The sequence below is a fragment of the Nostocoides vanveenii genome (genome assembly GCF_039531165.1).
In the GTDB taxonomy this organism is placed as follows: domain Bacteria; phylum Actinomycetota; class Actinomycetes; order Actinomycetales; family Dermatophilaceae; genus Nostocoides_A; species Nostocoides_A vanveenii.
Genome location: NZ_BAAAPN010000107.1, coordinates 1 through 113,759, shown reverse-complemented (window position 1 = coordinate 113,759; position 113,759 = coordinate 1). Strand labels below are relative to the sequence as shown.

Genomic DNA, 113,759 nt, shown 5'->3' with positions numbered 1-113,759 from the left:
GTGTCCGAGCGGCCTAAGGAGCGCGCCTCGAAAGCGCGTGTGGGGGTGACTCCACCCAGGGTTCGAATCCCTGCGCCACCGCCAGAAGTGTCCTACTCGAACCCGAGGGGTGGTTGCCCCTCATGGCCACGAGTACGTCACTGAGGTTAGGAGCAGCGCCTCGGGCCTGCGTAGCGGTATCGCTGCGTCGGCCCGGGGCGCTGTTTTCATGCGTGGGAGCATTCTCGGCGCTCTCGCCGTGCAGTCGTGCAGCATTCAGGATCTCGCGTACCGGCTCCTTGAGTTCCTCGCCTCGCACGCCCTGCTCGTTGACGTAGAGCTTGTGGAAGAAGGCGTCGTTCAGGAGGCCGCGGGCATGGTCAGTGGCGCCTCGGTAGAGCTCCTCGACGTCGTGGATCAGGTGCAGGTGCTCTTTTAGCCTCTCGGCTCCGACCGCCAGCGCAGCGCCGCTGGTGTTGCGGTCGGTTTCGATGCGGGCGCGGTCTTCTCGCAGTTGGTTCAGACGGGCGCGGATCTTTTCCTGTGGCAGGCCTTGCTCGGCAAGGTCGATGAGTCGCTCTTCTCGGGTGTCGAGTTCGGACAGCCGAGCGATGAGCGTGCCGTGGAGTTCGCGCAGCGTGGATTGTTCTTCGCGCAGGGCTTCGGAGATGGCGTTCGTGACGGTGCCGATGAAGTCCTCAGGCAAGCGGAGGGTGCCGTAGTGGCGGACGACGTAGTCCTCGACGAGTGCGACGGGTAGGTGTGGCAGGTCGCACTCGCCCTTCTGTCGTCCGATGCAGACGTAGTATTGGTACTGGGTGCCTCCGCCGCCGCGGTTGACGCTGTAGATCAGCTTGTTGCGTCGTCCGGCTTGGTGGCAGCGGTCGCAGTAGAGTTGCTTCTTTAGGTAGTGGAAGTGGGTGCGGTCGCGCCGGGTCGGGGCTGAGCGCTCCTGGTAGACGTCTTGGACGAGGGCGAATAGCTCGGGCGTGACGAGCGGCTCATGCCGCCCCTTGAAGGTCTCGCCCTTGTAGCGGATGAGCCCGATGTAATACGGGTCGCACAGTATGCGGTGCCAGGTGGAGTCGGTGACGACCTTGGCGTCTGGATGCCGTCTGGTCACCCGAGTGCGGAGCCCTCTGTCTGCCATGGTCTCGGCCAGTCGCTGCACTGAGTAGTTGCCGCTGGCGTAGAGCTCGAAGCCTTGCCGGACAAGGTCAGCGCGTTCGGGGTCGAAGGCGATGGAGCTGACTCTGCGGCCCTCGAACTCCTCCTTGACGTTGAGGTAGCCGAGTTTGGCTTGCCCGATGGTGCCGCCGAGCTTGGCCTTGTGGGCCAGCTTGCGGGCGATGTCCTCACCTTCGGAGGCAGATCGGTATTGGTTGATTGCCGCCAGAATGCCGCGGGTCATCTGCCCGGCTGGTGAGTCGTCAATGTTCTCGGTGGCTGACACGAGCGCCACGCCAGCGGCATCCATCTGGATCATGACGAGGGCATCGTCGATGCGATTCCGGTTGAGCCGGGACAGTTGGTAGACCATGACGACGTCGACGTCCCGGTCGCGGCTGATCCGCTGCATCATCTCTTGGTAGGCAGGTCGTCCTTGGACGTTGGTGCCGGAGCGTCCCAGCTCGACGTACTCATCAACGATGGTCAGTCCGTCACGTGCGGCCTTGGTCTGGCAGATGGCCCGCTGAGCCGGCACCGACAGGCCCTCGGGGTCGTAGTCGGTTTCGACCTGAGACTTGCTGGAGACGCGAAGGTAGAGCACCGTGCGGGTGCCCGGTGCGCTGTCTACGCGGCCCACTGCCTTCGACTCTGCATTGCTGTCGCTGCTCATGACGCTCCTCCTTCCTGTTCGTTCTCACCCTCGGCCTCTTCGACCGTCACTGGTAATGGCGCCAGACGTGGCCCATCCCACGTGGCGCTGCCGGTAGTCATGAGGCCGTCCAGGAGGTTCGTGATGCTCCTCAGTGCCTCAGGTGGCAGTTCCATCAGGCGGGTGACGAGTTCGGGCTCCAGCAGTGGAATCTGTTCCGGCGGATACCCGGCCGCTTGGTAGAGCTGGTAGAGCGGAACTTCCAGCGGCCCGGCCAGCGCGGCAATATGTCCCACGTTGATATTCCCCTTGACCTGGTCAGTCTCAAGCTTGTGGAGCTGACCAAGGGCGATTCCAGCTGACTTGGCAAGCGTCGCCATCGTCAGACCTCTCGCTGTTCGCGCGTTGCGCAGAAATGACCCAAATGATTCTGGCTGCTGACTGCTAGCGTTATTCTGGACTTCTTGCTTCTTGGTTTTCAAGTTTCTCACCGTTCCCATTATACGGACATTTCCACGATTGTGAAGAGGAATATGAGTGGGTGGGATGAATTTCTCTATCTGTTTGTCTAGCGGGTCTATTTCTCTTGAGTTGCGGTGGGAACCGGCGCGTAACAGTGCGCCGGTTCCCACCGTGGGTGGAAGGGTTGTCGGTGTCGTCCGCGACTTGCGGATCGGTCACCGCTTGGCGCTACGGCCCGGGCGGGCGGTAGCGGCCGATGGGCTCGACGTGGTGGTCGAGCCGATGAGGGCGGCGAGGGCCTGGCGTTGCTGAGCAGCTTCCTTCTCGATCTCAGCAGTCAGTTCCTGGGCCTTGGCCGTGATCGCAGGATCACTGGCCAGGGCGGTCAGGTGCTGCTCGATGGCGGTGCGGATGGTGTCCGTCACCGTCGTGCCTGCGAGCTTGGACAGCATGGTCAGCCGCGTGTGCAGATCCTCGTCCAACCGGATGGCGAGCGTCTTCATGGTGCTCCCTACTCCTTCCTGAGGGTGTTTGCCCAGATGCGGGCATCCAGCCACCTCCTCGGGGTGGTGCAGCCGCCGAACCCGAAGTGGGTTCGAGGGGCGGCTGCAGGCTCCCGAGGAAGTGAAACTATGTTCGAAATGACACGCGTGTCATTCGTCTCCCTGTTGACACCGTGACGTAGACTCGTTCAGTTCCCAAGGCGGTGCCCTTGACACGTTGTCCTAGGATGTGCTATGTGCGATAATCATGAGCAGGAGGACAACTGAATATGCGTAATGAGAAGGACTTTGGCCGCTACGTTGCGCCTAGCGAGGCGTCACGGACCGAGTTGGACAAGTTTGGCATTGATCGGCAAGGGCAGGATCGTGTCTATGAGGCCTTGGCGAAAGCTGCCGAGAAGTTGGCGGCTACGCAGGAGTGGCGCGAAAACCTCGATTTTCATCCGATCGCTGTTGGCCCGAATAGCGATTAGACCTCAACCACTTCAACGTCGCTGATGCATGACTCATCGAAAACTATGAGTTGCACGTGGTCGTGAATGTCGAACCACGACTTCTTGTCGCCGACCTGATAGAGCGCACCCCCAGGGGGGTACACGCCCTTAGGGATCTCCCCAAATCTGGCCGGCACGGCCGCCTGCAGCGATGCATATGGCTTCCCGCCGGAGGTTCTTAAAACCTTCATCGCCTGCCGAATCACCATACTGTCAAGGCCTCGCCGTATTTGGTCTTGAGCGACCTCCGGCCAGACGGACTCAGGGACGGTATCAAGGTAGGCCGGGGCGAAGTCTTTGAGAAGCTCACGGTACTCGATCAGGAGGAGGTCGAAGCACTCCCGCATGTCGATGGTCGCTCGAATGACCACGGGGCTGCCGTCGATACCCTTGGCTCTGTCTCGCCGAACCTTTTGAAGTGCGTAGCCAAGGGCGAACTTGGGGTCCCGCGGCACAAAGTAGATGCCGTTGTCGCCAAGCCAGTGCCCACCGCCTATGGTCTTCTGGAGGCCGCTCGTGGCGATCGAGTCGAGGACTGACGACGTCGTACCATGGAAGGCGTAGATGGAGTCGGTAGGCATGGACTGCCACCTCCTTCACTCAGGCGGACCCCTTGTGACCAAAGGTTACAAGGGTGTAGTTACTGAGTACAAGGTACCGCCCATTGTCAACTAACCACTACATGTAGTGGCTCTCGGCGTGTCGCGCCACAATATGTTGCGCTGTTCAGATGTCAAGGTTCTGCAAGTCAGCTACTAGTTGTCAGAGTCGACCGTCGAAAACCCACACCCCTCCCGCCGGGTCATGGCAGACGGCGATGTCGCCGCTGATCCAGCAGTCCTGTGCCCAGGCGCCGGTGTCGAGTTGGACGTAGCGCGCGAGGTCACCGACCTTCTCTTCGAGGAGTCGGTCGATCTCCTCTCGCGTGCCCATGTCGTCAAGCACGGACTCGGCCCAGGCTTCAGTGGAGTCGAAGTACCCGAGGTAGGCGTCCTCGAAGCCGTCCAGCATGTCGGGGTCAGCGTCGTGGAGGTCGGCCCAGGCGGCGAAGGCGGGTCCATGCTGGGCGATGCCGCGCGCCACGCGGGCGACGACGGTGAGGTCTTCGTATTCGCCCGGTTTCCAGCCGTGGAAGTTGTCGTAGTCGAAGATGGCCCATTCCTCAGCCGGCGGATTGTGGCTTTTGGCCACGATGGTCTTCGCCGCCTCGATGAGTGTCTGGTCGTCGACTGCCGCGTCCACCCAGTCACCGGTGAGGATGCCGGCGTTGTAGTCCGCCAAGCTTCCGATCCAGACCCTCGGTCGCTGGGTGATGAGCGCTTCGCGGCTGGCCTCGTGCTCTGCACCCGACTTCTCCGGATGCTCGTTGTGCTGTTCAAGTTCGTTGTGGGTGTTGTGTTCACTCATGTCACCTCCTTTCGGTTCAGTCGTGCGTGTCCGGCGGCGCGTACCGCCGCTAGTCGGGCTTCGGCTTGCTGGATGAAGTCCGGGTTTAGTTCGATGCCGATCCACCGCCTGCCTTCGGCTTCGGCCACCAGTGCGGTTGTGCCAGCGCCCATGAAGGGGTCGAGCACGATGCCGCCGGGCGGGCAACCAGCGCGGATGATGCGCCTTACCAACCTCTCTGGGTAGGTGGCGAAGTGGGCGCCGCGAAAGTGAGCAGTGGCCATCTGCCAGACATCGCCGGGGTTCTTGCCGAGCGGATGGCCGACCATCCCGCGGGCCTTGAGGGCGCGCAGACCATCGTCACCGTCGCTGTTCGGCCCCAGCGCTGGTGTCCCGGCGGCGTATTTGCCCGGCCGCGGTTCACGCCGTCGCTGAGGTGGTCGGCTGCGGTGGGGTTCGCGGATGGCGTCAAGGTCGAAGTAGTAGCGCGGGCCGCGAGTCAGCAGGTAGAGGTACTCGTGCGTGGTGGAGAGCCGGTCAGTGACGCTCGATGGCATCGGGTTGGTCTTAGCCCAGATGGACCTTGTTGCGGATCGTCCAGCCGTCCTCCACCAGTGCCAGCAGCAGCCGTTCGGGTGCACCCAGCAGCGACTTCGGCGGCGCGCCCTCTCTCGCATGCGTGCTGTAGGTATCGCCAAGGTTGAGCCAGAACGTCCCAGTCGGCTTCAACACGCGGGCCATTGCCTGCGTGACGGCCCGTAGCTCCTCAACCCACTGGTCGACGTGTCCTTCAAGCCCGAGTTGTCCCGGCACGCCGTAGTCGCGCAGCCGGAAGTACGGCGGGCTCGTGACAACGCAGTCCACGCTCCCCGCAGGCAGGTCACCGAGGCGCTCGACGGCGTCACCTTGCAGGATCTGCCCTGTCGGCAGAGCGTCCGCGGCCGCGCTCATACCCCACCTCCGGCCAGCACCTGGGTGATCGTCTCGGGCGTGGCATACCGGTAGAGGGAGTTGGTCAGCCGCCCAGAGCGGCGCACCGCCGCCTTGAGGCGGTCCGCCCGCTCGGGACTGAGGAACAGCCACAGCACGAGCGGAAAGCCGCCGGAGCGCGCCTGCTCGACGCCGCTCTTCAGGTACTGCTCGTATTGCTCACACTTCCCGAGCAGCGTGGGGAGTGACTCGGTACCCAGGTCGACTTCGATGAAGTAGCGGTCGACGAAGTCGCTGCTGGTGATCTCAGCAAACAGATCGGGCTGCAGCCAGCGTGGTTCTCCGGTAGGGCCTTGGTAGCGCCGCCATGAGGCGGGTTCGACCTCGACTGCTACCTGCTCGATCGCCTCAATGCGCTGGTGCTGCTGGAGTAGGACGTGGACGTCCGCCACCGCTAACTGGTGACGGAGGAAGCGGTCACTGGGCGGACCGCTCCGTCGACGCTTCTCTTCCCCGTAGACCAGACGACTACCGGCGGGAGCGAGCTGCCAGATGGTGGCCTGCGACCCGGCGTGCACGCCGCCGATCCGCCGTTCGAGAGCCCGCACCAGGCCGTCGCCCTCCAGCCGTGCCAGCACCCGACGGGTGGTGCGTGAGGCCGAGGCGTCGCTAGCGTGCTCGGCGAAGCAGAAGCCTTGCAGCTGGTGGGTTGTCAGGTAGCGGTGCTCGGCGACGCGGCGCAGCACGAGTTCATCCCGTTCGGACAGGTTCGTGGCGAGGCGTGCCAGGGCGCGGCGGCTGACCCGGCGCCCTCCCACGCCCGAGCGGACTGAGGGAGTGGAAACGGACGAAGTATTCGGCTCCCTTGGCGCGGGAAACTCGTCCCTGACCTGCAAGGACACTTCGTCGTTACTCGAGGTGACCGGCAGACCGAGCGGTAGCCCCTGACCCGGGACATAGGCGTCGCCGACTCGCCGTTGCCAGAGCGGTTCCGGCGCACTCATGCGGCACCTCCGCATTGTCCCGTTGCCCGGCGGGTCCGACCGAAGGTTGGCTCAGTCGCGGCATCGGCGCTGTAGCCGGCCACGCGGTAGAGCTCGGCTTCGACTTCGGCAACCAGGCGCCCGTAGCGCGTCCGTGAGGCCGTCCGGATGGCCGCCGCGTCGGGGCTCGCTCGGGGTAGCGGCTCGGTGGACAGGCTGCACCAGGGCGTCCGGTCGCCGCCGACCAGCAGCGAGGCGTAGGCCGTGAAAGCGGGCAACTCTTGGAAGTCCCGGGCCGTCAAGACCCCACCAGTGGTCGCGGCGATCTCCTTGGCATCAGCTGGGGCTAGCTGGAAGCAAATGCGCGAACGGGCCAGCGACAGCAGGGCCGCCTTCACGCTCGGCGGGACTTGACTCAGGCTCTGATGAGCCACGGTGAAGGCCAACCCGAGGCCGCGGGCTCGGCTCATGACGTCGGAGAGGTCGCCGAGTCGGACGACGTCCTGAAACTCATCGATGTAGAGCATCCCCGGGTGTCGTGCCGAGGCTGGGAGCCGTGTCCGGGACTGCGCGGCTTGCCAGATAAGCGCCAGCAGCACCGACCCGAGTAGCCTGGCGCCCTCCGGGCCGAGTTCGGCCGATCCGAGGTTGACCAGCAGGATGGGCCGCTTGCTGGGCTCGGTGAACAGGTCGCTGAGCGCAAACCTGGGTGTGGTCTGTCCGAACATCGCGCGTAGTCCCGGGCGCAGGGACAGCAGCGGGTCGAGCTTGTTGCGGATCGGGGCGACCACCTGGGTGCGCTCGGCATCGGAGATGGCTTCGAACCATGCCCAGACCGCACCAAGTCCCAGTGGGTCGGCAGTACTGACCTTGCCTGTGATGCTGCGACGGAACCGTGGGCTGGTGAACAGCAGCGGCAGCATCGACAGCGAGCAGTCACCAGCCCGAGCGAGGGTGAGCAGTCCGGCGTGAAGCAAGTCGCTGCTGCGTGGCCCCAATGCTTCCCCGTACAGGCCCCGGAAGACGCCGTAGAGGATATCGGCTTGTCGCTCGGGCTCGCCGCGGAAGGCGTCGATGCCGACCGGTGCCTCGTCGGTCGGGTCGATCCAGACCACGTCGTCGTGCCGGGATGGGTCCAGCCGCGACGCGAAGTCCGTCAGCGTGTCGCCCTTGCCGTCGATGAGGACGACGGCGCGCCCGGCGGCGGCATCGGCCAGCGCTAGCCGGGTGATGAGCACGGACTTGCCGACTCCCATCGGGCCCATGACGTGGGTGACGCGCTTGGCTTCCTCGACTCCTTGTGCCAGCGCTCGGCTTCGCTCCAGTGTCGATACCCCCAGCAGTCGGCCACGGTCAGGGATGCGGGCATCGACGGGTAGGAGTCGTGGGTGCGGTGAGGGCACGCCGGGTAGCACCGTCTCGGGCTTGGCGGCGATGGGCCAGCCGAGGATGCTGACCACTTCACTGACGCCCAGTTCCAGCGGCCAGAACAGTGGATCGCGGGCCTCGTCGATAGCCCGCAGACTGCTGCGTTTGAGGTGCAGCGCCAGCCCGGGCACTTCGAGGCAGCGCAAACTGGCAGCGGTCGTGCTAACCAGTCTCTTGGCTCGGGCCGGATCCTCCGCGGTCGCACCGATCCGCAGTTCACACGAGAACCGATGCTCGCCGTACTTGGCCGTCAGACGGGTCCGCTCTGACGCCGCCACCTCACCCAGTTGTCGCGGGCGATGCCGTGGGCCGAGCACAACCTGCAGCCTCACCACCTCATCGGCCCGAGCCCCGCTGAGCGCGCCTAGCACGCTGCGAGCCACCGACTCGGTCGCGGTCACGTCGAGCGCGACGCGGCGATGCCCCGGTAGCCGCACCGCCGCCGCGAGCGTAGAAGACGGCCCCTGTCCGCTGACTTCTTGTCCCCGTAGTTCCGGCATCTGATGCGTCATGGCGGCGACAGCCCGGCGAGCGGTCGCGCTTTCGGCACCCACGCGCCAGGTCACCTGGCTTTTGCTACCGCAGGCTTCGAGCACCAGTCGTGGTTGACCGGGCAGTCCTGCCAACGTGCTGATGGCCGCCCTCGCGGCTTCGACCGTGATCGGTGCCGGCAGATCGAGCCGCGTCCAGACGAACGGGCCGCGCCTATTCATGGGCGTCCTCGCCGCGTGATATCTGCCGCGCATCGCTGTCACCGCGCTTGGTGTCACGCGATTCTTCGGCCTCGTGCTCTGCCATGGCCATCGCGATGATGGCCCGCGCAATCTTGCGTACATCGGGCGTCTCGCGTTGCTCGGAACGGATGGTCAGCCGCCGCTCCTGCGCCCGGGTGTATCTGGGCGGGCGCTTGCGCGCTGCCCTCCTGGCACTGCGGTAGGGCGCATTCTTGTCGTTGTCATTGTCGTCAGGTGTGGGCATGGCTCACCTCCTTTCCTCGCATGAATTGGTTGGCCGACTCCAGCACTTTCACAATTGTGAAATCGCGAATCGTGGCGCTGACTATGAATTCACGATTGTGAAAAGTCAATACAGGTTGTGTATTCCACAACAGCGACCGGCAGGCATCCATCTCCGAGAGCTCACCACCCTCGGTAACGGCTGGAAAGGAGCCGCCAGACGGCGGCGATGACCGCCGCCACGGCCAGGTCGATGCACAGGAACAGCCAGATCGACCGCACGATGGACACCGCCCCGTAGAGCGCCATGGCAGCCAGGAGCGCCAGGAGACACCAGCCGAACAGCCGGCCCACCCACGAGCCCGGGTCTTCCTGCCCGCTCACCGGTCGGCCCCATCTTCGTTGGGTCGCGTGGTCACGAGGGCGGTGCTGTCCTCGTTCAGGCCGGGGATTCGCCGCAGCTCAGCGAGCAAACCGAGCCCAACGCCGTGCCGGGCGTAGGTCAGGACGAAGGCTTCCTGGTTGAACGGGAACCGGCCACCGAGGGCCTGCATGAGTACCTGCCCGACATGGTCGGCTTCGAGTAGGCGGTAGCCGAGACTGCCCGGCGCGAACCCCGCCAGCTCGGCCTGCGCCAGATGCCAGGTGGCGAGCTCCAGCTCATCTGCCAGCGCGAAGGACAGCCCGAGCCGGACATGGGAGACGTCGTGCCAGAACCGGAAGGCGATGTTGTCTTCCGGCTTCAGGAAGACCGAGTCCTCGTTGTTCAGGCTGGAGATAGGCAACGGCTGACCGGTCGCCTGGCTGGCGGCATAGGCCCCGCGCAACTGTTGGTAGGTTGACGGCGCATCGGGGATAGCGATCCAGCCGAAGCCGACGTCGGCGGCCGTCGCCTTGGCCGTCCGACGGACGAACTTGGCGACCTCGACCCGCGCCAGCATGGTTTGCACGGCGTCGCACGACAGCGCCGAGTCACGGTCGACCTCGGTCGAGTCGTCGTGGTTGTCGGGTGGGAATGGAAATGACATCGTGGGAGCGGACATGACTGCCTCGCCCTCCTTCCTGGATTCGAAGAAGTGCTGTGAAGAGGTGCTGCTGCGAATGCGGTTGGTGTGCTCTGCGGACTCGTCCACCCGGGCCGGTCAGGAAGCGAAGGCGGTAGCCGCCGCTCTTCGCTCCTGACCGGCCACCTGATGACGGGCTCAGTCGCGGTGTCTACGAGCCGTCGAAGCGCCGACGTGACGCCTCGTACAGCTCGTTGAGCGCCGCATGCGTGTGCATCTGGATCCGCGCCTCGGCTTGGGCCTGCTCGGCGAAGACCTGACGACGCTTGGCGTCTGCCCGGGCCGCCGTCAGCGAACCGGAAAGAACCAGCCACGCCAGCGCCGCCAGAACGACGACGGCGAGCACGACGAGGAAGGCGGTCACGACGGCAACCGACGCGAGAAGCTCGCCACCTCGCCCGCCAGCACCATGGTGTGAGCGTTGGCGATGTGCCGAATCCGGCCAGCCGCGTGGGGCACGGCCTCGGCCAGCTGCGCCTCGGCCTGCGCCACCAGAGCAACGCCCTGCATGGCGCGCGACGTCACCTGGTCGAGCGCGTCGAGCCGCGCCTGTTGGACGTGGACCGCGGCCACGACACGGACGGTGGCCAGTTCAGCACCACCGACGATCCGCCCGATAGCTCGACCCTGACGAGACAGCGGTGACGACACCGCGCCACCGCCGGTGTAGGGCTGGAGTTGGGACATACCCACTCCTCCGATCTCGCCCTGCCGGAGTCCCGTGTGGGAGCTCTGAGAACAGCGAAGGCGACATCATCGACGGTAAATCTGCAGGTCAGCGCCAGAAAAGCATGAGCGTGATAGCAGCAGCCTGGCCACCGGACCGGCATCTTGTGGCAAAGAACCGATGCGCGAGGGCGGGTGCAGGCGCTAACCTCGCGCTATGGCCTCCAGCGCGCTCCGCTACCCGGAGAACACGATGGAGTTCGCGCCGACCTACCCCCACGACATCCCTGCGCACTGGCAGCGCTTCTTCGACCTGCGCGAGGAGCTACTGCTCGACTACGGCTACAACACCGCACGGGCCTACTGGGCCGACCTCCAGGACTGGTTTGAGTGGGCGGTGGCGCGCGACAAGGACGTGCTGGCGCTCACTGAGCGAGAGGAGAAGCAGTACTACTCGCTGCTGAGGCGGCGAGGGTATAGCGAGAGCACGATTCGCAGACGAAAGACCTCGCTCGCCAAGATGAGAAGCTCGCATAGCCCGTTCGCAAATCCTAAGAAATGACATGACGTACTCAAGAATGCACGCGTTGGCGTACCAAGAACTTCGCCCCGGCTATCCAGACCTGACGATGTCGTGGATTCGGGCCCAATTTCAGACCGGCGCACCTAACATTCTCGAAGTCGGATGCGGGCCTGGCAATTTCACTATTGACGCCACAGCCAAACTCGCACCATGGCGGAGCTATCACGCCATCGACGCAAGCCCCGCCATGATCGAAAGAATTAGGGCTCGCTGCCCCGCCTCCACTCCGACGCTCGGAAGAGCCGAAGCTCTTCCAATTGAGCCCGGCTCGGTCGACGTGCTCATTTGCCCGAGCTCATTCCATCAGTTCGACCAGCCGAAAGCGCTAGCCGAGTTCAGGCGGGTACTAGTGGCACGAGGATCTCTGTTGCTCTTATGGAACCAGGTGGGCCATTCACTTGCTTCAAGCGTCACTTCTGCAAGAACAACTGCGATTCGCAACGTTGCGCAAGATGCGAGCTGGTTCTACAGAGGCGAGCTTCACGTCACCTTCACACACCATCTGCCAGATTCCGACTTGCACCTATCTGATACATGTTTACGAAGTCTCCCTCCAGGACCAGTGCAGACCGTGGAGTACACGTCCAGGGCATATTCCTTTGAGAGTGAAGTATGAGAGTAGAGCCACATCTTGAACTACCCCGACACCGTCCCCACCGGGGTGGACCAATAGCTAACACGCTCGGCGCTCAGGTCATTCGCACCCTCGTTGGCCACTCGCTATCCGGCGATGGACGCGCGGAGCCGGCATCCCGGCATCAATCCTCCCTGCGTGAACTGGGGTACGCAATCCTGCCGAACGTTCTCAGCGAAAGTGCCTCTGATCGCATTCAGCAGTACATCCGCCGAATTGAGCGAACGCTCGATAGTCCACGAAGAACCTCCGTCCGAATAGACACCACGAAACTACCATTCTCGCCTGATCACACTCCTCTCGGAGAGCTCTTGGAATCAGCGCAGATCGAAGACTTGACGCGCTGGTTCTTCGGGCGCCACGTCGGGCAACCACCGAACTGCGCTCTTTGGATACAACGACACGAAGCAGATCCAGAAAGCGAATTGCCCGACTCGGTCCGCGTGCTAGGGGACTTGGGACAAGAATTGGACTCATGGTTCACACGGGACCGCCAGGACCAGTGGCATGCAGATCTTTCTCGCCCCATTCTAAAGTTCTTCTACTATCCATTTGGGTCGACCGAGTCGAACATGTCCCTGCAATATTTGGCAAGATCACATAAGCTGTCCGCTGTCAAGTTGAGAGAAGAATATCAGTCGAGTATCAGGTCTTCGAAGCGGCGCAAGGCAGCGAAGTCCGATCGAAGCGTCCGAGTCTGCGCGAATCCCTCGCTACTTGAGGCCGCGTTCGACGTTGTCACCTTCAATGAGCTTGATCCAGGCACACTGGTAGCCTTGAATACGGCCGGTTACCACCGGAGACACGCAATTCAAGGTGCGCAGAGGACCATGATGATACTCAGCCACAAGTATTCTGTTGGGCCCCTTTTATGGAAGCGCTAGAGGTTATTGGCAACTTCGCTTGCGAGGCATGGGATATTGGTTCGCCTACTTCGGTGATTGACTTCGCTGGCTCTGTAGATAGAAGCGTTCGAATTTCGACCACTTCTGGCGACTACTTTCTGCGCATTTGGAACCCCGCAAGACACACAGATCGCGCCGTTAGGGCCAGAGTGGCGGCGGTACGGCATCTTGCATGGCCCAGAGTCGAGCTCGTAGTATCCAAGAATGCGGAAGAGGTGGTCCAGGGGCCACAAAACCGGCCAACAACGTTAACGAGGGCTGGCGGAGGCACATGGGCCCCCATTGGACCTGTCCTTACGCCAGGGTCTGATCCAATCTCCAGCTTGTCGACAAGGGTCCACTTCAAGTCGGTTCCAGTAGTTGATTTGCCTGAGTGGAGACTCGAATATTTCGACACCGTGTACTCCGCATCACGGCATCTCTTGCCACGCGAGTACAAGCTTCTGGAAGAAGCTCTAGACACACTCTGGGCCGGCGCGGTTACGCCGATAGTCGCGCATGGCGATCTGTCTCCGGGAAACCTACTGCGTGACGCGTTCGGCATCCGGGTGTGTGATTTCGGCCATGTGGGCCTGGCTCCTCTTGGCCTAGAAATAGGAAATTGGTGCGCAGCCTGGTTAATACGATTCTTTCCTGGTGCCGAGTCTGGCAATGTAGGACAAGTGGCGAGAGCAAAGACGCAAGAACTAGCTGCTGCCTTCGGATTGCCCGCCGACGAGGTTCTCGCCGGAGCCGCGGTTAGAATCGCGAGGGGCATCGCAATGATGCGAAACTATTCGCATGTGACGAACTCTGGAGAGTCCTATTTGAAAAGACTGAGGCGGATGCTGCCGGCGATTGCAGAGTGAACATCATGCCCGCCATGGGTCCACGTCCTTGATTTTGCTTTTCCAGAGCTCTTCACCCCAGTCCCGCCTGATTGCATCCAGTCTCATGGTGTGTTCGGGCGTAAGAGTCGCATACAGCGGATCTCCGCGCCCGTCTGATAGTTGCTTGGTGTTGCACTCGATCAGCGCGATCAGACTCAAGGCAAGTGAAACCTCCGTAGATCTATTACTGGCATCGAGCGCTCTAATAGTCCGTGAAAGAAGGTTCAGCGGTTCGACTCTTCCGTATGGCGTGATGTCCTTGTATTCGAGAGAGATCCGGGCTATCGCTGTTAACGCGACGGAGCCAATAGCTTCCGTGCCATGTCGCGCTGCCAAGCAAGCGGCAAACTTGGCAATGTTGTATTCTGCGCTGTGACGTCCAACGTCTAGAGATCCCCAATCCCTCTTCAGGTTTCGGGCTAGGCGGACCACGTAGTGGAGTGCGTGCACCGCCACGGCAAGTTGGTCGTCCTGCGGGAACCTAATTCTGGAGCGAATCTTTGCTCGGATTCGCCAATCGGCCGACGCGAGTGAATCTGATGGCCATGGCGCATCGAGGATCTTCGCAACGCGCTCAAATAGTAGGCTGAGCAAATTTCCGAGAAGTAGCCGGTCCTTCGCGAGTATCGCCTGCTGCACGAGCTCATGGAAGGCCCGTAAGGGATCATGTCTTGAATAGTCAAGACCATCACTACGCAGGGAAATGGTGACCTGCCCGGTCTCCCCTCGCAAGATGTCAACAAGACCGTATCGAGCAACTGTGTTAGCGTTTAAGTCTTGAAGAATTTTCTTGGCGGCCGTATCGGGCCGCATATTCTCGTAGGCAAGCATCGATATCGGGACCGCAGACCAGGTGACGAAGAGGCACCCGACAAGAGCGATACAGGCTAGGCGGCCACTCCACATCATGTCGCTGCTGCGGATGGCCAGGCCAAGGATCGATGCGGTCAACGTTATAACTAGCGCAGCGACTACTGTCGGAAATGTTTGGTCCCGGTAGAGAATTCTCAATCCAGCGTTTCCTAGGCCCGAGGGTCGCACTTGTGCGGTTATGAAGAAGATCAGTCCCAAGAGACCGCCGAGTGTTGTAGCTAGCGTGATGGCTGAAGCGAATACTGTCGCGCTTTGAGTTTCAGTAAATTGGGGAATGTGCGATGGTGGAAGTGTAATCGCAGCAACGATCAGGCCCGTTGTGAGCACGGAGAAGATGACATTGCCCCAGCGGCGCACGTTGACGTGCTTCACTGGCTCAGCATCGCTCTGACTGCTTCCGCGGCTGCTGTGACGCTTCTAGGTATATCTGTGGCGGCTATATAGCCTGCCTCAGCGTAGTCAGTTAGCCTGGTGAGCTCATCGAGGAGGCGTTGAGCAAAATCCTCTTGGCTGCGATCGAGCATTTTGGATGGAGTGCCTACGGGAGGGAGCGGCAAGGTTTGGACTTGCGGACACTGTTGTTGGAATGTGAGCATCGCGCGGCGTGCAAGAAAGGCCTTGCATACGATCGCAACTCGCGTGGTTGGAATATTGAGATTGCGCAGCATCGCCATCCCAAAAGCAACGTTTTGTCCGGTGTTTCTCGCTGACCTTTCTACAAATATGGATTGTGCGGGGACGCCTTCCTTGACCATCTCGTCGGCGAAGACTTCTGCTTCTGACTTGGTGTACACGCCTGCGGTTAAAGGCCCGGATGACCCTGTAACCAGGCACACCGGCGCAACCCCCAGCTTGAACAGCTCCGTAGCCCGTTGAGGTATCTCGTTGCCCAAACCACCGAAGACGAAAATGACATCTGCCTTGGCGACATCTGCCTGGGTAGCCAGGAATTCCCATATTGGCTGAAGAATTGCGTCAAAGTCGTTCGGATCTGCGGGTATTTTCATCTGCCCTCCTATTATATCCTAGCTCAGGCGTTCGCGTTCATGGTCGAGTCTGACCTCCTATTAGCCGACATCCGTCATAGGGAACCGTTGTGTTCCACGAGTATCGGGAGCGGGACTAGAGTCACTACCGAAGCGACTTGCTGTGATCGCATTAATCCGCTCCTCAGATGTGGCAATGTATGCTGGTGATACATCGATGCCGACAAAGCGCCTATCGGTGCATCGTGCTACTACTCCCGAGTTCCCACTTCCAACGAATGGGTCAAGAACTACATCACCTGGGGAGGTTGTAAGAGCGATACACCGCCCTGGGAGCGCCATCGGGAACTGAGCACCGTGCCCGCCGCCCCCGGCGGAGGTGGGCATCACCCAGACGTCGGTTAACTTGTCCGGCTCGTAGCCGACAGCGCGCCCACCCAAGGAGGGCTGCACGCGCCGGTAGGCGGTTTTGTCGAACTTGGGAGTCCGTGTTGGCGAAAGATGAAGGATGTATTCCAGTCCGCGGCTTACTCGCGAGTTCTGCGGTTCAGGAAGACTGCTCTGCTTGGCCCAAGTGATCACGCTCTTCACGTGGTAGCCAATTCGGCTGGCGCGCTCGGCAACCCGTGCCGGGATCATCGACTGCTCGCCATCCTTTAGGTACGAGTGTCCGGCACTGTGCCGCCGCGCCTCATGCTCGGACCACTTGCGGTCATCGTGCCCCTGCATGGCGCGCAGCGCCTCAACCGCGGAGCCTCTGATTTGAGTGCGCGTGTTGTAAGTGTCCATGAGGTTCCACCAGACTGAGGCGTCCGGAGTCAGCACACGCTGGAGCTGCCACAGAATCTGAACCGTATGCCTAATGAACCCTTCAGGTGTCTGCTCATGTCCGTAGATGCTGGTCTCTCCATCTGCCCAGGTCACAGGGGTGGAGTCGTCATAGATTCGCATGCCCCAGTACGGCGTTGAGGTCACCACGCACTGAACTGTTCTGGACTCGATGCGTGAGAGGGCATCGGTGACGCTCTGTGTGATGAGAACATGGGTCTCGACCGAAATCGGGTCGTGGTGATCGTTCACCTCGTCCTTGCGAAGGCAGAGGAAGTCCAAGACCTGTGACCGCTTGACAAAGGTCTCGGCGTAAGCATCCTGATCCAGCAGCAGGAGGACGTCGTTCGTCGAAAGTGCGCCTCGGTGACCGACGACCTTGCGGATGAACGTCACAGACATGCCCACCAGAGGGGCAACGTCGTTCACCTCGAAGGTCTCCTGCCGATCTGCCCACGCGTCGCGATCGAGGGCGGCGACGGGTGTCTGAGGCTTGATGTCTGGCAGAGGCACGGGTGTGCGCTTGGGCATGGGCGAGTCACTTCCGTCGTTTGTCATACCTTGGCACGGGAGAGGGTGCCAGTGGGCACCGACACTCAGTCTCCGTGCATGCCAGCGTTCGGAGCGCTGTCGGTCTGGCTGCCTACACTCGTGGCATGAGGCATCTGGCAGCAGACATCACGTATCGGGGGGAAGGCCAGTGACAGCCCGGTGCTCCGAGACGTCCCTTGAGTCTGCGCTACGCCAGCTCAGCCTGCATGCTGGGAGCAACAAGTACCGTGCCAACTGGCTGTCGACCTACCTCGCCGCCAAGCGGGCAGAGGCAGCCGGCCACGGTCTCACCATTGCGGGCGTGAACCAGAGCGTGGAGGATCTGTTCGCTCTCATCCCCGAGCATCCGAAGGGACGCATCAACCCCTTCATCGATCTCAGTTCTAAGGTGCGCTGGCTGAAGGTCAAGGACTCTGGCCGCAGTACTGTCTGGAACACGGGGACGCGCGACCAAAGCCAAACTGCGCTGTTCAACCCCAGCTCCACCAACAACGGGCGTGGCTACTTCGGTGAGGGGTTGTTGCCCGACGCTGCCGAAATAGCCGTCCAGCACCTCGATCAGGACACGACCGAAGATCCTTTGCCTGGCCGGGACGCGCTTGCCGTGCTGGTGACGCGCAACCACGAGTGGGACGCGGAGCCGAGTCGAGATGAGCTGCATGCAGCCGCGCGGGACTTCCTCGGAATGACGCCGGATGAGTTCAACACGATCACGGCAGATGTCGAACTCGCCGTGCCGGTGCTCGGCTCCCCTGAGTGGTCACCTTCGCTCTTGATGGCTTCAGAACTGGGGCCCCCGGAGACCACCTTGACGGAACGCGGTAGCCAGGTCGCGCAGGAACCCGACATCACCGTCGAAGACGTTGAACAACTCCCTGAGCAGTTCCGCAGTTTTCTCAATCACCATGGCATTGCGACCGAGTCCGACGAGGAAATGGTCGACCTGCTAGCGGCCGCCCTATCCTCGCAGCTGATCATCATGGCCGGGCCGAGCGGTAGCGGCAAGTCGCTCATGGCCTCGGCGCTCGCCGCGTTCTTTGCGCCGCCGGACCGCCGTGCCCGCCTCGACTCGTCCCGCCTGCTGGCCAAGCGTGAGGAGTTTTTCGGCTACTTCTCGCACCTGGCCGACAAGACGTTCCAGGTGTTGGAGCCGCTCCAGCTGTTGCTCGACGTCGCGGTGGCTGACGGAACGACGTCGCCGATGGTGGCTGTCGAGGAAGCCAACCTATCCCCGATCGAGGGCTACCTGTCTCCGCTGGTGCATGGCCTCGGCGGACTGGAAGCCAAGACGCTGGCGATCCCGCTCCATAACCAGGTCGGGAGCGTGAAGCAGCAGTCGGAACAGGAGGTCCCGAGAGTACTGGAGCTCGGTCCCTACCCGCGGTTCTTTGCGACGATTAACGTGGATGCGGACTCACCGGCTCCGGCGCGCAAGGTGGTTTCGCGTGCATGCGTCATCCTCATGGAGGCCCCGAGCTTCGACACTGCGCTTGCCGCTGCAGACACCCTTGTACACCCGCCAGTTGAGGAGGGCACCGGGCCAGCGGCGGCGCTTATAGGGAGACCAACCCTAGCCTTCGATCGCTACAGCGAGACCGGGAGTGACGTCTTCCAGCAGGCACTAAAGGAGCGGGCGGTCATCCTCCGCAGCGTGCTCGGTTCCGACGTTATCGCCCACCGGCCGCTGCAGCGCAGTCTCATCTACATGTCGTGGTATGCCGAGCTGCTCGGCGTGACAGAGCCGGAATTGGGTAATCCCGTAGTCGAGGCAGCGGCAGACAACGCCCTGCTGCACTTCGTGCTGCCCGCGCTGTCGGCCAAGGAGTTCGGCAGCGCCCTGTCTGTGTTCAAGTCGGAACAACGCAGCGGCCTGCTCGCCCCTAGACTGGCACGCCTTGAGCAGGTCACGAGGGCGCAGCAGTTCGGACCACCGCCCGACTTCTGGGGTGCGTTGACCTGAGCAAGATTCGCTACGTTCGAGGTGGACGTGAGGTTGCGGAGCGGGCCTTGGCAGGACGCATACTCACGCCGCTTTTGCCCTATGGGTTGGTACTCGAACCCATTGGCGACGATTTCGTCATCTACGAGCCGCCTGAGCGGGCGCTAGCGGGCACCCTCACACTGCCAGAGGTCGTCGACCGTGACATCGAGTTCGCCGAACTGACGATCCCCTCCAATGGTCGCTTCACTCAGGAAGACCTACGGCTGCTGTGGGAGGCGGGCGCCGAACTGAGCTCCTGGCGGCAGGCGCGCATGGCCATTGCGCGGGTTGCAGGAACTTTCGGTGCGCCCGAAGTCATGGGAGCGGTCGAAACGCTGCGGGATTGGCAATCGCTGACCGCCTGCGCCAACGCTGCGGGCATGCTGCTGTCCTCGTGGCCGACTGTGCTGGATCGGCAACGGACATGGTTACCGGTGGGGGTGATCGGGGGCGTCGAGGATCTCATGGGGACCGAGCGGTCTGCTGAAGCCCGAGGCGCGGTGCACGAGCGCGACGATCAGATGCTGGTATCGCAAAGCGCACGTTGGCGCGGTGCTCGGCGCAATTTGACCTCAGTCACGGTCTCAACCTTGGCCACGACAGTTATTGACGTCGTTCGGTCCAGCCTTCCTGAGGATCAGGTTGGACTGCTTCGGCCCGTCTTCGATCCTATCGCGACGGTGGCGCGCGTGGCCACTGCGCCGGCCGGCTCCCGAGATCCCGACCCTTCGTCCTGGCCCACGCCGTTCGTCGCCTTCGCTGCGGCCTGTATGCGGACGCTAGCGGAGCTGCAGTCCACTCGGCGCGGAACCGGCGTGGTGCCGTTCCTCGATACCGACGAGCTCTATGAGGCATGGTTGGCCATCACAGTACGACGCGTGCTCGACGCCCGGTTCGGGCCTTGGACTGTTTCGGAGTCTGGCGCGTCGGCGACTTGGGAGTCGGACGAGGCGATCATCGCGCTGTGGATCAAACCAGTGATCGCCCGAAGCGGCACGGACATTGCCGGGGTGCGCTTGCATGCCCTCGTAGCCGAGACATTGGCCCCAGACCTGTTGCTGACCGTTACGCGAGGCGACGTCGCTGCCTTTGCCGTGATCGACGCCAAGTCTTGGGCATCGATTCTCCCCGAACAAGTGCTAGAGGAGAGCGCCAAGTACCTCTACGGCATTCGACGTTCGGACGATCCGACATGCGTTCCTGCAGTAGCCGGAGTCGATCTTGTGACTTGCGCCGTCGCACCGCGGATCGGGACGTCCGAAGTCTCGCGGGTGCGGGTGGTAAGTGCCACACCGACCAGCGGGCTGAACGGGCTGAAGGATTGCATTGGCGAGGTCACCGACCAACTCCTTGCCTCGCTCGAAGAGCGTGAGCACATGGCATCCGAGTTCTGAGGCGCGGAGAAATGCCTCGGCCGCCTCGTTGGACACCGACATTGGACGCAGCACGCCGCGAAGCAACGCTGGCTGTCCGGCTCTTCAATGATCCGATCGAGCCTCGATCGTTCGAGGCTTTCGTCGTCCACATGCACGTCGCCTGGCTGTACCTTCTGCACGCTCGTTTCGTCCGAGACGGGATCGAGTTCCGCTACCGGCGACGCAACAACCCTCGGCAATTCGAAAGGGTTGATGGCGAGTACAAACGCTGGGAGTTGGCAAGGTGTGCCGAGGAGCGTTGGTCAGACGCCGACGATCCGGTGCGGCGAAACCTTGAGTTCTTCATCGCTCTGCGTAATCGGATTGAGCACCGCCATGACCACACTGATCGTCAGCTTTCGGAAGCGGTTAGTGGGCACGCTCAGGCGCTGCTCCTCAACTTCGAGCACGAACTGACCTCGACGTTCGGGAACCAGTACTCGCTTGCCACGGTTCTTCGATTCCCAGTATTCATTGGAAGCTTTACGCCTGAAGGTGAACGAGCCTTGATCGCGTTGCGCGATCGGCTTCCCGCCGCACTCAAGCGCTTCATTGCCGAGTACCACTCAGGTCTCCCCGAGTCCGTCAGCGACGACGACCGGTTTGAGCTTCGACTTAACGTTGTCCTGCAGGTCTCGAAGGCACCTGAAGCTCTTGCAATCAAATTCACACGTTGGGACGACATGAGCCCGGAAGAAAGGGTTGCAGCCGAACTGCTCGGCAAGAGTGGTCGGACCATCGTGCGAGAGCAGCAGCGACGAGTGGTGGGCCACGGCCTCCTGAAGCCCGGCGAGGCACAGCAGAAGGTTGCGGAGGCGGTGCCCTACGTGTTCACCAGCCATCACTTCCTACGAGCATGGCAAATCAAGGGGATACGGCCGCCAAAGGGCGATCTGCACCCTGAGCGGACCGACGAAAAGTACTCCGTTTACGACGCGCTGAGCCGCTCCTATGGATACACCGAGGCGTGGGTCAAGTGGCTCGTAAAGAGTTGCTCGACCGAGGATGGGTTTCGCGCCGTGACGGGAAGAGATCCGGCTTATAAAGGTCGTCGGAGCGTTGATGATCAATAGACTTCGTAGAGCGGAATGGGGCACCGCTGGAGTGCCCCATTCATTACCTGGGTGGGTCAGACTCGAACTGACCATGCTCAAATTCGATGGTGCCATTTCGGGGATTACCCATCGACTTTCATGTGCACCGCGGTGCACGGCAACGATCCAACGCTGCTTCACCCATGGACAATTATAAACGAATAGCCTCCTGAGCTGAAGCGCTCGGGAGGCTATTCGTATTCAGCTAGTTCTGTGTGATGTTCCTGGTCGCGTGATCAGTTGTGTGATCATTCTCGCCGCCGGGGTTGTCCCAGGAGCGGTGCCAACCCTGACCGTACTGCGACACGTGCTCGCTGGCCCCGATGGTGCCGTATGCGCCATCAACTCCATCGATGGATTGACCTGAAGGGGTCGCGCCACCGGGACCACGTTGATAGATCACGCCTTCGTTCTGGTCGCCCACTCGAATCACCTCCTCGCGGGCCTCGATCCGAGAGCCTCTCGGCTCCTGTTGCCAGCCTCTCCGGTTCTCCGTCGCCGCTGGTAGCGTGTTCCTCACACTACAGATGCACGACTCACGACACAAGACATCAGACATCGTGTCTGATATGAGGTAGATCACATGGACGCAAGCTTCGACGATCCCTTTGGGCTCGGCGCGCCCCGTCAGCGGTTCAGCGAGGAGGAGACGATCGAGCGGATGTTGGAAACCGGCGAGCGCATGGTCGCGGACGCCGGCCTGCGTATCAGTTTTGACCTCCTGCGCCTGGAAGACGTCATCACAGAGGCTGGTGTATCTCGGTCGGCCGTCTACAAGCGCTGGCCGCGCAAGGAGCAGTACTACGCCGACCTCCTCCTCCGACTCGCTGGGACGTCACACCCCGTGTCAGGCGCCTATGACACCGGCACCCCCAAGGCGGTTATTGCGGCAGCCGAAGATCACATCGACATGTTTGCGAGTTCTGAGGGCCGCCGCCGCGTCTTCATCGAGATGTGCCGCCGGGGTGCCGAGCAGAACTTCGTCGCGCTGCGGGAGCGACGCGACTGGCAGATCTACATGACCATCCATGCTGCCTACCTCACTCTGCCGGACGGTGGCTACAAGCAGACTCTAGAGACTGCATTGAGGGCCTCGGAGGACGGCTTCAGAGACCACATGGAGACCTTCTACCGACTCATGCTTCTGCTCCTCGGGTACCGAATTCGGCCCGGCGTACTTGATGAGGACCTCAAGCAGTTCGTGATCCTGGGCGCGGCCGCTGTAGAGGGTGCCGTGCTTACTTCCGGAGTGAACGACGAACTTACCGATCGCCGCTTCCTGATGGACCCTTTCGGTGTCGGACGAGTCCAAGATTGGTCACACGCCGCCTTCCTGTACACGAGCCTCGCAGTCGCAGTAGCCGAGCCCGATCCCGACCAGGAGTGGACAAAGGAGAGAGTCGCGGCGGTACCGGGACTCATCGCAGCGGCCAAGAGTCAACTACTCGAAGACTCCTGAGCGCTGATCCGTTTCGCCACCCCCTGCCGCGTGATCCCAAATCTCTCTCCAATGGCCTTGTAAGTCCATCGAGCCTCACGGAGTCGGACCATGGCAGCTGCGTCTTCTGCTCGTTGCCGCAGTTCGGTCTCGGTGATGGAGGTGTCGATCCCGCTCGCCCGAAGCCGAGCGAGCACGGTGCTCTCCGAGACCCCGTACTTCCGCGCTAGCCTGTACGACCCGACGCCCGCGCGGTAGTCCTGGGCCATCGCCGCAACCTCCACGGGTGTCAGTCGACTCCGCTGCTGCACGACTCCGTTCCGCGGCACCCACCGCTCCTCGCGGCGCTCACGAAGAGCAGCAGAAGCGGCTGCCGTGAGATGTTCCTCTGTTGGACCTCTGTTTGAATGGCGTCTCAGCACCTCCGCCAGCCGAACGCCTCGACCATCCGCGTCGGGGCGTTCGTCACGTGTGCGGTGCCTCGCGGCCGAGCAGGACGTCGGCGGCGCGTTCGAGGACATAGCCGAGCTGTGCGTCCGTCACGTGTGCGTTGACTCGCGGCCGCGCAGTGCTAGGACTACTGCCCATGGACCTCGATCCCAGCCTGCGCGAGTTGGTTGCCCGCGTGCTCGCGCGGCCGCGCCCCGTGGGGAGGCGCACCGTGATCGGCGTCGTCGGCGCGCCGGGCGCGGGCAAGTCCACGCTCGCCGCGGCCGTGGTCGGGGAGCTGATAGCCGCGGGCGTGGCCGCAGCCCAGGTGCCGATGGACGGCTTCCACCTCGCCGACGTGCAGCTCAACCGGCTCGGCCTGCGGCGGGTCAAGGGCGCTCCGCCGACCTTCGATGGTGACGGGTATGCCGTGTTGCTGGAACGGCTTCGCGGGGACCGGGATCGGGCGATCTATGCACCGAACTTCGAGCGCGACCTGGAGCAGCCCCTGGCCGGCGCCATCGCCGTCGAGCCGGAGATCGATATCGTCGTGACGGAAGGGAATTACCTTCTGTTGCAGGATGATCCGTGGCCGCGGACGCGGGCGGCGTGCGACGAGGTCTGGTTCGTCGACGTCGATCAGGAGGTGCGGCTCGACCGGCTTATCGCCCGGCACGTGCTTTTCGGCAAGTCCCCGCAGGATGCGCGTGAATGGGTGATGCGCAATGACGAGGCCAACGCCCGCCTGGTGATCGCCGGGCGCGAATCGGCCGACCTCGTGGTCAGGATGGCCTGAGGCAATCCGCGTTCGAGGTGGTCGGTGCCGACTCAGCACACGTTAGGTGACGTCCAGCAAGGTAGACCCTGCTGGACGTCACCTAACGTGTGCTAGCAGGGGTTAGGGGCGGTTGTTGACCGGGAAACGGGTGACGGCGCCACTGCACTGCTGGGCGATGGCGGTGACGCCGGGCCGGGCGGCCTGGGCCACGAGTTCGGGCGTGACCGACGCGCCGGGGGTGAGGGCGTCGGCGAGGTCGCGCAGGGTCGCCAACGCCGCCGCGTGGCCCCCCTCCCCGCCCGTATGCCGTGCCGCCAGTGAGTCGGCGTGCTCGCCGTCGCCTCCGCGCCGCAACGCGATGGTCACCCAGGCGGGTTCGTCAGGCTCGGTGTCCAGCTTGCCCGCCGGGCCAGGCAACTGGACTGCTGGGCCGGGCAGTTGGCCCGCCGGGCCAGGCAACTGGCCCGCCAGGCCGGGCAGGGCGCTCGCTGACGGGGGGAGTGCGTCGCTGTCGACAGCTGTTGCGGGCGCGGGGAATTCGGCGCGGATCGCGTCCAGCACCTCGTGCATCCGCTCGGCGAAGCGCTCCGTGCTGAAGTGGTCGCGGACCCAGGCTTGCGAGCGGGCGACCTGAGCGGCATACGCCGGCGGGTCGGCGACGAAGGCGTCGAGCAACGCGCGCACGCCGGCTGGCTCGGCATACACACATGCCTCGCCGAAGGTGTCGGCGTGCTTCGGGGCGGCGATCACGACGGCCCCGCAGGTGGCGGACTCCAGCAGCGCACGCCCGAACGCCTCGTGCGCATTCGGGTTGTCCATGTAGACAACGAAGTCGACCCCACTGAGGAACTCGCGGACGTCCTTCTCCTTGTGCTCTAGGAGGGTCCAGTTCGCGGGCATCGCGGCGTCGGCCTGCTTGAGCAAGGCCGGGACCGTGGCGGTGGCACCCATCATCCGCACGGCATACGGCTCGGGGAGCGCGTAGGCCGCCAGCAGGTCGGCGGGGTCATCGGGGAATTTGATTGGGTTGTCGCGGGAGAAGCGGCCCACGACCGGGCGCTCGGCCACCGGTCGTTCGGAACGGACGTGCCAGGCGTTGACGTCGATCAACCCCGGGTTGTCCCAGTCGGTCACCAGCCCCGGTGGCAGCTCCGCCTCCAGGATGCGTCGGATCGTCGGGCCCTGCGGAATCCACTGCGGCACAACGCCGAAGAGCCCCTCGGCATGCGCGGTCACGTCCGCCGGCACGTAGCGCGGATCGGAACCGTCGGGCTCGTGCGGGGCCTGGTTCGCCATCACGAAAAGCCGGCGCGGCGTGAACGTCCGCGGCAGTGACGGAGGGAACTGCAGGATCGGGGGATAGCGGATCAGCAGGATGTCGACATCGATGTCGTCATCGGGAAAGATCCGCTCCACGGCTGAACTCGAGATCAGGTCCTGCACCGGCTCGCACAGGGGTTGGTCCTGGCTGGTGTAGAAGCGCAGCGCCTCGATATGCATCACCGCCACCCGCAACCCTGCCGCCAGCGCCGCTGCGATCTCGTTCATCATCGAGACCTGCGGCCCGCCGTAGCGTCGCCAATCACCCGCGATAACCAAGTCGATGTGTTGCGGCGCAGCGAGTTTCGCGTCCACCGGCCGGGTCCAGCGCCGGGGCGCCGGGAAGGTACGTGCCGCGTCGGGGTCGAGGAATGGGTCAGCGCCGGCGTGATTGATCGCCTCGTGCCAACGCGTGTAGGCCTGCTTGTAGGCCGGTCGTGCCTCGTGCCGCCAGCCGGCCGCGAAGTCGTCCGCCGACAGCGATTCGGTGCTGCTGCGCAGTATGGTCAGGATGTCGTTCGGGATGTCGAGCACGGGCTGACCAAATGCCGCCTCGATGCGCCGGGCGTACTCGGTGTCGGCGGCCTTGCGGATGGTGTCGAAGAATCCGATCCGGCCCATCACCTCCGGCCCGCGGAAGAGCAGTGCGGACGCGGCCACGAAGGGGCCGGCATAGCCTGGGCGCGTGACGGTGAGCGACTCGTCGGCCCGCACACCGAGGGACCGGGTCGCCATCAAGCCGGGCTGCGCCAGCAACGGCGCCACCCCGAGTTCGAGTCGCTGGGGGTGCGCCCAGTCATCGGAATCCAGGCAGGTGATGAAGCCGCCGCGGGCTTGGCGCATCGCGGTGTTGCGGCAGCGATAGGTGCCCCCGTTGACGGCCTTGCGGATCACCCGGATGCGCGGATCGAGTGCCTCGACCGCCTCCAACACGCCCGGCTGGGGCGCTGGGGACGCGTCGTCGACGACCAGCAACTCCCAGTCCTGCCAGGTCTGTTCGACCATCGACCGCGCGGCGGTCAGGAGCGGCTGACCGGGGTTGTAGGCGCTGGTGATCACCGTGATCAACGGGCCGGTGGCCGGCGTCGTCACTGCCCCGGCGGTGAGCGCGTCAAAGAGCGTCGGCCCTTCGTCGAGCAGCCCCACGGGCACCGTCTCGGGGCTGCTGATCAGAGCCGCGGATAGCGCCGCCAGCCAGTCGGCTCGAGCGCGACCACCAGCTGCCGGACCGAGCAGGTCGGCCCCCAAGAAGGCGGCGACCGACGGCGTCAGCTTGCCGACCTGAGCGCCGGGCACCTCGGCATACGCACCGGTAGCGAAGAGCAACTGCGGATAGAGATCGAGGTGACGACGCTTCAGCCGCGCCAGCGAACCCGCCTCGTGCAGGAGGCGATAGAGTCCGATCGCCACCGCGCGCCCGCGCGCATCACCGAACTGAAGGGCGCTGACCTGCGCGTATGCCGCGACCAGCTCGGGTTCGTAGTCCGCGATCACGCGGGGGTCGGCGGTGCGCGCAGCGCCCCCGGTGGCACCGTCAGGTGCGGCACCGGCCGCACGCAGGCCGAGCGCGTCGAGGCCGTCGGCGACGAGCGCGCCCTTGGTCGCGGCATACGCCAGCACATCGCGGCCGCTGCCGATCCGTGCGCGCAGCAGGGTGGGGGCGAAACCCTTGTCCTTCGGCGGTATGCCGCGGGCGAGCGAGGCGATGACGTCCAGTCGCGTCGGCGCGACCGGTGGGCGGGTCGGTCGCGCCATCAGCCGGGCAGGACGATGCTGGTGACGCCCGCGGGGGCCGCGTCGACGACGGCGACCGCCTCACCGAGCCCGGCGGCGGCGAGCGCTTCCCGGGCCACGCTGTCGGGAGCGACGACGTGGACGGCGATCCCGGCCCGCACGGCGTCGCTGGCCCGGGCGATTGATTCGGGGGTGACCGCCTGCAAGACCAGCACGCTGCCGTCCGGCAGGGTGGCCAGCGGATCAGCCGCCGGTCCCGCGCCCGTGGCGGCGGTCAAAGCGGCGGCCGCCCGCTCGAAGGTGGACTGCGCGCGGTCGAGGCGGCCGACATACTGCGCCTGGAGCAGGCGCAGGGCGCCGGTGAGATCTTCTTGGCTGGCGGGTGCGCCGACGGGACCCATCGTGAGGGCGCCGCTGGCCGACCCGAAGCCACCCGAGCGCACGATCTTGTCGAAGGCCTGACGGTGGCTGCGCACCAGGGTGTTGGTGTTCAGCGCGACCACGCCGAGCACGGCGAGCATCCCGGCGAACGCGAGCACGACGAGCACGCCCCAGTCGAGAACGGCGGCGATCAAGGCAACCAGTGCCAGGCCGGCGAGGGCGCCGATCGCGGCTAGATTCCGCTTCGAGGTCATGCCCATCCTTTGCTCGACCAGCTGAGGGAACGCGCCTGCCCGGACGGCTGAAGACCGGTGCATTACGCTCGGCAAGTATCCCACCACGGCCAACCGGAAGGACCTCATTGACCGCCTCGCGCCTTGCGGTGCCGACCGGCGTGACCGGCGCCGCCGTCGGCGCGTCCGGGGGGTCCGTAGTGGTCGATCCGGCGCCCTTGCCGGTGGTCGATCAGGCCGTGACGCGCCTGGCGCGCCGTCCGATGGGGCCCGTCGACGTGCACGGCCTGGCGCGGGCCGCCCTGCGCACCGGTGCCCCCAAGCTGCTCGATGTGCTCGCCCTGCGGGCGACCGAGGAGCGCTACGACGCCTCGGCCATCGGCGCGGCCCTCGATGCAGGCCGCGGGTGGCCGGGCCGGGCGCTCGCTCATCCACAGGAGGCGCTGGCCCTGGCCACGACTTGGGCGGTGGGCGACCCCGCCTGGCGCGACGGGAGGCGGGCGCGAACGGCATACGGGGAGATCCTGCGGGCCCTCGGACCGGACGTCTTCCGCGACGCCGAACAAGCCGCGTCCGTCTGGGCGCAACTCGCCTTCCTCGACGGCGACCGCGAGGAGGTCGAGCGGCTGCTCGGCGTGCTCCCGCTCTCGGCTGCGGAGAGTGCCGACCTGCGGATCGACCTTGCCAACCCGTATGCCGCGGGCGGGCCCAGCGATGCGCCGCGGTGGCTGGAGATGTTCAACGCCCGCCTCCGCGAGGCCGGTCTGTCGCCCGTCGCGATCGATCCCCGTGCCGAGCACCCCTTCGACGGTCTGCATGCGGCGCCGCCCGAGGCGGTCGACGGGCCCTTGGTCACGGTGATCGTGCCGAGCTTCCGGCCGGATCCGGCCGGGTTGTTCAACTCACTGCGCTCGATGCAGGCGCAGTCCTACGGCAATCTCGAGATCCTGCTTGTGGACGATGCGTCGGGCCCGGGGTTCGGCGCGGTCTATGACGAGGCCCTGGCGCTCGACCCGCGCATCCGGCTGGTGCGGATGCGCGAGAACGGCGGCAGCTATCTCGGACGCAATGAGGCGATCGCCCGCTCGAAAGGGCGGTTCGTGACGACCCAGGATTCCGACGACTGGTCGCACCCGGCTCGCATGGCCGCGCAAGTCCTTGCGCTGCAACGGAATCCGTGGGCACCCGCGAGCCGCAGCGATGCGATCCGCGCGCTGGACGATCTGACGCTCACCTGGCTCGGCTACCCCTCGCGGCGGCGCAATGCGTCCTCCTTCATGGTGCGGCGCACGACCATCGCCACCGTGGGCGTCTTCGACACCGTCCGCAAGGGCGCGGACTCGGAGTATCACGAGCGGGTGGAACGCCGACTCGGGCCGACCGTGGACACCGACACTCCACTGGCGATCACTCGCTTGCGTGGCGGCTCGTTGTCGCGCAGTGACTTTCGGATGTTGTGGATGACTCCGGACCGCGCGCTCTATCGCACCGGCTTCCGTGCCTGGCACGACAGCATCACCTCGTCGACGCCGCCCTTAGACGGTGCGGCGCAAGTGCGTTCACGCACTTTTCCGGCCTCGGCGGCTTTCCGGCGCGCACTCCCGGGGGCGCCCGCCGACCGACGGTCGTATGACGTGGCCTACCTCGTCGACCCCGCCGCGCCGAGCGCGCTCACCGAGGAGCCGATGCGGGGACTGATCATTTCGCGTGACCGCATGAGTTGTCTTGTCTGCCAAGAGGATCCGACGCTGGGCAAACCACGCCGGCCGAATGCCTTGGCCAAGGCGATCTCACCCGTGCTGCGTGGGCGCATCGACATGATCAGCGCATCGGACGTCGTGTCGGCGAAGGTGTTGGTGGTGCTGACCCCGGGGTTACTGGAGATGCCGAGCCTGGACCGGCCGCACGTGCGAGCCGACCGGATCGTCGCACTCCTGCCAGAGCCGGCAGCCGGCGTGGCAGCCGACGTGCTCGCCATGCGCGACGGCGCACGAGCGTTGCTCGGGGTGGAGATCGAATGGTGTGCTCCCACAGCGGAATCCGCGCAGCAGTGGACGATCGACCTGGGTGAGGAGGCGGAGAGTCTCGAGGAGATTCTGGCCTCGGCCACGCCGGTCGCGGCGGCAATGCCAGTCACGCCGGTCGCGGCGGCAATCCCGGTCACGCCGGTCGCGGCGGCAATCCCGGTCACGCCGGTCGCGGCGGCAATCCCGGTCACGCCGGCCACGCCAGTCGCGGCGGTCACGCCGGCGGAGGTGGCCGAATGACTGCTGGCCAAGCCCGGCCCGTCCGGGATGTGCTGTTTCTGGCGGAGGACGCGCCGAGCGCCCAGCATCTCGCTCATCAGTGGGCCCTTGCCAATGCCGGCTCGGACGCGAATGCCGTTCTCGTGCACACAAACCGGCGCGCGCTAAGGGGACTGCCGGCACGCGTGCGACAGGCCCACCTCGGCCCCGGGACTGCGGGCGCTGACCTGGCCCCGGCTCGTCGCGTGATCGGCGCCCTGGAATCGCACCCCGTCGTCACCAAGTCATTGCCTGCGGTTGGACTGGTGGTCGCCCCTAACGGCAAGGCCGCCTCGGTGAGCAAGACATTGCGCGGCCGTGCGGTCGACGTCATCGAATGGTCGGCCTTCGAGCGTGACCTGCGGGAGCAGCGACTGCGCACGCTCCTGCGCGAGCAGCCACGCACCGCGGCCGGGCGCGCAGGATTGGCCGTCCTCATCGACGAGGCCTTGGACGAACCCGATCCCAGTGCGGACCTGGTGGCCGACATCGCCTCTGCTGCAGGCGGTTTGCTCGGCGCGAGTGGCTACCCACTGGTCCGCGAGCTGGCACCGCGCTTCGCGGCGCTCCCAGGCGAGCAGCGGACCGGCAGCGGGCTCGAAGCCATCGAGCGGATTGCGGAGATCAGCCTTGGTGCCGGTCCCCAGCCGGGCGATGCCGGTGTCGCCCGACGCGTCTTCGATGCGGCCGCCGATCGCGTCGACGCCGGCGACCTGACCGGTGCCGTGCGCCTGGTGACCTTGGGGCTCCGGCTGGTCTTTCACAGCGAACTGCACGCGGACGGCGAGCACTCGCTCCTGGTCGCCGATCCGCATACCGTCCTTGCGCCCTGGCGGGAGTCGCGATTTGCGCGGGAGGTGGTGGCCACGCGCCCGCCGCCGTCGCTCACAACGGTCGGTGGCGATAGCGCGGGGATCCGGACCGGAGCCAAGGGCGAGTTCGGACACATGGCCGACGGATCGGATGCGGCCGGGCCGCGCATCGTGGTGCTGGCGGGTGCCTATGGCTCGTTCTATCGGCCGATTGTCGAGGTCCTCACCAAGGCCGGTCACGCGCCAGACCTGGTGCGTGCCGACGAACTCGGGCCGTTGCTCGGGCGGCGCGACCCAACCGACCAACTGGTCGGGGAGTGGTTACGCCTACGCGACCCGGACCGGTGGAGCGCGCTGCCCGAGGACACCGGCGCCGCCCGCCAACTCGGCGTCCTGCGCGAACGGCTGGCCGGCGCGGACATCGTCTTCGCCGACTGGTGCGACCCGGGCGCGCTGTTCGCCAGTTATCTCGCGCCCGCGAGCGCCCGGTTGATCATTCGGGTCCACCGGGTGGATGCCACCAAGGCCTGGGCGCAGCTGGTGGACTGGTCGCGCGTCGAGCGGGTGCTGCTGGTCAGCGACCACGTCCGCGACTTCTTCGCGCCGCAACTCGCGGCTCCCGGGGAGGCGATGCCCACGCGACTGACCGTGGTCAACAACATCATCGACGTCGAGCGCTACCGACGTCCCAAGCTGCCGGGGGCCGAGCGGCGCATCGCCATGGTCGGGTGGGGCCGTCGCGTGAAGGATCCGATCTTCGCCGTCGAGATCCTGCGCGAGCTGCTGCGTGATGATCCGTCCTGGCGCCTCCATCTGATCGGTCGCGACTTCGCCGACAGCGGCCTGCCGCCGGTCGCCGACTACCTCGCGCGCTTCCGCGAGCTCATCGCCGATCCTGCGCTACGCGAGGCGATCGTCTGGGTCGGCTTCACGGGTCGGCTCGAAGAGGCTCTCGACGCCTGCGGATTCGCCCTCTCCACGAGCACGGTGGAGGGCTGGCCGATCGGTGTCGTCGAGGCCGCCGTTTCCGGTTGCATTCCGGTCATTCGCGATTGGCCGCAGGTCGCGACGAAGGGCGGCGCCCGCGCGATCTATGCTGAGACGCCGGAGTGGGTGGTCGCCTCGCCCGCCGAGGGCGCCGGCCGCATCCGCACGTATGCCGATCCCGCCGCCTGGGCGGGCGAATCCGCTCGGTGCCGGAACGCCGCCGACCGGCTCACCGCTACCGGCGCCACCGAGGCGGAGGTTCTCGGCCTCATCCTCGGTCGGCCCTGACTCGGCCGCTGGCGATTTCCTCAGCCCCGCGGCGACGGCGGGGTGCCGGTCAGGGGCTCAGTTCGACGACTTCTCCGCCGCGAGCCGGGCAAGAAGGGCGCGGGCGGCGCTGACGTGCTCGGTGGGCAGGTGGTGGTCGGCAGCCGCGTGGGTCAGTGGGGAGTCCTGCGGCGCCAGCAGGATGATCGGTACGCCGAGTTCGCGCCATTCGGCGAGTTCGGACAACTCGCGCGGGGACCAGCCCAGGCCCTCGGGCGACGGACGGTCTACGACCAAGGCAAAGTCGGGCGTCCCGGCGAAGTCGTCGCTCACGACGACGCCCTTCTCCAGGTCCAAGTCGCGCAGCAGCGGTGCCAGTGTCGCCGACTCGTCGGTGACGAGGTGGAGAGCGATGGCCGCGCGCTCATCCGGCGACAGCAGTCCCAGAGCGCTCAAAAGTGGAGCCACCGTGGCGGCCCGGCTGCCCGGCACCCAGCCGGCGATTCGGACGACGCCGGCACCCGCCGTTGGGCCGGCAGTTGCGGAGGCGATCCGGCTGTCGGACGCCGGACTCACGAGCTCGCCGAGCCCGTCGCTCGGCTCGGCCCCCGCACCCGGTGCGTAGCCCGGGCGAGGCGGCAGCGCGAGACCGGCAACCGATGCGCCGTTCGCTGTTGGCGTCCAGAGTCGAAGGCGCGTAGCCAGGGCGCTGCGGTGGGGGGACCACGCGGGGGTTGTGAGCAGGGCCGACGCCAGCGCCTCGCCACCGACGACGATCTCGTCGGCACGCGCAGCGATCAGGGTCAAGACGAGGTCCGCGACCTCGTCTGAATCGGGGAGCGCGAGGCCAGCGCCGGTGAGGATGCGTTCGGCGGCCACCAGCAACGCGCCTGGCGCCACGGCTTCACCGCCCACCGCCCCCGTTTCCCCATGGGTCGGCACATCGTCTAGGTGTGCGACCCAGCGCGGAACTACCTCCTGTTCGCGCAACACGGCCAGCAACAGGTGATCGGCAAGCCCGGTCGGCCCGCTGTAGCCCAGGTCCCACGCCGCGCCTCGGGAGCGCCAGCCGACAACGGCCCGATGGGCGGCTTCGGCATAGGTCTCGATGGCGACCCAGTCGCGAGGCGCAGCGATCGGGGCAGGGGAGCCGGCGGCATACGGCAACGAGATCGACGATCGGATGGCGGCATCGACAGGCGGAACGGGGCGGGCGCGCGGCACCGCGTCGGACAGGTCTGCCCGGACCACGTCAAAGGGCTGCGGCGCAAACGTCGTCAGCCAGGCGGCAGCCGTGCGCGCCGCCTGCGCTCGCCACGGCGCGAAGGCCCAACTGCTCACCAGCGTCCCGGTCACACGAGCCATCTTTGCCGACGTGCCCCGCGGTTTCCCCCTCCCAGGGGCGCGTGTCACTATGGCCCGTATGCCTCGCACGCTCCCACCGGCAGTTGCGCGCCCGAAAATGACCGCCCAGGTGCACCGAAGTGTTGTGTTCGGTGTGACGACGGCGGTGGCCGGCGCCCTGGCGGGCGCCGCGCCCGTGGCTGCGGTGCCCACGCTGACGCAACCTGCGGCAAAGGCAGCCGCCGCGTGGACGGCACCCACTTTCGTGCGGGCCATCGGCGCACGTGGGTCCGCGGGCCTGTATGCGTGGGGCGCCGCCTACAACCCCGTGACCGGCGAGATCCTCGTCGGCGACTACTTGAACTACCAAGTGCGCCGGTTTACCTCGGGTGGCACCTTGCTCGGGTCGTTCTATCGCGCCGCCTCCGACCGGCGCGGCCAGCCCGAAGGGATCGCGGTCGACCCTCGGGACGGTTCGATCTATGTTTCCGACCACTCGCGGGACAACAAGGGCTATGTCGCCAAGTTCACGGCGTCTGGCCAGTTCGTGCGTGAATACAAGCTGAACACGCGCTATCAGGCCTGGATGGCGATGGATGCGTCCGGCTTTCTGTATGTCAGCGACAGCCAGGTGTGGAATAACGCCGGTGATCCGCCGAAAGTGCGCAAATTCCAACTGTCCGACAGCAGCACAACCGTCACAGAGGTTGCGAGTTGGGGGACCTATGGCACCGCGGGGGGCCAGATCAAATGGATCACCGGCATTGCGGTGGATCCGAGCAATGGGCGGGTCTATGTCGCCGACACGGCCAACAAGCGGGTCACCGCGTTCAACCCCGACGGCACCACCCATATGACGATCGGCACCGGCGCATTCACCGGGGATCTTCGGGGCATCGCCGTCAATCCGCGCACACGCAAGCTCTATGTCGTGGATGCCAATGCTGGGCAGATCGAGATCTTCGACGCCGACACCGGTGCCGTGCTCGGCAATTTCGGTTCCCTGGGCACCGGCCCGGGCCAATTCGGTGACGGCGGCCGTCAGGTGACCATCGACGGCTCGGATAATGTCTGGGTCGCGGACTACGGAAACACGCGCGTCCTGAAGTTCACCGCTTCGGGGAGTTTCATCGGGGCCTACCCCAACCCGCCCCAGGATTCGCCCAAGGGCGCCATGGCCAATCCCCGCGATGTCGCCGTCAGTTCGACCAAGGCGGTCTATGCGGTCGAGCAGAACAATCACCGGGTTCAGCGCTTCAACGCCGACGGCTCGCCCAATCAGATGTGGGGCCGGCGCTCGTCCACCCCGCCGCTAGGCTTCAACTATCCCCGCGGAATCGCCATCCAGCCGGGCAACAATCGCATCTGGATCAGCAATACGACTCAGAGCCAGGTGCGGATCGTCACGCCGACCTTTGGCAAGGTCAAGGACATCTCCGGGTTCAGCGAACCGGTCGACATCGAATTCGGCAATGGTAAGGCTTATGTCGGGGACGCCAACGGCGGCTATGTCAAGATCCTCGATCCGGCGACCGGCACGGTCCAGGGGCAGATCAATGTCCGCGCCTCCGGTGTTGCCGTTGACCCCGATTCGGGCGATATCTACGTCTCGTCCTGGTACAACGACCGCATTTATCACTACACGAAGGACGGCCAACAGGCCTTCCCGGCCGTTATCGGCAGCCCCGGCACCGGCCCGGGCCAGTTCGTCACTCCGTGGGATATCGACATCATCGGTGGGCTGCTCTATGTCACCGACGCCGATCGGGCGTGCGTCGTCGTCTACGACCGCGCGGGCAACTTCGTGGGCGAGTTCGGCTCAGCGGGATCGCGTGCCGGTCAATTCCAGAATCCGTCCGGCTTGACCCATGACAGCGCGGGGAAGATCTATATCGCCGACGCCGGCAACGACCGCATCCAGGTCTTCGACACCCTGGGTTATGTCAAGGCCGACACCACCGCACCGAGTGCATCGATCGCGGCGCCCAAGAGCGGTCAGGTGGTATCGCTGCCGGTCACTGTCACCGGGACGGTCAATGACAACCTGCGCAATGGCACGCTCGTAGTGGCCATCCAGGATCGCACCACCAAGCTGTGGTGGGACGGCCGCATCGCGACTTGGGGCACCACCAAGCAGTGGACGAATGCCGGCGTCAAGGGCGGGGACGTCAAGAACGGCCAGTGGTGGTTCCCGCTCATCGGGGCGGGACGACGGGGCAGCTATGCCTTATCCGTGCGCCCCATCGACGCGGCGGGCAATATCGGCCCGATCGTCAGCACCACTTTCGCCACCTCCTGATCCGGCCACTGCCCCGTCTCCCCGGCGGCGCGCGACCCGGGGTGCGCTCGACCAAGGCGGAACGTGCGACCCGGTGTGCGCTCTCGACGGGCTGATGGTGCGCTGTCGAGGGAGGTCAGCTGCAGGTGGGCGGTGCGGCGAGGTCGACAAACTTGGCGCCCACGGCCAGGTCGATGACGGCGTCGGTGCGCTTGTCGTTGACCCGCTTGGCGTCCGGGAGAGCCAGCGAGACGGCACGGGCCTCCTCGCGGCCCTCCGAGCCGTAGCGGATCTCGCCGACACCGCTGATCTTCTTCTTCAGCGGATCATTGTCGACCTCACCGATCACGAAGCCGCGATCGCGCAGCTTCCGCGCCACCTCGGCGGCCAGACCCGCCTGCGTCGTGGCGTTGTAGACATTGACCGTCGTGTCCTTCGGCAAGGCCACCGGCGCTTTCGCCGACCCGGTCATGCACGACGACGAGCCGACCGTCGTTCCGTGGTCGCTCTGGAGGTAGCCATAGGCCTTGTAGAAGGCGAAGGCGAGGAAGGCCAGGGCCACCAGCAGGGATAGCGCCGCGCGGATCTGGCGCATGCGCCGTGGCTGCCCGGCAACGATCGGAGCCGTCATTGCTCTGTTGGGTCCTTACTTCCTGCGCGGCCGGCCGGTGCCTGCGGGCGTCGACCTGGCGGACGGTTTACATTGACGTGCGTGACTGAGACACCTTCGCAGTTCCCGCCCGCGGACGCGACCGGGGGCTCCGAGCAGCCTCCCACCACCTCTGACGCCACAGCCGCCCCGGCGGTTGCCGCACCGGCCACGACGTCGGCTCAGGGTAGCGTCGCCGAGTCGGTGGACGGACCCGCCCAGGGCGGTGAGGCGAATAACGCTTTGGCCGCAACCATTCAGGCCGGCTATGCCTTCTCCGGCCCGGCCCTGGAGTTCGGGGCGGCAGTCGTCGAGGGCCGCGCCTATCCGCAGGCCAAGGTCAAGATTCCGCTCGCGGTGATGAATCGGCATGGGCTGGTGGCCGGCGCGACCGGCACTGGCAAGACCAAGACGCTGCAGGTGATGGCCGAACAACTGGCCGCCCAGGGCGTCCCCGTCTTTCTCGCCGACGTCAAGGGCGATCTGTCGGGTATCGCCTCGCCGGGCGTGGCGAACGACAAAATCACGGCGCGGGCCGCCGACATCGGCGAGGAATGGGCGCCGCGTGGCTTCGCGAGCGAGTTCTATGCGCTCGGGGGATTGGGCAAGGGCATACCGATCCGGGCCTCGATCTCCTCCTTCGGCCCGACCCTGCTCGCCAAGGTGCTCGGCCTGAACGCGACCCAGGAATCGAGCCTCGGGCTAGTCTTCCACTACGCCGATAACAACCAACTCTGGCTCGATGACCTGAAGGACCTGCGTGCGGTCGTCCAGTTCCTCACCAGTGACGAGGGCAAGGCCGATCTGAAATCCCTAGGTGGCCTGTCGTCGGCAACGGCCGGCGTGATCCTGCGCGAATTGATCACCTTTGCCGACAAGGGCGCCGATGTCTTCTTCGGCCTGCCGGAGTTCAACTCCCAGGATCTGCTGCGGACCAATGCCGACGGCACGGGGACAATCTCGCTTCTCGAACTCCCTGCGGTCCAGGACCGGCCCGAACTCTTCTCGACCTTCTTGATGTGGCTGCTCGCCGACCTCTTCCATGACCTGCCCGAGGTCGGCGATCTCGACAAGCCGAAGCTGGTCTTCTTCTTCGACGAGGCCCACCTACTCTTCAATGACGCGAGCAAGGACTTCCTCGACGCCATTCAGCAGACCGTGCGGCTGATCCGCTCCAAGGGCGTGGGCATCTTCTTCGTCACCCAGTCACCCAAGGACGTGCCGACCGATGTCCTGGCCCAGTTGGGCAACCGCGTCCAGCACGCCCTGCGCGCCTTCACGCCCGACGACGCGAAGGCGTTGCGGGCGGCGGTGAAGACCTACCCAAAGTCCGGCTACGACCTCGAGGAGCTCCTCACCACGCTCGGGACCGGTGAGGCCGTCGTCACCGTGCTCTCCGAACGCGGCGCGCCGACCCCCGTGGCGTGGACGCGCATGCGCGCACCCGAGTCGTTGATGGCGCCGTCGCCCGACGCCCTGATCGACGCGACCGTCGCCAATTCCCCGCTGCGCAGCACGTATGCCGTGGCCTCCGACCGCACCTCGGCTTTCGAGACGCTGCAGGCCAAGGCCGCGCCCGCTGCGCCGGCTCCGCAGGACGCTCCCGCTCCCAAGGCGCCGGCTCCGGCTCCCGCACCCAGGAGCGCGCCGGCGCGGGCGCCCAAGGAGGACCCGGGCATTGTGGAGTCGGTGGTGAAGTCGAGCGCCTTCAAGTCGATGCTCCGCTCCGCGGGCACGGTGCTCGGACGCGAGATCACCCGCTCGATCTTCGGCACGGCTCGCCGCCGCTGAGCGTCTCGCCGCGGCTGACCTCTCGCCGCCGCGGCACGGCTCGTCGCCGCTGAACCGTCTTGTCACCACCGAACGGCTCGTCGCCGGTGAGCGGCGACCCCTGCCCCGGTCACCCGAGCACGGCGGCAATCACGACGATCACGGGCGCACACGTCAGGGTCGTCACCAGGATCGTGTCGCGTGCCAGGGGCTCGGCCCGGCCGTAGCGCGTGGCGTGGGTGAAGATGTTCTGCGCCGTCGGCAGCGCCGAGGTGACGGTGACGGCGAGTAGCGCGTGACCGGTGATACCCAACCCGTAGCGCGCCACGGCATACGCCACGAGGGGCTGGACGAAGGATTTGAGCATCGACGTCAACGCCACTTCGGCGGGTGCGCCGCCCCCGAAACGTGGCCCCAGCCGCAGGGCGACCCCATAGCCCAGGAGCATGGCGGGCACCGCCAGGCCGCCCACCAGCGCGATGGGATCGGCGACGGAGCGTGGCAGGGTCGTCCCGGTCAACGACAGGGCGACGCCGATCAGCGACCCCATGGTCATCGGGTTGGTCAGCGGGCTCTTGGCGATCGACCACAGGTGCAGCCGCCCGCCGCGCCGGTCGTGATCGAGAATCGTCAATCCCAGCGGTTGCAGGACGAGCATCTGCAACAGCAAGGTGGGCGCGACCAGGGCCGCATCGCCGAGCACGTATGCGGCGATAGGGAGGCCGAGGTTGCCGGCATTGACATAGGCACTCGACAGATTTCCGATGACCAACTGGCCCAGGGGGCGATGCCATCGGGTGATCGCCACCGTCGAATAGATCGCCACCGGCACCACGACTCCAGCGATCGTGGCGAGCAGCTGCTCGGACATCAGCGCTCGGACATCTGCCTTCGCCAGCACCGTCAATAGCAGGGCCGGACTGCCGACCAGGAAGGACACATCGGCTAGCACTCGTTGCGCCGGCAGGTCGAGGACGCCGGTGTGGGCGAGCAAGAATCCGATGGCGATGACGAAGGAAATCGTCACAAAGCCTTCGAGCACGCCGCCCACATACGTCACACTGGCACCTGCACGTCTGTTCCGAGGGGGATGTCCACATGTCACAACGCCGCCGTCATGCCGTGTTGTCCGCCGCGTCGGGGTTGCTCATCGTGGCGCTGCCCGCCGCCACGGCCGCTGCGGATCATTCCGGGAACGCCGCGGATTCGCGCCACTCGGGGGCCGCGCGAGCGGTCCCCGCGGGCCCGGGAACCTATGTCCCGCAACGCATTATCGGCGGGCCCTCGAGCCCGGCGCTTTCCGCTTGGGGCATCGTGCACAACCCCGTCACCAACGAGATCCTCGTCGGTGACTACCTGACCAGTCAGGTCCGTCGGATGACCCGAGACGGTCGCTATCTCGGGGACCTGCAAAATCCCGGCAGCCGGATCGGCGGCGTCGCCTCTGCGCTTGGAGTCGATCCACGGGACGGGTCGATCTATCTCGCCGTGACCGGTGAGGGCCGCACGTCCGACGATGTGCGCAAGTACGACAAATTCGGCAACTACCTCTTTGGTCTCGACATGCCGACGTCGACCACCTGGTTGACCGTCGACAAGGACGGCTATCTCTGGGTGCCTTCGGCCTACAAGGGGGCGCGCCTGACGCGATACCGCGTCGACAACGCCACCAAGTCCGCGACTGCGGTGCTGACCATCAGCAAGCCCGGCACCGGCCCCGGGCAGTTTGGCTCCCTCACGGGAATCGGCACCGACAATGCCGACAATGTCTACGTCGCCGACGTCGGCAACAAGGTCGTCCATGCCTATACGCCCACCGGTGCCTGGCGGTTCGACCTCGGCAAGGGCCTGTTCCCGGGTGACATCCGCGGCGTGACGGTCGACAACAGCACGGGCAATATCTACGTCGCCAACTCGGCCATCGGCACCATCGAGGTCTTCAGCAAAACCGGGACGCGCATCAAGACCTTCGGCGGCATCGGCACAGGAAACGGCCAATTCATCGACGGTGCCCGCCAACTGACCATGACGGCCGACGGCAACCTCTACGCCGCCGACTACGGCGGCCAGCGGGTCCAGCGCTTCACCGCCGGCGGCTCGTTCGCGGCCTTCTTCCCCAATCCGCCGATGCCGATGGACCGGGCCGGCATCGCCCAGTCGCGCGCGCTCGACATCGATCCCGTCACCGGCGACATCGTCATGGCCGATGCCTGGGGCCAGCGCGTCCTGCGCTACGGCCCCGACGGCACGCTGCTGGACTCCCACGGCCGGCGCGGCTCGACCACGCCGGACGGTATGAACTACCCCAAGGGGGTCGCCATCGACCCCGGCACGCGGAATGTCTGGGTCGCCAACTTCGAGGGCGCGCCCGACCTGGTCGGCTACACCAAGGACTTCGGCTCGGTGGTGCGCCGGATCGTCACCCCGCGCTTCATCAACGACCTCGAGTGGAGCGGGGGCCTGCTCTACGCCCTCGAACGCCGCCCCGGCGCGCTGCACGTATACAACCCGGCGACCGGCGGGGAGGTCCGCACCTGGGGCTCGACAAAGGGACTGATTCGCGGGGTCGGCGTCGACGCTGCGACCAAGAACGTCTGGATCACCAGCGACACAAAGCCCGAGGTCTATGTCCTCTCACCGGCCGGCGCGATCATTCGCACCGTCCCGATCACCGGCCTGGGCTGGGATGTCGCGATCCGCGGCGACTACGCCTATGTCGCCAGCACCACCGGCAACACGGTGCAGATCTTCGACCGGCGGACCTACGCCCTCGTCGGCACGGTGGGCGGCACGGGGAGCAAGTTCGGCCAACTGAACCAGCCCAGCGGGCTGGCTTTCAACTCCGCCGGTTCGCTCTATGTCGTGGAGACCGCGGGGTCGCGGGTGCAACAGTTCTCGGTCGCCGCCCCGCCCCCGGCCGAGGCGGTCAAACCGACGACCACCATCGCCGCCACCGTCGTCGGCGGTCAACTCACCGTGACCGGCCGTGCGAGCGACGGCTCGGGAATCGCCGGCGTCGGCGTGCGCGTGCGCGACCTGACGACCAACCGCTACTTCCATGCCACCCTCGGCACGTGGGTCACCACCGCGACGCTCAACGCCGGCATCGTGTGGGGGCCGATCACGGCGACCGACTGGCGGTATGTCGTGCCGGGCACCCTGCCGGGCCGCTCCTATCGCGTCGATGCCGTCGCTACCGACCGGCGCGGCAATGCTTCTGCCACCATGACCACGACGCTCTCCGTCCCCTGACGGACTCCGCGCCTCAGATCCCCTCACCCGTGGAGTTCCCGCCATGCCAGATCGCCTTGCCCGTATGCCGCGTCCTCGCCCCCGCGCGGCGGTGGCACTCCTCGCGACGTTGGCCCTGGTGGTCACCGCCCTCGTCGCCGGGGCGGGCTCCGCGACGTCGTGACGGCATCGGGGGGCGCGACGCTACGCGGACCGGTAGTGGCGTCCTACGTCGCGGAACGGTTGATCGCCGCCCCTTCTTTCCCGGGTGTGGCGGCGTGGGGACTGGCCTACAACCCGGTCAGCGATGAGTTGATCGTGGGCGACTACGTCTCGAAACAAGTGCGCCGCTATACCCGCACGGGGGTCTATCTCGGTGACGTCCGCAACTCCGCCAAGACGATCGGCGGCGTCGCGTCGGCGCTCGGGGTCGACCCGCGCGACGGGGCGATCTATGTCGCCGTGACCGGGGAGTGGCGGGTCGGCGGTGATGTGCGCAAATACGACAAGGACGGCAACTTCCTCTTCGGCCTCGATCTGCCCGGCGCGACCACCTGGCTGACCGTCGACAAATTCGGCAATCTCTGGGTGCCCAAGGATTCTCGGGCTCGGTCGTGCGCAAGTTCACCGTCGACGACGCGACGAAGTCGGCCACCCAGCAACTGCTGATCACCCAGGGCGCGCCGGGAACCACGCTCAAGGTCCTCACCGGCGCAGCGACCGACGCGAACGGCAATGTCTACGTCTCGGATGTCGGCAACAAGGTCATCCACTCGTGGGCGCCGGACGGCACCTTCCGCTTCGACATCTCCGGGCCCATCAGGGGCGACCTGCGCGGGGTCGCGGTCGATGATGCGCTGGGACGGGTCTATCTCTCCGATGCGGTGGCGGGCGGCATACGGGCCTTCGATATGTCGGGCAACTACCTATTCATGATCTCCGGGCTCGGCCTGGCGGACGGGGAGTTCACCGACGGGGCCCGGCAGATCGCGGTCACGCCGGACAACCACGTCTGGGGCGCGGACTACGGCTCCTTCCGGGTGCAGGAGTTCCTGCCCGACGGGACGTACGTGCGCCACTTCCCGGATCCGGCGATGCGGCCCGATCCGGCCGGCATCTCGCAGGCGCGCGGCCTCGATGTCGACCCGGTGACCGGCGATGTGCTGACGGTCGACGCCTTCGGGCAGCGGGTCAACCGGTATTCGTCGAGGGGCCAACTGATCGACCAGTTCGGGCGGCGCGGGTCGAGCCCGCCGGAGGGAATGAACTACCCCAAGGCCGTGGCCGTCAACCCGGCGACCCGGGACGTCTGGATCTCCAGTTTCGAAGGACCGCCTGGGGTCGTCGGGTTCAACTCCGACTTCACCACGGTGCTCGGCCGCCCGGATATCCCGCGCTGGGTGGGCGACCTGGAGTTCTACAACGGTCAGTTGTATGCCCTGGAGCGCCGCCCGGGTGCGGTCCGCGTGATCGACCCGGCGACCCTGGCGGTCGTGCGCACGTGGACCTCGACGATCGGGCTGCTGCACGGACTCGCCGTCGACCCGAGCAACGGCAATATGTGGATCACCCACGATTCGAAGCCCTTGCTCTATGTCCTCTCGCCCGCCGGCAAGACCCTCAAGACGATCACGCTGCCCGGCGTGGGCTGGGGCGTGGCGATCAAGGGCGACGAGGTGGCCGTCGCCGACACGACGACAGGCTTTGTCGACATCGTCTCCCGGACGACCTATGCCGTGACGGGCCGGATCGGACTTGGGGCCGGGTTCAAGCTGGGGCAGATGAAGACCCCGTCGGGCCTGCAGTTCGGGCCGGACGGCCGCCTCTACGTGATGGAGCAGGTCAACTCCCGGGTCACCGTCTTCGGCCCAGGCCCACGTCCGGCGGCGGAAACGGTCAAGCCGGCAATGGCGCCTGACGCCGGCCCGACGGTGGTCAACGGGCAGGTGGTCCTCACCGGCACCGCGTCGGATGCCAGCGGCATCGCGACCGTCGAGGCCCGGGTGCGTGACCTGACCACGGGCCTGTACTACGACGGCCGGTATGCCACCTGGGTGACCCGCCTCGACATGGTCGGCTGGTGTGGTGTGGGGCGACGTGAGCGCGCCGAACTGGCGCTACACCGTCCCGGCCACCCTGCCCGGGCGCTCGTATGCCGTGTCCCTGCGCGCCACCGACCGGGTCGGCAACCTCTTTTTTCCTGAAGAACGTGACCGTCCCCGTCCCCTGACCGCGGCGGCCACCAGGGGCGCCCGCACGCCGTCAGGAGAAGCCCGTGGCCGCCGTCAATCAGTCCGTATGCCGCAGCACGCCGGCCAGCGCGTCCAGCACCGAGGCGTCCTCGATGGTCCCGGGGATGGTGGGGGTCTTGCCGTCCGCGATCTCGCGCATGGTCTTGCGCAGGATCTTGCCCGAGCGGGTCTTCGGCAGCGCCGCGACGATGTCGACCTGCTTCAGCGACGCCACCGCGCCGACCTCGTCGCGAACCCGCTGGACGAGCTCCTTGGCGATCTGGGCGCCCTGGGTGGCCGCGTCATACCCGCCCTTGAGCACCACCAGGCCGCGCGGGACCTGACCCTTGAAGTCGTCGGCGACACCGATGACCGCACATTCGGCAACCGCCGGGTGGCCGGCGAGGGCCGCTTCGATCGAGCCGGTCGAGAGCCGGTGCCCGGCGACATTGAGGACGTCGTCGGTGCGGCCCATGACGTAGATATAGCCGTCCTCGTCGATCATCCCGCCGTCGCCGGTGAGGTAGTAGCCCTCGTACACCGAGAGGTAGCCACCGACATACCGCTCGTCGTCCTGCCACAGGGTCGGGAGCGTGCCGGGCGGGAGCGGCAGCTTGATGGCGATGGCTCCGTCGACCCCCGCGGGCACGGGTGCGCCGTACTCGTCGAGGATCTGCACGTCATACCCGGGCACGGCGACCGACGGCGAGCCGGGCTTGATCGGCATCGGCTCCAGGCCGCGCAGGTTCGCGGCGATCGGCCACCCGGTCTCGGTCTGCCACCAGTTGTCGACGACCTCGCAGTGCAGCAGGTCGTTGGCCCAGTGGTAGGTGTCCGGGTCGAGCCGCTCGCCAGCCAGGAAGACATGGCGCAGCTGCGAAATATCATGTCCGGCAAGGAGTTTGGCCTCCGGGTCCTCCCGCTTGATCGCCCGGTATGCCGTGGGTGCGGTGAACATCGCCCGCGCCCCATAGTCCGCGATGATCCGCCAGAAGGCGCTGGCATCTGGGGTGCCCACCGGCTTGCCCTCGTAGACGATCGTGGTCGCGCCCGTCAGCAGCGGCGCGTAGACGATGTAGGAGTGCCCGACGACCCAGCCGACGTCAGACGCGGTGAACCAGACCTCCCCGGGGTGGATGTCGTAGATGTTCTCCATCGACCAGCGCAGCGCGACCGCGTGCCCGCCGTTATCGCGCACGATGCCCTTGGGGCGGCCGGTGGTGCCGGAGGTGTAGAGGATGTAGAGCGGGTCGGTCGACGCGACCTCGACGCACTCGGCAGGCTCGGCATCGCGCATGACGTCGTCCCAGGTCATCTCCTCCCACTCGGTGTCGCGCGCCCCGACTTCGGCCTCGAGTTGCGGCCGCTGGAGCATGATGAGCGCCTCGGGCTTGTGTTCACTGCGGTCGAGTCCGCCGTCGAGCATCGGCTTGTAGGCGATGGTCCGGGACGGCTCGATGCCGCAGCTGGCGGAGACAACGACCTTGGGCTTCGCGTCCTCGATCCGGGCCGAAAGCTCGGCAGGGGCGAAGCCGCCGAAGACGACCGAGTGCACCGCCCCGAGCCGCGCGCAGGCCAGCATGGCAACCACGGCCTCGGGCACCATGGGCATATAGATCAGGACCCGGTCGCCCTTCTCGACGCCCAGGCTCGCCAAGGCCCCGGCGAACCGGCTCACCTGGTCGAGCAACTCGGCATACGTCAGGCTGCTCTTGGTTCCGGTGACAGGGGAGTCGTAATACAGGGCCACCTGCTCGCCACGGCCGTCGCGGACGTGCCGGTCGAGAGCGTTGAAGCAGGTGTTGAGCGTCCCGTCGGGGAACCAACGGTAGAAGGGCGGATTGCTGTCATCCAGCGCCCTGGTCGGCGCGGTGATCCACTCGATCGCCTCGGCCGCCGCGCCCCAGAAGGCGTTCGGGTCACCGATGGATTGCTCGTATGCCGATGCGTAGGCCCCATTGCTCATGCCGCCATGGTGGTGGGTTGCCTCGTGTCGCGCTAGCGGTGGGGACTGTGATGTGGATCAGCGGCGGTCGGGGCGCGGCGAGCGGCACGTGGTTCACGCTGGCGGGGGCTGATCCCAGCGGTCCTCCCGCACGCGGTCGGCGAGATCGAGCTTGGTCTAGATCGGACGGCCGGCCTCGGCATACTTGCGTTTGACGCGTTCGAGGTATTCCTTCGCGGTCCCGTAGGCGACTCCCGCACGGCGCGCCGATGCCGCGAGCGTCGCCCCGGAGGCGTAGCCGTGAGTACGGCTCGCTCCTGCGGTGAGAGTTGCGAGCGACCTGGGCGGGTGTCGCGGCTGAGCACGAAGGCGAGCTCGGGGGAGATGACGAAGCCGCCTGCGGCAACCTCACGGATAGCGGCGAGCAGAACGTCAAGGTCTTGATCCTTGGAGACATAGCCGGCCGCGCCGGCGCCGACGGTCGCAAGCACAGCCGCCGGCTCGGGGATCGTCGAGACGACCAGGGCGCGAGCGCCCGTAGCAAGGAGCGTGCGGACGTTGTCCGCAGGGTCGGAATCGTCGCGCAGATTGAGGTCGAGCAGGGCGACATCGGCGGCACAGCCGGACTCGACATAGGCGGCGACCGAGGCGGCGGTCAACACCAGATCGACGTCCGGGATCGGGCCAAGCCACAGTCGTAGACCCCCGAGGAGCATGCGGTCATCATCGATGGCGGCCACGCGAATCGTCATACGGGCCACCGCAATTCGACGCTGGTGCCTTGGCCGGGGGCGGAGTCGGCGGCAGCCGAGCCGCCGACATCGCGCATCCGCTCGATGAGCGAGCGGTCGATACCGAGCCCCCGTCGGCAGGCGGCCGGATCGAAGCCGGTGCCGCGGTCGGTGATCGTCACCTGGACCTGGGCATGGGTCCGGCCGGCCCGTGAGCCGAGGGGGCCGTGGTGACGAGCGGTGTCGTGTGAGCCCGAGTCAGTGACCGGGACGTCGTTGTCGCCAGCGAGCGGGTGCTCCGGTGTGCTGCCGACGACGGTCACCCAGGCCTGCCGAGTGCCGCTGTGCCGCACCACATTCGTCAGCGCCTCGCGGACGCAGTCGCCGAGGGCGCGTTCGACCTCCTCGGGCAGGTCGTCGGGGACATCGGCGATGTGGGGATGGACGCGCAACCCGCTCGCTGCGTGCTCGCGGGTCGTGCGGGCGATCTCACCGACGAGATACATCCCCGAGCACGAGCGGGTGCTCGCGATCAGTCCGCGCAGGTAGTCCGCCTCGGCCGAGAGCCGTTGCCGCACAGCGGGTTCAGTGGTATCGACGGAGCCACGCGCGAGAGCCGAGAGGCTCGACAGCACGGTGTCGTGCACGGTGCGTTATTGCCGCGCCCGCTCGTCCTCGCGGGCTTGGTCGGCCTGAGTGGCGGCGAGGAGGGCGTGCTCGAGGGACGCCGCCTGTGCCGCGCGGGCCTCGGCGCGAGCCGCCCGATTCTCGGCGAGCAGCCAGCCGCCCGCGACCACCTGGGTGAGGACTCCCGCCCCGACGAGGACGGCAACATTGCTCAGCCACGCGAGAGCGCCGGCGTGCCGAGAGCGATGGTGCGGATGATGCCGGCCAGGTAGGCGAGCGCGAGCGCGGCGGGCGCGCCCGGGAGCCGTCGGCGAGGCCAGAGCAGCCCGCTGGCGATGCCGATGCCGATCGCGGGGGCGAGGGCGGGATGGGCGAAGCTCGCGCCGTAGGCGTGCCGAGTCGCGACGCCACCGAGGATCAGCGCGAGGCAACCGCCGACGAGCGAGGCCACGCGCGGCGGGGCGGGCGCGCCATACGGCGAAGACGGCGAGGAGCAGTCCGCCGCAAGAGAGCGCATAGGCCGCAATCGCCAGCGGCCGGGATCCCACACCATCGCCGTCGCTGCTCGCCATCGCCAATGGCCACGCGATCGCCTGGGGCCGATCGCCATGAGCACCAGACCCGCTGGGCGGGCGTGGGCCGCCGCTGCGGCGACGGGCGCCGGCTGCGCTTCGGGGTCGCTCGCCACGGGTCAAGCATGCCTGGCGTGCGCGGCACGTGCTGTCGGCAGTTCGGCGGACAGCCGATTCGCCGACGTGCGCCGCGCCTTTTGCCGGGGCAGGGTTGAGGCATGAGTATCAGCAGCCGCACCTGTCCCTCGCTTCGCCGTGCCAACCTCGCTGTCGCGTGTCTGCTGGCCGGCCTGAGCATCTCCGCTTGCGGGAACTCCAGCGTGCCCGTGCCGACAACGTCCGGTTCGGGGACCCGGTCATCCACCGCTGCCGCGAGCGGCTCGACGAGCGGGCCAGCGAGCCCAACGGGGGTGGCTGGGCCGTCCTCCTCGGCATCGGTCATCGGATCGCTACTGGATCGACGACGCGGGAGGCGCCGGCCCCGATCACCGTGGATCATCGGACCTTCCTCGCGCCGCCGGGACTGACGTTCCCACCGGACTCGCGGGTCACCGCCGTCTTCCCCTCGGATTTCGCCACGACGGTGCACCTCGACCCACCGGAGGACGCCGCGATCGTCGCCTACTTCCGCGAACGCCTGCCAGGCTGGGGCTACGCCATGACGAATGACAATGGCACCGTCCTCACCGCGGCGGGACGGGGTTGGGCCATCACGGTCAACGCGGCCATGGTGATCTTCGGCTACTCGCAGGAGGCCGCGGCGGCGCTCGCGCCGACGGATCAGGATCCGAGCATGTGGCTGACCCGCGCCGACCTTGGACTGCGCCATGCCCCGTTGTTCATGCGCTATCCCGCTGGGACGACGGCCACGGACGTGACCGACCCCGAGTCCGGGGCGGGCTATCGGCTGGCGGGTCACTCGCCCGAAGAGTTCCACGCGTTCTCTCGGGCGCACCTGACGGATATGCGCCTGAGCGTCACCGCCGACGACACCGCCGCCGCAGCAACGACCCTTCGCTTCACCGAGGAGGACGGATAGATCAGCACGATCACCGTGACGGCGACCGAGTTCCGGATCGTTCACCGGCTCTCGTCAGGGCCCTCGGCAACGCCGTCCCCGTCGTGATCGGAGGAACGACGACCGCCCCGGACCAGGGGTCCGGGGCGGTCGGTGGTCGCGGGGCGACGGGCGGAGGATGGGGGATTTGAACCCCCGAGGGTTTTATCCCAACACGATTTCCAATCGTGCGCACTAGGCCACTATGCGAATCCTCCGTCAAGGAGGCTACCCGAGGGGGGTGCCCGCGCTGAAATCGCGGCCCGGTGCGCAGCGTTCGCCCTGGCCGGGCGGCATACTGCGGCGGTGAACCGCCGCCCAGCCGCCCTCGCCGTCATTGCGTATGCCGCGCCGGGCATCCTGGCGATGATGTCGATCGGCGCGGCCGTGTCCATGGGCAAGGAGAGCCTGCCCGGGTGGGTCGCCGTGGGATTGATGGTCGGGCTGGTGGCGTGGTTGGGCTATGCGTTCAGCCGGGGCATGCGGCGGCTGCCGAGATGGCAGTTGTTCGGGTCGTTTCCCCTCGTGGTCATCGGCGGGACCGTGCTCGAACACGCGGACCGGTTGTGGCCGGTCACCCTCGCGACGGCCGCGCTGCTGGGCGGGAGCCTGGCCCGCTCACCGGCCGGGATCCCGCCCGGGATGGTCGGTGCGGGCGGGTGGCCGGTGGATGCGCCGCACGTCGCCGGCAGCGAGGCGCGCGGGGCGGCCGGGTGGCCGGCCGACCCGGCAACCTCGGGCCGCCACGAGCGCGGGGCCACGGCATACGGGGCCGGGGGCACGGCATACGGGACCGGGGGCGCGGCATACGGGACCGGGGGCGCGGCATACGGACCTGGGTCGGCGGCACCCAGCGCATGGCCGCACGGAACCGAAGGACCGCAGGACGGCGCGGGCCCGGTCGAGGGGAGCGGACTGCAGGACGTGGCATCAGGGCCGATGGGCGCGGTGAGGCTGGCGGGTGGCGGGACGATCGCGTTCTTGTTGGTGGTGTCCATCGGCACACTGGCCCTGGGCGGCTGGGCGCTGTACAGCGCGATCGCCGGCCGCAACTATGTCCCCGACACCACGGCTGTCCGGATCGTCGGCGGGTTCTTCGGCGCCCTCTTCACGCTGATCGGGCTCGCCGGGATGGTGACTGTCATCGAGCTGCTGGGCACCAAGGAGCAGCGCATCGAGGTGGATGCCATGGGGTTGCGGCGCACCGGGGTTCGGTCGTGGAGTGCGCCGTGGACCGACGTCCGGTCCGTCGGCATCATCGTGCGCGAGCGTCCCGGCCGGACCGTCCGTCGGCAGGTGGTCACGCTGTGGGTCGGCTTGGCGCCCGGTGCCCCGGCCGGACGGCTGGTCGCGGACGGCGCGCGCCCGCCGTACACGCACCGCGATCGCCTGCCCGCGGATAGCCTCGCTGCAGTCGACGGGCTGCTACGCGCCCACGCCGGTGCGCGCTATCGCGGCATCACCGACATCTGATCCGAGTCCCGGGCGTTCGTCCCGGCGGCCGGTCCCGGGCGCCCGAAGGCGTCGCCTACACTTGGCACAGGCACCCCGCGTGGTGGTACCTCACCCAACTCCCCCAGGGCAGGAATGCAGCAAGGGTCAGTGAGCTCTTCCAGGTACGCGGGGTGTCCTTATGTCCGCTTCAGCGTGGCCCGCGATGCCGAGGAGAGCACGCCGGCGCGGTCGACGGCGCGGGCGGACACGTCATACGTGCCGGAGGCGGGAAGTGGCAACTGAACCGTCACGCGCCACGACGGCGCCGTGATGTCCCCCCAGACGACGGCCCGGTTCCACGCGGCAGTCGTCGACCAGCGGTTGCGCTGCGTGTCGAAGTACTGCCCGGTGAGGGTGTCACGGACCTGCACGTCGACGAAGGCGATGCCCGCGCCGGCCCCGGCGCTTCCGGAGACGACGGGTTGCACGCCGCTGCCCAGGCCTGGCTCGATGACGACGGAGGGCACGTTCGCCCGCACTGGCGGCGCCTGCCCGAAGACCGTGATCCGGCCGTTCTTCTGTTCGGCCACATAGAGATTGCCGGTCGGATCGACGGCCAGCCCGGCGGGTCCGCCGAGTTTGCCGAAGGTCGTGCCCGGGCCCCCGATGGTCGCGACCTCGGTGCGCGTGAGCCGGTCGAGCACGCGCACCACGCCGGCCGCTCCGTCGCTGACGAACACCCGATCGCCGCGGATGCTGATGCCCCAGGCCACGCCGCCCAGGGCCACGGTCGTCGCGGCCCCCGACGGCGACAGGATCGTCAGCGACCGCGCGCTCTCGCTGCCCAGCCAGATGTCGCCGGTGGCCGGATCCACGGCCACGGCGGCCAGGCGGGCGACCGGCGAAGCCCATTGGCGCACAAGCGCTTTGCTCGTCAGGTCGTAGACGCGCACCGCGGCCGGACTGGTCTGCACGGTGTAGAGAAGGCCACCCGAGATCTCGATGTCAGCCGTGAAACGCGGCGTCATGATCTGGCCCTGGCCGGTCGTCAGATCCGCCGAGTAACCGAGGACGAAGGGCTGCCCCTCGTAGCTGCTCACCCACACGTTCCCCGTCGCGGGATCGACCGCGACCGCCTTGGGGTAGTTCATTCCATCCGGCGGTGCGGAGCCGCGCCGGCCGGCGCGGGCAAGGAGGGTGCCGTCAGTGGCGTACCGCAGGACGTGCTGGCCGAACGAGTCGACGACCAGCACGTCGCCGCTAGCCGGATCGACATCCACCCCGCGCGGCACCGACAGGCCCGCAGGATCCTCCGGCAGCGCCGGATCGGGAAACACCATTGCCGGTATGCCGTCCGCTCCGAACCCGAGGACGCGTCGCTGCCCGTAGTCGGCTGCCCAGACCATGTGGTCGGGTGCGACCGCCAGTTGACGAGCGCCGTCGACGAACTGTCCCGGACCGGTGCCCTCGGATCCCATCCGACCGGCCCAGGCGCGCGTGCTCAGCGCAAAGGCCTCGATCGTGGCGCCGGCCGCGTTGGAGACATAGAGCCGGTCCAGGCGCTCATCGAGCGCGAGACCCCGCAGGTCGCCGGTCAGTGTCGTGCGGTTGCCGATGTCGTACTTCCAGGTGCCATTGGCGCCGAAGACGTGGACCGTGACATTGCCGGTGTCGGCGACATAGAGATTGCCGGCCCGGTCGGTGACCACGCCCGTCGCCCAACGCACCTGGCCGGGGCGGCTGCCCGGGCGCTTGATGCTGAGCTTGAGAGTGAGCCGGCCGGTGGTCGAACCGGCGGGGATGGACACGGCATACCGCTTGATCGTGGTGCGGCCGCCGAAGGCATCCGGGATCCACAGATCGCCGGTGCTCGGGTCGACCGCGAGCCAGGCCACCTTCTGCGTGATGCCGAACTTGGCGATGAACCGGCCCGTTGCGGAGTACTTGACGACGTCAATCGGCTGCGTCGCCGCGCCGGTGACGGCCAGGTAGTAGGACCCGTCGCGCGGGTCGATTGTCAAGGCGGAGGCCACGCCCGGCACGGCCCCTCCGGGGTTGGTGAAGTCCCCGAGATAGGCGCCGGCGCGGGAGTAGCGCCGGACCTGCTTGGCGACATAGTCCCCGACCGCGAGTTCGTCGCTCACCGGGTTGTAGGCCAGTCCCCACGCAGCGAGGCCGGGGCTCGTCGGCGCCGCGATGACGCGCTGGGCGTAGCGGGGCAACTCATCGGTGCGGGCGATTCCCGCAGTCGCCGGTCCGGCGAAAAGCCAGGTCAGCGCCACGACGACGACGGCAACCAGGCGGCCGAACGCGGGCCCGGGTCGGGTTTGCATCAGGCCATGGTGAGGGTCGGGGACGACCGAGCACAAGGTGTCGCTGCAATGGCCTGTCCGGCCGCGGCGCTGCTATCGATCCGGCCCGAGGGCCAGCGGCCGGCCGCGGCACCGCTAGAGATCACGATGGCCCCGTATGCCGTGGACTCGCCTCAGTGAGCGGATGCGGCGCGCGCTTCAGCGTTGGAACGCGCTGGGGCGCAGACATCGCCGTCACAGCCCACGTCTGCGGTTGCTGAGCATCCGCAGCCGTTCGCGCCGCAACCGCCGGCCGCCGACTCGGTGGCTGCCCCCTCGCCGTCCAGCGCGTCGTCGGACGCGCACCCGCCACCACAACACCCGCCGCCACAGCCGCCGGCGCTGGCCTCCGGGCGGTTGCCCCGGTCGGCCCACGTGTGATCGAGGGCGGAGAGCAGGACATCGACGGGCTGGGCGCCGGTGACGGCGAATTTCTGATCGAGCACGAAGGTCGGCACCCCGGAGACGCCGATCTCGGAAGCGAGCGCCTCGTCGGTGCGCACGTCGATGCCGTGGGCGTCGCCGGCCAGGACCGTGGCGACGACGTCCGCAGCCAGCCCGCCCTCGACGGCCAGGGCGGCGAGCACCTCGGGATCACCGATGGCCGCACCCTCGGAATACCAGGCCCGCATGATCCGGTCGGTGACCGGCGTCTCCACGCCGGCGGCCCGCGACGCGTGGATGAGGCGATGGGCGTCATAGGAGTTGGACGCCACCAGGCGACGCCACTGGAAGTCCAGCCCGACCGCTGCCGCGGCGGCCGCCATCGACTCGTGCTGCGCGACCATCTGTTCCATCGGGACGCCGTATTTGGCGGCGACCCCCTCGATCACCGGCTCGGTGCCGACCCGCGGGGCGTTGCGATCGAGCTCGAAGCTATGCCAGATCACCTCGACCTCGTCGGCATGCTCGAAGCGGGCGAGGGCGAGTTCGAGATGCCGCCGGCCGAGGTGGCAGAAGGGACAGACGATGTCGGACCAGACGTCGATACGCATGGCCCTATTGTCCCTCGCGCCGCGTGTTGGGTCGGCCGGGCGTGGTGGCGGGCCCAGGGTTGTCCCGGCCGAGGACGCCCGTCCGCCAGGCAACTCTCCGTCGGACGGGAAACGACCGCTCGGCGAGGGAGCGACCCGTCGGTGGGTCCCCGCTCGTGACAGCGGGGCGGCCGCGCGCAAGGATGTGATCCGAAGATCACGGAAGGCGAGCGATGCATCACCTGGACGACACGGCATACGAGCAGATCACCGCGGACCTGGCGGCGAAGTTCTCCGACTCGCTCACGCGCGAAGAGGTGGCAGCGGCGGTCGGGCGAGCGCGGGCGGAGCTGGAGCCGGCGTCCCGGCACCCCGAATTCCTCGGCATCCTCGTGGCCAAGCGGGCCCGCGACCTGTTGCAGGCCGACGCAGCCGGCCATGGCGAGGCGCTGCACACGGTGCCGACGATCCTCTTTGCGTGCGAGTGGGGGACCGGCCGCTCCCAGATGGCCGCGGCCTTCGCGCACCGCCTCGGCGGGCGGCACGTTCATGTGCGGGCGACCGGACGGCATACCGCAGTCGCCGTCGACACCCTGGTCGCCGAGGCGATGAGCGAGCGCGGCATCGATCTGGAGCAGCTGTTCCGGAGCAGTCCGGTCGGCGATCCGGTGCATGCCCCGGACATCCTCGTCGAGATGGGGTCTCAGCCGGACGACCTGGGGGCCAAGCTGGTCGTCAGCTGGCCCGTCGCGGACCCGCACGACCAGCCGCTTCGGGTCGTCCGCGAGATCCGTAACGACATCGACGTCCGGGTCCGTAGCCTGCTGACGGAGCTGCGGATCCCGCTCGCCGGGTGAGCGCTGCGGCCGGGTGGTTGCTGCGGGGAGGGGTTGTCGGCTGGCACTACTAAGGTTCCCCGGGTGAGCACCGCCCTGTATCGCCGCTACCGGCCCGACACGTTCGCCGACGTGATCGGGCAGGAGCACGTGACGGTGCCCCTGATGCGCGCCCTCGACTCGGGACGCATCAACCACGCCTACCTCTTCTCGGGTCCGCGCGGCTGCGGCAAGACCACGAGCGCGCGGATCCTGGCACGCTGCCTCAACTGCGAAGAGGGGCCGACCGGCACCCCCTGCGGAGTGTGTGACTCGTGCGTCGCCCTCGCGCGCGGCGGGTCCGGCTCGATCGACGTCATCGAGATCGACGCCGCCAGCCATGGTGGCGTCGACGACGCGCGTGACCTGCGCGAACGTGCGGCCTTCGCCCCCGCCTCGAGCCGGTTCAAGGTCTACATCATCGACGAGGCGCACATGGTCACCCCGCAGGGCTTCAACGCTCTGCTCAAGATCGTCGAAGAGCCGCCCGAGCATGTGAAATTCGTCTTCGCGACGACCGAGCCCGAGAAGGTCATCGGCACTATCCGCTCGCGCACGCACCACTATCCCTTCCGGCTGGTGCCGCCCGCGCGACTGCACGACTATCTCGAGCAGCTGTGCGTGGCCGAGGGGGTGCCCGTCGAGCCGGGCGTGTTGAGCTTCGTCGTGCGCGCGGGCGCGGGGTCGGTGCGTGACTCGCTCTCGGTGCTCGATCAGTTGATGGCCGGCTCCGACCAGCACGGCTTGACATATGACGGCGCCGCCGCTCTTCTCGGGTTCACCGACGCTGAACTGTTGGACGCGACGATCGATGCCTTTGCTGCCGGGGACGGCGCGTCGGTCTTCGGGCAGATCGAGCGGGTGATCGACACCGGGCTCGATCCGCGACGGTTCGTCGAGGATGTGCTCGAGCGCTTCCGCGACCTGATCGTGCTCTCAGCAGCGCCGGACACGGGCGCCTTCGTGCTGCGCGGACTGCCGAGCGACCAGATCGACCGGATGCGGGTGCAGGCTGCGGCCTTCGGGCTGGGGGATCTGTCCCGGTCCGCCGACATTGTCAATGCCGGTCTGACGGAGATGACGGGCGCCACGTCGCCGCGTCTGCAGTTGGAGTTGATCGCCGCGCGCGTGCTGCTGCCGGGCGCCGCGGGCGAACGCGGGTATGCCGCTCGGCTGGACCGGCTCGAACGCCGCTTGGAGGTGGGGGGCGTCCCGTCCGGGGTCGGGCAGGCGGCGGCTTCGCCGGGCACGGGGCCGGCCGCGCGCCCCGCAACTGCCGCGAGCGAGGGGCCTGCCGGCGGGGCGCGTGGGCAGTCGGCGGCTGGCCTGGGGGGATCGGCAGTCGGGGCGCAATCGCTGCCCGAGCCGGAGAAGCCGGTCGGGCACGAGGTCGGCGACGAGCGTGCGGCTAGCCGAGGCGGCGGGGGCGATGGTCCTGGGCAGGGCGGGGCGGCCGGTCGGGGTGAGGTTGGTGGTGAATCTGCGGGCCGGTACGGTTCGGTGCGGGGTCGCGAGATCGGTCAGGAACGCGGCGACGCGGCTGGTCGTGGTGGTGTGGATCGCGGGTCGGCGGCAACGGGCGATGCGCGCGGACCGGGCGGGTCGGCGGGGCCCGGCCGACAAGTCGATGCGGGCGGGTTCGCGGGGCCTGGCGGCCAGAGCGATGCCCGGGGCCCGGGTGGGAACAGCGCTGCGGGACAGCATGGTTCGGTTCGGCCATCGGCTGGTCCGCGGCCGATGATCCGGACCGGGCCGGCGCCGGCCGATTTGTCGGCCGGCGATGGTGCGCCGTCCGGGCGGGGCCCGGGTGGCCTTGATGTCCGGGCCCTGCGTCGTTCCTGGCCGGACGTGCTGGCTCGGATCTTCACCTTGAAGCGGACCACGTGGACCTTCTTGTCGCAGCACGCGCAGGTCCAGGACTACGACGGCCGGCGGCTGGTGCTGACGATCGCCACGGTCGGCCTGGCCAATACCTTCCGGTCCGGCATCCACGCCGAGATCGTGCGCCAGGCACTGATCGACGTCCTGGGCGTGGACGTGCGGGTCGACGCCGTTGCGGGTGGCTCCGGTAGTCGCCGCGAGGGCGGTGACGAGCGGCCGGGTGCCGGGCAGGCTGGTGGCGCACCCGGCGGCCCCGATCGGTCCCGGGGCGGTCATCCCGGGGGCTCTGAGCGCTCGCAGTCGGCACCCGGAGCCGGCGACCGCCGCAGCCGTTATGGCCAGGCCGGCACCGGTCATTCAGGTGACGCAGGGCAATCCGAGGGGGCACTCGGGGTCGGTGCAGGGCAGTCAGGTGCGGGCGCCAGCCCTCCCGTCATTGAGCACGAGCAGGGTCTGGACGCCGGAACCCGAGGGTCGGATGGGCTGCCAGCACAACGGCCGGGGTCGGGTGCCAACGCAAGGTCGGCCGACGTGCCCGATGCCGGCTGGCGCGGCGAGGGGCGGGGTGCCTCCGGGTCGGGTGGACCGGATCAGGCCGCCCGCGAGGCGCTTGGTGGTGGCGGGTCCGGTTGGGGGGCGAGCCCGAACGCCGGCTCGCCGAGCTGGGCCGATGTGTCTGGCGCAGCCCCGGACGGGGCGAGCCCTTCGCCGGGTGCCGCCGCCCAGGATCAGGCGGCGGGCGACGGCCCGGCCGCCGACCCCGCCGGGCACGCCTCGCACGGGGGGTCGTCGCAATCGGCCCGGGCCACACGGGCCGGACATGGGTCGGGCCCGGGCGCGCGTGGGCCGGCCAGTGGCGCGAACACCGGTGAATCCTCCCGTCCTGCCCCCGTCGGGCGGGTGGTGACCGAGCTGAGCACTCAGCATCCGGCCGTTGATGCGGACATCGATGACGAGGACCTGATCAGCGACGACGACGAGGACGTCATCGCCCTCGGCGAGGTCGGCCGCCCGGTGATCGAGCGCGTGCTTGGTGGGACCGTCATCTGGTCCGAGGGCGACGAGAGCTGACCGGGCGCTCAGCCGGGGCCTGACCGCTTTCCCTTCGGCGAGATCGGCCGACGGCGAATACGGTCCCGCGCAAGCGGGCGCCGGGGCGCGTCGGGCGCTGTTGTCGGTGCGAGCGCATAGGGTGATCACGTGTACGAAGGCGTGGTCCAGGACCTCATCGACGAGCTCGGGCAGTTGCCCGGGATCGGCCCCAAGAGCGCCCAGCGCATTGCCTTCCACCTGCTCAGCGCCGAGGCAGCGGACGTCCAGCGCCTGATCACGGCGTTGTCTGAGGTCAAGGACAAGGTCACCTTCTGCAGCACGTGCGGCAATGTTGCCCAGGACACCCAGTGCCGCATCTGCGCCGACCCGCGGCGCGACACCCACGCCCTGTGCGTCGTCGAAGAACCCAAGGACGTCGTCGCGATCGAACGCACCCGCGAGTTCAAGGGTCGCTACCACGTCCTCGGCGGCGCGATCAGCCCGATCGACGGGATCGGTCCCGATCAGCTGCGCATCGCCGAGCTCATGCGCCGCCTCGGTGGTGACGAGATCACCGAGGTCATCATCGCGACCGACCCCAATATCGAGGGCGAGGCGACCGCCGCATATCTCGCTCGCCAGCTGCGGCCGCTCGGCCTGCGCGTGACCCGGCTGGCGTCCGGCCTGCCCGTCGGCGGCGACCTGGAGTATGCCGACGAAGTCACCCTGGGCCGCGCCTTCGAAGGACGGAGACTCATCGATGCCTGACCGGACCGACGCCATCGACACCAGCGTCACCGACACCGACGCCCCGGACACCGCGGATCTCGCCCAGCTCGCCGAGATCTCCGCCCTCGAAGCTCGGGCCTTCCTCGACACCATGACCGAGATCGCCTCCGGCACCAGCCCCGAGGCGGCTCTCTCGTTGGCCCTCCTCGCGACCTCGCAGGTCCTTGTCACCGGTGCCCGGCTCGGTGCGGTCCAGGACGTCGTCCTGCGCGAGCGCTTCGAGCCCGACGACGGCCCGGACACCGATGTCGACGCCCTCCAGTCCGCGATCCTCAACGTCTTCGAGGGGTTGGACACCTATGCCGACCTCGTCGACCCGGTGACCACTCACGAGTTGACCACCGGCTCGTTGAGCGCCGACTTCGCCGCCGTCGTCGCCGCCCTCGATCACGGCCTGCGGCACTACGACCGCGGCAACCGGATCGAAGCCCTGTGGTGGTGGCAGTTCAGCTATCTGTCCGACTGGGGCGAGCGGGCGGCCATGGCCCTGCGCGTGCTGCACTCCCTGCTGGCGCACGTCCGGCTCGACGCCGACGAGGACATCGTCGCCGAGGCCGAATTCGACGCACTGCACCCCTGACCGGCCACCGCCTCGGCGGGCTGGGGGCGCCGTCACGAGCGCGGGGGTCCGGCATACGGAAAATGCGGTTGTCTGCCGCGTCGCCTCCTTAGAGTGGACGCGCCCCTGCCCCTAGCGACCTGGAGCTGTCAGCCGTGCCGATCGTCGTCCAGAAATACGGTGGCTCGTCGGTCGCCGACGCCGAGAGCATCAAACGCGTCGCGCGCCGGATCATCGACACGCGCAAGGAAGGCAATGACGTCGTCGTCGCGGTCTCCGCGATGGGCGACACCACCGACGAACTTCTCGACCTCGCACGCGAGGTCAGCCCGATGCCGCCCCCGCGTGAGCTCGACATGCTGATGACCGCCGGAGAGCGGATTTCGATGGCGCTGCTGGCGATGGCCATCGCCGACCAGGGACACAGCGTGCGCTCCTTCACCGGCTCGCAGGCCGGTGTCATCACCGACGCCCAACACGGCAGGGCCAAGATCATCGACGTCACGCCCGGCCGGATCACCGAGGCCCTCGGCAAGGGGCACATCGTCATCGTCGCCGGCTTCCAAGGTGTCAGCAAGGAAACCAAGGAGATCACCACGCTCGGGCGCGGCGGGTCGGACACGACCGCCGTCGCGCTCGCTGCCGCGCTGCGGGCGAGCGTCTGCGAGATCTACACCGACGTCGACGGCGTCTTCACGGCCGACCCGCGGATCGTTCCAGCAGCGCGCAAGCTGGACCGGATCACCGCCGAGGAGATGCTCGAGCTCGCGGCCAGCGGTTCGAAGGTGCTCCACCTGCGCAGCGTCGAGTATGCACGCCGCTTCGACATCCCCATCCATGTCCGCTCCTCCTTCACCAGCAAGGAGGGCACTCTCGTCACCGACCAGCCCGCTCCCGAAGGAGAAGCCGTGGAAGCACCGATCATTGCCGGGGTCGCCACCGACCGTAGCGAGGCCAAGGTCACCGTGGTCGGCGTCCCCGACCGCTCCGGTATGGCCGCCCAGATCTTCGCTGCGATCGCCGACGCCGAGATCAATCTCGACATGATCGTCCAGAATGTCTCCGCGACTGAGACCGGCCTGACCGATATCTCCTTCACCGTCCCGATCAGCGAGGGGCCGGCGGCCATGCAGGCCCTGTCGAAGATCCAGGACGAGGTCGGCTTCGCCTCCTTGCTGTATGACGACCAGATCGGGACGTTGTCGCTGGTCGGGGCGGGCATGAAGTCCAACCCGGGGGTGTCGGCGACCTTCTTCAAGGCCCTTGCCGCGGCCGACATCAACGTCGAAATGATCTCGACCTCCGAGATTCGCATCTCGGTGGTCATGCGCGACGACCGGCTTGATGAGGCCGTGCGCGCCGTGCATACGGCCTTCGGTCTCGACTCCGACCAGGAAGCCGTCGTCTACGCCGGCACCGGCCGCTGACCACCCCAGGACCCAGCGCCGTGTCTCGACTGTGACGATCCTTCGGCCAACCGCCCGCCGCCGCTGAGCGTCAACACTCGGAGGACGTCACAGAACTGTTATCAAAGTTTATCAGTGTGACTTGTGTTGCGCTAGTGATCAATGTGACCAGTGAGGCAGACTGAGCCTTCAGTGACACGAGCGAAGGGACGAGGACGGATGACGCAGGTCCCGGTGGCACCGGACGACGCACGGCGTGCCATCCGCTGGCGCCAACGGCGCCGCTTCGTGCTGCTTATCACCCTGCCTGGGTTGATCGTCGGTGGAGCGAGCGTGGCCGGGGCCTATGGAGCAGGCCTGCTCACCCGTAAACCCGCCATCGCGTGTGTCTCGGCCGTCGTCCCGGCCCCGGCCCGCGACTCCTTCGACATCCTGGTCACCAACTCGAACGAGACCGCCGGACAGGGCGGCAAGGTCGCCAAGGCCCTGACCAAGCGGGGATTCGTCGTCAAGGACGTCAGCAATGCGCCCGACGGCGTCTACATCAAGCGGGCCGCGATGATCTACCACGGCCCCAAGGGCTTGGATCAGGCGCTGCTCGTTGCGGCACAGATTCCCGGCGCCCGCACGTGGAACGACGGCCGCGGTGGTAGCACGGTCGAGGTCGTGATCGGCTACGGGTTCACCGGGCTGAAGCCGGTCCCGCCGCCGCCGGCCCCGCTGCCGAGCGAGATCACGGTGAATGTCTACAACACGACCTGGCGCGCCGGCCTCGCCGCGACGGTCGCCGACGACCTGGCCAGCCGCGGATTCCACCTCGGCACCGTCGGCAACGACCCGCTGCGCAGCTTCCTGCCCGATGACATCGCGGTCATCCGCTTCGGCCCGGACGGCGCGGATGCCGCCGCCACCGTGCAGCAGAACCTGCCCGGTGCCCGGATGCAACAGGACGCCCGCGAGGGCAGTGGCGTCGACCTGGTCATCGGCAACGGGTTCACCTCTCTCCTGGAAAAGTCCCAGGTTCCCCGGCCGCCTAAGCGCGTCGCCCCGCCGGCCGAGACCGTCGCCCGGCCCTGCGCCGCCGGCTGACGCCGCGCTCCTACCTGCCTGGCGGGACGACGCAGCCGCCTGACCGCTGCGGGATGTCGGCGATCGACGCCATGATGCGGATCGGTCTGCGCTTACCCACGGCGCCGAATCGGAGCATGTGACGACGGCCGGTTCGCCGACCGTATGCCGGAGTGGAAGGATGGGAGCACGTCACCTTCGCCTTCCCGAAAGGTTCGTCATGCCCGTTCGCAAGGTCGCCATGCTCACCGCCGGCGGCATCGCCCCCTGCCTGTCCAGTGCCGTCGGTGGCCTGATCGAGCGCTACACCGAGACCGCTCCCGAGGTGGAGATCATCGGCTATCTCGATGGCTACGCCGGCCTGCTCACCGGCAACTCGCTTCCCGTCACCGCCGAGGTGCGCGAGGGCGCCCACCTGCTGCACCACTTCGGCGGCAGCCCGCTCGGCAACTCGCGCGTCAAGCTGACCAATGTCGCCGATTGCGTCAAGCGCGGCCTGGTCAAGGAGGGCCAGGACCCCCTGCATGTCGCCGCCGAGCAGCTGACCAAGGACGGCGTTGACGTGCTGCACACGATCGGCGGGGACGACACCAACACGACGGCCGCCGATCTCGCGGCCTACCTGCACGAGAACGGCTACGAGCTCCAGGTCGTCGGCCTGCCCAAGACCATCGATAACGACGTGGTCCCGATCCGGCAGACCCTCGGCGCCTGGACGGCGGCCGAGCAGGGGGCCATCTTTGCCAAGAACATCATCGGCGAGCACACCTCGAATCCGCGGATGCTCATTGTCCACGAGGTCATGGGGCGCCACTGCGGATGGCTGACGGCCGAGACCGCCCGGCGCTACCACACGTGGGTGGGGGAGCAGGCATACGTGCCGGGGATCGGGAACTCGCAGCAGCGGTGGGATGTGCACGGGGTCTATGTCCCGGAGTCGCACATCGACATCGCCGCCGAGGGTGCGCGACTGCGCGCCACCATGGACGAGATCGGCTGCGTCAACATCTTCCTGTCCGAGGGCGCGGGCGTCGCGGACGTCGTCGCTGAGATGGAGGCCGCGGGGGATGAGGTGCCGCGTGACCCGTTCGGCCACGTCATGCTCGACAAGGTCAACCCGGGTGCCTGGTTCGCCAAGCAGTTCGCGGCCGCGATCGGCGCCGAGAAGGTCATGGTCCAGAAGTCGGGCTACTTCGCCCGGTCGGCGGCGGCCAATGACGAGGACCTCGCCTTGATCAAGCGCTGCACCGATTTCGCGGTGGATGCGGCCCTGCGCGGCGAGAGCGGCGTGGTCGGCGAGGACGAGCAGGCCGGCGACGAGCTGCGGGCGATCGAGTTCCCGCGCATCCGCGGCGCCAAGGCCTTCGACCCGCAGGTCGAGTGGTTCCAGGCGCTCCTGCGCGACATCGGCCAGCACTGACCCCCGTCCCTAACTGCTGCTAGGACACCCCTCGAAGTTCTCCGCTCCTTCGTCGCTCCGATACTTCGTGGGGACCCCGTCCGTCCGTGGTTTCGTAACACTGCTAGCAGAGGTTTGGTGTCCTCCAGCAGGGTCGACCATGCTGAAGGACACCTAACCTGCGCTAAGTCGCCGGCTCGGCACCCCTCATCCCGGGCGTCAACTCAAAGGAGAGTCGCAGTTCAATGGATCGTCGCCATGCCTCGTCCGGTTCACCGTATGAAGCGACCATCGGCTTCAGTCGCGCCGTCCGGGTGGGCAATCACATCGCCGTCAGCGGCACCGCCCCTATCTGGCCCGACGGTGGCATCGTGCTCGACCCCCTCGACCAGGCCCGCCGATGCTGGGAGATCGCGATCGGCGCGCTGACCGAGCTCGGCGGGAGCGTTTCGGAGGTCGTGCGGACCCGCCAGTACATCACCAGCGCCGACGCCGCCGAACCGGTCTCCCAGGCCCACGGCGAGGTCTTCCACGACGTGCGGCCCGCGAGCACCGTGGTCGTCGTCGCCGGCCTGCTCGACCCGCGCTGGCAGGTCGAGGTCGAGTTGGACGCCATCGTTTCCGAGTGAGACGTCAGTTGAAGGAGCAACGAGTGGGCATACGGATCGGATACAAGGCGTCGGCGGAGCAGTTCGCGCCGGCGCGGCTGGCGGATTATGCCGTGCTGGCCGAACAGGTCGGACTGGACAGCGCGTCGATCTCGGATCACTACCAACCCTGGCGGCTGACCGGCGGGCACGCGCCGAACGCCCTCGCGTGGTTAGCGTATGTCGCGGCCCGCACCGAGCGGATCACCCTCGGCACGTCCGTGCTCACCCCGACCTTCCGCTACAACCCGGCGGTCGTCGCCCAGGAGTTCGCGACCCTCGCCTGCCTGGCTCCCGGTCGCGTCTTCCTCGGGGTCGGCAGCGGTGAGGCCCTCAACGAGATCGCGGTCGGCGCTGTCGAGCAGTGGCCGGAGTTCAAGGAACGCTTCGCGCGGCTGCGCGAGGCCGTCACCGTGATGCGCAGGCTTTGGACCGAGGACGAGGTCACCTTCGATGGCGACTACTTCCACACCGTCGGCGCGCGCATCTTCGATCGCCCCGAGGACCCGGTGCCCGTCTACGTCGCGGCGAGCGGCCCGATGGTTGCCCGGTATGCCGGCCGCGTCGCCGACGGCTTCATCTGCACCTCCGGCAAGGGTCGCGAGCTGTATGCCGATGAGCTGATCCCCGCGGTCGCCGAAGGACGCGCGAAGGCCGGCCGGGCCGAGGATCCGATCGAGCGGATGATCGAGATCAAGCTCTCCTGGGACCCCGACCCGCAGGCCGCCCTCGAGAACACCCGCTTCTGGGCGCCGCTCTCGCTGACCGCCGAACAGAAGCACAGCATCCACAGCCCGGGCGAGATGGAGGCGGCGGCCGACGAGCTGCCGATCGAGCAGGTCGCCAAGCGCTGGATCGTGGCCAGCGAGGCCGACGCGGTCGTCGAGGCGGTCCGCTTCTACACCGACCTCGGCTTCGACCACCTCGTCTTCCACGCCCCTGGCGATGACCAGGAGCGCTTCCTGCGCACCTTCGCCGAGCAGGCCCTCCCCGGCCTGCGTGAGCTGCGGGCCGCCTGACCAGCGCCGGCGCGCCCCGACCCGGCCGCGCCGGCATACGCACGACACACCACGGCATACGCAAAGCAAGAAAGGTGCTTGACCATGGACATCAGCGGCAGCGTCGCCCTCGTCACCGGAGGGGCGTCCGGGCTCGGCCTGGCCACCACTCGTCAACTTCTCGGCCTTGGCGCGTCGGTCGTCATCGTCGACCTGCCCAGCAGCAAGGGCGCGGAGGTCGCGGCCGAACTCGGCGAGCGCGTCGCCTTCGCGCCGGCCGATGTCACGAAGGAGGCTGACGTCCAGGCCGCGGTCGCGCGGGCCGCCGAGCTCGGCACCCTGCGCGTCGCGGTGAACTGCGCAGGCATCGCCCCGCCGGCGCGCACCGTCGGCCGCGACGGGTCGCCCTTCCCGCTCGATCTGTTCACCGCGGTCGTCATGGTGAATCTGGTCGGCACCTTCAACGTCATCCGCCTCGCCGCGGCCGCGATCGCCAAGGCCGACCCGATCGGCGAGGAGCGCGGCGTCATTGTCAACACCGCGAGCGTCGCCGCCTTCGAGGGCCAGATCGGTCAGGCCGCGTATGCCGCGTCCAAGGGTGGCGTGGTCGGTATGACGCTCCCCATCGCCCGTGACCTCGCCGCCCTGAAGATCCGGGTCACCACCATCGCGCCGGGACTGTTCAAGACGCCGATGCTCGCCGGCCTGCCGCAGGATGCTCAGGACTCGCTCGGTGCGCAAGTCCCGCACCCGGCCCGCCTCGGGGACCCGAGCGAGTACGCCGCGCTGGTCGGGCACATCATCGCCAACCCGATGCTCAACGGCGAGACCATCCGTCTCGACGGGGCGATCCGGATGGCGCCGCGCTGACCCGTCGCCCGCGACAACGTGACACAGCCGACGTGGTTACCGGCGCGCCGGACAGGCAAGATGAACCCCATGTCACCGCGTGATGCCGTCATCGTCGAGGCCGTCCGGACCCCCGTGGGGAAGCGCAAGGGATCCTTGGCCTCCGTCCACCCGCAGGATCTGTCCGCGCACGTGCTCACGGCCCTCGCCGAACGCAGCGGCATCGACCCCGCCGAGGTCGACGATGTCATCTGGGGCGCGGTCATGCAGGTCGGCAGTCAGGGCTTCAATATCGCCCGCAACAGCGTGCTCGCGGCCGGCTGGCCCGAAGGCGTGCCCGGCACCACCATCGATCGCCAGTGCGGGTCCTCCCAGCAGGCCGTCCACTTCGCCGCCGCCGGCCTGATCGCCGGCCAGTACGACGTCGTCGTCGCCGGTGGCGTCGAGGTGATGAGCGCGGTGCCGCTGGGGGCGTCGATGGCGGGCGGGGAGTTCGGCCCGGTGTATGCCGATTCGGTGCTCAAGCGCTATGGCGTGCCCACCTTCAACCAAGGCATCGGCGCCGAGATGATGGCTCAGAAGTGGGGCTTCAGCCGGCAAGCCCAGGACGAGTTCGCGAGCGCCTCCCACGCCAAGCTCGCCGATGCCATCGACGCCGGCCGGCTGACCGGTCAGTATGCGCCGGTCGACCTCCCGGGCGGTGGCCGGCTGGAGGTCGACGAGGGCCTGCGCCGAGGCACTACCCCGGAGTCGCTCGCGAGCCTCAAGCCGGTCTTCCGCGAGGACGGCACGGTGCACGCCGGCAATGCCTCGCAGATCAGCGACGGGGCCGCCGGATTGTTGATGATGACCTCGGCCAAGGCCGCCGCGCTCGGACTGACGCCGATCGCTCGCTTCCACACCGGCGTCCTCGCCGGCGACGACCCGGTGATGATGCTCAGCGCGCCCATCCCCGCCACCGCCAAGGCGCTGGCCAAGGCCGGCCTGACGATCGACGACATCGGGGTCTTCGAGGTCAACGAGGCCTTTGCGCCCGTGCCCATGGCCTGGCTGGCCGAGACCGGCGCGGACCCCGCCAAGCTCAACCCCAATGGCGGGGCAATCGCGATCGGCCATCCGCTCGGTGGATCGGGGGCGCGCCTAATGACCCAGATGCTTCACCACATGAAGGACAACGGCATCCGCTACGGCCTGCAGACCATGTGCGAAGGCGGCGGCATGGCCAACGCAACCATTATCGAACTGCTGTAGAAAGGGCCCCATGCATCGCTCGCGCACCTGCCCGTTCTGGGCCTTTCCTCCTGCCGGACCGCGATGAGCGCCGGCACGGCGGACCTCGCCTATGCCCCAGACCAGCCAATCGTCGCCGTGGGCACCGCACGCACCCCGGTCGAGGAGAGGCTGATCCGGTCCTGGGTCGATGAACACTTGGGCAGTCATCCGGGTGGGATGGACCTCTTCGTGCTGCCCCGTGGGGCATCGACGACCGGCGATTTCACGGGCCTGAGCCGCCGGATCGAGGGCGACGCAGACGCGCTCCTGGTGCCGATCGGCGTGACCTGGCTGCCGGCCGAACATCAGGACGGCTCACGCAAGGTCAGCGTCACCGACCTGGTCCGTGGCCGCAATCCCTACAAGCCCAAGGAGCGCCAGCAGGCCCAGATTGCCCGGAGCGACCCGGACCGCGGCCGGATTGTCATCGGGACGCCGGCCGCTCTCTCGCGGGTGCGGGATCGCTTCGCCGAAGGTGGCGGCGATGCCAGCCAGGATCCGGTGGCCTTCGCTCGCTACGTCGGGCGCCGGGGCCGGCTGGCCCTGCAGCGCGCCGACGCCCAGTTGCTCGGACCGCAGTTCAAGTCGGCCAAGCTGGTCAAGGACGAGATGCTCGCCTCCCGGCACTTCCAGGCGGGCCTGGCCAATCTGCGCACCACCTTGGGCCCGGTCACGGTGACGACCGAGAAGGTCGAGGAGATCCTCGACGAACTCGCGACCGGCTGGAGCCGCTATTTCGTCGACGTCTTCCCGCGGGTCGGTCGGGCGGTCTTCGGCCGGGGCTTCGACCCGCAGATCGACACCATGCCCGACGAGATCGACCGGCTGCGCCGGACCACCGCCGACCACCCCGTCTCTTTTCTGTGGTCGCATCGTTCGAATCTTGACAACCTGGTCTTCACCGCGTGCCTGGAAGAGAACGACTTCCCGCTGCCTTATCTCTTCGCGGGCATCAATATGTCCTTCGGGCCGATGGGCTCGATCATGCGTCGCGCCGGCGTTGTCTTCATCCGGCGCACGATCGGCGACAACGCGCTCTACAAGTTCATCCTCAAGGAATATGTCGGCTACCTCGCCGAGAAGCGCTTCAACCTCAGTTGGTCGATCGAGGGGACGCGCTCGCGAACCGGCAAGATGCTTCCCCCCAAGCTGGGCATTCTCGGGTTCGTCGCCGATGCCTATATCGAGGGCCGCTCCGATGACATCGCCCTGCAGCCGGTGTCCATCACCTTCGACCAACTCCACGAGATCGGCGAGTATGCCGAATACGCCCGCGGCGGCAAGAAGGCGGCCGAGGGCTTCTCCTGGCTCTACAACTTCATCAAGGCGCAGGGCTCGAACAACTTCGGCAAGATCTATGTCCGCTTCCCCGAGCCGGTGATGATCCGCTCACTGATGGGCCCGCCCAATGGTGAGACCGCGACTGATCCGGCCAAGCGCAAGCTGGCCCTGCAGAAGCTCGCCTTCGAGGTCGCCTGGCGGATGAACGAAGCAACCCCGGTGACCTCGACGGCGCTGGTCACCACGATCCTGCTCGGGGTCCAGGGCACGGCGATGACCGCGGCCCAGGTGACCACGGCGTTGGCCCGCGTCTTGGACTATCTCGACGCGCGGTCGGTGCCGCTGGCGTCGAGTGTCGCCAACCTCCGCACCGCCACAGGTGTCGAGCAGGTGCTCGCCGCGCTCGCCTCTTCGGGCACCGTGACACGCGTGGACGGGGCACGGGACCGGGTCTGGCTGATCAAGCCCGAGGACCAGCTCGCCGCGACCTTCTATCGCAATGCGATCGTCCATCGCTTCTTGATCTCCGCCATCTGCGAGATGTCGCTCGTGCTGGCCGAGCGCGAGGCCGACCCCGGCCCGGATCGGATTGCGGCCTTCTGGGCCGCCGTGGACCGCTTGCGCGACCTGCTCAAGTTCGAGTTCTATTTCAAGGAGAAGTCGGAGTATCGCAGCCGGGTTGACGCGGAGATGACTCGCTCGTTGCCGGACTGGCAAGAGCGTCTCGCGGCACCGGACTTCGACGTCCGCCGCACCCTGACGGCGATGTGGCCCCTTTTCTCTCCCTTCACGCTGCGACCCTTCTTCGAGGCCTACGAGATCGTCGCCGACGTGCTCATGGACTATCCGGAGACGGGGGCGATCGAGAAGGCGAAGGTCACCAAGGACGCGCTCAAACTCGGTGATCAGTTCGTCGCCCAGAAGCGGGTCTCCTCCGAGGAGCCGGTGTCCTCACTGCTGTTCGGCACGGCCTTGCAACTGGCCGACAATCTCGGCGTGCTTGCCGAAGGCCCGGACCGTCCAGAACGCGTGGCCAACTTCCGCACGCGTCTACACGACGTCCTCGACGCCATCGACGTCGTCGCCACCGTGATGACCGATGTGTATGCCCGCGAGCGCCGCCGGGCGCATCGCCCGGCCGCCCCGAGCCACCAGGCATGATCCGCGTCCGCGTCGCGGGCGATATCGCCGCCCTGACCTTCGATGCGCCCGAGCGGCTCAACGCCGTTGACGCGCCGATGCTGGCGGATCTGACGGCGGCGCTCGAGCGGCTCGACGCCGACCCGGGCGTGCGGGTGATCACGCTCACCGGCGCGGGCCGGGGCTTCTGCGCGGGCGCGAGTCTGGCGGTCCCGGCGGACGGCCCATTGGAGATCGATACCGCCACGCTCTATGCCGCGGGCCGCGCCGTCGCCGCGATGACGGCGACCCGCACGCCGATGCTCGCCCTGGTCAATGGGGTGGCTGCCGGTGTCGGCGTCTCCTTCGCGCTCGCCGCCGACTACGTGCTGGCCAGCGAGGCAGCGAGCTTCATGCTCGCGTTCACCAAGATCGGGCTGATGCCCGACGGCGGGGCGACGGCGCTCGTGGCCGCGAGCATCGGGCGTGCGCGGGCGATGCGCCTCGCGCTGACGGCCGAGCGCCTCCCGGCGGCGACCGCGGCGCAGTGGGGCCTGATCGCCGAGGTCGTCCCGACCGCCGAGTTCGCCGCGCGATCGGCGGTTCTGGCCCGCGAACTCGCCGCCTCCGCGCCGCTGGCCACCGGCGCGACCAAGACCGCAATCAATGCCGCGAGCCTGGATCTGGCCGCGGCGATCGGACGCGAGGAGACCGGGCAGGAGGCGCTGCTGCATACGGCGGATTTCCGCGAGGGCGTCGGCGCCTTCAACGGCAAGCGTGCCGCGCGCTTCCACGGCGCCTGACCTTCAGCGCCCTCTCGGTCCATCCGCAGGGGCCGCTCAGCGGACATCCAGCCCGACCCACCACAATGGCCGCCATGGCTGGAGGTCGCTGGCTAGGCGAACGCGGTGCTCGGGTCCTCGCCGGAGTGCACGCGCTCGCCCTGGTCGTCACGCTCGCCCTGGTGATCACCGGCCGGCTGCGGGGCGCCCAGCGCTCGTGGTGGGAACAGTTCTTCGGGGCGATCAATGTCCCGGTGACGAGGTCGCTCTTCTCGCTGGTCATCCTGGCCCTGCTCACCCGCGCGCTGCTCTCGCGCAAGCGCATCGCCTTGTGGCTGGTCGGCACCTTGCAAGTTCTCGGGGCGTACTACTCCTTCGTCGCACTCGTCCTCGGGAGCACTCGATTGGCGCCGTGGCGCCGCTCCTATCCCGTCGGCCGTCCCGCCGACATCGTCGCGGTGATCGTCGCACCCTTGGTGCTCGTGTGGCTGTGGCGGCTGCGCTCGGCCTTCCCCGCGCGCCTGGTCCCCGGCTCGCTCAAGGCCGCGATCACGACGCTCGTCGCCGGCCTACTCCTGTCCACCGGCTTGGCGACCTTGGCGATCTGGAGCCAGGTCGGATCCGCCGACCTGGGTCGACGGACGTATGCCGCGGTGCATGAGGCCGCCGGCGATGTCGACTACTTCACCGAGCACGGTCTGACCGGGGTCTTGCCCTGGATCGTGCACGGCCTGTCGCTGCTCTACAGCCTCAGCCTGATCGCCGCCGTCATCGTCTTCCTCCGCTCGGTGCGGCCGGTCAACTCGTGGGCACCCGATCGGGAACTGACGATTCGACGGCTGCTGCGGCGCTATGGCGAGGCCGACTCCCTCGGGTATTTCGCGACGCGCCGCGACAAGTCCTCGATCTTCTCGGCGGACGGATCCGCGGCCGTCACCTATCGCGTCATCGCCGGCGTCTCGCTCGCCTCGGCCGATCCCATCGGACGCCCGGCAAGCTGGCCTGCCGCGATCGCCGCGTGGATGACGGAGGCCCGGGCCTACGGCTGGGTGCCGGCCGTGCTCGGCGCGAGCGCCGACGGTGCCAAGGCGTATGCCGGCGCGGGCCTGCACGCGATCGCGCTCGGCGACGAGGCGGTGCTCGACCCCGACCGCTTCGACCTGCGATCGAGCGCGATGACCCCGGTGCGCCATGCGGCCGAACGCTGCCGGCGCGCGGGTGTCGTCGTGACCGCCGGACGGCAGCGCGAGTTGAGCGCCGACGAACTGGCCGAGACCTCCGCTAAGGCGGTGGACTGGATCGGCGACGAGCCGGAGCGCGGCTTCTCGATGGCTCTCAACCGCGCCGCCGACGAGGCCGACGGGGCCACCCTCATCGTCACCGCGCGGGATCAGGCAGGCGCGCTGGTCGGGTTGCTGACGTTGGTGCCGTGGGGGCGATCGGGTGTCTCGCTCGACGTTATGCGCCGCAGCCCGGAGGCTCCCAATGGGATCACCGAGGCCATGGTCGCCCACGTGATGGAGCACGCGGCTGAGCTCGGGGTGCGTCGTCTGTCGTTGAACTTCTGCATGTTCCGGACCGTGTATGCCGACAACGAGGCACTGGGCGTGCGGCCGGTCAATCGGCTGAACTATTCCGTCCTGGGCTTCCTCGACCGCTTCTGGCAGTTCGAGCGGCTCTATCGCAGCAACCAGAAATATGACCCGGAATGGGTGCCCCGCTTCGCCTGCTACGACGGGGCGGTGGCCATCGTGCCGGTCGCGATCGCCGCGGCCAATGCCGAAGGGTTCCTGAACTGGCGGCCACGATTCCTCGGGACGGGGTTGCCCGAGACCCGGCTCGAGCCGGCCGTGGTGGCCGAGGCGCTCGCGATCGAGGACGAGGTCGAGGCCGCACCCTCGGTGCGGCGCGGTGACCAAACAGTCGCGCGCGTAGCGAAACTGGACCTGTTGCGGGCGGCCGGCCGCGATCCCTACCCCGTCGGTCCGGGCCTGGCGCAGGGCGCAGCAGCACCGCAGTGGCGCGGGCGAGTGCGCGCGGTCCGCGACCACGGCGGGGTGGTCTTCGCCGATATCGAGGTCGACGGGCAGCGCACCCAGCTGCTGCTGGACGCCTCGGTGTGCGCTGCCCGCGACTTCGCCCGGCTCGTTGACACGGGCGATCTGATCAGTGTCTTGGGGGCCGCCGGACGGTCGCGAAACGGGAGCGCAGCTGTGCACGTGCAGGACTGGACGATGCTGGCAAAGTCCTTGCACGCCATACCATTTGGCGGTTTCACCGACCCGCAGGCCCGGGTCCGCCAGCGGTCGCTGGATATGATCGTCAACCCCGAAGCGACGCGCGCGCTAAGGGACCGCACCGCGGTCGTGCGGGCGCTGCGTGCCCGGCTCGACGCCACCGGGTTCACCGAGGTCGAGACGCCGATCCTGCAGGCGGTGCACGGTGGCGCGAGCGCCCGGCCCTTCCGCACGCACATCAACGTTTATCACGCGGACCTGTCGTTGCGGATCGCGCCGGAGCTCTATCTCAAGCGGCTCGTCGTCGGCGGGTTCGGCCCCGTTTACGAACTCGGTCGCAACTTCCGCAATGAGGGTGCGGATGCGACACACAATCCAGAGTTCACCTCGCTGGAGGCCTACCAGCCGATGGCGGACTACACCGACATGCGGGTGCTGACGCAGGCTTTGGTCTGTGACGCGGCGCGCGCGGTGCACGGGGGGCTGACGATTCCGAACGCCAAGGACGGACCGCTCGACCTCGCTGGTGACTGGGCCGTCGTGTCGGTCCTGGATGCGGTGAGTACTGCTCTGGGAGAGCAGGTTTCGCTCGATACCGACACCGATGCATTACTCGCCCACGCCAAACGGCTGGGGATCGTGATCCGGCCGGGAATGGGTCCGGGCGGGATCATTGAGGCGCTCTATGGCGAACTGGTGGAGCCGGTGACGATCGCGCCGACCTTCTATGTCGACTTCCCGGCCGAGACGTCGCCGCTGACTCGGCCCCACCGGTCGATCCGCGGGTTGGTGGAACGTTGGGACCTGGTCGTCGCCGGCATGGAGTTGGCGACCGCCTACTCCGAGCTCACCGACCCGGTCGAGCAGCGACGGCGCCTGACCGCCCAGTCCCTGCGCGCCGCCCACGGCGACCCCGAGGCGATGGAGGTCGACGAGGCCTTCCTCGGTGCCCTCGAACTCGGTATGCCGCCGTGTGGCGGGATGGGCATGGGCGTCGACCGGCTCGCCATGCTGCTCTCGGGCACCAGCATCCGCGGCGTGCTGACCTTCCCCTTCGTCAAGCCCTGACCCCGACAGAAGTCGGGCGGCGGTGAGCCGGCGCCAGGGCGTCAGCCGGTGTAGAGGCAGAAGGGGTGGCCGGCCGGGTCGAGAAGCACCCGGACGTTCTCCTGCGGCTGGTGCTCGGGCAAACTCGCACCGAGCCCGACCGCGCGCTCGGTCTCGGCTGCGAGGTCGGTGACCTCGAAGTCCAGGTGCAGCATCAACTGCTGAGCGCCGGGCACCCCCGGCCAGGTGGGGCGGACATAGTCCGGATTGCGCTGGACGCTCAGATAGGCAACGCCCTCACCGGCGTCGAGGGCGCCGTCGTCCTCGTCGAGGTGATGAATGGTCCAGCCACGCAGCGCCGCATAGAAGTGGGTAAGCCTGGCGACGTCGTCGGTGTCGAGCACCACGCCCCACCAGTCGTGCCGCTGCCAACGGTCCGGCCCCCTGTCCACGCGCCTTAGGCTGACACAATCCGCGACTGAAAACGCAGAATCCGGCGGATGGCCTCGGCGACCGCGTCCGGTCCGGGAGCGAGCGACAGGCGGACGTGCGTGCTGCCGTAGACGCCGTCGAAGTCGATGCCCGGGGTGATCGCGACGTCCTCCTGGTCCAGCAGCGCTTGGCACCACTTGACCGAATCGGCATACGGCCCAAGGAGATTCGCGATCCCGGCGTAGACATAGAAGGCGCCGTCGGCAGGAGCGACATCGGTCCACCCCAGCGCCGGGAGCGCCTCGAGGACAAGCCGGCGCGCCGCGGCAAAGCCCTCGACCGCAACCTGGCACTCCGTGTCGGCCGCCTCGGTGAATGCGGCAACGGCCGCGTGTTGCGCGGGCACCGGCGCGCACAGCGCCAGATTCCCCGCGAGGGCGTCGACCGGGCCGGCCAGGTCGTCGGGCAGCAGCAACCAGCCCAGCCGCCAACCGGTCATGCCCCAATACTTGGAGAAGGAGGAGACCACCAGAGCGCGGCGACCGAATTCCCAGGCGCACGTCCCGACCGTGCCCGTATAGGTGACGCCGTGATAGATCTCGTCGCTGACAACCCGCACGCCGTGCTCATCGCACCAGCGCACCAGGGCGCCGAGTTCGTCGGGGCTGATCATCGTCCCGGTGGGATTCGCCGGGCTCGCGACTACCAGCCCGCGTAGCGGCGCCTGAGCATGGGCCGCAGCCAGCAACTCGACCGTGGGCTGGAAGCGGACGTCGGCGCCGCAGTCGAGTTCGACGACCTCCGCGCCGAGTGCGGTCAAGATGTTCTTGTAGGCCGGATACCCGGGCCGCGCGAGGGCCACCCGGTCCCCGTGGTCGAAGGCGGATAAGAAGGCGAGGACGAAGGCACCGGAGCTCCCGGTCGTCACGCAGATCCGCTGCGGGTCGATGTCCAGGCCGTACCACCGGGCGTAGTGGCCGGCGATCCCCTCGCGCAGCGCGCGCACTCCGAGCGTCTCCGAATAGCCCAGCGGTATGCCAGCGTGCATCAGTTGGGCGGCAGCCGCCCGGACCGCGCTCGGGGCGCCCTGCCCGGGCTCGCCCGCGCACAAGCTGATGACCTCGCGGCCCTGGGCCCGGGCGTGGGCGACGGCGGCCAGCACGGTCATCACCGTGAACGGAGGGACCTGCGAGCGGTGAGATGCGGCAGGCGGCGGGGCGGGCGGCATACGGCCAGGGTGTCACAGGCGGTGGGCGGCCACAGCGGCCCTTGGCCGCCCAGGTGCCCCGGTTTTCGGCTCCGGTCAACCGGCGCCCGCGACACCCTCTCGGGTCTTCCGGAACCGTGGCCGGGCCCGTAAGATCCTGGTTACCGTTGGTCAACTTATCGGGATGGCGGCTCGCTGATGGAGACGTCGGAGCTGAGCGCACGCCCGGTGGCGCGCCGATCGAGCGGCGGCGGTGACCGGTCGCCACGGTGAGCTGGCGCTGGTTCGTCGCCAGCCCGTCAATTGGCTCGACGCATCGACCGCCGTCGAAGAATCATGGTCTCGGTCTTCCGGGTGCCGGGGCAGACCGGACTTCGGGTTCGTCCCGGTGTACCGTGCGAGGTCGCGATCGACGGAGTGCCGCTGGAGCATGAGGCCTTCCTGGGGCGAGCGACGTGCAGCGGCGGCCCTCTGCTCACGCGGGCGGCGCGCTCGGCTGAGGCCTGGCTGGTCGGCGGTGAGGACTATGAGCTGCGCCTCTACGACGAGGCAGCGCCGCGCCGGCTTCGAGGGCCCTGGGGGCCTACGACTTCGACCCGGACTGGGTCCTGCCGGCAAACTTCACCAAGCACGCCGGGCCGCAGCCGCGCGGCCGGATGTTGCCTGAGGTGCGCGAATTCGCCCGTGCCGCCGGTCCGCCCGCCGGGGCGCGCGACCTCGGCGGCACCGTGACGGTCCGGATCGGCCCGCAGACCCACACCCTGCTTGGCCGGACGTGCGGCGACATCGTCGTCTTCACCTTCGCCGATCCCGCCGGGCCACGGTGCGGCCGGCACCTTTTCCTACGGCAACCCGAGGAGGGGGAGATCGTCATCGACTTCAACCGGGCGGTCTTGCCCGGCTGTTGCTTCTCGCCAATCTGCCCCGAGCCGGAGATCCCGGCGCAGAATCGCCTCGACATCCCAGTCGTTGCCGGCGAGCGCGCGGTGCGTTGGGGCGGCGCGGCCGCCTGCCGGCCCGCGCTTGTGACGCCACAGGCCGTTTGCAGCGTCAAAGGTATAGTCCCCCAACAGTTTCCAGCCGTCTCTGGCTACCAGGCGCACCGCCTCGATGACATAGTCGAGGACGCGCTCGTCGATGAAGTAGTTGAAGTTCACGCGCACCCACCCGGGCTTGATGCCCTCGCAACCGGTGGCGATCTGCTCCTCGAAGAGATGACTGCGCTCGAGATCGATGTCGAGCAGGCGGTGGCCGTAGGGTCCGGCGCACGAGCAGCCGCCCCGGGTCTGGATGCCGAAGAGGTCGTTGAGCAGCGCGACGACGAAGTTGTGGTGGAGGTACTTTCCGCTCGGGCCGCGTACGACGAAGGAGACGATCGAGAGCCGGCCGGCGCCGAGATTGCCGAGGATGGTGATGGCGGGCTCGGCCTGCCAGGCCTCGACGGCGCGGCGCAGCAAGGTGGCCTCGCGGCGGCGGATGACGTCGATGCCGACGGCCTCCTTGAGTTGGAAGACCAGGCCGGCCCTAATGCTCTCGACGATCACCGGCGTGCCGCCCTCCTCGCGGTGTGTCGGGTCGGTGAGATAGCGGTGCTCGGCCGGATTGACGTACATGACCGTGCCGCCGCCCGGTGTGGCCGGCACCCGGTTGGTGAGCAGCTGGCGCCGGGCGGCGAGCACGCCGGGGGTGCCCGGTCCGCCGATGAACTTGTGCGGCGAGATGAAGACCCCATCCTTGTAGGCCGCCGGGTCGCCCCCGGCGGGCGCCGTCATCTCGATCGACCCATAGGGTGCGCAGGCGGCGAAGTCCCAGAACGAGAGAGCGCCGTGCTCGTGCAAGAGGGCGGCGATGCCGTAGGTGTCGCTGACGATTCCGGTGACCTTGCTTGCGGCGCAGAAGGATCCGATCTTCAGCGGGCGATCGGCATAGCGCTCTAGCTCGGCGCGCAACTGGGCTTGATCGATGTGTCCGTCGGCGTCCTCCCGGATGGTGACGAGGTCGGCGATCGACTCGCGCCAGGGCAACTCGTTCGAGTGGTGCTCGAAGGGCCGATTAAGACGACCGGTCGGTCCGCGGCCGGGATCTGCTCGCGCAGGTGGTAGCGGTCCGCCAAGGTGCTCGGGATGCGCAGGCCGAGGATGCCGATGAGCTTGTCGATGGCGCCGGTGGTGCCCGAGCCGGCGAAGATCACCACCGTATCGTCGTCGCCGTGGACGGCATTCTTGATGATCGCGCGCGCATCCTCGCGCAGCCGGGTGGTCTGCAGGCCGGTGCCGCTCGCCTCGGTGTGGGTGTTGGCATAGCGCGGCAGGACTTCCTCGCGGATGAAGTCCTCGACGAAGGCGAGGCTGCGTCCGGAGGCCGTGTAATCGGCATACGTCACTCGGCGCGGGCCGTAGGGGCCGTCCATGACCTGGTCGTCACCGATGACGGCATCACGGATGCGGGCGAGCAGGACGTCCGGGTCGCGCATACCGACCAGGGTATGGCCGCGGGGTAGGTGGCGGACAGGGGTGCAAGGCTGGGGCGCCTAGAGGCCGCCGCGCCGCACGGTCATGATGCGCACCGGGTTGGCGGGCGCGCCGTCCTCGGGGTAGTACTCCGACGACGGGTCGACACCGGCGGCAGCGATCTTGTCGAGGACCGTCAGGCCGGGGGCGGTGACCCGGCCGAAGACGGTGTAGTCGGGGCGGAGGCGGGAATCCTCATACACGAGGAAGAACTGGCTGCCATTGGTGTCTGGGCCGGCATTGGCCATCGCGAGCGTGCCGCGGACGTAGTTCTTGCGGCTGCCGTCGGGAAAGCCCGGCCAGTTCGGCAGCGCGTTGACACCCTTGAACTCGTCCTTGAACCAGTAGCCGGGGTCGCCCCATCCGGTGCCGAGCGGGTCGCCGCACTGCAGGACCGAGAGGGCGTATGGCGGTGTGTGATAAGCCGTGAGCCGGTGGCACCTGGTCTTGTCGAAGTAGCGTTGCGTGAGTAAGAACTCGAAGCTCTCGACCGCGCACGGGGCGACGCGGCGGTCGAGCAGGATCGGGATGGCGCCCTGATTGGTGCCGATGGTGACCAGGTCGGCGCCGAAGGTGCGGGGCCGGGTCGGGTCCTCAGGAAAGCCGACCCACGTGGAGTAGGTCTGGTCGGTCATCTTGGTGAACGCGCAGAAACCGTTGGTCGACGCGGGTGCCTTGGCGGAGGCGCTCGGGGATGCACTGCGCACGTTCGGGGCGGGCTGGCTCCGGTTCGCGGCCGTGGCACTCGGGGCGGCCGCGAGGAGGCTGAGCGTCGTCGCAGCGGCAGCGGCGCTGGCATACATTCGCGTGCGGGTGGTGGTCATGAGCAAGCTCCCTCTCCCTGGTCAGGGGCACCGCAGCGACGGCGCCCGCCTTGTCACCATAGGGCGAGTGCCGCTGGCTCGCCCGGCGAAGCAACGGGTGGATTCCGCCGGGATCGTCGGCTAGAACAGTGTGGGCTGGCGGATTTTGGGCTCGGTCAGAAGCTCGCCCGCACTGGGCGCTTGCGCGGTCAGTTGCAGGAAGGCGCCAAGCAGGAGCAACTCGCGCGGGCTCGCAGGCGTGAAGTCGGTCAGCTCCGGGGAGCACACGACGATGGCCGCCCACTTCGCTCGCGAGAGCGCGACATTGAGCCGGTTGCGCTGCAGCAAGAAGCCCATGCCTCGGCTGACATCGGTGCGCGCGGAGGCGGCCATCGACACATAGACCACAGCGCCCTCCTGGCCCTGGAACTTGTCGACGGTCCCGGCGGCCACCTGGGTCAGCCCGGCCGCGTCGAGCACAGCACGCAGCCGGTGCACCTGGGCGTTGTAGGGGGTGACCACTCGGATGTCGCTCTGCCGCAACGGCCTCGGCGCCTCAGCCTCGTCCGGGTCGAGCCACTCGCGCCCGATCAGGTCGTGGATCGAGCGCGCGATCGCGCCCGCTTCCTCGGGGGAGTCCACAGTGTTGCCGTCATGCTCTACGTGTTCGACGTGCACGCCCGGGGCGAGCCCGGCCAGACGTCGCGCGGTGGTGACGGACGGCTCGGCGGTGAGCGATCCGGCATACGACAAGTGGGAGACGCGCTCGGCGAGCGCCGGATGCATGCGCCACGTGGTCGAGAGGAAGTAGCCGAAGCGCGGGTCGATGGTCTCCTGGCCGGCCATCAGCCAGCCGAGTGCGGAGGTGTCGATCGGCTCGGGGTGAATGCCCTGGCTGACTTCGGCGAGTTGTTGCGGGTCTCCCAGCAGCAGGAGGCGATCGGCGACGACTGAGCAAGCGAGGGTGTTGGCGAGAGAGTACTGCCCAGCCTCGTCGACGACGAGGAGGTCGAGTTGGCCGCGCGCGAAGCGTTTGGGGTTGGTGAAGTCGTAGGCCGTGCCGCCGATGACGTAGCCGCTCTCGGCGCGGTCGGCAGCGAAGGCGACCGTGTCCGCGTCGCGGCGCTCGAAGCGGTGCCAAGCGCTGGCCGGCCGGTCGGGGGCGAACTTGCCGATCAGGTCGGGGTCGAGGCCGGCCTTGACCAGCGCATCGAGGACGTTCTCAACGGCCGCGTGGGACTGGGCGACCACGCCGATGGCCCACTGCCGGGTGCTGACCAGGTCGGCGATGACGTGCGCAGCGACGTAGGTCTTGCCCGTCCCGGGCGGGCCCTGGACGGCGAGATAGGAGTTGTCGACCCGCTCGATGGCGGTGCGAATGGCGCGCACGAACTGATATGGCGTGCCGTCGGGGGCGGGCAGGGTGCCCACTTCGGTTGCGGGCGGGCCACCAGTCGCGGACCGGTCGCCCGGTCCGGCGGCGGGCAAGCCGGCAGTCGCGGATCGGTCGTCCGGTCCGGGCGCACTGCTCGCTGCGGACAGGCGGGGTGGCCGGCGCCGCAGGATGTCCAGGGCCGGGCCGGGCGGCAGGTGTGGCCAGGTGTCGGCCACCGATTCGGCAATGTCGGCGATGGCCGCGTCGAGATTCGAGGTGCCGGGCGGCGCTTCGGGCGTCAGGGCGAGGGGGAGGTCGTCGAAGGGGGAGTATTTTTGCGGCAGTCCCTCAATTGCGACCAGCGTGATCAGGCCGTCGGTGTCCTCGCTCACCTCGGCGATCGTCACCTTGGTCTCGACCACGCGGGCACCGGGGGCTGCGGCCCCGGCCAGGGGCTGCGGCGGGGGCACGTCGTAGAGGACACCGAAGCCGGCTCCGGGCCGGATCGGGCGGCTGCCGCGCCCGGGATGGCCGGTCAGGCGCAGGGTCCGGGCGAAGGTGCGCCGGCCAGCCGGCACCTCCCAGCCGTTGACGACCTCCGCCGCGGTGATGTGCAGGACTTCGGCCTGCCCGGCCCACTCGTCGACCGGGTGACGCAGCCGGTCGAAGTGGCGCCACCAGTGCGGCTTCTCTTCGCGCCGGTTGAACTGGACGGCCGCGGCGATCAGGGCGAGGGCCTGCTCGTCGTCGGTTCGCTCGATGTCGCTGATGGTGTCGGTCAGCGCTCGCAGGCGGGCTTCGAGGGCCTCTGCCCGCTCCCACCGCGAGGGCTTGGGCACGGCCTCGGAGGAGGGTGCCGGGGGCTCGGGTGTCGACCCGATCGACGGCAAGACTCCCTCCGCTTCCGCCTGGCCGAGCAGCCAGTCCCGCAACCGGAGCGTGGAGAGGCAGTCGTACTCGTTGTAGGCCCGGATCGCCTCCAGCCGCTGCGCCGCCTCGTCGTGCCGACCCTCGATCCCGGCCTGCACGAACTCGTGATAGGCAACGACCGATTCCCCGCCGGTGGCGACCGATCCGACGCGCAGGTCATCGCCCATATAGAGCGGCTCGAGCTTCTTGATCGAGTAGGAGTCCTGCGAGACGCGCACACCCGCGCGGACGACGGCATACAGATCGACGAGCACGCCGTCCCGGAGCAGCTGATCGACCTCGGCCTCGCCCGTGCCATAGCGCGCCGCGAGGGTCAGCAGACGGGAGCGCTCGTAGTCGGCGTAGTGGTAGATGTGCAGGTTGGGGTACTCCGCGCGGCGCGCCGCGACATACGCCAAGAAGTCGATGAGCGCCTGGCGCTCCTGCGCGCGGTCATGCGCCCAGAACGCGCGAAAGGGCGGCGCGAGGCCGGGGGAGGCGGGTGTCTCGACGATGCCGAAGAGGTATTCGAGCCCCCAACGCCCCGAGCCGGGCTCGGTCCACATCGGGTCGCCCTCGAAGTCGAAGAAGATGTCACCCGGGCTCGGTGGCGGGATCGCGGCGAGGGCAGCCGGGTCGATCAGCTCGGCGCGGACCTCGCCGGTGGCTTCCTGGGCCAGTTGCAACCGGGCCTGCGCGCGGATGCGGGCGAGGCGGCCGTCGGGCAGGTCCGGGACGGGCTCGTCACGCGCGGCGAGGTCGGCCATCGTGGTCACGCCGGCCGCGAGGAGCTTTTTGCGCTGGCTCGGATAGACCCCCGCGACGAGCAGCACGTCATTGGTCGCCCGCAGCTCGGCGGTGCAGGCCGGGCAACGGCCGCAGGCGTGCACCCCGGGCTCGCCCCACTGCGCCGGCTCGCCGCTGTCCTGGTGGGTGTCGAGGAGCATCAGCACGCGCTCCCGCCGCCCGGCATAGACCGGCGCGATCACCGACAGCGGGTAGCGCTCACGCTCACCCGACCCGAGTGCAAGGACCACGTCGTCGGCGACGGGGACGCCCATGGCCCATAACTGATCGCCGTATGCCGCGAGCTGCAGCAGTGCCGCGACGCTGGCCGCTCGCGCGAGCTTGGTGTCCCAGACCTGCCAACGCCCGTCGTCGCCGCGCACCAGGAAGTCGGCAAACCCCACGAAGCGCTCGCCGGCGAAGGCCGCCTGATAGACCACGTCGGCCTCGCCCTCGAGCGCCTCGACGGTGTCGGCGGCAGCAGCCGCCAAACCGGGCCGGGTCAGCCGTGGCCGCGCGATCTGGACGACGCGCCGCTCGCGGCTCAGCTCGCGCAACACCTGCTGCTCGTGCGCCATCCCGAGGGCCAGGGTCCGTTCGAAGAGGGCGTCCGTTTCGACCTCCTGCGCTTGCCGGCGGCCGAGCACCGCGTCGAAACCCACGAGCAGCCCCCACTCGCACGACGCGGCCTGGCGTAGGTCGCTCGCGCTGATGATGGCCCGGGATTCGCCCGGCATGAGGAACATGCTCGCCACCCTACGAGCCCTCACCGACAGACCCCGCGACGAGTCGCGAGCAGCGCACAGGCCGGGACACCCGCCGACACGCCGGGCCCGAGCCTCAGGCTCGCTTCGTCGCCGGAGAGCGACGGCTCGGTCTGAATCCGGTCAGACCCAGCTCGGGAACCACATGTGCATGCGCCAGAAGTTGTAGGGCACCACTTGCGCGGTATAGATCGGCCAGTAGAACGCAAACAACGCCAGCGTCGCCAGGCAGTAGATCCCCACGATGATCAGGCCACGCCGCCGGCGCGGCCAGGGGGCGGTCGCCGGCCCCAGGATCAAGGCGAGGACATAGACCGCGATCAACACGACATACGGCTGGAAGGCGATCGAGTAGAACTGGAAGATCGTGCGGTGTTGCAGGTTGAACCAAGGGAGCCAGCCCGCGGCGAGCGCCCCCAGCAGGGCGCCGGCCCGCCAGTCGCGCCGCAGGATCCATTGATAGAGGCAGATGACGATGCCGGCCGTCGCGAGCCACCAGATGGTGATGGTGCCGAGCGAGGTGATCGCCTTGGAGCATTCGGCGACGGTGCAGCCGTCCTGGCCCAGCTTCGGCCCCTCATAGAAGAAGGATGTCGGACGCGACATCACCGTCCAACCCCACGGGTTGGACATGTAGTCGTGCGGCGAGGTCAGCGTTTGATGGAAGTGGTAGGCCTCGGTGTGATAGCTCCACAGCGAGCGCAGCGCGCCAGGGATCCAGTCGGGCCCCGGATGCGTATCGGCCCAGTGCCGCTTGTAGCCGTGGTCGCTCAGGAACCACCCGGTCCACGACGCCACATAGGTCACCAGCGCCGTCCCGACCATGGCGACGAAGGCGATCGGCCCCTGGACGACGAGCGCCGAGCTGACCCAGCGCCGCACACCGGCCGCCCGATAGGCCCCCATATCCCACAGCACCGACATCAGCCCGAAGGCGATCAGGAAGAACAGCCCCGACCACTTGGTCCCGGCCGCGAGGCCGAGGAAGAGCCCGGCCACCCACCGCCAGGGGCGGAAGCCGAGGACGGGGCCCCACGTCTCATACGTATGCCGTGACAACCGGCCCACGTGATCGGCCAGCCGGCGGCGCATCTGGTCGCGGTCGATGAGGATGCACCCGAAGGCGCACAGGGCGAAGAACATCAGGATGATGTCGAGCAGGCCGGTGCGCGAGTGGACGAAGTGGTGGCCTTCAAAGGCAGTCAGGAAGGACGCGAGCGTCCCGAGCAGGGAGGAGGAGAAGAGCCGGCGCGCGATCCGCCCGATGATCAGGATCGACAGCGTCCCGAGCGTCGCGACCGAGAAGCGCCACCCCCAACTCGACGTCGCGCCGAAGATCCACTCCCCGAAGGCGATCACCCATTTGCCGACCGGCGGATGGACGACCATGTCGCCGTTGTCGGTGATGAAGACGTTGAGATTGCCGTGCGTGAACAGCGGATCGACGACCTTGCCCTCGCCCGCCCAGCGCATCTCGACGCCGTATTCGAGCATCGAGACGCCCTGCTTGACGTAGTAGGTCTCGTCGAACACCAACTGGTGCGGCCGGTCGAGCGCCCAGAAGCGCATCAGCCCCCCGAGCACCGCGAACAGCAGTGGGCCGAGCCAGCCGATCAGCCGGTCGGTGGGCCGGAAGCCGAGCAGGCGAGCGCGCAGCTCCTCGGTCCGGGTCACGGGCGTCATCGTATGTTGCCCGCCTGGCTCGCGAGATGGAGCGCGCGTTAGCTGGTGGTCAGGTCGTAGATGCCGGTGGTGGAGGTGACGTAGACATGGCCGTCATCGACGATGGCTGTGCCGGGGATGATCTTGTGGCCGGTGGGGTCGAGGATGGGGGTGGTGGAGAGCAGGGTGCCGGGCCCATCGCGCCCGTGGGGGTGTTCGGGACGGGGGCTTCGCCATTGGCTACAGCCTCTGGCTGGCCCGCAAGCTCGAACTCGGCCACCGCGGCTGACCTCGCTCTCGACCCCGCTCCTCGGCGCACGAGGTGGGTTCAAGCGGCGGATCCGAGGAAAGTGGTGGCGAAGGGGCAGCCTGGCGATCGGCCATCAGCGCTGGACGGACAGGCGCCCAACGATTGAGCGCTTTGGGCTGGCCTCAGCCAAGATGACGCGTATGCCGCTCGTTCTCGCCGCCACGCCCATCGGTGACCCCAGCGACGCTTCCGCCCGGCTGGTGTCGGAGCTGGGCCGCGCCGATGTCATCGCGGCCGAGGACACGCGCCGCACCAAGCGGCTGTGCGCGGCGCTCGGCGTCGTGCCTGCGGGCCGGATGCTCAGCTATCACGAGCACAACGAGGCCGCCGTCACCGCTGATCTGATCGAGCGGCTGCGGGCGGGGGAGCGAGTGCTGCTCGTCACCGACGCCGGCATGCCGTCGGTGTCCGACCCCGGCTACCGGCTCGTCGCCGCGGCGGTCGCCGCCGATCTGCCGGTCACCTGCGCGCCGGGGCCGAGCGCGGTGCTCATGGCGCTGGCCTTGTCTGGGCTCCCAGTGGACCGCTTCGCCTTCGACGGCTTCCTGCCCCGCAAGGCCGGGGAACGGGCGCGGGTTCTGGCCGACCTCGCCACGGAGCGCCGGACGATGGTCTTCTTCGAGGCGCCGCACCGCACAGCCGCGACCCTCGCGGCGATGGTCGAGGCCTTCGGCGCCGGCCGGCCGGCCGCCGTCTGCCGGGAGCTGACCAAGACCTACGAGGAAGTCCGCCGCGGACCGCTGGGCGAACTCGCCGACTGGGCTGCCAACGGCGTGCTCGGCGAGATCACCATCGTCGTCGCCGGCGCGAGCCCGGTCGCCGCCGACCTGCCCACCGCGGTGGAGCAGGTGCGGGCGTTGGTGGGGAACGGCATACGGCTCAAGGACGCGTGCGCGCAGGTCGCCGAGGCGACGGGGTTGTCCAAGAAGGCTCTCTATGACGCGGCCGTCGCGCGCGAATCGGCCTTTCGACGGGGCTGAATCGGCCTTTCGACGGGGCTGAATCGGCCTTTCGACAGGGCTGAACCGGCCTCTCGACGGGGCTGAATCGGCCTGTCGACGGGAGGAGGCGCGAGTCGGACCAGCGTGAGAAAGGACGTCGTCGACCTCGGCCAGCACGGGCCGGGGGGTCTGGTCGAGCACCAGCGCCAGGGCCCACGAGGCGTGCCCCGGCCCCCCATGCGCCTGAGTCAACCAATAGGTGATCTCGGGCGCCATGAGACCGTCGTCTTGTCCGCGAGGGACACCATCTCCGCGGCAACCCCGACTTCGTCCAACCCGGTCACCTCTGCACGGGTCCGTCACGGGTACACCGGTTTGCCACGTCGACACCGGTCCGGACGGGTGCATCGGTGACGAAGAGGTGTCGGGGTGCGGGCCCGGTTTTCGGCCACCGCGACTACCCGGCCGTGCTCAGCACGCAAGCCCCGGTCCAGGTCCTCGCCTGCTCAAGTGTCGTCATCACCCTGGAAGGGCCGCACCTCCACCGGGCCCTCGCACGCGGCCGAGCCCTTGCGCGCCCACTCCAGTGCCTCCTCGAGGTTCGCCGCCTCGATGACCCAGAAGCCGCCCATCTGCTCCTTGCTCTCGGCATACGGGCCGCCGGTGATCACCGGCTCGCCCTTGCTCGCATCGACCACCGTGGCGGTCGTGATCGGGTGTAGGCCGCCGGCGAAGACCCACGATCCCGCGCCCTGGAGCTCCTCGTTGAAGGCGCCGACCTGGGCGAACATGCGGTCCATGTCCTCGGGGCTGGTCTGCGGGAAGTTCTGGTCGTCGTGCCAGACGGACAGTAGGTACTGAGCCATGGCAGTTTCTCCTCGGTCGAGTCGTGCGGTCGGCCGCCGCCGGGCGGCGGGGCCAGGTCTTTCGGCGTAAGCCGCATCCTCACCCTCCACGAACCACCCTCGCCCGAAAGGACATCTCGCACAATATTCCCTTGCGACAAATCGCCCTCGGCGCGATTAGGCCCCTCCTTCCCTCGTGCCTCAGGCTTGCCGTATGCCGTCCGCCCGCCCCGAGCCCGCCCGAACCCTCGCGCGGGCGACCACGCCACGGGGCGACATCGCGCTCCGGTGCCGCGAGACGCAAGGGGGAGGAACGGCATACGAGCTGATCGTGGGCGGGGTCTTCGCGATGGACACGATCGACGTCTCCACCGAGGTCGAGCTGGCGCGCTTGGGCCTCGCCGCGTGCGCGCAGCCGCGCCGCGTGCTCGTCGGCGGCCTCGGCCTCGGCTTCACTGCGCGTGCCGTCCTCGAAGACCCGCGGGTGGCAGACGTCGTGATCGCCGAGATCGAGCCGGCCCTCGTCGGCTGGGCCGGCGACGGGCTCGTCCCGACCCTGACCGGGGTCGTCGGCGATCCGCGCGTGCGCCTGCATACCGGCGATGTGGCCGACCTCCTGACCGGTGACGAGACCTTCGACGTCATCCTGCTGGACGTCGACAATGGGCCGTCCTTCCTTGTCCACCAGGACAATTCGAGCCTGTATGCCGATCCCACCCTCGCGCGTGCGCTCGCCCAGCTGGCCCCCGGTGGGGCGCTAGCGATCTGGGCGGCGCAGCCGGAACCCGGCCTCCTGGCCCGCCTCGCTGCCCTGGCCGATCGTCTCGGCGGCCTCGAGGTCCGCGAGATCGCCAGGACGGTCGAGCGTGAGGGACGCACGCTGACCTACGCGACCTACCAGGCCCTCGCGGCAGGCTGAGGCCGCGCGCCGCAGGTCGGAAAAGAAATCCGGCCGCGCTGTCGATTGCGGCCACCCGCGCCCGTCATGGTGGTGAGGACGCGCCCGCGACCTGCCACGAAGACCCGATCACGGAGGATCCGATGAGTCGTTACCTGATGTTGCTGCCCGCCCCCGAGGAGGAGTGGGCGCAACTGCCCGCCGAGGACCATGCCAAGGGGGCCGAAGCCCACCGCCTGTTCAACCAGCGCCTGGGCGCGGGCGGCCACCGGGTGATCGTCGCCGGACCGCTGACTCCATCCGCCGAGGCGACATCGATGCGCCCCGACGGCAGCGGCGGCACCCTGATCACCGACGGCCCGTTCACCGAGTCCCGCGAGCAGATCGTCGGCTTCTATCTGATCGAGAGCGCTGACGAGGTGGGCCTGCGCGAGATCTGCGCGGGCCTGGCGAGCACTGGCGATCTGATCGAACTGCGCCGCCTGGTGGAGGACTGAGCCATGACCACACCGCAGAGGTCGATGACCACGGCAGGCCCCGAGCAGTACGCCATCCTCATCATCGGCGACGCGGACCGGTGGTGGACCACGATGAGCCAGGAGGAACGCAGCGCCGGCTACGCGACCTACGGGCGCTTCGCGCAGTCGCTCGCGGCCCGCGGGCACCGCGTGCTCGGCGGCGCCGAACTGCACCGCACCAGCGAGGCCCGCACCGTTCGCGCCGGAGGATCCGTCAGCGACGGCCCGTTCGCTGAGACAGCGGAGCACGTCGGTGGCTTCTTCCACGTCGAGACCCGTGACTACGACGATCTGCTCGATTGCTGCGGGATCCTGGCCGAACTCGGCGACGGCATCGAGGTGCGCCGTGTCGTGCGCGAAGACGAGCGCGTCCGATGAAGCGCTACGTCTTCCTGCTCGGCACCCGCATGGGCGAGTGGGAGCAGCTGACGCCCGCCGAGCAGGACGAGGTCTATGCCGCCCACGAACGCTTCCACGCCTGGACCGACGAGCGCGGCTACCGGCGGATCTCGGGGGCCCCGCTGGAGGAGACGCCGATGGCGACGACGGTCCGGCACATCGACGGTCGGCGGGAGGTGAGCGACGGGCCGTTCGTGGAGACGACGGAGATCGTGGTCGGCTATTACGACGTCGAACTTCCCGATCTGGACGCCGCCATCGAGGCTGCCGCCCTGCTGCCGCACCGGTATGCCGTCGAGATCCGCCCCGTCGAGGACCTCTCCGGCTCATGAGCCTGCGTCACCCCGTCGAGAGCGCAATTTTCACTCCTCGAAATGCGAAATCGACTCCTCGCGAGGACGAATGCGGCGCCGCGGCACGCCCGCCGATCGCGGCCGGCTCAGATGTTCATCCGAGGAGGCCGTATGACGTCGGGTGACGGCGGCGGGCGGCATCGCTGCGGCGAGTGCGGATCGGCGAGCCCTGCCGCCTCGGGAAGCGACCCGAACGACGACGCCCTGACCCGGGTGGTGCGCGAGGAGTGGGGCCGCCTGCTCGCCCTACTCATCGCGCACTCCCGGCGCCTCGATCTGGCCGAGGACGCGCTGGCCGACGCCGTCGAGGCCGCCGCCCGGACTTGGCCGCGCGACGGCGTGCCGGCGAACCCGGCGGCCTGGCTGCATACGAGTGCCCGGCGCGTCCTGATCGATCGGCTAGGCACGGAGCCGACGATGGCCGCCCGGATCACGCGCGGGAAGAAGAAGATCGTCGCCGCCGGCATCCCCTTCGCCATCCCCGCGCTCGATGACCTGCCCGACCGCCTCGACACCGTGGCCCATGCGTTCACCGCCGGGTATGCTGCCGGCTCCGGCCCCGATCTGATGCACACCGAACTCGCCGGCGAGGCGATCCACCTCGTCCGGGTCGTGCGGTCCCTCGTGCCGGCCAATAGCACTCTCGATGGCCTGCTCGCTCTGATGCTCCTGCAGCACTCACGCAGAGACGCCCGGCTGGATGCGGACGGCGAGATCGTTCTGCTGCCCGATCAAGACCGCAACCGCTGGCACCACAGCGAGATCTCCGAAGCCATCGACCTCCTCGACGCCATCCCCGCCGCGCCCGCGGACGCCTTCCGCCTCCAGGCGCTCATCGCTGCCGAGCACGCTCTCGCCCCGACCTCCGTAGCCACCCGCTGGGACCGGATCGTCGCGCACTATGACGCCCTCCTGATCGCCTTTCCCTCGCCGGCCGCCCGGCTGGCGCGGGCGGTAGCGCTCGCCGAGACGGCAGGACCCGAGGAGGGGCCTCGCCGCGATCGCCGATCTCGACGCCGGCGACCTGCCCGGCCATCGCCTCCCCGCGGTCCGTGCGGAGCTGCTGGACCGTTGTGGACGGCGCTCATCCGCTCTGGCGGCTTTCGATGCAGCGATCTCGCTGTGCCACAACGAGGCGGAGCACCGCCACCTGATGCAGCGCCGCGCGCAGACCGCTGGCTCTTCCCCAGGCGCGTGACCATTGGCTATGTTTAAGACGTGAACGCAGAGAGCGCCGCACCCGGCTCGCAAAGCTCGCTGCGCGAACGCAATCGCTTCCGGGTCCTCGATGCGCTGACCCGGCTCGGCGCGCTGACCCAGATCGAGATCGCCGAACAGACCGGCCTTAGCCCGGCGACGGTGTCCAATGTCGTCAAGGAGCTCGGCAGCGCGGGAGTCGTCGAGCTGACCCCGAGTGTCCGCAACGGACGACGCGCTGTGAGTGTCTCGTTGGCGACGCCCGACGGCATCCTTGGGGCCATCGTCTTCGGAGACCGCGACGTGCGGGCCGCGGTGGCCGGCACCCCGGACCGGGTCGTCGCGAGCAGTCGTATGCCGCTGCCCGCCGAGCACGCCGCCGACGAGGGCCTGGAGCGAGGAGCGACGTTGCTCTTCGACCTGGTCGAACGGTCTGGTCACAGTCCCCGCGAACTCGTTGCTGTCGGCCTCGGCGTTCCCGCCCCGATCGATACCGTCTCGGGGCAGATCGGTGCCGCTGGCATCCTGCCCGGTTGGCGCGGGATCGAGATCGCGGATGCGGCTGCGGCCGCCCTCAAGACCCCCGTTCTCCTCGACAACACGGCAAATCTCGCCACGCTTGGTGAAATGAATTCCGGTGCGCTGCAAGGAATCTCTGATGCCGTGCATGTCAAGATGTCCTATGGCGTGGGGGCCGGCCTGGTCGTCAACGGGCAACTCGTGCGCGGCAGTGCCGGCACCGCCGGCGAGATCGGCCATATCTCCATCGACGACAAGGGCGCCGTGTGCCGCTGCGGCAACCGCGGGTGCCTGGACACGGTTGTCGGCTCCGCCGCGATCCTGGAGGCTCTGCGCCCGTCGCATGGGGTGCTCACGCTGCGCGATGTGATCAGCAAGGCCCTGGCCGGGGAGCCCGGGTGCCGACGCGTGCTCGCGGATGCGGGGGAGTCACTCGGCCTTGCGTTGTCCGCCGTTGTCAATCTGCTCAACCCAGAGGTGATCTCGATCGGGGGACAGATGGCCCGCCTGGGTCCGCTTCTCATCGACCCGGTCCGGCGCGCCATCGAACGCCGTGCCCTGCCCAGCGCCGCCTCGTCGGTCTTTGTGCGCGCAGGGGACCTCGGCGAAGAGTCCGACGTCGTCGGTGCCCTGGTGCTGGCCAGAGAGGTCCAGGACAACGCTCAGCGGGCCGCGTTGGCAGTCACCTGACGGTCTCGGCAGTCCGACAGAAAAAATCTTGACTTCAAGTCTTGACTTCAAGGTATGAACCCGGATTCAATGACTTCCGGGCTGCGGCGCTCGACCGCAGCAGGACAAGGAAGTCAGGAGTCACAACGCAATGACCGCCATCCGTGCGACGCGCACGTCGTTCGCCATCCTCGCCGCCGGCTTGACCGCGACGGCACTGACCGCTTGCGGCACCAATAGCGGCACCTCCACGACCAGCGCGGCCGGGGGCGCCTCATCGTCGGCAGGCACGACGTCAGCCGCAACCGACACCGCCAGTTCCGGCGGCGGCTCCGCTGCGGGAGGAAAGATCGCCCTGCTGCTGCCTGAGTCCAAGACCACCCGATACGAGTCCTTCGACCGCCCGCTCTTCGAAGCGGCCGTCAAGGCCGACTGCGCCGACTGCGAGGTCCTCTACTCCAACGCCGACCAGGACGCGGCCAAGCAGCAGCAGCAGGCCGAGGCGGCTCTGACCCAGGGCGCCAAGGTGCTAGTCCTCGATGCGGTTGACGGCAAGTCGGCACAGACCATCGTCGCCAACGCCAAGAGCCAGGGTGTCAAGGTCATCGCCTATGACCGCTTCGTGGCCGGCAGCGACTACTACATCTCCTTCGACAACAAGAAGGTCGGCGAGTTGCAGGGCACCGGCCTGGTCGACGCCCTCAAGGCAGCCGGCAAGACCAGCGGCGACATCGTGATGATCAACGGTTCTCCGACGGACGCCAACGCGGCCGACTTCAAGGCGGGCGCGCACAGCGTGCTGGATAAGTCGGGCTACAAGATCGCCGCCGAATACGACACCCCCGACTGGAGCCCGGACAAGGCGCAGGCGTGGATGGAATCGCAGTTGTCGGCCGTCAAGTCGGGCCTGGTGGGCGTCTATGCCGCCAATGACGGCACCGCTGGTGGCGCGATCGCCGCCCTCAAGGGTGGCGGTGTCAGCCCGCTGCCTCCGGTCACTGGCCAGGACGCCGAGCTCGCTGCGATCCAGCGGATTCTCGCCGGCGACCAGGCATTGACGATCTACAAGGCCATCAAGCCCGAGGCCGAGGGCGCCGCCCAGGCCGCGATCGCTCTCGCCACCGGCCAGACCCCGGCCACGTCCGCGGACAAGGAAGGCGTGCCGGCGACCTTGCTCGAGCCCATTGTCGTCACCAAGGACAACATCATGGACACGATCATCAAGGACGGCTTCTACAAGGCCGCTGACATCTGCACCGGTGACTACGCGTCCGCGTGCACCGCTGCCGGGATCAAGTAGGTCCGTCCCCGATCCCGCCGAGTAGCAACCCTCCAACGAAGTGAGTCACCGATGACCACCACCTCTCCGGCTCAGCCGGTCTTGTCGATGACGGGTATCTCCAAGCGCTTCGGCGCCGTGCAGGCCCTCAAAGACATCGACTTCGACGTCCGCCCCGGAGAGGTGGTGGCCTTGGTCGGCGACAATGGCGCTGGCAAGTCCACTCTCGTCAAGGCGATCGCCGGGGTCTACCAACCCGACGAAGGACACGTCACCTTCGACGGCGCGAACGTGACGATCTCCTCGCCCGCCGAGGCCCAGCGGCTCGGTATCGCGACCGTCTTCCAGGACCTCGCCCTGTGCGACAACCTCGACGTCGTCGCCAATCTCTTCCTCGGCAGCGAGGTCACCTCGACCGGCATGCTCGACGAAGTCGCCATGGAGAAGGAGTCCTGGCGGTTGCTGCGCGAGTTGTCGGCCAAGATCCCCAGCGTCCGGATTCCGATCGCCAGCCTCTCCGGTGGCCAGCGCCAGACGGTCGCCATCGCCCGGTCGCTGCTGGGCAAGCCCAAGGTGGTCATGCTCGACGAGCCGACGGCAGCTCTCGGCGTCGCCCAGACGGCCGAGGTGCTCAATCTGGTCGAGCGGCTGCGCGAGAACGGCCTCGGCGTCATCCTCATTTCTCACAATATGTCCGACGTGATGGCGGTGGCCGACCGGGTCGTCGTCCTCCGGCTCGGTCGCAACAATGGCGAGTTCCGGGTGGCCGAGACCACCAGCCAGGAAATCATCGCCGCCATCACCGGCGCCACCACGAATGCCGTCTCCGAGCGCGCTGCGCGCCGGGACGCTGTGCCCGCGGCGCACCTGACCGACGACCAGGACCACGCCACTCAGGAGCACCAGTGAGCACCCCACCCACCACCACCGACCCGACGATGGCTATCCCCGCCGACCGCCAGGACGAGCGCTTCCTCGCCGACGAGGGCCTGGCCGGGTGGGTGAAGGGATCAATCTCGAGGCTGCGCTCCGGAGACCTCGGCTCACTCCCGGTCGTCATCGGCCTGATCCTGATCTGGGGAGTCTTCTTCGTCCTCAACGACGCCTTCCTCTCCAGCCGCAACCTGGTCAACCTCACCTTGCAGATGGTCCCGACCGGCACCATCGCCATCGGTGTGGTCCTCGTCCTGCTTCTCGGCGAGATCGACCTCTCCGTCGGATCTGTCAGCGGCCTGTCCGGCGCCGTCCTCGCCGTTGGTTTTGTCAACCACGGCTGGACGTCCGGTATGGCGGTGGGGCTGGCACTGTTGGTCGGCGTCGCCATCGGCGTGATCTACGGTCTGCTGTTCAACCGCTACGGCGTGCCCAGCTTCGTCATCACCTTGGCCGGCTTGCTCGCCGTCCTCGGCCTGCAGATCAAGGTGCTCGGCAAGGACGGCACCATCAACCTCGCCTTCACCTCCGACATCGTCCAGTTCGCCAGCCAGAAGTTCGTCCCGGACGCCGTCGCCTATGCCCTCGTCCTGCTCGCTGTCGGTGCCGCGATCCTCGCCAAGCTCGCGCAGGGCCGCCGGCGTGCTGCGGCCGGGCTCTCGGCTGTGCCCCCGTCCGTCGTCCTCGTCCGCACGGGACTGCTCGGCCTGATTCTGCTGCTTGCTGTTTACATCCTCGGCCGGGATCGCGGAGTCAGCTATATGGTCCTGACGTTCATCGCCCTCGTCGTGCTCACCGACCTGCTGGTCCGTCGCACCCGGTGGGGCCGCTCGGTGATGGCGGTCGGTGGCAATGTCGAGGCCGCCCGCCGCGCTGGCATCAATGTCAAACGCATCTATCTGACCGTCTTCGCGTTGAGTTCCTTCTTCGCGGCCCTCGGTGGGATCTTCGCGGCCGCGCGTCTGGCATCCGTCAGCCAGAGCAGCGGCGGCGCCGATACCAACCTCAACGCCATCGCAGCGGCCGTGATCGGTGGCACGAGCCTCTTCGGCGGGCGGGGGTCGGCCTACTCGGCCCTGCTCGGCATCCTCGTCATCCAGTCCATCTCCAATGGCCTCGGCCTGCTCTCGCTGGACACCAGCTACCGTTTCATGGTTACCGGCGGTGTGTTGCTGCTCGCCGTGATCATCGACAGCCTCTCGCGTCGCAGCCGGGCGGCGCACGGGCGCGCCTGACCGGCATACGGACTCCGTCCGGGGCGGGGTGGCCAGGCGGCGCCCACCCCGGATCGGCGTTCCTGGGAGTGCTCGGCACGCCGCTCGGTGACAAATCGGTGAAATCTCACACCGCCTGCCGGCGACCCTGCGCGCGCGGTGTCGGTGCGGCACGATAGTTTGCCCAGGTGGCAACCTCGACCCTCCCCGTAGCGAAACCGGCCGTGCGGTCATCGATCGGCCTGAAGATCCTGATGGCCGTGACCGGCCTGATCTTCCTCGGCTATGTCGCCCTGCACGCCTACGGCAACCTGATGGTGCTTGGGGGTGCCGAGAAGTTCAACACCTACGCCCATCACCTGCGCACCATCGGGATGCCGATGCTTCCGTATGGCGGCCTGCTCTGGATCGTGCGCGTCGTGCTGATCGGGAGCTTGGCGCTGCATGCCTACTCGGCGTTCACGCTGTGGAGCCGCGCCAATGGCGCCCGCAGCACCCGGTATGCCGTGAAGAAGGCCGCGGCTTCCAGTCTCGCCTCCCGCACCATGCGGTATGGCGGCGTGGCCCTGCTGCTCTTCGTGATCTTCCACATCCTGCACCTGACCACTCACACCATCCACCCGCAGGGCAAGGTCCCCTCGCCCTACGAGAATGTCGTCGGCAGCTTCGAGATCTGGTGGGTGACGCTGATCTACGTCCTGGCCGTCACCGCCTTGGCGTTCCACCTCTTCCACGGGGTGTGGAGCGCGTCGCAAACGCTCGGGCTTACCTCCTCAGCCGCCGCGCGCACTCGGGCCAAGGCGATCTCGCACGCCGTCGGCGGGCTGATCTGGCTTGCCTTCCTCATTCCGCCGATGTCGATCCTCTTCGGGATCGTGAAGAAGTGAGTGATATGACCGACCTGATGACCCCCGAAGGCGTCGACGCCGACTACTACCGCGTGGGCGAAGAGATCGCGGATACCAAGGCCCCGGCCGGCCCGATCGCCGCGAAGTGGACCTCGCGCAAGTTCGACGCCGCCCTCGTCAACCCGGCCAACCGGCGCAAGCTCTCGGTCATCATCGTCGGCACCGGCCTGGCCGGTGGCGCGGCGGCCGCCACCCTCGGCGAGGCCGGCTACCACGTGAAGTCCTTCTGCTACCAGGACTCCCCGCGCCGGGCCCACTCCATCGCCGCCCAGGGCGGCATCAACGCGGCCAAGAACTACAAGGAGGACGGCGACTCGATCTATCGCCTCTTCTACGACACCGTCAAGGGTGGCGACTACCGCTCCCGCGAGACAAACGTCTATCGCCTGGCCGAGGTCAGCGCCAACATTATCGACCAGTGCGTCGCAGCCGGCGTGCCCTTTGCACGCGAATACGGCGGCCTGCTGGACAACCGCTCCTTCGGTGGCGTGCAGGTCTCGCGGACCTTCTACGCCCGCGGTCAGACCGGGCAGCAGTTGTTGATCGGCGTCTACCAGGCCCTGGAGCGGCAGGTCGCCGAGGGCACGGTCGAGATGTACACCCGCCACGAGATGCTCGAGCTGATCGTCGAGGACGGCCGTGCCCGCGGCATCATCGCCCGCGACCTGGTGACCGGCGAGATCGAGACCCACCTCGCCGACGCCGTTGTCCTCGGCTCCGGTGGCTACGGCAATGTCTTCTTCCTCTCCACCAACGCCATGGGTTCCAATGTCACGGCCGGATGGCGGGCGCACCGCAAGGGCGCCTATTTCGCCAACCCGTGCTACACCCAGATCCACCCGACCTGCATCCCGGTGTCCGGTGACCACCAGTCCAAGCTGACCTTGATGTCCGAGTCGCTGCGCAATGACGGGCGCATCTGGGTGCCCAAGCGCCGCGAGGACTGCGAGAAGGACCCGCGCACCATCCCCGAGCAGGACCGCGACTACTACCTGGAGCGGATCTACCCCGCCTTCGGCAACCTGGTGCCGCGCGATATCGCCTCGCGCCAGGCCAAGAACATGTGCGACGAGGGCCGCGGCGTCGGCCCGCTGGTCGGTGACTTCCGGCGCGGTGTCTATCTCGACTTCGCCGACGCGATCGCCCGCCTGGGGCGCCCGGCGGTGGAAGCGAAATACGGCAATCTCTTCGATATGTATGCCCGCATCACGGGCGAGAATCCGTATGAGACGCCGATGCGGATCTACCCCGCCGTCCACTACACGATGGGCGGGCTGTGGGTCGATTACGACCTGTCCTCGAATATCCCCGGGCTCTTCGTCACCGGTGAGGCCAACTTCTCCGACCACGGCGCCAACCGCCTCGGGGCGAGCGCGCTGATGCAGGGCCTGGCGGACGGCTACTTCGTGCTGCCCAACACCATCCGCGACTACCTCGCCAAGGGGCCCTACCCCAAGCTGGACGCGGATTCCCCGGCGGTCGCCGAAGCCCGGCGTTCGGTTGAGGAGCGCACCCAGCGGCTGCTCGCGATCAATGGCGAGCGGTCCGTCGACTCCTTCCACAAGGAACTCGGCCACATCATGTGGGAGTACTGCGGGATGGAGCGCACCGAGACCGGTCTGATGAAGGCCATCGACCTGATCCGGTCGCTCCGCGCCGAGTTCTGGCGCAATGTCCGGGTGCTCGGGTCGGCCGACACGCTCAACCAAAGCCTGGAGAAGGCCGGCCGGGTCGCCGACTTCCTCGAGCTCGGTGAGCTGATGTGCATCGACGCGCTGCACCGCCGCGAATCCTGCGGTGGCCACTTCCGCGCGGAGAGCCAGACCGAGGACGGCGAGGCGCTGCGCCACGACGACCAGTTCCTCTATGTCGCCGGCTGGGAGTATGCCGGCTCCGGTGACGAGGGCGGTATGGCCGCGCCCATCCTCCACAAGGAACCGCTCGTCTACGACGCCATCGCCCTGAAGCAGCGCAGCTACAAATAGCCCACAGGGGGCTCCGCCCCCGACCCCCCCAACGACACGAACCATCCCCACGGCAAGGACATCTGACGTGAATCTCACCCTGAAGATCTGGCGCCAGGACGGCCCCCGGGCTCGCGGCGAGCTGGTGACCTACCAGGTCAACGACATCTCGCCCGATATGTCCTTCCTGGAGATGCTCGACGTCCTCAACGAGCGGCTCAACGCCGAGGGCACCGAGCCGGTCGCCTTCGACAGCGACTGCCGCGAGGGCATCTGCGGCATGTGCGGCCTGATGATCTCCGGTGACGCGCACGGGCCCGAAAAGACCACCACGTGCCAGTTGCACATGCGCAGCTTCAAGGACGGCGAGACGATCACCATCGAGCCGTGGCGCGCCGATGCCTTCCCGATCATTCGCGATCTGGTCGTCGACCGCAGCGCCTTCGACCGGATCATCCAGGCGGGCGGGTTCATCTCGGTCAACACCGGCTCCGCGCCCGACGCGAACGCCACGCCCGTGCCGAAGCCGAAGGCGGACCGGGCCTTCATGGCCGCCGAGTGCATCGGCTGCGGTGCCTGTGTCGCGGCTTGCCCGAACGCTGCGGCGATGCTCTTCATGGGCGCCAAGATCACCCACCTCGGTGAGCTGCCCCAGGGGCAGCCGGAGCGGGCGATGCGTGTCCAGGCGATGGTTGCCCAGCACGACCAGGAAGGTTTCGGCGGGTGCACCAATATCGGTGAGTGCTCGGCGGCCTGCCCCAAGGGCATCCCGATGGACGTCATCAGCCAGCTCAACCACGACCTGCGCAGGGCCGGCAGCGGCAAGTTCTGAGCCGGGGCAGTTACCGTGTCCGTCATGACGGACGTGGAGCTGGAGCAGGTCGCCGATGAGGTCCGGGAGTTCTGGGATGTCGCGCGGGTCAAGGCCCGGCTGAACGATCTGGAGATCTATACCGGCGTCACGGGTCTCGGTGCCCTGCAGCCGCCGGCGTGGGCCTTCGGCGCCACCCCCGAACAGGCCGACGCGCTACTCGCGCTTGTGCTGGACGGCACCAAGACGGCGACCGCTGGCGCCTCGTGGGACTACGAGGCGCTGGAGGAGGAGGTGCCGCGCCCGGGAGACCTCGCGATCATCCTCGACGGCGCGGCCAAACCCCGGGCGTTGATCGGGATGACCGAGGTCGAGGTCGTGCCCTTCGACCAGGTCAGCGCCGAGCACGCCCACGCCGAAGGTGAGGGCGATCGCTCGCTGGACACCTGGCGCGCGATCCACCAGGCCTTCTTCACCGAGTATGCCGATCATGACCGGGGCTTCGCCGCCGACATGCCGGTCGTCTGCGAAAGCTTCCGGCTTCTCTACCCGACCCCGCGCAACGCCTGACCGGCCCCCGTCGAAAGGCCGGTTCAGGCCCGTCGAAAGGCCGGTTCCGCATGCGCAGAGAGTCACCCAATGTCTCGACGCGACGTCCGTCAGGATAGGCCGAGATCAAGCAGAGGGCGCGCTGGCCACGCGGACGGCGGCCGCCGGCATACGGGCTCCGAGAGCGGCGATCAAGGCGGCACCCGCGCCCGCGACCGCGACCATGACAATCCACACACTGAACCGGTCGTGCGCCAGCAGACCGAGGAGCAGCACGGGCGCCGCGATATTGGCGGCATTCCAGGACAGCTGATAGGCGGCCAGATAGCGCCCGCGCAGGGCCTCGGGCGCCGCCTCGACCGCTACCGTGGACAGGGGCGGCCCGCCGAGCACTTCGCCCAATGTGTAGATCGCGACGGCCAGAAAGATCCCCGCCGTGGCGGCGTGCAGTGACAACCACCCGCACGCCGCGAGCGCGGCGAAACCCACGGCATACAGCCCCTGTCCGAGCGCAATGACGCGGAAGCGGCGATGGCCATCCATCGCGCGCACGATGAGTCCCTGACCGAAGCCGACCAGCACGGTGTTGACCGTGAGCAGTGCACCGCTGACCCAGCCGGCCAGGCCCAGGGTGGTCAACGCATACACGGGCATGGCGACGACGAGCGAGATCGTGCACAGGGCATAGGCGCAGTTCGTCACGATGAGCACCAGATAGGGCCGATCGCGCACGACGGCGCCCCACGATCCGGCGAGCCTGTCGGAAGCCGCGACCGCGCCAGCCGCGCCGTCGGTAGCTGCGTCCGCGACGGGGGCATCGGCGATAATCCGATGCCCGGCCCGGACGCGTAGCAGCACCAGGAAGGCGAGCACATAGCTGGCCGCATTCGCCAGGACTAACGCCCGGAACGCACCCGCCGTCCCGATCTGCAACACCGCGCTCGCGACGACCCCGCCGAGCGCGAAGCCGATATTGCGCAACGCCCCGAGGAAGCCGAACCAGACCTCGCGCTCGCCCTCGTCGGTGGCCGCGGCGACCATGGGGGAGTAGGAACTCCAGAAGGCGCTCTGGCCGATCGCGGCCACCGCGCCGACGAGCGCGATCGCGACGGCGCTGTGCGCCAGCACATAGGCGCCGTATCCGACCGCCTGGATCAGGTTCGACGCGAGCAGCACGGTCCGGGCGCCGAAGCGGTCCACGAGATCACCCGAGACCACGATGAAGGGAATCGCGATCGCCCCGGCGACGCCGAGAGCCAGCCCGACATCGGCCATCGGCACGTCAGTGGTGCGAAGGAAGAACAGGATCGAGACCGGCATGAAGACCCCACTGCCGAGCGCGTCGATGCCGATGCCGGTGACGAGAGCCAGGTGTGCCGACGCATCCGGAAATCCGAGGCGGCGCAGCACCCCGAGATTGTGTCAGGGCGCGCCGACCGCCCACGACCGATTTCCCCCGCGGTGAGCGCGATCAGAGCCAGGACAGGTGCGACTTCAACAGCGCATAGCCGACGAAGGAGACGATGTCGAGGATCGTATGCGCGATCACCAGCGGCAGCACGCGTCGCGTGCGCGTGTAGACGGCCCCGAAGACCAGGCCCATCACCAGATTGCCCACGAAGCCGCCGAACCCTTGATAGAGGTGGTAGGCGCCCCGGATCACGGCCGACGCCACGATCCCGAGCGCCGGACTCCACCCCGCCTGCCGCCAGCGGGTCAACAGATAGCCGACCATGACGACCTCTTCGAGGATGGCGTTCTGCGCGGCAGCCAGGACGAGCACCGGGATCGTCCACCAGTGGTCGGCGAGATTGGCCGCCGCGATGCTCGTGTTGACGCCGAGAGCGCGAGCGGCGAGATACAGCCCGAGGCCCGGTATGCCGATCACCCCGGCGAGCGCGGCGCCCATCAGCAGATCGCGCGCCGGTTGGCGCGCGTCGAGCCCGATCAGGGCGGGCGCGGCCGGGTCGTCGCGGCGCAGCAGGTGCAGCGCCAGCAGCGCCGGCACCACGCCCAGCCCGATGGGTACCAGCTGATAGGCCAGATCGAGCCAGGGCCGGTCCGGGGTGATCGAGGAGTTCATGGTGGTCGTCTGCGCGCTGAGCGCGACCTGCTTGGTGAGCTTGTCGATCAGGCTCAGCAGCGACCACAGGGCCGACGCGCCGAGCGAGACCCCCAGCACCAGCCAGGTCTCACCCACCAGGGTGGGACGAGCAAGCCCGGTCCGCGGAAGCGGACCGGGCGGCAAGTGGCGGGCAAACGGCATACGGGCAAGTGTGCCCGCGGTTGCTGAAGCCCCGCTGGACGCCGACGACCGGCGCGGCCGGATCAGTGGCCGAGGACGAGGTGGCGGTAGTAGGTCGGGACGGACTCTTGCCGACGCCCGCGAAGCGTGTGGTTGCGGACGACGGCTTCGCCGCCGAGAACAAGAACGGAAGCAGCGAGAAGCGCGCCGGCGATGCCGATGACGACGGTGAAGAAGGTGACGACGGCGGCGAGGGAGGTCATGAGGCCCATGTGAAGCACTCCTTTGAGTGAACTACAGATGTAGTGGTTCTGGCAAATCAAGACACTACACCTGTAGTTGCACAGAGTGCAAATCTAGATGGCCCGGCGGGCTGCGTGACCCGCGCCACACGCGCGACAATGGCCGCATGCCGCTCACCGCCCCCGCCGATAACGTCGAAATCGCGCGAGCGACCGGGCGGCGCAAGGATCTCCTCGACGCAGCGGTGTGCGTCGTCAGCCGTGGTGGCCTGCGTGCGTTGACCCACCGGGCGGTCGACGCCGAGGCGGGCGTGCCCGAAGGGTCGACCAGCACCTCCTATCGCACCCGGATCGCCCTGCTCACCGCGTTGACGGCACACGTGTCGTGGTTGCTCGCCGATCGCATCGAGGCGACCGCGACTCGCGTCGAAGCCTTCGACGAAGCCGACGATGCCCAGCGTCAGCGGCTGATCATCGACGAGGTCGTCCGTCTGCTCGTCGGCCATGTCACCGAGACCGAGCTGGTCGCCGTCCAGGCCGAGCTGGCGTTGGAGAGCGTGCGCACGCCGGAGCTGATGGCGATGTTCGGATTGTGGCGGGTGCGCCTGGTGGCTCTCGTGGAAGGTATTGCGGTCCACGTCTCGCGCCGGCACGCGGCCGAACGCGCCGAGGTCACGGTCGCGGCCTTCCAAGGGGTGCTGCTCAGTTCTCTGCCCCTGCCGAGGTCCGAACGCGCGGCCTATGTCGAGCGCGCAACGCGCCAGTTGATCGACTTGCTCGCCGCCTGAGCGAGGGGGGTGGGAGCCGGGCCACGCGCAGCGACGCTAAGGCGTGGCGAGGACGATCCGGCGTTGCTGACGCCCAACGGGTGTCAGGCGTAGGTCACGCCGGCGTCGTCCATGCGCTGCCGGCGGTTCTTGCGCCACCGGTGCACCTTGCGCCAGAGCCAGAAGAAGAGTCCGAAAAGGATGGCGAGCGCCACGATCACCAGGATCGGGATGAAGATCGCGATCAGGGACAGGCCGATCGAAGCGCCGTCCTCCATGGTGGAGACGACGGGTGCACCCGCGCCGAGAGTTCCCGCATTGATCGCGGGTCTCGCCGCCATTTTCCCGGAGTGCACCAGTCCCGAGACGACGATGCCCAGCACGACACCGATCCATTGGTGCGACTGCATCCATGCCGAGTTGTCCAGGTCGCTCGCCGCGGTCGTCGCGGCGAAGATCAGCCCGCCCATGGTGGGCCGGATGAAGGTCTGGACGGTGTCGTTGATCGTGTCGATGGCCGGGATCTTGTCGAGCACCACCTCGCTGACCAAGAGCACGGCGCCGATGGCGATGGCCCAGGTGGATTCGATCCAGGCGAAGCTCGCGGGCAAGGAGATGATGTCGGTGAATCGCGCGAGCAGCGCGACGATCATGAACGGGATGTAGGCGTTCAACCCGGCGGCAGCCGAGAGACCCATCCCCGTCAGGGCGGCGATCATGGGGTGAGCGTAACTATCTTCGACTCGGCACCGGCCCAGAGCGAGCTGGCGCAGGATGCAACGTCCCTGATTGCCCGGCTAATCCCGGACACGCCGAAGGCCGGCACCCCTCGCGCTGGGGATGTCGGCCTTCGACGCACATGTCCGCGACGCCGTTGTCGCGGCCGATCGGCTTACTTGTACTCGAAGGCGTACGGGTAGGAGACCTTTTTGGTGCCGATCGGGCACTGCGCCTGGCTGTAGCCCGTGCCCTGGATGCGCCAGACGTCCTTCTTCATGAACGTCGCGCCGCTCGGTCGCTTGCACTTCACGACGGCCCGGAAGACCGTGCCGGGGATGGATGCCGGGCAGGTCACGCGAATACCGCGCGTGATGTACCGAACCGGGCAGCTGACTGCCGAGTTGGTGGCGGAGACGCCGCTCTCGGGAGCAGTGGTGCTCGCCGACGCGGACGTGGCCATCCCGATCCCCATCGAGCCGGCCAGGGCGGCGCCCGCAAGGGCTCCGGTGATGCGCTTCATGGTGTTCCCTCCTGTTGTGCAGCCGGGCAGACCCGGCTTGACGATGTGCTGCCGGGCGTGTCCCGGCGTCGAAAAACGAGGCTTGCGGCCTCGTTCGATAAAGACGTTAGGGCAGGACGTCAAGACACTGTCCGATAAACAATTGGTCAATATTTCAACCCCTGACTGCCGTATGCCGCGCTCCGCCGGCCCCGCGGCCACGCCGCCGAAACGCGCATACGGCCACGCTCGGGCCTCAATACACTTGCCGCATGACCAAAGTCCTCGCCGCTGTCGCGTGGCCGTATGCCAACGGTCCGCGCCACCTGGGCCATGTCGCCGGTTTCGGTGTCCCCTCCGACGTCTTCGCGCGCTACATGCGGATGGTCGGTCATGAGGTGCTGATGGTCAGCGGCTCGGACGAGCACGGCACCCCGATCCTCGTCCTCGCTGACAAGGAGGGCGTCACGGCCCGCGAACTGGTCGACAAGAACCACGCGATCATCGCCCATGAGTTGGCGGACCTCGGCTGCTCCTACGACCTCTACACCCGAACCACAACGGTCAACCACTATGCCGTTGCGCAAGAACTGTTTTCGCAGGTATGGACGAACGGCTACATGATCGAGCGCACCCAAAAGGGCGCGATCTCGCCGAGCACCGGCCGCACCCTGCCCGACCGCTATATCGAGGGCACCTGCCCGATCTGCGGCTACGGCGAGGCCCGCGGCGACCAGTGCGACAACTGCGGCAACCAGCTCGAGCCCGAGGATCTGATCAATCCGAGGTCCAAGATCAACGGCGAGACACCGGATTTCATCGAGACTCAGCACTTCTTCCTCGACCTGCCGGCCCTCGCCGACGCGCTTCGGGCTTATCTCGGAGAGCGCGAAGCCTCGGGCACCTGGCGCCCCAATGTCATCAAGTTCAGCCTGAACATCCTCGACGACATCAAGCCCCGCGCCATGACCCGCGACATTGACTGGGGCATCCCCGTGCCCCTCGACGGCTGGCGCGACCTGCCCACCAAGAAGCTTTATGTCTGGTTCGACGCGGTGATCGGCTATCTGTCGGCGTCGATCGAATGGGCAAGGCGCACCGGCGATCCCGAGCGCTGGCGCGAGTGGTGGAACGACCCCAGTGCCCTGTCTTACTACTTCATGGGCAAGGACAACATCACCTTTCACTCCCAGATCTGGCCCGCCGAGTTGCTCGGCTATATGGGCAAGGGGGAGCGGGGCGGCGAGCCCGGGATGTACGGCGAACTCAACCTGCCCACCGAGGTCGTCAGCTCCGAATACCTGACGATGGAGTCCCAACAGTTCTCCACCAGCCGCGGGCACACGATCCTCGTGCGCGACGTCCTGACCCGCTATCAGCCGGACGCGCTGCGCTACTTCCTCTGCGCCGCCGGGCCGGAGACCTCGGATGCGGACTTCACCTGGCGGGAGTTCGTGCAGCGCACCAACTCCGAACTCGTGGCCGGGTGGGGCAATCTGGTCAACCGGACCGCAACGATGATCCACAAGCAGTTCGGTGAGATCCCCGTATGCGGCCCGCTCGCCCCCGAGGACGAGGCGATCCTGGGTGCGGTGGCTGCCGGCTTCGACATCGTGGGTGGATTGTTGCGGCGCTCGCGGCTGCGGCAGGCGACGGCCGAGGCCATGAAGGTCGTCGCCGAGGTCAACGCCTATGTGTCGCGGACCGAGCCCTTCAAACTCAAGAGCGAGGACCAGCGCGAACGCCTCGGCACCATCCTGCACGTCCTGGCTCAGTGCGTCGCCGACTGCAACACCCTGCTCGCCCCGATGCTGCCGCACTCCAGCAACGCGGTGCATCGGATCCTCGGAGGGACCGGTGACTTCATGCCGATGCCGCAGGTCGTCGACGTCGCCGACCTCGACGACGGCCGGGCCTATCCGGTGATCACCGGCGACTATTCGGCCACGCCGCGCTGGGGCCGGGTCCCGGTCGTCCCGGGAACGCCGGTCGCCAAGCCGGGGCCGGTCTTCGTCAAGCTCGACGAGAGCGTCGTCGCGCAGGAACTCGACCGGATGGCGGGCTGACCTGCATGGCCCGCAGCGAACTGCCCCCGCGGCCGGACCCGCTGCCGATTGCGTTGGTGGACAACCACACTCACCTGGACTCGGTGCGCTCGGACGCGCCGGGACTGGAGGTCTCGGAGGCGATCGCGGCGGCCGCGGCCGTCGGCGTCGACCGGGTCGTGCAGATCGGGTGCGAGGTCGAGAGCGCCCGGTCAAGCGTCGTGATGGCGCACACTCATCCCCAGGTGCTGGCGGGCGTCGCGCTGCATCCCAACGAAGCGCCCCGGCTGGCGGCTCTCGGGGAGTTGGACGCGGCCTACGCGGTGATCGGCGCGTTGGCTCTCGACCCGCGGGTGCGCACGGTCGGCGAGACCGGGCTCGACTACTACCGCACCGGTCCCGAGGGCCGCGAGATCCAGCACGACGCCTTCCGCTGGCATATCGCGCTGGCCAAGGAACTGGACCTGCCCCTGCAGATCCACGACCGCGACGCGCATGAGGACGTGCTCGCGGTGCTCGATGAGGTGGGGGCGCCACGGCATACGGTCATGCATTGTTTCAGCGGGGACGCGCGCTTCGCGCGGGCGTGCGTCGAGCGCGGCTTCTTCCTCTCGTATGCCGGGCCGGTCACCTTCAAGAACAATCACGCCCTGCGCGACGCCGTCGCCGTCACGCCGCTGGAGCAACTGCTCATCGAGACCGATGCGCCCTATCTGACGCCGCATCCGTGGCGCGGGGCGGTTAACTCCTCCTACCTCCTGCCGGTCACGGCGCGGGTGGTGGCAGGCGTCGCCGGTGTCTCGGTGGTGGAGCTCGCGCAGGAGGTCTCGGCGACGGCCGAGCGGCTCTACGGCCCCTGGTAACGACCACCGTGGGGCGGCGTAGCACGCCTGTGACGGATGTTTCGTGAACAGCCGCCGGCCGTTATCGAAATTTGACCTTTCACCCAACACCCGGGCACTCTGGAGATGTTCGCCGAACTTGAACACCCGATTCGGCGGCGTCGGTTGGCCACTCGGACCACGAGGACGTGGATCCCCCGAGTGCTCCACGCGGGCCCCCCACCCAGGTGCTCTCCTTCCTGCCTTCAGCGCGGGACCGTCGCTGCCCGAACGCGTTTCGGTTCGGACATCACGACTTTGGAGCAGACTTGAACCTTCTTCCGGTACGGCGCCTGGCCCAGATGGGCATCGTGGGCGTCCTCGCGACCGGAGTGGCCGGTGTCGCCCACTTCGACAAATCGGTCAACCTCTCGGTCGAGGGGCAAACCGATGCGATTCACTCCTTCGCCGGCACTGTCGGCGATGTGTTGAAGAGCGAAGGCATCACCGTCGGAGCGCACGACCTGGTCGTGCCGTCCGTCAACACGCCCGTCACCGACGGGCAGACCATCGTCGTCCGCTATGGACGCAAGCTGACCGTCACCATCGACGGTCAGGCCAAGGAGTACTGGACCACGGCCACCACCGTCGGCCAGGCCCTCTCCGAACTCGGCCTGCGCGCCGAGGACGCCAAGTTGTCCGCCTCTCGTTCGGCCGTGCTCGGCCGGTCCGGCCTCGCGCTGTCGATGATCACGCCCAAGAGCGTCACGGTCACCGCGGACGGCAAGACGACCACTAAGACCACCACCGAGAACGATGTCAAGAGCCTGCTCGCCATGCTCAAGGTCTCGGTTGGCACAAAGGACCTGGTCAAGCCCGGTCTGGACACGCCACTCGCCGACGGCATGAAGCTGACGGTCACGCGGGTCAAGACCAAGAACGTCACCAAGACGACGACCAACGCCTACGAGACCATCAAGCGCAACGACTCCAGCCTCTATGAGGGGCAGAGCAAGGTCATCACCGCCGGTCGCAATGGCGAGGCCGTGACGACCTACCTCTATGTCTTCCATGACGGCAAGCTCTACAAGAAGACCAAGGTCTCGACCAAGACCACGATCACCGAGCGCGACGCGGTCGTCGCCATCGGCACCAAGAAGCGCCCGAGCACCCCGGCCTCGACCGGTGGCGCATCCTCGGGTGGGTCGTCGTCGGGCGGCTCGTCCTCTGGCGGCGCCTCGTCCTCCGGGCTGAACCTGGCCAATGCCGCGATGTGGGACCGGATCGCTCAGTGCGAGTCCGGTGGCAACTGGCACATCAACACCGGCAACGGCTACTACGGCGGGCTCCAGTTCGCCACGGCGAGCTGGCTGGCCATGGGTGGCGCCGACTTCGCGCCGCGCGCGGACCTCGCCAGCCGCGAGCAGCAGATCACGGTCGCGAACCGCTACTACGCGATCGCCGGCCTCTCGCCCTGGGGCTGCGCGCACGCGGCCTGACCGGCCACGTCGCCGCCCTGACGGCACACCTGACGAAGCGCCCCGGGAGACCCCCGGGGCGCTTCGCCATGTCCAACGCGCGGCTCGCTGGTCGAGAAGCGGCCTGCCATTCGCGGTCGGCTCCCAGCGGCGGATAGGTTGAGCCGGTGAGCGAGGAGGCAGGCTATCTCGGGGCGGCGGACATCCGGCGCCTGGCGGCCGGCCTCGGGATCCGGCCAGCCAAACAGTGGGGGCAAAACTTCGTCGTCGACGCCAACACCGTGCGGCGGATCGTGCGCCTGGCGGAGGTCGGGCCGCAGGATGTCGTGCTCGAGGTCGGGCCTGGCCTGGGGTCGCTGACCGCCGGGCTGCTCCACAAGGCCGCGGCCGTCCTGGCGATCGAGATCGATCCCACACTCGCAGCGGCCCTGCCGAGCACCATGGGCGCGCTGCTCCCCGAGCGCGCGGAGCGGCTGACCGTCATACCGGCCGATGCGCTGCGCGTGCGGGAGTTGCCGCTGGCGCCGACCAAGCTGGTGGCCAACCTGCCCTACAACGTCTCGGTGCCGGTTGTGCTGCACCTGCTGGAGCACTTCCCGAGCATCACTCATGTCTTGGTCATGGTGCAGTTGGAAGTCGCCGAGCGACTGGCCGCCGCGCCCGGGTCGCGCACCTATGGCGCGCCGAGCGCCAAGGCGAGTTGGTATGGCGAGGTGCGCCTGGCCGGGACCGTCCCGCGCTCGATCTTCTGGCCGGTGCCCAATGTCGAGTCCGGCCTGGTCGCCATCGAGCGTCGGGAGCCGCCGTCGACGGATGCCGACCGCGCGGCGACCTTCGCCTGCGTCGATGCCGCCTTCGCCCAACGCCGCAAGATGATCCGCTCCGCGCTGGCCCCGTGGGCCGGCTCGCCGGCGGCCGCCGAGGCTGCCGTCCGAGCGGCCGGCCTGGACCCGACGGTGCGCGGTGAGCAGCTGAGCATCGCCGACTTCGCCGCGATCGCTGCCGGGCGCGCGACCCCCAGACGCACCGCGGGTCCCGCGGCCATTGCGAGCGCCGCGGATCGCGCTGGCAGCACAAGCGACGATCCGGTCGCCGAGGCATGAGCCGGGCGCCCACCCGCCCGGCCGATGCCGTGGCGGACGCCGCGTGGGCGAACTCCGCGAGCCGCTCGCCCGACGGCGGTAGCCGGGGCCGACGCGACCACACGCCGGACATGGTTAGGTGGACCCCATGACGTCGGTGCCGGTGCTCCTGCCACGCGTCAGCGTGCGGGTGCCGGCGAAGGTCAACCTGGAGTTGCGCGTCGGACCCCGGCGCGCAGACGGCTATCACGAGCTCGCGACCGTCTACCAGGCCGTTGGCCTCTACGACCTGGTCGAGGTCACGCACGCGCCGCAGTGGGGGATCGAGTTGACCGGGCGCACGCGCGAGGGTGTCCCGGGGGACGCGAGCAATCTCGCCGTTCGTGCGGCCCAAGCCCTTGCCGACCATGCGGGTGTCGACACGCCGGTCCACCTCAGGGTCACCAAGGAGATCCCGGTCGCGGGCGGGATGGCAGGCGGCTCGGCGGATGCGGCCGGCGCGCTTGTCGCCTGTGCCCGGCTCTGGGGTCTCGACCTGCCGGCGGCCGAGCTCGAGGGCATCGCGGCCGGCCTCGGCTCCGATATCCCCTTCCTCATCTCCGGCGGCACCGCGCTCGGCTCGGGCCGCGGCGAGCACGTCGTCCCGGTCCTGACCAGAGGCAAGTACCACTGGGTTTTCGCGCTCTCCACTCAGGGCCTGTCGACCCCGAGCGTGTATGCCGAGTGCGACCGCCTCCGCGCAGCCACCGACGTCACGGCGCCCGAGCCCGATCAGGTCCTCCTGGCCGCACTCGCTGCCGGTGACCGGGACGGACTCGCCGGCCGGCTCGCCAACGACCTACAGGATGCGGCGATTTCGCTGCAGCCCGACCTCGGCGAGGTCCTCGAAGCCGGCCTCGGCTTCGGGGCGCTCGGCGGCATCGTCTCCGGCTCCGGCCCGACGGTGGCCTTCCTGGTTCGCAACGCGGAGGCGGCCATCGATCTGGCCGTCGCCCTCGCGGCCTCGGGGACGGCCGCGGACGTGCGCCGGGCCGTCGGGCCGGTCCCGGGGGCCACGATCGAGGCGGCGGCTGCGCGCTGATGGCCAATCTCGTCAACCTGGAGCGGGCCACCATCCACTCCGGCACTCGGGTGATCCTCGACGGCGTCTCGCTCGGCATCGGCACCGGCGACCGGATCGGCGTCGTCGGCGCCAACGGCGGGGGCAAATCCACGCTGCTCGGGGTGCTCGCGCGGCGCCGCACCCTCGACGACGGCCGGGTGACGCATACCGGCGGCCTGCAGATCGCCGAGGTTGCCCAAGACGACGACCTGCCCGCAGGAGCAACGATCCGCGAGGCGATCGTCGGTGACGCCGCCGAGCACGAGTGGGCCTCGGAATCGCGGATCCGCGAGGTCCTCGGTGGGCTGGTCGGGGACGAGCGGGCGGGAGCACTCGGCGGCCTAGGGGCCGTCGTCGACCGGCTCTCCGGCGGCGAACGCCGTCGCGTCGCCCTCGCCCGCGCGCTGGTCGCCGATGCCGACCTGCTCATGCTCGACGAGCCGACCAACCATCTCGACGTCGAGGGTGTCACCTGGTTGGCGCGCTATCTGACGACGACCTGGGCGCGGCCGGATCGCGCCTTGATCGTCGTCACCCACGACCGCTGGTTCCTGGACGCGGTGGCCACCGCGACGTGGGAGGTCCACGACGGCACGGTCGATGCCTACGACGGGGGGTATGCCGCATACGTCCTCGCCCGTGCGGAACGCGCTCGCATCGCGGCGGTAACCGAGGAGCGGCGCGCCAACCTGCTGCGCAAGGAACTCGCGTGGCTGCGCCGGGGGGCGCCGGCCCGCACGAGCAAACCGAAGTTCCGCCTCGACGCGGCCGCCGCCCTGATCAGCGACGAACCGCCCCCGCGCGACAGCGTGGAGCTGATGCGTTTCGCGACCGCGCGGCTGGGCAAGGATGTCGTGGACCTCCACGACGCGAGCCTGGCCTTCGGGGAGCGCCCGATGCTCGCGCGGGTGAGGTGGCAGCTCGCGCCCGGCGACCGGATCGGCCTGGTCGGGGTCAACGGCGCGGGCAAGTCGACGCTGCTCGACGTGCTCGCGGGGGAACGCCCCCTGGACTCCGGGAGGCGCAAGCAGGGCGTCACCGTCCGCGTCGGGCACCTGACCCAGGACGTGCGCGAACTCGATGAACTCGCCGACCGGCGGGTCATCGAGGCCATTGAGTCGGTGCGCACGAGCACCATGCTCGCCGGTAAGCCGGTCCGTGCCTCGGCCCTCGCCAAGCGGTTGGGCTTCCCCGGTCCGCGCCAGCAGGTCCGCGTCGGCGACCTTTCCGGTGGCGAGCGACGGCGCCTGCAGTTGCTGCGCGTCCTGCTCGACGAGCCGAATCTGCTGCTCCTCGACGAGCCGACCAATGACCTCGACATCGACACCCTGACCGCGGTCGAGGACCTGCTCGACGGCTGGGTCGGCACGCTCGTCGTCGTCTCGCACGACCGCTACCTGCTCGAACGCATCACCGACCGCCAGGTCGCCCTCCTCGGCGACGGCCGCATCCGCGACCTGCCCGGCGGCGTCGACCAATACCTCCAACTGCGCGCCGGTATGCCTGCCCCCGCCCGTCAGGCTGCACCCGCCGGCACCGCGGCCGGCGTGGGCGGTGACGCGCCACCGATCCCCTCAGGCGCCGCAGTGGCTGGCGCCGCTGGCGCCGCGGCCGGTGGGTCGGCCCCTGGCTCCGCAGCTGGAGGGGCGACTGGTTCCTCGACCGCGTCCGAGCCGGCCGACCGCGGCGCGAGCCCGCCGGCCGCGAATCCGGCCCAGCAGCGCGAGGCCCGCAAGAATCTCGCCCGCATCGAACGTCAACTGCAACGGCTCACCGAGAAGGCGGGGCGCATTCATACGGACATGGCGGCTCAGGCCAGCGATCACGCGGCGATGGTGCGACTCTCCTCCGACCTGCGCGCCGTCGACACCGAGCGCGAGGCGCTCGAAGAGGACTGGCTGGCCCAGGCCGAACTCGCCGAGTGAATCAGCGCCTCGACCCTGCCGAGCGGGGTCTCTGGGGGTGCGGATCGCCTCCGAGGTGCGCGACGAGGCGGTTGTCGGTCGCGAACGTGATGTCGCTGCGCTGGGTCTTGCTGTAGCGCACAGTCTTGCTGGTGCGCAGCAGCTACTCGGGGGCGTCCAGGCCCGCCTGCAGCTCGCGCAGGAAGCCGGTGAGCGCGCGCCGGTCCGCCTCGCTCAGCCCCGCCAGCACCGCGCGTTCGCGAGTGAGGAGCGCTTCCATGGCCCCGTCGACCGCCCGCACCCCGGCGGGCGTCAACTCGACGAGAACACCGCGCCGGTCGGTCGGCGACGGTCGTCGCGTGACCAGCTCGCGGGCGAGCAGCCGGTCGACCCGGTTGGTCATCGTCCCGCTGGTCACCAAGGTGGCCTCGACCAGGGCACCGGGCGAGAGCCGGTAGGGCGCACCCGTTCGGCGCAAGGCGGCGAGCACGTCGAACTCCCAGATCTCCAGCCCGAGCCCGGCGAAGGCCCCCGCTCGGGCCAGGTCCAGCCGCTTGGCCAGCCGGCTCACGCGCGAGAGCACCTGCAGCGGTGCGACGTCGAGATCGGGCCGTTCGCGTTGCCACGCCGCGACGATCAGATCGACGTCATCGGGCGGGTTCACAGGCATACTCTACGCACCAAGTATCTTGACGTCGAGATAATCGGCCACTGAAGGGAATGGGACGCGATGTCGACGCGCTGGGATCCGAACCAATACGCCAAGTTTGCTGACGAGCGCTCGCGCCCCTTCTACGAGTTGACCGCACGGGTCCGCGCCGAGGCGCCGCATCTGGTCCTCGACCTCGGGTGCGGCAATGGCCCGCTCACGCTCGCGCTCGCGCAGCGGTGGCCGGACGCGCGGGTCGTCGGCGTCGGCTCGTCCCAGCAGATGCTCGACGCGGCGCATGCGCTGGACCCGGACGGGCGGGTCGAGTGGATCCGCGCCGATCTGGCGGTCTGGGATATCGACGAACTCGGCGCACGACCGGATGTGATCGTCACCAATGCGGTGCTCCAGTGGATTCCCAACCACCTCAAACTCCTCCCCACCTGGGTCGACGCGCTCGCACCGGGCGGCTGGCTGGCCCTGCAGGTGCCGGGCAACTTCTCGGCACCCAGCCACCGGCTGATGCGCGAGGTCGCCGCCCGCCAGCCGCGGGCCGGTGAGTTGCTCGCCGCCCTCGAGCGCGGCGGATCGGCCGAACCGGCGACCTACCTGCAACTGCTGACCCGCGTCGGCTGCGTCGTCGACGCCTGGGAGACGACCTACCTGCACCTGCTCGACCGGGCGGGGGAGCAGAGCGATCCGGTACTGGAATGGGTGCGCAGCACCGGCCTACGCCCGGTTATCGACCTACTCACCGACGCGGCCGAGCGCGCCGCCTTTGTCGATGCGTATGCCGCCGAGTTGCGCCAGGCCTATCCCCGCACTTCCGCGGGCGTGATCCTGCCCTTCCGGCGCATCTTTTCGGTATGCCAGCGCTTCGCCTGACCTATTGATGCTCGCCAAGAGCCGAGGCGAGGCTGCGCCTTGTCGACATCGGACGCGCTCGCGTACGCGGTCGCCGATTCCCATCCACTCTAACCGACTTCCACGTGGCGAGGGCCAAAGAGTCCGTCGTTGACGAGGCATGGTCGTGGAGGTCACACCCGCGATGCTTCATAGATTCTGCGGTCGCCGTGCCTTACGCCGAAGCGGGCTGCTCGGGTCCGCGCAGGACGGGTGACTGCTCGAGCCCAGCCAGCCCGTTCCAGGCCAGATTCACCAGGTGGGCGGCGACATCGCTGCGCCCGAACTTGCGGTTCGAGTCCATCCACCACTGGCCGGTCAGCGCCACCATGCCCACGAGCATCTGGGCATACATCGGGGCGGCCTTGGGGTCCAGCTTCCGGTGCTTGAACTGCGCCACCATGATGTACTCGACCTGACTGGCCACATCGCTCATCAAGCTGGCGAAGGAGCCGGTCTGCTGTCCCGGCGGCGAATCCCGCACCAGGATCCGGAAGCCATCGGGCTCGTCCTCGATATAGGTCAGCAGCGCCATCGCCGCTTGCTCGATCAGCACGCGCGGGCTCGCGGGGGCCGTCAAGGTGTCGGTGATGCGCGCGGTCAGGTCGGCGATCTCGCGGTCGACGACCACGGCATACAGGCCCTCTTTGCCGCCGAAGTGTTCGTAGACAACGGGTTTCGAGACCTTGGCGGTCGCGGCGATCTCCTCGACGCTGGTGCCCTCGAAGCCCCGCTCCGCGAAGGTATGCCGGCCGACTTCGATCAATTGCTCGCGCCGCTGAGTGCCCGTCATCCGCGAACGCTCGCCCCGTCGGGGCCGGCCGCCGGATGCGCTCACCAAACCATTGTGCCCGCTCGACTACCCTTGACGCGCACCCATTCGGGGTGCGTGATCCCCGGTTGGTCTGCTGGCACGGCCCGCCTGACTTTGAATCAGGATTAGCGACGTAGGTTCGATTCCTACCCGGGGAGCCCTGGCGCCACGCTCCCGCGGTGCCCGGAAAGCTACTCGGTCACGCCCGTCGAGGTTACCGGCGGACGGTTTGTCGGCGCTGTTATGCGTGCGAACTGCCGCTTCGGAGCGAGCACGTCGCGCGCCGGGGACGAGTCAAGAATGGGGGCGGACGGTGTTGGACGCGGCCAAGCTGTGCGCTGAGGTCACGCTCGCCCCCATCCGATCGGGCGACTTCGTCGACGATGCTTCGAACGGCCAGGTCACCCAGCAGCTCTGGATCGACGACGCCTCGGCCTGGGAGGACCTCTACAACGGCCGCCGCAAGACCAATGGCGAGATGCCGCAGATCACCCCCGGCGCGTCCTTCGCGACCACGCCGGTGGTGCTCGCCGTTCCCAAGCCGCTGGCCAGCGCCAAGACCACCGGCCCCCACGCGTGGATCGACGGCCTGGCGACTCTTCCCTTGAGCGCCGCGGACGTGCGCGAGTCGACGCCGACTGCCCTGGCCTTCGCGGCCGTATGGCAGCAGTTCGCCAACCTGCCGGGCGGCACCGACTCGATCAGCGACGCCTTCTTCGAGATCGTCCGCAGCCAGATCCCGGTCGAGAAGGCCTTCGAAAATGGCGCCAACACCAAGACGGCCAAGGCTCTCCCCGCGAGTGAGCAGGAGATCTACGGCTGGATCACCGCGCACGCCGACAGCCCTGTGTCGGCGCTCACGCCGACTGCTGCCATGCCCATGGTCGACTATTCGGTAGTGCGCATCGGTGCGCTCGACGCCGCGGCAACCAAGACGACGCAGGCTCTCGAAGCCGCTTTGGTGACGCCGGCGGCGCAGGAGGTTTCGCCAAGGCGGCTACCGCGGCCCCGACGCGACCTTGTCTGCTCTACTGGTCGACGGCATCCCGGTCACCTTGCCCAGCGCCCCCATCACCATCGAACAGCCGGGCTTCGTGCAGATCGTGCGGGACGTGCAGCGGATCTCGCAGCGCCAGCAGGTCCTTAGACCGTATGGAGTGACCGCTCAGGATGGTTGAGTCGGTTGCGGGCCGGGGCCTCACTCACAAACACTCGTGGGTTACCGAGCAGGGGCCGCCTGCTCG

At 68.0% G+C, this 113,759-nt stretch carries 103 protein-coding genes, 3 tRNA genes, 1 other RNA gene and 2 pseudogenes (1 of these 109 running past the window's edge); 62 read left to right on the top strand and 47 right to left on the bottom strand.

The annotated features are described in order from the left end of the window. From ABD209_RS19610 to ABD209_RS19600, 3 genes are all read left to right on the top strand, one after another. Nucleotides 1–84: transfer RNA gene (locus ABD209_RS19610), tRNA-Ser, on the top strand (it extends 6 nt beyond the left edge of the window). Between the two features lie 124 nt (nt 85–208). Then, nucleotides 209–418 carry a hypothetical protein gene (locus ABD209_RS19605; protein WP_344069754.1) on the top strand — a complete coding sequence of 70 codons (210 nt, stop codon included), beginning with the start codon at nt 209–211 and terminating at the stop codon, nt 416–418. Nucleotides 419–493: 75 nt separating this feature from the next. Beyond that, nucleotides 494–739 carry a hypothetical protein gene (locus ABD209_RS19600; RefSeq protein WP_344069751.1) on the top strand — a complete coding sequence of 82 codons (246 nt, stop codon included), beginning with the start codon at nt 494–496 and terminating at the stop codon, nt 737–739. Nucleotides 740–937: 198 nt separating this feature from the next. On the opposite strand, the pseudogene ABD209_RS19970 reads toward ABD209_RS19600, so the two are convergent. The 3 genes and pseudogenes from ABD209_RS19970 to ABD209_RS19590 form a co-directional block, all read right to left on the bottom strand. Next, nucleotides 938–1,819 (bottom strand): annotated as a pseudogene (locus ABD209_RS19970) (recombinase family protein); the annotation flags it as partial. Then, nucleotides 1,816–2,289, bottom strand: a complete 474-nt coding sequence (locus ABD209_RS19595; protein ID WP_344069748.1) for a helix-turn-helix domain-containing protein — start codon at nt 2,287–2,289, stop codon at nt 1,816–1,818. The gene ABD209_RS19595 and the pseudogene ABD209_RS19970, both read right to left, overlap by 4 nt. Before the next feature lie 186 nt (nt 2,290–2,475). Next, nucleotides 2,476–2,763 carry a hypothetical protein gene (locus tag ABD209_RS19590; RefSeq protein ID WP_344069745.1) on the bottom strand — a complete coding sequence of 96 codons (288 nt, stop codon included), beginning with the start codon at nt 2,761–2,763 and terminating at the stop codon, nt 2,476–2,478. A gap of 269 nt (nt 2,764–3,032) precedes the next feature. On the opposite strand from ABD209_RS19590, the gene ABD209_RS19585 reads away from it, so the two are divergent. Then, nucleotides 3,033–3,236, top strand: coding sequence for a hypothetical protein (locus tag ABD209_RS19585; RefSeq protein WP_344069742.1), 204 nt, complete (start codon nt 3,033–3,035; stop codon nt 3,234–3,236). Here ABD209_RS19585 and ABD209_RS19580 read toward each other — a convergent pair. The 9 genes from ABD209_RS19580 to ABD209_RS19540 form a co-directional block, all read right to left on the bottom strand. Next, nucleotides 3,233–3,838: a hypothetical protein gene (locus tag ABD209_RS19580; RefSeq protein WP_344069740.1), complete on the bottom strand. Its 606-nt coding sequence runs from the start codon at nt 3,836–3,838 to the stop codon at nt 3,233–3,235. The two genes, ABD209_RS19585 and ABD209_RS19580, sit on opposite strands and share 4 nt — an antisense overlap. Before the next feature lie 181 nt (nt 3,839–4,019). Further along, entirely contained in the window at nt 4,020–4,664 is a 645-nt protein-coding gene (locus ABD209_RS19575; protein ID WP_344069738.1) for an antirestriction protein ArdA, read from the bottom strand. Next, nucleotides 4,661–5,200, bottom strand: coding sequence for a DNA-methyltransferase (locus tag ABD209_RS19570; protein WP_344069735.1), 540 nt, complete (start codon nt 5,198–5,200; stop codon nt 4,661–4,663). The genes ABD209_RS19575 and ABD209_RS19570 overlap by 4 nt, the downstream gene beginning before the upstream one ends. A gap of 10 nt (nt 5,201–5,210) precedes the next feature. Beyond that, nucleotides 5,211–5,594 carry a DNA methyltransferase gene (locus ABD209_RS19565; RefSeq protein WP_344069732.1) on the bottom strand — a complete coding sequence of 128 codons (384 nt, stop codon included), beginning with the start codon at nt 5,592–5,594 and terminating at the stop codon, nt 5,211–5,213. After that, nucleotides 5,591–6,319, bottom strand: a complete 729-nt coding sequence (locus tag ABD209_RS19560; RefSeq protein WP_344069729.1) for a replication-relaxation family protein — start codon at nt 6,317–6,319, stop codon at nt 5,591–5,593. Before ABD209_RS19560 ends, ABD209_RS19565 begins: the two co-directional genes overlap by 4 nt. Before the next feature lie 254 nt (nt 6,320–6,573). After that, entirely contained in the window at nt 6,574–8,697 is a 2,124-nt protein-coding gene (locus ABD209_RS19555; protein ID WP_344069726.1) for a type IV secretory system conjugative DNA transfer family protein, read from the bottom strand. After that, nucleotides 8,690–8,962, bottom strand: a complete 273-nt coding sequence (locus tag ABD209_RS19550) for a hypothetical protein (protein WP_344069723.1) — start codon at nt 8,960–8,962, stop codon at nt 8,690–8,692. Before ABD209_RS19550 ends, ABD209_RS19555 begins: the two co-directional genes overlap by 8 nt. A gap of 161 nt (nt 8,963–9,123) precedes the next feature. Beyond that, on the bottom strand, nt 9,124–9,324 hold the full coding sequence (locus tag ABD209_RS19545; protein ID WP_344069720.1) for a hypothetical protein: 201 nt from the start codon (nt 9,322–9,324) through the stop codon (nt 9,124–9,126). Then, nucleotides 9,321–9,968 (bottom strand): hypothetical protein, encoded by a 648-nt coding sequence (locus ABD209_RS19540; RefSeq protein WP_344069717.1) that lies wholly within the window; start codon nt 9,966–9,968, stop codon nt 9,321–9,323. The genes ABD209_RS19545 and ABD209_RS19540 overlap by 4 nt, the downstream gene beginning before the upstream one ends. Before the next feature lie 13 nt (nt 9,969–9,981). Between ABD209_RS19540 and ABD209_RS19535 the strand changes: the two genes are divergently transcribed. Beyond that, nucleotides 9,982–10,122 (top strand): hypothetical protein, encoded by a 141-nt coding sequence (locus ABD209_RS19535; protein ID WP_344069714.1) that lies wholly within the window; start codon nt 9,982–9,984, stop codon nt 10,120–10,122. Between the two features lie 33 nt (nt 10,123–10,155). Here ABD209_RS19535 and ABD209_RS19530 read toward each other — a convergent pair whose 3' ends face one another. Together ABD209_RS19530 and ABD209_RS19525 are read right to left on the bottom strand one after the other, a co-directional pair. Then, complete coding sequence (locus ABD209_RS19530) at nt 10,156–10,368, bottom strand: hypothetical protein (protein WP_344069711.1); 213 nt, start codon at nt 10,366–10,368, stop codon at nt 10,156–10,158. Further along, nucleotides 10,365–10,691, bottom strand: a complete 327-nt coding sequence (locus ABD209_RS19525; RefSeq protein ID WP_344069708.1) for a hypothetical protein — start codon at nt 10,689–10,691, stop codon at nt 10,365–10,367. The genes ABD209_RS19530 and ABD209_RS19525 overlap by 4 nt, the downstream gene beginning before the upstream one ends. A gap of 196 nt (nt 10,692–10,887) precedes the next feature. Here ABD209_RS19525 and ABD209_RS19520 point away from each other — a divergent pair, with 196 nt between their 5' ends. The 3 genes from ABD209_RS19520 (at nt 10,888) to ABD209_RS19960 (ending at nt 13,640) form a co-directional block, all read left to right on the top strand. Continuing rightward, a complete protein-coding gene (locus ABD209_RS19520; protein WP_344069705.1) occupies nt 10,888–11,232 on the top strand; it encodes a site-specific integrase in 345 nt (114 codons plus the stop codon). A gap of 1 nt (nt 11,233) precedes the next feature. Further along, entirely contained in the window at nt 11,234–11,869 is a 636-nt protein-coding gene (locus ABD209_RS19965) for a class I SAM-dependent methyltransferase (RefSeq protein ID WP_425564744.1), read from the top strand. A gap of 889 nt (nt 11,870–12,758) precedes the next feature. Beyond that, nucleotides 12,759–13,640 (top strand): phosphotransferase, encoded by an 882-nt coding sequence (locus tag ABD209_RS19960; protein WP_425564743.1) that lies wholly within the window; start codon nt 12,759–12,761, stop codon nt 13,638–13,640. A gap of 3 nt (nt 13,641–13,643) precedes the next feature. On the opposite strand, the gene ABD209_RS19515 is transcribed toward ABD209_RS19960, so the two are convergent. From ABD209_RS19515 to ABD209_RS19505, 3 genes are read right to left on the bottom strand one after another with little or no spacing between them, the layout of a single operon-like run. Continuing rightward, a complete protein-coding gene (locus tag ABD209_RS19515; protein ID WP_344069702.1) occupies nt 13,644–14,906 on the bottom strand; it encodes a hypothetical protein in 1,263 nt (420 codons plus the stop codon). Beyond that, on the bottom strand, nt 14,903–15,541 hold the full coding sequence (locus ABD209_RS19510) for a YdcF family protein (RefSeq protein WP_344069700.1): 639 nt from the start codon (nt 15,539–15,541) through the stop codon (nt 14,903–14,905). Before ABD209_RS19510 ends, ABD209_RS19515 begins: the two co-directional genes overlap by 4 nt. Nucleotides 15,542–15,601: 60 nt before the next feature. Further along, nucleotides 15,602–16,879, bottom strand: a complete 1,278-nt coding sequence (locus ABD209_RS19505) for a DNA-methyltransferase (protein WP_344069698.1) — start codon at nt 16,877–16,879, stop codon at nt 15,602–15,604. A 322-nt stretch (nt 16,880–17,201) separates the two neighbouring features. Here ABD209_RS19505 and ABD209_RS19500 point away from each other — a divergent pair, with 322 nt between their 5' ends. The 3 genes from ABD209_RS19500 to ABD209_RS19490 are packed head-to-tail and all read left to right on the top strand — an operon-like array spanning nt 17,202 to nt 21,369. Further along, the gene (locus ABD209_RS19500) at nt 17,202–18,860 is read left to right on the top strand and encodes a hypothetical protein (RefSeq protein WP_344069695.1); all 1,659 of its coding nucleotides are present in this window, start codon (nt 17,202–17,204) and stop codon (nt 18,858–18,860) included. Between the two features lie 47 nt (nt 18,861–18,907). Beyond that, nucleotides 18,908–20,275, top strand: coding sequence for a hypothetical protein (locus ABD209_RS19495; RefSeq protein WP_344069693.1), 1,368 nt, complete (start codon nt 18,908–18,910; stop codon nt 20,273–20,275). Between the two features lie 41 nt (nt 20,276–20,316). Beyond that, nucleotides 20,317–21,369, top strand: a complete 1,053-nt coding sequence (locus tag ABD209_RS19490) for a DUF3644 domain-containing protein (RefSeq protein ID WP_344069690.1) — start codon at nt 20,317–20,319, stop codon at nt 21,367–21,369. A gap of 226 nt (nt 21,370–21,595) precedes the next feature. On the opposite strand, the gene ABD209_RS19485 is transcribed toward ABD209_RS19490, so the two are convergent. Then, the gene (locus ABD209_RS19485; protein ID WP_344069686.1) at nt 21,596–21,814 is read right to left on the bottom strand and encodes a hypothetical protein; all 219 of its coding nucleotides are present in this window, start codon (nt 21,812–21,814) and stop codon (nt 21,596–21,598) included. A 159-nt stretch (nt 21,815–21,973) separates the two neighbouring features. Here ABD209_RS19485 and ABD209_RS19480 point away from each other — a divergent pair, with 159 nt between their 5' ends. Continuing rightward, nucleotides 21,974–22,849, top strand: a complete 876-nt coding sequence (locus ABD209_RS19480; RefSeq protein WP_344069683.1) for a TetR/AcrR family transcriptional regulator — start codon at nt 21,974–21,976, stop codon at nt 22,847–22,849. Between the two features lie 444 nt (nt 22,850–23,293). Here ABD209_RS19480 and ABD209_RS19475 read toward each other — a convergent pair whose 3' ends face one another. Beyond that, complete coding sequence (locus ABD209_RS19475; protein WP_344069681.1) at nt 23,294–23,416, bottom strand: hypothetical protein; 123 nt, start codon at nt 23,414–23,416, stop codon at nt 23,294–23,296. On the opposite strand from ABD209_RS19475, the gene ABD209_RS19470 reads away from it, so the two are divergent. Continuing rightward, the gene (locus ABD209_RS19470) at nt 23,415–24,053 is read left to right on the top strand and encodes a nucleoside/nucleotide kinase family protein (RefSeq protein ID WP_344069678.1); all 639 of its coding nucleotides are present in this window, start codon (nt 23,415–23,417) and stop codon (nt 24,051–24,053) included. The two genes, ABD209_RS19475 and ABD209_RS19470, sit on opposite strands and share 2 nt — an antisense overlap. 102 nt (nt 24,054–24,155) lie before the next feature. Here ABD209_RS19470 and ABD209_RS19465 read toward each other — a convergent pair whose 3' ends face one another. Both ABD209_RS19465 and ABD209_RS19460 read right to left on the bottom strand, forming a co-directional pair. Further along, nucleotides 24,156–27,110, bottom strand: coding sequence for a glycosyltransferase (locus ABD209_RS19465; RefSeq protein ID WP_344069675.1), 2,955 nt, complete (start codon nt 27,108–27,110; stop codon nt 24,156–24,158). Beyond that, on the bottom strand, nt 27,110–27,724 hold the full coding sequence (locus tag ABD209_RS19460) for a hypothetical protein (RefSeq protein ID WP_344069672.1): 615 nt from the start codon (nt 27,722–27,724) through the stop codon (nt 27,110–27,112). Before ABD209_RS19460 ends, ABD209_RS19465 begins: the two co-directional genes overlap by 1 nt. A gap of 107 nt (nt 27,725–27,831) precedes the next feature. On the opposite strand from ABD209_RS19460, the gene ABD209_RS19455 reads away from it, so the two are divergent. Beyond that, complete coding sequence (locus ABD209_RS19455; protein ID WP_344069669.1) at nt 27,832–29,970, top strand: glycosyltransferase; 2,139 nt, start codon at nt 27,832–27,834, stop codon at nt 29,968–29,970. Beyond that, nucleotides 29,967–32,075: a glycosyltransferase family 4 protein gene (locus ABD209_RS19450; protein ID WP_344069666.1), complete on the top strand. Its 2,109-nt coding sequence runs from the start codon at nt 29,967–29,969 to the stop codon at nt 32,073–32,075. The genes ABD209_RS19455 and ABD209_RS19450 overlap by 4 nt, the downstream gene beginning before the upstream one ends. A 57-nt stretch (nt 32,076–32,132) precedes the next feature. Here ABD209_RS19450 and ABD209_RS19445 read toward each other — a convergent pair whose 3' ends face one another. Next, the gene (locus ABD209_RS19445; protein ID WP_344069663.1) at nt 32,133–33,410 is read right to left on the bottom strand and encodes a hypothetical protein; all 1,278 of its coding nucleotides are present in this window, start codon (nt 33,408–33,410) and stop codon (nt 32,133–32,135) included. A gap of 142 nt (nt 33,411–33,552) precedes the next feature. On the opposite strand from ABD209_RS19445, the gene ABD209_RS19440 reads away from it, so the two are divergent. Beyond that, nucleotides 33,553–35,697, top strand: a complete 2,145-nt coding sequence (locus tag ABD209_RS19440; protein WP_344069659.1) for an NHL repeat-containing protein — start codon at nt 33,553–33,555, stop codon at nt 35,695–35,697. Nucleotides 35,698–35,812: 115 nt separating this feature from the next. Here the strand turns inward: ABD209_RS19440 and ABD209_RS19435 are convergent, their stop codons facing one another. Then, a complete protein-coding gene (locus tag ABD209_RS19435) occupies nt 35,813–36,307 on the bottom strand; it encodes a LytR C-terminal domain-containing protein (protein WP_324386137.1) in 495 nt (164 codons plus the stop codon). A gap of 222 nt (nt 36,308–36,529) precedes the next feature. Between ABD209_RS19435 and ABD209_RS19430 the strand changes: the two genes are divergently transcribed. Next, on the top strand, nt 36,530–38,116 hold the full coding sequence (locus ABD209_RS19430) for a helicase HerA-like domain-containing protein (RefSeq protein WP_324386143.1): 1,587 nt from the start codon (nt 36,530–36,532) through the stop codon (nt 38,114–38,116). Between the two features lie 109 nt (nt 38,117–38,225). On the opposite strand, the gene ABD209_RS19425 is transcribed toward ABD209_RS19430, so the two are convergent. After that, on the bottom strand, nt 38,226–39,155 hold the full coding sequence (locus ABD209_RS19425; protein ID WP_344069655.1) for an AEC family transporter: 930 nt from the start codon (nt 39,153–39,155) through the stop codon (nt 38,226–38,228). Nucleotides 39,156–39,193: 38 nt separating this feature from the next. On the opposite strand from ABD209_RS19425, the gene ABD209_RS19420 reads away from it, so the two are divergent. From ABD209_RS19420 to ABD209_RS19410, 3 genes are all read left to right on the top strand, one after another. Further along, nucleotides 39,194–41,347: an NHL repeat-containing protein gene (locus ABD209_RS19420; RefSeq protein ID WP_344069652.1), complete on the top strand. Its 2,154-nt coding sequence runs from the start codon at nt 39,194–39,196 to the stop codon at nt 41,345–41,347. Nucleotides 41,348–41,545: 198 nt separating this feature from the next. Then, the gene (locus tag ABD209_RS19415) at nt 41,546–41,995 is read left to right on the top strand and encodes an NHL repeat-containing protein (RefSeq protein ID WP_344069649.1); all 450 of its coding nucleotides are present in this window, start codon (nt 41,546–41,548) and stop codon (nt 41,993–41,995) included. Beyond that, the gene (locus tag ABD209_RS19410; protein WP_344069646.1) at nt 41,941–43,530 is read left to right on the top strand and encodes a hypothetical protein; all 1,590 of its coding nucleotides are present in this window, start codon (nt 41,941–41,943) and stop codon (nt 43,528–43,530) included. The genes ABD209_RS19415 and ABD209_RS19410 overlap by 55 nt, the downstream gene beginning before the upstream one ends. An 85-nt stretch (nt 43,531–43,615) precedes the next feature. On the opposite strand, the gene ABD209_RS19405 is transcribed toward ABD209_RS19410, so the two are convergent. From ABD209_RS19405 to ABD209_RS19385, 5 genes are read right to left on the bottom strand one after another with little or no spacing between them, the layout of a single operon-like run. Continuing rightward, entirely contained in the window at nt 43,616–45,523 is a 1,908-nt protein-coding gene (locus tag ABD209_RS19405; RefSeq protein WP_344069643.1) for a propionyl-CoA synthetase, read from the bottom strand. 32 nt (nt 45,524–45,555) lie between these two features. Next, nucleotides 45,556–46,254, bottom strand: a complete 699-nt coding sequence (locus ABD209_RS19400) for a transcriptional regulator (RefSeq protein ID WP_344069640.1) — start codon at nt 46,252–46,254, stop codon at nt 45,556–45,558. Then, nucleotides 46,251–46,880: a sensor histidine kinase gene (locus ABD209_RS19395; RefSeq protein WP_344069638.1), complete on the bottom strand. Its 630-nt coding sequence runs from the start codon at nt 46,878–46,880 to the stop codon at nt 46,251–46,253. The genes ABD209_RS19400 and ABD209_RS19395 overlap by 4 nt, the downstream gene beginning before the upstream one ends. 6 nt (nt 46,881–46,886) lie before the next feature. Next, nucleotides 46,887–47,030 carry a hypothetical protein gene (locus tag ABD209_RS19390; RefSeq protein ID WP_344069635.1) on the bottom strand — a complete coding sequence of 48 codons (144 nt, stop codon included), beginning with the start codon at nt 47,028–47,030 and terminating at the stop codon, nt 46,887–46,889. A gap of 41 nt (nt 47,031–47,071) precedes the next feature. Beyond that, nucleotides 47,072–47,548 (bottom strand): hypothetical protein, encoded by a 477-nt coding sequence (locus ABD209_RS19385; RefSeq protein WP_344069632.1) that lies wholly within the window; start codon nt 47,546–47,548, stop codon nt 47,072–47,074. A 188-nt stretch (nt 47,549–47,736) separates the two neighbouring features. Here ABD209_RS19385 and ABD209_RS19380 point away from each other — a divergent pair, with 188 nt between their 5' ends. Continuing rightward, complete coding sequence (locus tag ABD209_RS19380; protein WP_344069629.1) at nt 47,737–48,471, top strand: hypothetical protein; 735 nt, start codon at nt 47,737–47,739, stop codon at nt 48,469–48,471. Nucleotides 48,472–48,622: 151 nt separating this feature from the next. On the opposite strand, the gene ABD209_RS19375 is transcribed toward ABD209_RS19380, so the two are convergent. Then, nucleotides 48,623–48,707, bottom strand: a tRNA-Ser gene (locus ABD209_RS19375). 88 nt (nt 48,708–48,795) lie between these two features. Here ABD209_RS19375 and ABD209_RS19370 point away from each other — a divergent pair. Together ABD209_RS19370 and ffs are read left to right on the top strand one after the other, a co-directional pair. Beyond that, complete coding sequence (locus ABD209_RS19370; protein ID WP_344069627.1) at nt 48,796–49,962, top strand: hypothetical protein; 1,167 nt, start codon at nt 48,796–48,798, stop codon at nt 49,960–49,962. Between the two features lie 66 nt (nt 49,963–50,028). Continuing rightward, nucleotides 50,029–50,125: signal recognition particle sRNA small type (gene ffs, locus ABD209_RS19365), an RNA gene on the top strand. On the opposite strand, the gene ABD209_RS19360 is transcribed toward ffs, so the two are convergent. Both ABD209_RS19360 and ABD209_RS19355 read right to left on the bottom strand, forming a co-directional pair. Continuing rightward, a complete protein-coding gene (locus ABD209_RS19360; protein ID WP_344069624.1) occupies nt 50,121–52,256 on the bottom strand; it encodes an NHL repeat-containing protein in 2,136 nt (711 codons plus the stop codon). The genes ffs and ABD209_RS19360 overlap by 5 nt on opposite strands. Nucleotides 52,257–52,408: 152 nt before the next feature. Continuing rightward, complete coding sequence (locus ABD209_RS19355) at nt 52,409–53,269, bottom strand: DsbA family oxidoreductase (RefSeq protein WP_344069622.1); 861 nt, start codon at nt 53,267–53,269, stop codon at nt 52,409–52,411. A 212-nt stretch (nt 53,270–53,481) separates the two neighbouring features. Here ABD209_RS19355 and ABD209_RS19350 point away from each other — a divergent pair, with 212 nt between their 5' ends. The 14 genes from ABD209_RS19350 (at nt 53,482) to lysX (ending at nt 72,510) form a co-directional block, all read left to right on the top strand. Beyond that, nucleotides 53,482–54,105 carry an arsenate-mycothiol transferase ArsC gene (locus ABD209_RS19350; protein ID WP_344069619.1) on the top strand — a complete coding sequence of 208 codons (624 nt, stop codon included), beginning with the start codon at nt 53,482–53,484 and terminating at the stop codon, nt 54,103–54,105. Nucleotides 54,106–54,168: 63 nt separating this feature from the next. Beyond that, complete coding sequence (locus tag ABD209_RS19345; RefSeq protein ID WP_344069616.1) at nt 54,169–57,075, top strand: DNA polymerase III subunit gamma and tau; 2,907 nt, start codon at nt 54,169–54,171, stop codon at nt 57,073–57,075. 129 nt (nt 57,076–57,204) lie between these two features. Next, a complete protein-coding gene (gene recR, locus ABD209_RS19340; protein WP_344069613.1) occupies nt 57,205–57,804 on the top strand; it encodes a recombination mediator RecR in 600 nt (199 codons plus the stop codon). Further along, nucleotides 57,797–58,405 (top strand): DUF5063 domain-containing protein, encoded by a 609-nt coding sequence (locus tag ABD209_RS19335; RefSeq protein WP_324386816.1) that lies wholly within the window; start codon nt 57,797–57,799, stop codon nt 58,403–58,405. Before recR ends, ABD209_RS19335 begins: the two co-directional genes overlap by 8 nt. A 134-nt stretch (nt 58,406–58,539) precedes the next feature. Further along, nucleotides 58,540–59,811: an aspartate kinase gene (locus tag ABD209_RS19330; protein ID WP_324386817.1), complete on the top strand. Its 1,272-nt coding sequence runs from the start codon at nt 58,540–58,542 to the stop codon at nt 59,809–59,811. Between the two features lie 198 nt (nt 59,812–60,009). Then, a complete protein-coding gene (locus ABD209_RS19325) occupies nt 60,010–60,879 on the top strand; it encodes a LytR C-terminal domain-containing protein (protein WP_344069609.1) in 870 nt (289 codons plus the stop codon). A gap of 199 nt (nt 60,880–61,078) precedes the next feature. Continuing rightward, a complete protein-coding gene (locus tag ABD209_RS19320) occupies nt 61,079–62,278 on the top strand; it encodes a pyrophosphate--fructose-6-phosphate 1-phosphotransferase (protein WP_344069606.1) in 1,200 nt (399 codons plus the stop codon). A 224-nt stretch (nt 62,279–62,502) separates the two neighbouring features. Continuing rightward, nucleotides 62,503–62,886, top strand: a complete 384-nt coding sequence (locus ABD209_RS19315) for a RidA family protein (RefSeq protein ID WP_344069604.1) — start codon at nt 62,503–62,505, stop codon at nt 62,884–62,886. Nucleotides 62,887–62,909: 23 nt separating this feature from the next. Next, the gene (gene fgd, locus ABD209_RS19310; RefSeq protein WP_344069793.1) at nt 62,910–63,923 is read left to right on the top strand and encodes a glucose-6-phosphate dehydrogenase (coenzyme-F420); all 1,014 of its coding nucleotides are present in this window, start codon (nt 62,910–62,912) and stop codon (nt 63,921–63,923) included. A gap of 84 nt (nt 63,924–64,007) precedes the next feature. Next, nucleotides 64,008–64,772: a 3-hydroxyacyl-CoA dehydrogenase gene (locus ABD209_RS19305; RefSeq protein ID WP_344069601.1), complete on the top strand. Its 765-nt coding sequence runs from the start codon at nt 64,008–64,010 to the stop codon at nt 64,770–64,772. 69 nt (nt 64,773–64,841) lie between these two features. Next, a complete protein-coding gene (locus ABD209_RS19300; protein ID WP_344069598.1) occupies nt 64,842–66,002 on the top strand; it encodes a thiolase family protein in 1,161 nt (386 codons plus the stop codon). Between the two features lie 63 nt (nt 66,003–66,065). Continuing rightward, nucleotides 66,066–68,465, top strand: a complete 2,400-nt coding sequence (locus ABD209_RS19295; RefSeq protein WP_344069595.1) for a glycerol-3-phosphate 1-O-acyltransferase — start codon at nt 66,066–66,068, stop codon at nt 68,463–68,465. Then, the gene (locus ABD209_RS19290; protein ID WP_344069592.1) at nt 68,462–69,226 is read left to right on the top strand and encodes an enoyl-CoA hydratase-related protein; all 765 of its coding nucleotides are present in this window, start codon (nt 68,462–68,464) and stop codon (nt 69,224–69,226) included. The genes ABD209_RS19295 and ABD209_RS19290 overlap by 4 nt, the downstream gene beginning before the upstream one ends. Before the next feature lie 74 nt (nt 69,227–69,300). Beyond that, complete coding sequence (lysX, locus tag ABD209_RS19285; RefSeq protein WP_344069589.1) at nt 69,301–72,510, top strand: bifunctional lysylphosphatidylglycerol synthetase/lysine--tRNA ligase LysX; 3,210 nt, start codon at nt 69,301–69,303, stop codon at nt 72,508–72,510. Nucleotides 72,511–72,551: 41 nt separating this feature from the next. Here lysX and ABD209_RS19280 read toward each other — a convergent pair whose 3' ends face one another. Both ABD209_RS19280 and ABD209_RS19275 read right to left on the bottom strand, forming a co-directional pair. Then, nucleotides 72,552–72,941, bottom strand: a complete 390-nt coding sequence (locus ABD209_RS19280) for a VOC family protein (RefSeq protein WP_344069586.1) — start codon at nt 72,939–72,941, stop codon at nt 72,552–72,554. A gap of 5 nt (nt 72,942–72,946) precedes the next feature. Next, nucleotides 72,947–74,149: a pyridoxal phosphate-dependent aminotransferase gene (locus tag ABD209_RS19275; protein WP_344069583.1), complete on the bottom strand. Its 1,203-nt coding sequence runs from the start codon at nt 74,147–74,149 to the stop codon at nt 72,947–72,949. 554 nt (nt 74,150–74,703) lie between these two features. Between ABD209_RS19275 and ABD209_RS19955 the strand changes: the two are divergent. After that, a pseudogene (locus tag ABD209_RS19955) lies at nt 74,704–75,051 on the top strand (DUF1684 domain-containing protein); the annotation flags it as partial. Here ABD209_RS19955 and ABD209_RS19270 read toward each other — a convergent pair. The 5 genes from ABD209_RS19270 to ABD209_RS19250 all read right to left on the bottom strand — a co-directional run bounded on the left by ABD209_RS19270 (nt 74,971) and on the right by ABD209_RS19250 (nt 82,958). Next, entirely contained in the window at nt 74,971–76,152 is a 1,182-nt protein-coding gene (locus tag ABD209_RS19270) for an aminotransferase class V-fold PLP-dependent enzyme (RefSeq protein WP_344069580.1), read from the bottom strand. The pseudogene ABD209_RS19955 and the gene ABD209_RS19270 sit on opposite strands and share 81 nt — an antisense overlap. After that, a complete protein-coding gene (locus tag ABD209_RS19265; RefSeq protein WP_344069577.1) occupies nt 76,062–76,601 on the bottom strand; it encodes an aminotransferase class V-fold PLP-dependent enzyme in 540 nt (179 codons plus the stop codon). The genes ABD209_RS19270 and ABD209_RS19265 overlap by 91 nt, the downstream gene beginning before the upstream one ends. A 57-nt stretch (nt 76,602–76,658) precedes the next feature. Next, a complete protein-coding gene (locus ABD209_RS19260; protein ID WP_344069574.1) occupies nt 76,659–77,462 on the bottom strand; it encodes a peptidylprolyl isomerase in 804 nt (267 codons plus the stop codon). 120 nt (nt 77,463–77,582) lie between these two features. Then, complete coding sequence (locus ABD209_RS19255) at nt 77,583–81,257, bottom strand: TM0106 family RecB-like putative nuclease (RefSeq protein ID WP_344069571.1); 3,675 nt, start codon at nt 81,255–81,257, stop codon at nt 77,583–77,585. Between the two features lie 141 nt (nt 81,258–81,398). Further along, a complete protein-coding gene (locus tag ABD209_RS19250; RefSeq protein WP_344069568.1) occupies nt 81,399–82,958 on the bottom strand; it encodes a dolichyl-phosphate-mannose--protein mannosyltransferase in 1,560 nt (519 codons plus the stop codon). A gap of 420 nt (nt 82,959–83,378) precedes the next feature. Here ABD209_RS19250 and rsmI point away from each other — a divergent pair, with 420 nt between their 5' ends. Next, on the top strand, nt 83,379–84,227 hold the full coding sequence (rsmI, locus tag ABD209_RS19245; RefSeq protein WP_344069565.1) for a 16S rRNA (cytidine(1402)-2'-O)-methyltransferase: 849 nt from the start codon (nt 83,379–83,381) through the stop codon (nt 84,225–84,227). A gap of 467 nt (nt 84,228–84,694) precedes the next feature. Here the strand turns inward: rsmI and ABD209_RS19240 are convergent, their stop codons facing one another. Beyond that, nucleotides 84,695–85,054 (bottom strand): YciI family protein, encoded by a 360-nt coding sequence (locus tag ABD209_RS19240; RefSeq protein ID WP_344069562.1) that lies wholly within the window; start codon nt 85,052–85,054, stop codon nt 84,695–84,697. A gap of 193 nt (nt 85,055–85,247) precedes the next feature. Here ABD209_RS19240 and ABD209_RS19235 point away from each other — a divergent pair, with 193 nt between their 5' ends. From ABD209_RS19235 to ABD209_RS19175, 13 genes are all read left to right on the top strand, one after another. Beyond that, the gene (locus tag ABD209_RS19235) at nt 85,248–85,952 is read left to right on the top strand and encodes a spermine/spermidine synthase domain-containing protein (protein WP_344069559.1); all 705 of its coding nucleotides are present in this window, start codon (nt 85,248–85,250) and stop codon (nt 85,950–85,952) included. Nucleotides 85,953–86,074: 122 nt separating this feature from the next. After that, a complete protein-coding gene (locus ABD209_RS19230) occupies nt 86,075–86,428 on the top strand; it encodes a YciI family protein (RefSeq protein WP_344069556.1) in 354 nt (117 codons plus the stop codon). Nucleotides 86,429–86,431: 3 nt separating this feature from the next. After that, a complete protein-coding gene (locus ABD209_RS19225; RefSeq protein WP_324385598.1) occupies nt 86,432–86,827 on the top strand; it encodes a YciI family protein in 396 nt (131 codons plus the stop codon). Beyond that, nucleotides 86,824–87,180 carry a YciI family protein gene (locus ABD209_RS19220; RefSeq protein WP_324385599.1) on the top strand — a complete coding sequence of 119 codons (357 nt, stop codon included), beginning with the start codon at nt 86,824–86,826 and terminating at the stop codon, nt 87,178–87,180. Before ABD209_RS19225 ends, ABD209_RS19220 begins: the two co-directional genes overlap by 4 nt. A 132-nt stretch (nt 87,181–87,312) precedes the next feature. Then, entirely contained in the window at nt 87,313–88,416 is a 1,104-nt protein-coding gene (locus ABD209_RS19215; protein ID WP_344069552.1) for a DUF6596 domain-containing protein, read from the top strand. Between the two features lie 3 nt (nt 88,417–88,419). Further along, the gene (locus tag ABD209_RS19210; RefSeq protein WP_344069549.1) at nt 88,420–89,607 is read left to right on the top strand and encodes an ROK family transcriptional regulator; all 1,188 of its coding nucleotides are present in this window, start codon (nt 88,420–88,422) and stop codon (nt 89,605–89,607) included. A 130-nt stretch (nt 89,608–89,737) separates the two neighbouring features. Next, nucleotides 89,738–90,886, top strand: a complete 1,149-nt coding sequence (locus ABD209_RS19205) for a substrate-binding domain-containing protein (protein WP_344069546.1) — start codon at nt 89,738–89,740, stop codon at nt 90,884–90,886. A 51-nt stretch (nt 90,887–90,937) separates the two neighbouring features. After that, nucleotides 90,938–91,774 carry an ATP-binding cassette domain-containing protein gene (locus ABD209_RS19200; RefSeq protein WP_324385603.1) on the top strand — a complete coding sequence of 279 codons (837 nt, stop codon included), beginning with the start codon at nt 90,938–90,940 and terminating at the stop codon, nt 91,772–91,774. Then, nucleotides 91,771–93,033 carry a sugar ABC transporter permease gene (locus ABD209_RS19195; RefSeq protein ID WP_344069543.1) on the top strand — a complete coding sequence of 421 codons (1,263 nt, stop codon included), beginning with the start codon at nt 91,771–91,773 and terminating at the stop codon, nt 93,031–93,033. Before ABD209_RS19200 ends, ABD209_RS19195 begins: the two co-directional genes overlap by 4 nt. Before the next feature lie 167 nt (nt 93,034–93,200). Then, nucleotides 93,201–93,899 (top strand): succinate dehydrogenase cytochrome b subunit, encoded by a 699-nt coding sequence (locus ABD209_RS19190; protein ID WP_324385605.1) that lies wholly within the window; start codon nt 93,201–93,203, stop codon nt 93,897–93,899. A 5-nt stretch (nt 93,900–93,904) separates the two neighbouring features. Further along, nucleotides 93,905–95,905, top strand: coding sequence for a fumarate reductase/succinate dehydrogenase flavoprotein subunit (locus ABD209_RS19185; RefSeq protein WP_344069790.1), 2,001 nt, complete (start codon nt 93,905–93,907; stop codon nt 95,903–95,905). Nucleotides 95,906–95,972: 67 nt separating this feature from the next. Then, on the top strand, nt 95,973–96,716 hold the full coding sequence (locus ABD209_RS19180; RefSeq protein WP_344069539.1) for a succinate dehydrogenase/fumarate reductase iron-sulfur subunit: 744 nt from the start codon (nt 95,973–95,975) through the stop codon (nt 96,714–96,716). A gap of 24 nt (nt 96,717–96,740) precedes the next feature. After that, nucleotides 96,741–97,265: an ASCH domain-containing protein gene (locus ABD209_RS19175; protein ID WP_344069536.1), complete on the top strand. Its 525-nt coding sequence runs from the start codon at nt 96,741–96,743 to the stop codon at nt 97,263–97,265. 105 nt (nt 97,266–97,370) lie between these two features. On the opposite strand, the gene ABD209_RS19170 is transcribed toward ABD209_RS19175, so the two are convergent. The 3 genes from ABD209_RS19170 to ABD209_RS19160 form a co-directional block, all read right to left on the bottom strand. Further along, entirely contained in the window at nt 97,371–98,654 is a 1,284-nt protein-coding gene (locus tag ABD209_RS19170; protein WP_344069533.1) for an MFS transporter, read from the bottom strand. 61 nt (nt 98,655–98,715) lie between these two features. Then, nucleotides 98,716–99,510, bottom strand: coding sequence for a CPBP family intramembrane glutamic endopeptidase (locus ABD209_RS19165; RefSeq protein WP_344069530.1), 795 nt, complete (start codon nt 99,508–99,510; stop codon nt 98,716–98,718). A gap of 62 nt (nt 99,511–99,572) precedes the next feature. Next, on the bottom strand, nt 99,573–99,761 hold the full coding sequence (locus ABD209_RS19160) for a hypothetical protein (RefSeq protein ID WP_344069528.1): 189 nt from the start codon (nt 99,759–99,761) through the stop codon (nt 99,573–99,575). Nucleotides 99,762–99,898: 137 nt separating this feature from the next. On the opposite strand from ABD209_RS19160, the gene ABD209_RS19155 reads away from it, so the two are divergent. Continuing rightward, nucleotides 99,899–100,519: a TetR/AcrR family transcriptional regulator gene (locus ABD209_RS19155; RefSeq protein WP_344069525.1), complete on the top strand. Its 621-nt coding sequence runs from the start codon at nt 99,899–99,901 to the stop codon at nt 100,517–100,519. Nucleotides 100,520–100,602: 83 nt separating this feature from the next. On the opposite strand, the gene ABD209_RS19150 is transcribed toward ABD209_RS19155, so the two are convergent. Together ABD209_RS19150 and ABD209_RS19145 are read right to left on the bottom strand one after the other, a co-directional pair. Further along, nucleotides 100,603–101,217, bottom strand: coding sequence for a DUF4126 domain-containing protein (locus ABD209_RS19150; protein WP_344069522.1), 615 nt, complete (start codon nt 101,215–101,217; stop codon nt 100,603–100,605). A gap of 173 nt (nt 101,218–101,390) precedes the next feature. Continuing rightward, nucleotides 101,391–101,738 carry a hypothetical protein gene (locus ABD209_RS19145; protein WP_344069519.1) on the bottom strand — a complete coding sequence of 116 codons (348 nt, stop codon included), beginning with the start codon at nt 101,736–101,738 and terminating at the stop codon, nt 101,391–101,393. A 251-nt stretch (nt 101,739–101,989) separates the two neighbouring features. Between ABD209_RS19145 and metG the strand changes: the two genes are divergently transcribed. The 6 genes from metG to ABD209_RS19115 all read left to right on the top strand — a co-directional run bounded on the left by metG (nt 101,990) and on the right by ABD209_RS19115 (nt 110,170). Continuing rightward, a complete protein-coding gene (gene metG, locus ABD209_RS19140; protein WP_344069516.1) occupies nt 101,990–103,783 on the top strand; it encodes a methionine--tRNA ligase in 1,794 nt (597 codons plus the stop codon). Between the two features lie 5 nt (nt 103,784–103,788). Next, nucleotides 103,789–104,625, top strand: a complete 837-nt coding sequence (locus tag ABD209_RS19135) for a TatD family hydrolase (protein ID WP_344069513.1) — start codon at nt 103,789–103,791, stop codon at nt 104,623–104,625. Nucleotides 104,626–104,912: 287 nt separating this feature from the next. Next, the gene (locus tag ABD209_RS19130; protein ID WP_344069510.1) at nt 104,913–106,082 is read left to right on the top strand and encodes a resuscitation-promoting factor; all 1,170 of its coding nucleotides are present in this window, start codon (nt 104,913–104,915) and stop codon (nt 106,080–106,082) included. 146 nt (nt 106,083–106,228) lie between these two features. Next, nucleotides 106,229–107,164 carry a 16S rRNA (adenine(1518)-N(6)/adenine(1519)-N(6))-dimethyltransferase RsmA gene (gene rsmA, locus ABD209_RS19125; protein WP_344069508.1) on the top strand — a complete coding sequence of 312 codons (936 nt, stop codon included), beginning with the start codon at nt 106,229–106,231 and terminating at the stop codon, nt 107,162–107,164. A 127-nt stretch (nt 107,165–107,291) separates the two neighbouring features. Beyond that, entirely contained in the window at nt 107,292–108,224 is a 933-nt protein-coding gene (locus ABD209_RS19120; RefSeq protein WP_344069505.1) for a 4-(cytidine 5'-diphospho)-2-C-methyl-D-erythritol kinase, read from the top strand. Then, entirely contained in the window at nt 108,224–110,170 is a 1,947-nt protein-coding gene (locus tag ABD209_RS19115) for an ABC-F family ATP-binding cassette domain-containing protein (RefSeq protein ID WP_344069502.1), read from the top strand. Before ABD209_RS19120 ends, ABD209_RS19115 begins: the two co-directional genes overlap by 1 nt. A 142-nt stretch (nt 110,171–110,312) precedes the next feature. On the opposite strand, the gene ABD209_RS19110 is transcribed toward ABD209_RS19115, so the two are convergent. Further along, nucleotides 110,313–110,813, bottom strand: coding sequence for a MarR family winged helix-turn-helix transcriptional regulator (locus ABD209_RS19110; RefSeq protein WP_425564741.1), 501 nt, complete (start codon nt 110,811–110,813; stop codon nt 110,313–110,315). 66 nt (nt 110,814–110,879) lie between these two features. Here ABD209_RS19110 and ABD209_RS19105 point away from each other — a divergent pair, with 66 nt between their 5' ends. After that, nucleotides 110,880–111,683 (top strand): methyltransferase domain-containing protein, encoded by an 804-nt coding sequence (locus ABD209_RS19105; RefSeq protein ID WP_344069497.1) that lies wholly within the window; start codon nt 110,880–110,882, stop codon nt 111,681–111,683. 193 nt (nt 111,684–111,876) lie between these two features. Here the strand turns inward: ABD209_RS19105 and ABD209_RS19100 are convergent, their stop codons facing one another. Continuing rightward, nucleotides 111,877–112,494, bottom strand: a complete 618-nt coding sequence (locus ABD209_RS19100; protein WP_344069787.1) for a TetR/AcrR family transcriptional regulator — start codon at nt 112,492–112,494, stop codon at nt 111,877–111,879. A gap of 100 nt (nt 112,495–112,594) precedes the next feature. Between ABD209_RS19100 and ABD209_RS19095 the strand changes: the two genes are divergently transcribed. Both ABD209_RS19095 and ABD209_RS19090 read left to right on the top strand, forming a co-directional pair. After that, nucleotides 112,595–112,673 (top strand) — tRNA-Gln (locus tag ABD209_RS19095). A 155-nt stretch (nt 112,674–112,828) separates the two neighbouring features. Continuing rightward, entirely contained in the window at nt 112,829–113,662 is an 834-nt protein-coding gene (locus ABD209_RS19090) for a hypothetical protein (RefSeq protein WP_344069494.1), read from the top strand. Nucleotides 113,663–113,759 lie beyond the last annotated feature (97 nt).

Coding starts and splice junctions, on each gene's coding strand:
- ABD209_RS19605 (WP_344069754.1), top strand. CDS start 209: ATGCGTGGGAGCATTCTCGGCGCTCTCGCCGTGCAGTCGTGCAGCATT.
- ABD209_RS19590 (WP_344069745.1), bottom strand. CDS start 2,763: ATGAAGACGCTCGCCATCCGGTTGGACGAGGATCTGCACACGCGGCTG.
- ABD209_RS19585 (WP_344069742.1), top strand. CDS start 3,033: ATGCGTAATGAGAAGGACTTTGGCCGCTACGTTGCGCCTAGCGAGGCG.
- ABD209_RS19580 (WP_344069740.1), bottom strand. CDS start 3,838: ATGCCTACCGACTCCATCTACGCCTTCCATGGTACGACGTCGTCAGTC.
- ABD209_RS19575 (WP_344069738.1), bottom strand. CDS start 4,664: ATGAGTGAACACAACACCCACAACGAACTTGAACAGCACAACGAGCAT.
- ABD209_RS19570 (WP_344069735.1), bottom strand. CDS start 5,200: ATGCCATCGAGCGTCACTGACCGGCTCTCCACCACGCACGAGTACCTC.
- ABD209_RS19565 (WP_344069732.1), bottom strand. CDS start 5,594: ATGAGCGCGGCCGCGGACGCTCTGCCGACAGGGCAGATCCTGCAAGGT.
- ABD209_RS19555 (WP_344069726.1), bottom strand. CDS start 8,697: ATGAATAGGCGCGGCCCGTTCGTCTGGACGCGGCTCGATCTGCCGGCA.
- ABD209_RS19550 (WP_344069723.1), bottom strand. CDS start 8,962: ATGCCCACACCTGACGACAATGACAACGACAAGAATGCGCCCTACCGC.
- ABD209_RS19540 (WP_344069717.1), bottom strand. CDS start 9,968: ATGTCATTTCCATTCCCACCCGACAACCACGACGACTCGACCGAGGTC.
- ABD209_RS19535 (WP_344069714.1), top strand. CDS start 9,982: ATGACTGCCTCGCCCTCCTTCCTGGATTCGAAGAAGTGCTGTGAAGAG.
- ABD209_RS19525 (WP_344069708.1), bottom strand. CDS start 10,691: ATGTCCCAACTCCAGCCCTACACCGGCGGTGGCGCGGTGTCGTCACCG.
- ABD209_RS19520 (WP_344069705.1), top strand. CDS start 10,888: ATGGCCTCCAGCGCGCTCCGCTACCCGGAGAACACGATGGAGTTCGCG.
- ABD209_RS19965 (WP_425564744.1), top strand. CDS start 11,234: ATGACGTACTCAAGAATGCACGCGTTGGCGTACCAAGAACTTCGCCCC.
- ABD209_RS19960 (WP_425564743.1), top strand. CDS start 12,759: ATGGAAGCGCTAGAGGTTATTGGCAACTTCGCTTGCGAGGCATGGGAT.
- ABD209_RS19510 (WP_344069700.1), bottom strand. CDS start 15,541: ATGAAAATACCCGCAGATCCGAACGACTTTGACGCAATTCTTCAGCCA.
- ABD209_RS19505 (WP_344069698.1), bottom strand. CDS start 16,879: ATGCCCAAGCGCACACCCGTGCCTCTGCCAGACATCAAGCCTCAGACA.
- ABD209_RS19480 (WP_344069683.1), top strand. CDS start 21,974: ATGGACGCAAGCTTCGACGATCCCTTTGGGCTCGGCGCGCCCCGTCAG.
- ABD209_RS19470 (WP_344069678.1), top strand. CDS start 23,415: ATGGACCTCGATCCCAGCCTGCGCGAGTTGGTTGCCCGCGTGCTCGCG.
- ABD209_RS19475 (WP_344069681.1), bottom strand. CDS start 23,416: ATGGGCAGTAGTCCTAGCACTGCGCGGCCGCGAGTCAACGCACACGTG.
- ABD209_RS19465 (WP_344069675.1), bottom strand. CDS start 27,110: ATGGCGCGACCGACCCGCCCACCGGTCGCGCCGACGCGACTGGACGTC.
- ABD209_RS19460 (WP_344069672.1), bottom strand. CDS start 27,724: ATGACCTCGAAGCGGAATCTAGCCGCGATCGGCGCCCTCGCCGGCCTG.
- ABD209_RS19450 (WP_344069666.1), top strand. CDS start 29,967: ATGACTGCTGGCCAAGCCCGGCCCGTCCGGGATGTGCTGTTTCTGGCG.
- ABD209_RS19435 (WP_324386137.1), bottom strand. CDS start 36,307: ATGACGGCTCCGATCGTTGCCGGGCAGCCACGGCGCATGCGCCAGATC.
- ABD209_RS19420 (WP_344069652.1), top strand. CDS start 39,194: ATGTCACAACGCCGCCGTCATGCCGTGTTGTCCGCCGCGTCGGGGTTG.
- ABD209_RS19405 (WP_344069643.1), bottom strand. CDS start 45,523: ATGAGCAATGGGGCCTACGCATCGGCATACGAGCAATCCATCGGTGAC.
- ABD209_RS19400 (WP_344069640.1), bottom strand. CDS start 46,254: ATGACGATTCGCGTGGCCGCCATCGATGATGACCGCATGCTCCTCGGG.
- ABD209_RS19360 (WP_344069624.1), bottom strand. CDS start 52,256: ATGCAAACCCGACCCGGGCCCGCGTTCGGCCGCCTGGTTGCCGTCGTC.
- ABD209_RS19355 (WP_344069622.1), bottom strand. CDS start 53,269: ATGCGTATCGACGTCTGGTCCGACATCGTCTGTCCCTTCTGCCACCTC.
- ABD209_RS19350 (WP_344069619.1), top strand. CDS start 53,482: ATGCATCACCTGGACGACACGGCATACGAGCAGATCACCGCGGACCTG.
- ABD209_RS19335 (WP_324386816.1), top strand. CDS start 57,797: ATGCCTGACCGGACCGACGCCATCGACACCAGCGTCACCGACACCGAC.
- ABD209_RS19325 (WP_344069609.1), top strand. CDS start 60,010: ATGACGCAGGTCCCGGTGGCACCGGACGACGCACGGCGTGCCATCCGC.
- ABD209_RS19320 (WP_344069606.1), top strand. CDS start 61,079: ATGCCCGTTCGCAAGGTCGCCATGCTCACCGCCGGCGGCATCGCCCCC.
- ABD209_RS19315 (WP_344069604.1), top strand. CDS start 62,503: ATGGATCGTCGCCATGCCTCGTCCGGTTCACCGTATGAAGCGACCATC.
- ABD209_RS19305 (WP_344069601.1), top strand. CDS start 64,008: ATGGACATCAGCGGCAGCGTCGCCCTCGTCACCGGAGGGGCGTCCGGG.
- ABD209_RS19300 (WP_344069598.1), top strand. CDS start 64,842: ATGTCACCGCGTGATGCCGTCATCGTCGAGGCCGTCCGGACCCCCGTG.
- ABD209_RS19295 (WP_344069595.1), top strand. CDS start 66,066: ATGAGCGCCGGCACGGCGGACCTCGCCTATGCCCCAGACCAGCCAATC.
- ABD209_RS19290 (WP_344069592.1), top strand. CDS start 68,462: ATGATCCGCGTCCGCGTCGCGGGCGATATCGCCGCCCTGACCTTCGAT.
- lysX (WP_344069589.1), top strand. CDS start 69,301: ATGGCTGGAGGTCGCTGGCTAGGCGAACGCGGTGCTCGGGTCCTCGCC.
- ABD209_RS19275 (WP_344069583.1), bottom strand. CDS start 74,149: ATGCCGCCCGCCCCGCCGCCTGCCGCATCTCACCGCTCGCAGGTCCCT.
- ABD209_RS19265 (WP_344069577.1), bottom strand. CDS start 76,601: ATGCGCGACCCGGACGTCCTGCTCGCCCGCATCCGTGATGCCGTCATC.
- ABD209_RS19260 (WP_344069574.1), bottom strand. CDS start 77,462: ATGACCACCACCCGCACGCGAATGTATGCCAGCGCCGCTGCCGCTGCG.
- ABD209_RS19255 (WP_344069571.1), bottom strand. CDS start 81,257: ATGTTCCTCATGCCGGGCGAATCCCGGGCCATCATCAGCGCGAGCGAC.
- ABD209_RS19250 (WP_344069568.1), bottom strand. CDS start 82,958: ATGACGCCCGTGACCCGGACCGAGGAGCTGCGCGCTCGCCTGCTCGGC.
- rsmI (WP_344069565.1), top strand. CDS start 83,379: ATGACGCGTATGCCGCTCGTTCTCGCCGCCACGCCCATCGGTGACCCC.
- ABD209_RS19240 (WP_344069562.1), bottom strand. CDS start 85,054: ATGGCTCAGTACCTACTGTCCGTCTGGCACGACGACCAGAACTTCCCG.
- ABD209_RS19235 (WP_344069559.1), top strand. CDS start 85,248: ATGCCGTCCGCCCGCCCCGAGCCCGCCCGAACCCTCGCGCGGGCGACC.
- ABD209_RS19230 (WP_344069556.1), top strand. CDS start 86,075: ATGAGTCGTTACCTGATGTTGCTGCCCGCCCCCGAGGAGGAGTGGGCG.
- ABD209_RS19225 (WP_324385598.1), top strand. CDS start 86,432: ATGACCACACCGCAGAGGTCGATGACCACGGCAGGCCCCGAGCAGTAC.
- ABD209_RS19220 (WP_324385599.1), top strand. CDS start 86,824: ATGAAGCGCTACGTCTTCCTGCTCGGCACCCGCATGGGCGAGTGGGAG.
- ABD209_RS19215 (WP_344069552.1), top strand. CDS start 87,313: ATGACGTCGGGTGACGGCGGCGGGCGGCATCGCTGCGGCGAGTGCGGA.
- ABD209_RS19205 (WP_344069546.1), top strand. CDS start 89,738: ATGACCGCCATCCGTGCGACGCGCACGTCGTTCGCCATCCTCGCCGCC.
- ABD209_RS19200 (WP_324385603.1), top strand. CDS start 90,938: ATGACCACCACCTCTCCGGCTCAGCCGGTCTTGTCGATGACGGGTATC.
- ABD209_RS19185 (WP_344069790.1), top strand. CDS start 93,905: ATGACCGACCTGATGACCCCCGAAGGCGTCGACGCCGACTACTACCGC.
- ABD209_RS19175 (WP_344069536.1), top strand. CDS start 96,741: ATGACGGACGTGGAGCTGGAGCAGGTCGCCGATGAGGTCCGGGAGTTC.
- ABD209_RS19165 (WP_344069530.1), bottom strand. CDS start 99,510: ATGCCGTTTGCCCGCCACTTGCCGCCCGGTCCGCTTCCGCGGACCGGG.
- ABD209_RS19160 (WP_344069528.1), bottom strand. CDS start 99,761: ATGGGCCTCATGACCTCCCTCGCCGCCGTCGTCACCTTCTTCACCGTC.
- ABD209_RS19155 (WP_344069525.1), top strand. CDS start 99,899: ATGCCGCTCACCGCCCCCGCCGATAACGTCGAAATCGCGCGAGCGACC.
- ABD209_RS19150 (WP_344069522.1), bottom strand. CDS start 101,217: ATGATCGCCGCCCTGACGGGGATGGGTCTCTCGGCTGCCGCCGGGTTG.
- ABD209_RS19145 (WP_344069519.1), bottom strand. CDS start 101,738: ATGAAGCGCATCACCGGAGCCCTTGCGGGCGCCGCCCTGGCCGGCTCG.
- metG (WP_344069516.1), top strand. CDS start 101,990: ATGACCAAAGTCCTCGCCGCTGTCGCGTGGCCGTATGCCAACGGTCCG.
- ABD209_RS19135 (WP_344069513.1), top strand. CDS start 103,789: ATGGCCCGCAGCGAACTGCCCCCGCGGCCGGACCCGCTGCCGATTGCG.
- ABD209_RS19120 (WP_344069505.1), top strand. CDS start 107,292: ATGACGTCGGTGCCGGTGCTCCTGCCACGCGTCAGCGTGCGGGTGCCG.
- ABD209_RS19115 (WP_344069502.1), top strand. CDS start 108,224: ATGGCCAATCTCGTCAACCTGGAGCGGGCCACCATCCACTCCGGCACT.
- ABD209_RS19105 (WP_344069497.1), top strand. CDS start 110,880: ATGTCGACGCGCTGGGATCCGAACCAATACGCCAAGTTTGCTGACGAG.
- ABD209_RS19100 (WP_344069787.1), bottom strand. CDS start 112,494: ATGACGGGCACTCAGCGGCGCGAGCAATTGATCGAAGTCGGCCGGCAT.